Annotated in this window: 75 protein-coding genes, 1 other RNA gene and 1 pseudogene; 41 read left to right on the plus strand and 36 right to left on the minus strand. The window is 34.7% G+C overall.

From position 1 onward, the window contains the following. Nucleotides 1-1637: pseudogene (locus tag ES724_RS11025) on the minus strand (hypothetical protein); the annotation flags it as partial. Nucleotides 1638-2126: 489 nt separating this feature from the next. After that, nucleotides 2127-2627, minus strand: coding sequence for a hypothetical protein (locus ES724_RS11030; protein WP_146932969.1), 501 nt, complete (start codon nucleotides 2625-2627; stop codon nucleotides 2127-2129). Between the two features lie 321 nt (nucleotides 2628-2948). Between ES724_RS11030 and pdxH the strand changes: the two genes are divergently transcribed. From pdxH to ES724_RS11050, 4 genes are read left to right on the plus strand one after another with little or no spacing between them, the layout of a single operon-like run. Further along, nucleotides 2949-3593, plus strand: coding sequence for a pyridoxamine 5'-phosphate oxidase (gene pdxH, locus ES724_RS11035; RefSeq protein WP_146932971.1), 645 nt, complete (start codon nucleotides 2949-2951; stop codon nucleotides 3591-3593). Nucleotides 3594-3595: 2 nt separating this feature from the next. Next, nucleotides 3596-4081: a SixA phosphatase family protein gene (locus ES724_RS11040; RefSeq protein WP_146932973.1), complete on the plus strand. Its 486-nt coding sequence runs from the start codon at nucleotides 3596-3598 to the stop codon at nucleotides 4079-4081. A gap of 5 nt (nucleotides 4082-4086) precedes the next feature. Further along, complete coding sequence (ppk1, locus tag ES724_RS11045) at nucleotides 4087-6189, plus strand: polyphosphate kinase 1 (protein WP_146932975.1); 2103 nt, start codon at nucleotides 4087-4089, stop codon at nucleotides 6187-6189. Continuing rightward, entirely contained in the window at nucleotides 6186-7076 is an 891-nt protein-coding gene (locus ES724_RS11050; RefSeq protein ID WP_146932977.1) for a Ppx/GppA phosphatase family protein, read from the plus strand. Before ppk1 ends, ES724_RS11050 begins: the two co-directional genes overlap by 4 nt. A gap of 122 nt (nucleotides 7077-7198) precedes the next feature. Here the strand turns inward: ES724_RS11050 and miaE are convergent, their stop codons facing one another. Beyond that, nucleotides 7199-7780, minus strand: a complete 582-nt coding sequence (miaE, locus tag ES724_RS11055) for a tRNA-(ms[2]io[6]A)-hydroxylase (RefSeq protein ID WP_146932979.1) — start codon at nucleotides 7778-7780, stop codon at nucleotides 7199-7201. A 2-nt stretch (nucleotides 7781-7782) separates the two neighbouring features. Next, nucleotides 7783-9642 (minus strand): DNA polymerase III subunit gamma/tau, encoded by a 1860-nt coding sequence (locus tag ES724_RS11060; protein WP_146932980.1) that lies wholly within the window; start codon nucleotides 9640-9642, stop codon nucleotides 7783-7785. A gap of 140 nt (nucleotides 9643-9782) precedes the next feature. On the opposite strand from ES724_RS11060, the gene rnpB reads away from it, so the two are divergent. Further along, nucleotides 9783-10099: RNase P RNA component class A (rnpB, locus tag ES724_RS11065), an RNA gene on the plus strand. 84 nt (nucleotides 10100-10183) lie between these two features. Here the strand turns inward: rnpB and ES724_RS11070 are convergent. Genes ES724_RS11070 through ES724_RS11085 form a run of 4 tightly spaced genes read right to left on the minus strand, consistent with a single transcriptional unit; the run spans nucleotide 10184 to nucleotide 12561 of the window. Further along, nucleotides 10184-10564, minus strand: a complete 381-nt coding sequence (locus tag ES724_RS11070; protein ID WP_146932982.1) for a hypothetical protein — start codon at nucleotides 10562-10564, stop codon at nucleotides 10184-10186. Beyond that, nucleotides 10561-11109: an RsmD family RNA methyltransferase gene (locus ES724_RS11075; RefSeq protein ID WP_146932984.1), complete on the minus strand. Its 549-nt coding sequence runs from the start codon at nucleotides 11107-11109 to the stop codon at nucleotides 10561-10563. Before ES724_RS11075 ends, ES724_RS11070 begins: the two co-directional genes overlap by 4 nt. Beyond that, nucleotides 11100-11927 carry a DUF3822 family protein gene (locus ES724_RS11080; RefSeq protein ID WP_146932986.1) on the minus strand — a complete coding sequence of 276 codons (828 nt, stop codon included), beginning with the start codon at nucleotides 11925-11927 and terminating at the stop codon, nucleotides 11100-11102. The genes ES724_RS11075 and ES724_RS11080 overlap by 10 nt, the downstream gene beginning before the upstream one ends. Further along, nucleotides 11914-12561, minus strand: coding sequence for a hypothetical protein (locus ES724_RS11085; protein WP_146932988.1), 648 nt, complete (start codon nucleotides 12559-12561; stop codon nucleotides 11914-11916). The genes ES724_RS11080 and ES724_RS11085 overlap by 14 nt, the downstream gene beginning before the upstream one ends. A 113-nt stretch (nucleotides 12562-12674) precedes the next feature. On the opposite strand from ES724_RS11085, the gene ES724_RS11090 reads away from it, so the two are divergent. Both ES724_RS11090 and kdsB read left to right on the plus strand, forming a co-directional pair. Further along, a complete protein-coding gene (locus ES724_RS11090; RefSeq protein WP_211362763.1) occupies nucleotides 12675-14111 on the plus strand; it encodes an ATP-dependent DNA helicase in 1437 nt (478 codons plus the stop codon). A 24-nt stretch (nucleotides 14112-14135) separates the two neighbouring features. After that, nucleotides 14136-14888, plus strand: a complete 753-nt coding sequence (kdsB, locus tag ES724_RS11095; protein WP_146932990.1) for a 3-deoxy-manno-octulosonate cytidylyltransferase — start codon at nucleotides 14136-14138, stop codon at nucleotides 14886-14888. A 776-nt stretch (nucleotides 14889-15664) separates the two neighbouring features. Here the strand turns inward: kdsB and ES724_RS11100 are convergent. The 3 genes from ES724_RS11100 to ES724_RS11110 are packed head-to-tail and all read right to left on the minus strand — an operon-like array spanning nucleotide 15665 to nucleotide 18182. Beyond that, nucleotides 15665-16969 (minus strand): cryptochrome/photolyase family protein, encoded by a 1305-nt coding sequence (locus ES724_RS11100; protein ID WP_146932992.1) that lies wholly within the window; start codon nucleotides 16967-16969, stop codon nucleotides 15665-15667. Next, a complete protein-coding gene (locus ES724_RS11105) occupies nucleotides 16969-17667 on the minus strand; it encodes an SDR family NAD(P)-dependent oxidoreductase (RefSeq protein WP_146932994.1) in 699 nt (232 codons plus the stop codon). The genes ES724_RS11100 and ES724_RS11105 overlap by 1 nt, the downstream gene beginning before the upstream one ends. 5 nt (nucleotides 17668-17672) lie before the next feature. Further along, complete coding sequence (locus ES724_RS11110) at nucleotides 17673-18182, minus strand: SRPBCC family protein (protein WP_146932996.1); 510 nt, start codon at nucleotides 18180-18182, stop codon at nucleotides 17673-17675. A 147-nt stretch (nucleotides 18183-18329) separates the two neighbouring features. Here ES724_RS11110 and ES724_RS11115 point away from each other — a divergent pair, with 147 nt between their 5' ends. Further along, the gene (locus tag ES724_RS11115) at nucleotides 18330-19172 is read left to right on the plus strand and encodes a DUF2911 domain-containing protein (RefSeq protein ID WP_146932998.1); all 843 of its coding nucleotides are present in this window, start codon (nucleotides 18330-18332) and stop codon (nucleotides 19170-19172) included. A 56-nt stretch (nucleotides 19173-19228) separates the two neighbouring features. On the opposite strand, the gene ES724_RS11120 is transcribed toward ES724_RS11115, so the two are convergent. The 9 genes from ES724_RS11120 to ES724_RS11160 all read right to left on the minus strand — a co-directional run bounded on the left by ES724_RS11120 (nucleotide 19229) and on the right by ES724_RS11160 (nucleotide 29081). Next, nucleotides 19229-20203 carry a Gfo/Idh/MocA family protein gene (locus ES724_RS11120; RefSeq protein ID WP_146933000.1) on the minus strand — a complete coding sequence of 325 codons (975 nt, stop codon included), beginning with the start codon at nucleotides 20201-20203 and terminating at the stop codon, nucleotides 19229-19231. After that, nucleotides 20193-21902 carry a sodium:solute symporter gene (locus ES724_RS11125; RefSeq protein ID WP_146933002.1) on the minus strand — a complete coding sequence of 570 codons (1710 nt, stop codon included), beginning with the start codon at nucleotides 21900-21902 and terminating at the stop codon, nucleotides 20193-20195. Before ES724_RS11125 ends, ES724_RS11120 begins: the two co-directional genes overlap by 11 nt. Nucleotides 21903-22011: 109 nt before the next feature. Then, a complete protein-coding gene (locus ES724_RS11130; RefSeq protein ID WP_146933004.1) occupies nucleotides 22012-24501 on the minus strand; it encodes a PIG-L family deacetylase in 2490 nt (829 codons plus the stop codon). 73 nt (nucleotides 24502-24574) lie between these two features. Further along, nucleotides 24575-25114 carry a mechanosensitive ion channel domain-containing protein gene (locus ES724_RS11135; RefSeq protein ID WP_146933006.1) on the minus strand — a complete coding sequence of 180 codons (540 nt, stop codon included), beginning with the start codon at nucleotides 25112-25114 and terminating at the stop codon, nucleotides 24575-24577. Further along, on the minus strand, nucleotides 25114-26010 hold the full coding sequence (locus ES724_RS11140) for a septum formation inhibitor Maf (RefSeq protein ID WP_146933008.1): 897 nt from the start codon (nucleotides 26008-26010) through the stop codon (nucleotides 25114-25116). The genes ES724_RS11135 and ES724_RS11140 overlap by 1 nt, the downstream gene beginning before the upstream one ends. Before the next feature lie 240 nt (nucleotides 26011-26250). Further along, complete coding sequence (locus tag ES724_RS11145) at nucleotides 26251-26841, minus strand: Maf family nucleotide pyrophosphatase (protein WP_146933010.1); 591 nt, start codon at nucleotides 26839-26841, stop codon at nucleotides 26251-26253. A gap of 3 nt (nucleotides 26842-26844) precedes the next feature. Beyond that, a complete protein-coding gene (locus ES724_RS11150; protein ID WP_146933012.1) occupies nucleotides 26845-27762 on the minus strand; it encodes a geranylgeranylglycerol-phosphate geranylgeranyltransferase in 918 nt (305 codons plus the stop codon). A gap of 46 nt (nucleotides 27763-27808) precedes the next feature. After that, a complete protein-coding gene (locus ES724_RS11155; protein ID WP_146933014.1) occupies nucleotides 27809-28336 on the minus strand; it encodes a KdsC family phosphatase in 528 nt (175 codons plus the stop codon). Continuing rightward, on the minus strand, nucleotides 28320-29081 hold the full coding sequence (locus tag ES724_RS11160) for a Rossmann-like and DUF2520 domain-containing protein (protein ID WP_146933016.1): 762 nt from the start codon (nucleotides 29079-29081) through the stop codon (nucleotides 28320-28322). Before ES724_RS11160 ends, ES724_RS11155 begins: the two co-directional genes overlap by 17 nt. A 121-nt stretch (nucleotides 29082-29202) precedes the next feature. Between ES724_RS11160 and ccsA the strand changes: the two genes are divergently transcribed. Beyond that, nucleotides 29203-32373 (plus strand): cytochrome c biogenesis protein, encoded by a 3171-nt coding sequence (ccsA, locus tag ES724_RS11165; RefSeq protein ID WP_146933018.1) that lies wholly within the window; start codon nucleotides 29203-29205, stop codon nucleotides 32371-32373. A 964-nt stretch (nucleotides 32374-33337) separates the two neighbouring features. Here ccsA and fumC read toward each other — a convergent pair. Beyond that, a complete protein-coding gene (gene fumC / locus ES724_RS11170; protein WP_146933020.1) occupies nucleotides 33338-34735 on the minus strand; it encodes a class II fumarate hydratase in 1398 nt (465 codons plus the stop codon). Nucleotides 34736-34942: 207 nt separating this feature from the next. Between fumC and ES724_RS16510 the strand changes: the two genes are divergently transcribed. Next, nucleotides 34943-35119 (plus strand): hypothetical protein, encoded by a 177-nt coding sequence (locus ES724_RS16510; RefSeq protein ID WP_170249886.1) that lies wholly within the window; start codon nucleotides 34943-34945, stop codon nucleotides 35117-35119. Nucleotides 35120-35223: 104 nt separating this feature from the next. Here ES724_RS16510 and ES724_RS11175 read toward each other — a convergent pair whose 3' ends face one another. The 4 genes from ES724_RS11175 to prfB all read right to left on the minus strand — a co-directional run bounded on the left by ES724_RS11175 (nucleotide 35224) and on the right by prfB (nucleotide 39718). Then, on the minus strand, nucleotides 35224-37722 hold the full coding sequence (locus ES724_RS11175; RefSeq protein WP_146933022.1) for a TonB-dependent receptor domain-containing protein: 2499 nt from the start codon (nucleotides 37720-37722) through the stop codon (nucleotides 35224-35226). A gap of 83 nt (nucleotides 37723-37805) precedes the next feature. Further along, entirely contained in the window at nucleotides 37806-38183 is a 378-nt protein-coding gene (locus tag ES724_RS16515) for a hypothetical protein (RefSeq protein WP_170249887.1), read from the minus strand. Between the two features lie 34 nt (nucleotides 38184-38217). Then, nucleotides 38218-38562 carry an arsenate reductase (glutaredoxin) gene (gene arsC / locus ES724_RS11185; protein ID WP_026838749.1) on the minus strand — a complete coding sequence of 115 codons (345 nt, stop codon included), beginning with the start codon at nucleotides 38560-38562 and terminating at the stop codon, nucleotides 38218-38220. A gap of 57 nt (nucleotides 38563-38619) precedes the next feature. After that, nucleotides 38620-39718, minus strand: a protein-coding gene (prfB, locus tag ES724_RS11190; protein WP_146933024.1) for a peptide chain release factor 2 whose coding sequence is annotated in 2 segments (ribosomal slippage) — nucleotides 38620-39654 and nucleotides 39656-39718 — 1098 coding nt in all. Because the reading frame shifts where the segments join, the coding sequence is not laid out codon by codon here. Nucleotides 39719-39815: 97 nt separating this feature from the next. Between prfB and ES724_RS11195 the strand changes: the two genes are divergently transcribed. The 3 genes from ES724_RS11195 to ES724_RS11205 all read left to right on the plus strand — a co-directional run bounded on the left by ES724_RS11195 (nucleotide 39816) and on the right by ES724_RS11205 (nucleotide 43890). Continuing rightward, on the plus strand, nucleotides 39816-42215 hold the full coding sequence (locus tag ES724_RS11195; RefSeq protein WP_146933026.1) for a zinc-dependent metalloprotease: 2400 nt from the start codon (nucleotides 39816-39818) through the stop codon (nucleotides 42213-42215). 38 nt (nucleotides 42216-42253) lie between these two features. Continuing rightward, entirely contained in the window at nucleotides 42254-43282 is a 1029-nt protein-coding gene (locus ES724_RS11200) for a threonine aldolase family protein (RefSeq protein ID WP_146933028.1), read from the plus strand. A 92-nt stretch (nucleotides 43283-43374) separates the two neighbouring features. After that, on the plus strand, nucleotides 43375-43890 hold the full coding sequence (locus ES724_RS11205; protein ID WP_146933030.1) for a redoxin domain-containing protein: 516 nt from the start codon (nucleotides 43375-43377) through the stop codon (nucleotides 43888-43890). Between the two features lie 100 nt (nucleotides 43891-43990). Here ES724_RS11205 and ES724_RS11210 read toward each other — a convergent pair whose 3' ends face one another. Further along, complete coding sequence (locus ES724_RS11210; protein ID WP_146933032.1) at nucleotides 43991-44314, minus strand: YbaB/EbfC family nucleoid-associated protein; 324 nt, start codon at nucleotides 44312-44314, stop codon at nucleotides 43991-43993. 65 nt (nucleotides 44315-44379) lie between these two features. Between ES724_RS11210 and ES724_RS11215 the strand changes: the two genes are divergently transcribed. The 3 genes from ES724_RS11215 (at nucleotide 44380) to ES724_RS11225 (ending at nucleotide 49069) form a co-directional block, all read left to right on the plus strand. Beyond that, complete coding sequence (locus ES724_RS11215; RefSeq protein WP_146933034.1) at nucleotides 44380-46518, plus strand: S9 family peptidase; 2139 nt, start codon at nucleotides 44380-44382, stop codon at nucleotides 46516-46518. A 101-nt stretch (nucleotides 46519-46619) separates the two neighbouring features. Then, a complete protein-coding gene (locus ES724_RS11220; protein ID WP_146933036.1) occupies nucleotides 46620-47660 on the plus strand; it encodes a PLP-dependent cysteine synthase family protein in 1041 nt (346 codons plus the stop codon). A 149-nt stretch (nucleotides 47661-47809) separates the two neighbouring features. After that, complete coding sequence (locus tag ES724_RS11225) at nucleotides 47810-49069, plus strand: aminotransferase class I/II-fold pyridoxal phosphate-dependent enzyme (protein WP_146933038.1); 1260 nt, start codon at nucleotides 47810-47812, stop codon at nucleotides 49067-49069. A 194-nt stretch (nucleotides 49070-49263) separates the two neighbouring features. Here the strand turns inward: ES724_RS11225 and ES724_RS11230 are convergent, their stop codons facing one another. Next, entirely contained in the window at nucleotides 49264-50235 is a 972-nt protein-coding gene (locus ES724_RS11230) for a transporter (protein WP_146933040.1), read from the minus strand. Between the two features lie 109 nt (nucleotides 50236-50344). Between ES724_RS11230 and ES724_RS11235 the strand changes: the two genes are divergently transcribed. Genes ES724_RS11235 through ES724_RS11250 form a run of 4 tightly spaced genes read left to right on the plus strand, consistent with a single transcriptional unit; the run spans nucleotide 50345 to nucleotide 55841 of the window. Further along, a complete protein-coding gene (locus ES724_RS11235) occupies nucleotides 50345-50617 on the plus strand; it encodes a DUF4834 domain-containing protein (protein ID WP_146933042.1) in 273 nt (90 codons plus the stop codon). Nucleotides 50618-50642: 25 nt separating this feature from the next. Next, entirely contained in the window at nucleotides 50643-53063 is a 2421-nt protein-coding gene (locus ES724_RS11240) for a YfhO family protein (protein WP_146933044.1), read from the plus strand. 33 nt (nucleotides 53064-53096) lie between these two features. Further along, the gene (locus ES724_RS11245) at nucleotides 53097-54377 is read left to right on the plus strand and encodes a glycosyltransferase family protein (protein ID WP_146933046.1); all 1281 of its coding nucleotides are present in this window, start codon (nucleotides 53097-53099) and stop codon (nucleotides 54375-54377) included. A 9-nt stretch (nucleotides 54378-54386) separates the two neighbouring features. Further along, on the plus strand, nucleotides 54387-55841 hold the full coding sequence (locus tag ES724_RS11250) for a lipopolysaccharide biosynthesis protein (protein WP_146933048.1): 1455 nt from the start codon (nucleotides 54387-54389) through the stop codon (nucleotides 55839-55841). Nucleotides 55842-56262: 421 nt separating this feature from the next. Here the strand turns inward: ES724_RS11250 and ES724_RS11255 are convergent, their stop codons facing one another. Continuing rightward, nucleotides 56263-57534 carry a hypothetical protein gene (locus tag ES724_RS11255; RefSeq protein ID WP_146933050.1) on the minus strand — a complete coding sequence of 424 codons (1272 nt, stop codon included), beginning with the start codon at nucleotides 57532-57534 and terminating at the stop codon, nucleotides 56263-56265. Between the two features lie 179 nt (nucleotides 57535-57713). Beyond that, nucleotides 57714-60500, minus strand: coding sequence for an excinuclease ABC subunit UvrA (uvrA, locus tag ES724_RS11260; protein ID WP_146933052.1), 2787 nt, complete (start codon nucleotides 60498-60500; stop codon nucleotides 57714-57716). A 242-nt stretch (nucleotides 60501-60742) separates the two neighbouring features. On the opposite strand from uvrA, the gene ES724_RS11265 reads away from it, so the two are divergent. Further along, complete coding sequence (locus ES724_RS11265) at nucleotides 60743-61327, plus strand: RNA polymerase sigma factor (RefSeq protein ID WP_026838732.1); 585 nt, start codon at nucleotides 60743-60745, stop codon at nucleotides 61325-61327. Between the two features lie 282 nt (nucleotides 61328-61609). Here ES724_RS11265 and ES724_RS11270 read toward each other — a convergent pair whose 3' ends face one another. Continuing rightward, complete coding sequence (locus ES724_RS11270) at nucleotides 61610-62269, minus strand: endonuclease III domain-containing protein (RefSeq protein ID WP_026838731.1); 660 nt, start codon at nucleotides 62267-62269, stop codon at nucleotides 61610-61612. Nucleotides 62270-62300: 31 nt separating this feature from the next. Between ES724_RS11270 and bcp the strand changes: the two genes are divergently transcribed. Beyond that, nucleotides 62301-62750, plus strand: a complete 450-nt coding sequence (gene bcp, locus ES724_RS11275) for a thioredoxin-dependent thiol peroxidase (RefSeq protein ID WP_146933054.1) — start codon at nucleotides 62301-62303, stop codon at nucleotides 62748-62750. Nucleotides 62751-64201: 1451 nt separating this feature from the next. Here bcp and ES724_RS11280 read toward each other — a convergent pair. The 6 genes from ES724_RS11280 to porX all read right to left on the minus strand — a co-directional run bounded on the left by ES724_RS11280 (nucleotide 64202) and on the right by porX (nucleotide 68809). Further along, complete coding sequence (locus tag ES724_RS11280; RefSeq protein ID WP_146933056.1) at nucleotides 64202-64576, minus strand: DUF4258 domain-containing protein; 375 nt, start codon at nucleotides 64574-64576, stop codon at nucleotides 64202-64204. A 3-nt stretch (nucleotides 64577-64579) separates the two neighbouring features. Further along, nucleotides 64580-65779, minus strand: coding sequence for an alanine dehydrogenase (locus ES724_RS11285; RefSeq protein WP_026838728.1), 1200 nt, complete (start codon nucleotides 65777-65779; stop codon nucleotides 64580-64582). Nucleotides 65780-65843: 64 nt separating this feature from the next. Then, entirely contained in the window at nucleotides 65844-66152 is a 309-nt protein-coding gene (locus ES724_RS16770; protein ID WP_246136862.1) for a hypothetical protein, read from the minus strand. A 232-nt stretch (nucleotides 66153-66384) separates the two neighbouring features. After that, nucleotides 66385-66531, minus strand: a complete 147-nt coding sequence (locus tag ES724_RS16520; RefSeq protein ID WP_170249888.1) for a hypothetical protein — start codon at nucleotides 66529-66531, stop codon at nucleotides 66385-66387. A gap of 279 nt (nucleotides 66532-66810) precedes the next feature. Beyond that, complete coding sequence (gene tsaE, locus ES724_RS11295; protein WP_146933060.1) at nucleotides 66811-67215, minus strand: tRNA (adenosine(37)-N6)-threonylcarbamoyltransferase complex ATPase subunit type 1 TsaE; 405 nt, start codon at nucleotides 67213-67215, stop codon at nucleotides 66811-66813. A 43-nt stretch (nucleotides 67216-67258) separates the two neighbouring features. Beyond that, the gene (gene porX, locus ES724_RS11300; protein ID WP_146933061.1) at nucleotides 67259-68809 is read right to left on the minus strand and encodes a T9SS response regulator signal transducer PorX; all 1551 of its coding nucleotides are present in this window, start codon (nucleotides 68807-68809) and stop codon (nucleotides 67259-67261) included. Between the two features lie 122 nt (nucleotides 68810-68931). Here porX and ES724_RS11305 point away from each other — a divergent pair, with 122 nt between their 5' ends. The 19 genes from ES724_RS11305 to hisIE all read left to right on the plus strand — a co-directional run bounded on the left by ES724_RS11305 (nucleotide 68932) and on the right by hisIE (nucleotide 88204). Continuing rightward, nucleotides 68932-70161, plus strand: a complete 1230-nt coding sequence (locus ES724_RS11305) for an HD domain-containing protein (protein WP_146933063.1) — start codon at nucleotides 68932-68934, stop codon at nucleotides 70159-70161. A 23-nt stretch (nucleotides 70162-70184) separates the two neighbouring features. Next, nucleotides 70185-71201, plus strand: a complete 1017-nt coding sequence (gene lpxD, locus ES724_RS11310; RefSeq protein WP_146933065.1) for a UDP-3-O-(3-hydroxymyristoyl)glucosamine N-acyltransferase — start codon at nucleotides 70185-70187, stop codon at nucleotides 71199-71201. 1 nt (nucleotide 71202) lies between these two features. Beyond that, entirely contained in the window at nucleotides 71203-72603 is a 1401-nt protein-coding gene (locus tag ES724_RS11315; RefSeq protein ID WP_146933067.1) for a bifunctional UDP-3-O-[3-hydroxymyristoyl] N-acetylglucosamine deacetylase/3-hydroxyacyl-ACP dehydratase, read from the plus strand. A gap of 6 nt (nucleotides 72604-72609) precedes the next feature. Next, nucleotides 72610-73395 (plus strand): acyl-ACP--UDP-N-acetylglucosamine O-acyltransferase, encoded by a 786-nt coding sequence (gene lpxA, locus ES724_RS11320; protein ID WP_146933069.1) that lies wholly within the window; start codon nucleotides 72610-72612, stop codon nucleotides 73393-73395. Between the two features lie 11 nt (nucleotides 73396-73406). Then, nucleotides 73407-73973 carry an elongation factor P gene (gene efp, locus ES724_RS11325; RefSeq protein WP_146933071.1) on the plus strand — a complete coding sequence of 189 codons (567 nt, stop codon included), beginning with the start codon at nucleotides 73407-73409 and terminating at the stop codon, nucleotides 73971-73973. Nucleotides 73974-74104: 131 nt separating this feature from the next. Next, complete coding sequence (locus tag ES724_RS11330) at nucleotides 74105-75034, plus strand: UDP-3-O-(3-hydroxymyristoyl)glucosamine N-acyltransferase (RefSeq protein ID WP_146933073.1); 930 nt, start codon at nucleotides 74105-74107, stop codon at nucleotides 75032-75034. A 6-nt stretch (nucleotides 75035-75040) separates the two neighbouring features. Further along, entirely contained in the window at nucleotides 75041-75454 is a 414-nt protein-coding gene (locus tag ES724_RS11335; protein ID WP_146933075.1) for a nuclear transport factor 2 family protein, read from the plus strand. Between the two features lie 59 nt (nucleotides 75455-75513). Continuing rightward, nucleotides 75514-76398 (plus strand): succinate--CoA ligase subunit alpha, encoded by an 885-nt coding sequence (gene sucD / locus ES724_RS11340; RefSeq protein ID WP_026838710.1) that lies wholly within the window; start codon nucleotides 75514-75516, stop codon nucleotides 76396-76398. Nucleotides 76399-76687: 289 nt separating this feature from the next. Further along, nucleotides 76688-77434 (plus strand): 3-oxoacyl-[acyl-carrier-protein] reductase, encoded by a 747-nt coding sequence (fabG, locus tag ES724_RS11345; RefSeq protein ID WP_146933077.1) that lies wholly within the window; start codon nucleotides 76688-76690, stop codon nucleotides 77432-77434. 268 nt (nucleotides 77435-77702) lie between these two features. Further along, a complete protein-coding gene (locus ES724_RS11350; protein ID WP_146933079.1) occupies nucleotides 77703-79748 on the plus strand; it encodes a vWA domain-containing protein in 2046 nt (681 codons plus the stop codon). Between the two features lie 20 nt (nucleotides 79749-79768). Continuing rightward, nucleotides 79769-80584, plus strand: coding sequence for a prohibitin family protein (locus tag ES724_RS11355; protein WP_146933081.1), 816 nt, complete (start codon nucleotides 79769-79771; stop codon nucleotides 80582-80584). A gap of 346 nt (nucleotides 80585-80930) precedes the next feature. Continuing rightward, nucleotides 80931-81794 carry an ATP phosphoribosyltransferase gene (gene hisG / locus ES724_RS11360; RefSeq protein WP_146933083.1) on the plus strand — a complete coding sequence of 288 codons (864 nt, stop codon included), beginning with the start codon at nucleotides 80931-80933 and terminating at the stop codon, nucleotides 81792-81794. 16 nt (nucleotides 81795-81810) lie between these two features. Continuing rightward, complete coding sequence (gene hisD / locus ES724_RS11365; protein ID WP_146933084.1) at nucleotides 81811-83115, plus strand: histidinol dehydrogenase; 1305 nt, start codon at nucleotides 81811-81813, stop codon at nucleotides 83113-83115. A gap of 2 nt (nucleotides 83116-83117) precedes the next feature. Continuing rightward, a complete protein-coding gene (gene hisC / locus ES724_RS11370; RefSeq protein ID WP_146933086.1) occupies nucleotides 83118-84167 on the plus strand; it encodes a histidinol-phosphate transaminase in 1050 nt (349 codons plus the stop codon). 103 nt (nucleotides 84168-84270) lie between these two features. Further along, nucleotides 84271-85410 (plus strand): bifunctional histidinol-phosphatase/imidazoleglycerol-phosphate dehydratase HisB, encoded by a 1140-nt coding sequence (gene hisB / locus ES724_RS11375; RefSeq protein ID WP_146933088.1) that lies wholly within the window; start codon nucleotides 84271-84273, stop codon nucleotides 85408-85410. Nucleotides 85411-85447: 37 nt separating this feature from the next. Continuing rightward, on the plus strand, nucleotides 85448-86029 hold the full coding sequence (gene hisH / locus ES724_RS11380) for an imidazole glycerol phosphate synthase subunit HisH (protein ID WP_146933090.1): 582 nt from the start codon (nucleotides 85448-85450) through the stop codon (nucleotides 86027-86029). Between the two features lie 12 nt (nucleotides 86030-86041). Then, nucleotides 86042-86782 carry a 1-(5-phosphoribosyl)-5-[(5-phosphoribosylamino)methylideneamino]imidazole-4-carboxamide isomerase gene (gene hisA / locus ES724_RS11385; protein WP_146933092.1) on the plus strand — a complete coding sequence of 247 codons (741 nt, stop codon included), beginning with the start codon at nucleotides 86042-86044 and terminating at the stop codon, nucleotides 86780-86782. Nucleotides 86783-86791: 9 nt separating this feature from the next. Continuing rightward, entirely contained in the window at nucleotides 86792-87547 is a 756-nt protein-coding gene (hisF, locus tag ES724_RS11390) for an imidazole glycerol phosphate synthase subunit HisF (RefSeq protein WP_146933094.1), read from the plus strand. A 27-nt stretch (nucleotides 87548-87574) separates the two neighbouring features. Continuing rightward, nucleotides 87575-88204, plus strand: a complete 630-nt coding sequence (gene hisIE / locus ES724_RS11395; protein WP_146933096.1) for a bifunctional phosphoribosyl-AMP cyclohydrolase/phosphoribosyl-ATP diphosphatase HisIE — start codon at nucleotides 87575-87577, stop codon at nucleotides 88202-88204. Nucleotides 88205-88523 lie beyond the last annotated feature (319 nt).

Raw genomic sequence — 88523 nt, forward strand, 5'->3', positions numbered from 1 at the left:
TCTTCATCTGAACAAGATCCATTTGCATCGTAGATCCATACTGTTTGAGTGCTAGTGATCGGTCCCGTGATTACAGTTCCACCATTTGCTTGACTGTTGTTATAATATGCTTGAGTTCCACTTAGGTCACTTCCTGATATGGCTGGTAAAGTATAACTGTCACATTCAGATTGAGAACCTGGATTAGTTATAACCGGAGTTTTAGTAATTGTTACCTCAAAGCTTTCTTCATCTGAACAAGATCCATTTGCATCGTAGATCCATACTGTTTGAGTGCTAGTGATCGGTCCCGTGATTACAGTTCCACCATTTGCTTGACTGTTGTTATAATATGCCTGGGTTCCACTTAGGTCACTTCCTGATATGGCTGGTAAAGTATAACTGTCACATTCAGATTGAGAACCTGGATTGGTAAGAACCGGAGTTTTAGTTATTGTTATTACTTGTGTATTCGAGTTTGTACAAGTTCCCGCATTAGCTGTTGAATATTTGATAGTATATGAACCTGCTATAGACGCATCTACGTCTATTATTCCGGAAGTAGAATTTATAATTAATCCTGAAGTAGAACTAAATGAACCGCCACTAACACCAGTAACGGTTGGCGTTGGGTCATTATCATCACTACAATAAGAAGAAGCTGAATAACTAAAAGTAGCATTATCCAAAGTATTTATCGTAATAGTAGCACTTCCTGTTTCAACTGTTTTATCAGGACAATTTGAATTCAAAATTATCGCCCGATAACTAGTTGTAACGTTAACATTAGAAGCTTCATAGGTAGTAGTAGTGTTAGCTATATCAACCCATCCTGCACCTTCATCTTTTTGCCATTTCTCAACCGCGCCAAAATTACCTGTAAGAGTTAAAGTTGTGGAATTAGGACTACCTGAACAATATGTAGCCTCCCCAGAAATAGTTCCACTAACATTAATGTCTAAATCAATGCTCTCACCACCACATGGTGCAGAATTTAAATTACCACCCTTGAAAGATAAATAGGAACCAAGGTTAATAACACCGCCTTCAGCCAGATCACATAAATCAATCACCGATCCACTACCAGATAAAGGCACCTTTATTTCAATAAATTTACCATCATTTGGAGCAAAATCTCCTACTTCTGCTATAAGGCCGCTCACATTATTTAAAACTAAATTTGTCCCATTCCATTTATAAACCAATGTTGAAGAATCATTTGCATCAATCTGTAAAACAACATCAGCTCCTGGAAAAGGATAAACTTTCGATTTATATGTTTCAGAAACTAAGTCCAGACTAGGGTCAGTATCTAAATAATATCTGAAGATCGAACTACCATTATTTCCATTGAAAAGACCAAGTAATAAGTAAGGCCCATTAGTGTCAGATTTAACAACTGCATACACTTGCTGAACATCGCAAGTGTTATTGGAACCAAGCTTAATATCTTTCACTTGACCTGCTGCATATTCTGAAGCAGTATAATCACCATCAGGTACAAATACCTGTGAATAAGCAGTAGAAAAATTAAAAAAGCATCCAGAGAAAATTAATAGGACGATTAGAGTTTTAGAAAATGGAAGCGAAATGGAAGATAGTCCTCGAAAGGATCTTTTTGCATTTTCAAATTTTGGCGAAGTAGTTTTCCAAATCATAATGTACACTTTTGAATTAGTACTAAAATTTTATATGAATCCCCATAATCCAATTAAGAAATGGTTCATCAATAAATGATTAATTTAAATTTTGTAACTATAGAAGTGATTTTGCTTGGGGCTTAACCACAATTTGTCCTCTTTAGGGGAGCAACAAATTATATTGAATACAGAAGATTTCGTGGGGGGAATCTTTTACAAATCGATTTGAGACAATTTGATATATGCACTAATATGAAGTAAATTTATTATAATAGGTTGTTAAAAAAAGAAATTCCCAATATTTTAGATTAAATACCAATTATACGGGATTAAATACATTAATTGATAACATAAAATACTAGTTTTCACCCATTTCTGAAGACAAAACCTTTCATTTTGAAAGGGAAAATAAAATATACAATAAGGGATTTACCCCATTTTTGAGACTATTTAATCAAAAAATGCTAACCTTTTAGATTATCATTTAATTATATAGTCTTTGTAAGACTACTTTCTTTCATACATCAATAAGCGATGCATATTACCCTCAATTAATGGGAATTTCTTCAGATCTATCTCGTAAATCCATCCTTCTTCAACAGTATTGAAAACATCATATTCAGAATCTTCAGTATATCCCAATTCTTGTCTTGCATAATTTAACCAGGTTTGATAGGTTGGAACATCCATTGACTCGTCATTGGCCTGAACAATTAAAAAATCACCTTCTAATGTAATTTGAAATTTTGCAGCTGGATTATTTTTGATCTTCCCCATATCCGCCCAGTCACCTTCATTCATTTCATATAAGGTAATACTATTAAGGTCTTTTGGATTGAAATCTACAGCATATACATTATGATTTCTACCGTAATTATCTGAATCTAGCATGCCAGGAACAGAGCAACTGCTTAAAGAAAAGATAGAGATGACAATTAGTGTGAATTTGACAAGAGAGAGATTGGCTAATTTAGTTGGGGCTAAATTAGCAGCGCTTAGTGTAAACATGTGGGGCTACTTTAAATTAATTGATTAACAAATAGTTTATTGTAGGTTAAAGAGCAAAATCCTTTGGGGAAAATCTTGATCCTCGTCAAACATAGAGGAAGCAATGCTTACAAAATATTAATGAGCAATTTTTTAGACATAATCAATGGAAAAATAGATAAAAAACACTATGTTAACAAGGAGTTAAGCTAGGTTTTAGTTATCAAAAGGTTATTAACAATCTGTTTTTTTGTAAGTGATTAATTAAACTTTTTTTTAAACTTTTAATAGGAGTCTAATGTATTATCTGCAAAACTTGTAAATTGCGTAAAAGCGAAATGAATGAGTAAAAATTTAGCCGATTATCGTAAAAATTACGACAAGGGAGAATTGTTGGAAGAGCATATAGCTATCAATCCTTTTGTACAATTCAAAGTTTGGTTTGAAGAAATGGAGAATGCAGAAACTTCTTCAGAAGTTAATGCTATGAATATCTCTAGTATTGGATTGGATGGGTTTCCTAAGAATAGAATTGTTCTTTTAAAGGAATATAATGAAGAAGGCTTTATTTTTTATACCAACTATGGGTCAGAAAAGGCTCAATCATTATTAGCTAATCCATATACCTGCTTGTCATTTTTTTGGCCAGAACTAGAGCGGCAAGTGATAATAAAAGGCATAGCAGAGAAGGATTCCGAAGAAAAAGCAATCGCATACTTTAATTCTAGACCAAGGGAAAGCCAGTTGGGAGCATGGGCATCTCATCAAAGCTCAGAAATTTCTTCAAGAGAAGTTTTAGATAAGACGCTGAGAGAATTAACTTTAGAATTTCAAGGTAAACCGGTTCCTAAACCCGAGTTTTGGGGTGGTTTTCTAGTGAAGCCTATAAGTTTTGAATTTTGGCAGGGAAGACCAAATAGATTACACGACCGGATAGTGTATACTAAAGAAAGAAAAAATTGGAGTTTTAAACGCTTAGCACCATAATTATGAAAAGGCTAATACTTGTAAGACACGGAAAATCATCTTGGAAACATAATTTGCCAGATGATAAAAGACCTCTTAAGAAAAGAGGCGAAAGAGATGGTTTGCTTGTAGCGAAGTCTTTTTCATCATTTTTTCAGAAACCAGTAACTGTTTGGTCTAGCCCGGCAGTTAGAGCATTGTCTACTGCGAACATCTTTAAAAGTGAATTAGCTATTGAAGATAAACACTTCAATATTATAACTTCACTCTACACTTTTGATAGTGGAGATTTATACTCTCAAATTAAGAATTGTGATCCAGGAATAGATAAATTAATGGTCTTCGGACATAATCCTGCAATGACAAATCTGGTAAATAAGCTTGGAGATTCTTACGTAGATAATGTGCCTACAACAGGATTAACAGTTATTGATTTTGAAACTAATAGTTGGGAAAACCTCAAAAACGGAAAAACTATTCTAAGTTTATTTCCTAAAAATTTACGATAAAATTAATGGGTAACAACCAATACATCAATAGAGAGCTTAGCTGGCTTCAGTTTAACGCGCGTGTTCTTCAAGAAGCAGAAGATGAGTCTGTTCCACTTATTGAAAGACTGCGATTCTTAGGTATTTTTTCTAATAACTTAGATGAATTCTTTAAAGTGAGATATGCAACTATAAAACGAATAGATCTTGCAGGTAAAAGTGCCAAAAGTGTTTTGGGAGGGATCAAAGCTAGTAAACTTTTGGAAGAGATCACCCAAATTGTTATAGAACACCAGTCAGAAAGTTTAAAGGTGCTCCATAGTATTCAGGAAAAACTTAAGGATCATGATATTTATATCATCAACGAAAAACAAGTTTCAGAATCACAAGAAGATTTTATAAAGAATTATTTTCTATCAAAAGTAAGCCCTGCATTAGTTACTATTATATTAAATGATCTGGTAGATATACCAAGCTTGAAGGATAGTGCTGCATATTTGGCGGTAAAAATGGTGATGAAGGAGGAGATTCCTCAACAAGGAATTTCTAAATTATTGAATCGGCATATCCATGAAAAGAAATACGTTTTAATTGAAATCCCTAGAAGTATAGATCGGTTTGTTGTACTTCCAATGGAAGATGGAAAACAATATATTATTTTGTTAGACGATCTTATAAGATTTAATCTTAAAACCATCTTTAACATTTTTGAATATGAAAGCGTTACTGCCCATATGATAAAGATCACTAGAGATGCCGAATTGGATATAGATAGTGACTTAAGTAAGAGTTTTATAGAAAAGATAACTTTAAGCGTACAAGACAGATTAAAAGGGGATCCCGTTAGGTTTGTTTACGATATGAATATTGGAGAAGACACCCTCGCATTTTTAATGGGAAAAATGGGAATTGACTCTACTGATAGTATTATTCCCGGAGGTAGATACCATAACAGAAGGGATTATATGAACTTTCCAAATATTGGCGACGATAAATTACTTTATACTCCAATAGATCCACTTCCAATAAAAGGTTTAGTGCTTCAAGGAAGTTTGTTGGGAATGATCGCAAAAAAGGATTACTTGCTTTATGCGCCTTATCAAACCTTTGCGTATGTGGTTAAATTTTTACGGGAAGCTGCTTTAGATCCTAAAGTAAGATCTATTAAAATAACTATTTATAGACTGGCCAAGATCTCGCATATTGCCAGTTCTCTTATAAATGCCGTTAAGAATGGTAAAAAAGTAACTGTACAAATAGAGCTAAGAGCAAGATTTGATGAAGTTGCAAATATTAAGTACGCCGAGCAAATGCAGAAGGAAGGGGTGAAATTGATATTTGGGGTTACTGGTTTAAAAGTTCATTGTAAAACTTGTATAATAGAACGAGAAGAGAATGGTAAACTTCATAAATACGGCTTTATAAGTACAGGGAATTTTAATGAGTCTACTTCCAGGATTTATACAGATTATACTTTGTTTACAGGAAATCAGGAAGTATTAAAAGAGATAAATAAGGTTTTTGATTTCTTTGAGATCAATTATAAGGTGAGCAGGTATAAGCATTTATTGGTATCGCCACATTATACTAAAATGGCTTTGGTCAAACTTATCACCACAGAGATCGAAAATGCTCAAAGTGGTAAAAAATCGGGTATTAAATTAAAACTTAATAGTCTGTCTGATTATACACTTATAGATAAGCTATATGAAGCCAGCAGGGCAGGTGTTAAGATCCAATTGATAATACGTGGAATTTGCTCCTTAATTCCCGGTGTTCCTGGAATGAGCGATAATATTGAAGCAATTAGTATTATAGATAAATTCTTAGAGCATCCAAGGGTTTTTATTTTTGAGAACAATGGCAAACCGAAGGTTTATATTTCATCTGCCGACTGGATGTCTAGAAATATGGATTATCGGGTAGAAGTCTCTTGTCCTATATACGATGAGGACATAAAAAATGAGATCTTGGAGACTTTTATGATAAGTTGGAATGATAATGTAAAGGCTCGTGTTTTAAGTGCAAATCAGGATAATGCCTATAGGGAGAAGAAATTTCCTGCAGTGCGTTCCCAATATGCACTCTACGAGTATTATGAACAAAAATTAGAAGAAGTAAAAGTTTGATTACACAACATAAATATGCAGCAATAGATATAGGTTCCAATGCGGTTCGGTTATTAATTTCAACAATAACAGAGCAAGAGGGAAAAGAGCCTATTTTTAAAAAAACATCATTAGTAAGGGTGCCAATAAGGTTGGGAGCAGATGTTTTCATGACTAAAATGATCTCTGAAGAAAATCAGGTGAGAATGATAGATACCATGAAGGCTTTTCAATTATTAATGAAATCTCATAAGATCGAAAGGTATAAAGCATGTGCAACTTCAGCAATGAGAGAAGCAGAAAATGGGGTACATGTTGCTAATGAAGTTTTAGAAAAAACTGGAATAGAAATTGAAATTATAGATGGCACCCATGAGGCAGCTATTATTGCTACTACAGATCTTAATCTTCTTATTCAGACTGATAAGACCTATCTCTATGTAGATGTTGGGGGTGGTAGTACAGAATTTACCTTGTACTCTAATGGGGAGGCTATTACCTCAAGATCCTTTAAATTGGGGACGGTTAGGTTGCTTAAAAATATTACTGAGCCTAATATTTGGGAAGAGGTGGAAACATGGGTCAAAGCCGTTACTAAAGATTATCATAGAATAGATCTGGTAGGATCTGGTGGGAACATTAATAATATTTTTAAAAGTAGTGGGAAGGCAATTGGTAAACCTCTTAGTTATCTATATCTAAGTTCTTATTATCAACTCTTAAATTCCTTTACTTACGAAGAAAGAATTACAGAATTGAATTTAAATGATGACCGTGCAGATGTTATTATACCTGCAACAAGAATCTATCTTTCTGCTATGAAATGGACCAAGGCAAGGCGCATTTACGTTCCTAAAATTGGATTGGCAGATGGGATCATAAAATCACTTTATCAGGAAAAGATATAATGTTTAATTGAGGGTCTATTTCACCGTACGCATGGCTATCGAGAAGTCTCTAACTTTATAAGTATTTTCCTCCCGAAGGATCGGCAGATAGCACGCGGGCTTGCCCTTGGGTTCTTGATTTGCTAACCGTGAATACTTTGAGTTTTGCTTAAGCTTTTCATGACTTCGGCTTCAAATTCTAGTAAATCATTCCATTTTTGATCGACTTCTTTTCGGTCTCCATATTGTCTGGCAAAGTTGAGAAAAAGTGTATAGTGATTAGCCTCACTTACCATTAAGTTCCTGTAAAAATCCCTTAACTCTTCTTCTTGTAATTTTTCTGAAAGCAATCTAAAACGTTCGCAACTTCTAGCTTCAATAAGGGCAGCTATCAATAATCTGTGTACCAACTGCGTACCACGAGAACCTCCTTTAGGGAAGAATTTGAGCAACTGAAGCACATATTCATCCTTACGATCCCGCCCCATTATATAGCCTCTTTTCAGCAATTTATCATGAACCATTTTAAAATGGCCCATCTCTTCTCTTGCTAAAGCTGTCATTTCTGAAACCAGATCGGAATATTCAGGAAAGGAAACGATTAGGGAGATTGCCGTAGAGGCAGCTTTTTGTTCGCAATAAGCATGATCTGTTAGAATTTCTTCTAAATTTTTCTCTGCAATAGAAGCCCAACGTGGGTCTGTAGGTAGTTTTAAGCCAAGCATAATTATATATCTAGATCAAAAGTTTTACGGAGTTTCTCCAATAACGGATTTTGCTCTTTCAACTTATTAAATTTTTCCATGTCTGTAAAGGCATACTTCTTTGCTACCTGTTCGTTCACCTGTATGTCCAGGGTGATCAAAGTGTTTTGAAGTTTCTTTTTTAGAAAGCTCATCAAAGGATGAGTATGTCTTTCTAATTCATTTTTCATAGTATCCGCCGGTAACTCTATAGAAACCACCTTATCGGTTAGCTTTGGCATATCTGTTTCCATAATAGAAGCCAGAATTTTTTCACCTCTATGCTTTAGTCTTTGTATATATTCATCCCAGGCGGCATGTAATTGCGTTTCATTTATGGCTTCGTCCAGTACCTCAGCTGTAACAACCTTTTCTCCATGCTTTTTGGCAAGGATCTCTTTTTTCTGCTTGATACTTTTTATAGATAGACCCGAAACTTTTTTAGGCATTGCCTGTTCAGAATTTGGCTTCACTTCTGTTGAAGATCGATCTTCCTGAGTTTTTTCCTTTGTGCTTGGTGTCTCTGGAGTAATTTGATTAGATGGAGTATCTAGTTCTAGTTCTTCTTTAGATTCACTGGTAGGTTTAGGAGTATCTATTGATTTTGTATGCTCTTTCTTTTCTTCCGAAGGAATAATTGCAGAGGCTGTTGTGGTTTCTGCATTTTCAGAAAATTCATTTTCGGTGATCACTTTTTTTGCTTCCGTAGGAATTGAAACAGAAGCAACTTTCGCATCCTTAAAATGCTCTGGAGCGATTATGAATGGTTCAGACTTTTTTTTTTCTCCATCAAAATTGATAGAGGCAAGCTGCATAAGGCATAATTCAACTAATAACCTCTGATTTCGACTTGCTTTGTATTTGAGATCACAATCGTTAGCCATTTCTATTCCCTTCAATAAAAAGGAATGGGAAGTTTGCTGAGATTGTTTAAAATAATTGGCCTTAGCAGTTTCTCCAACTTCAAGAAGATCTATAGTTTTTTGATCCTTACAAACCATGAGGTCTCTAAAATGGGATGCTATTCCAGAAATAAAATGATGTCCATCAAATCCATTAGACAAAATAGTATTGAAATCTACCAGCAACTGTGGAATATCATTATCCAATATTAACTGGGTAATATTTAGATAGGTTTCATAATCTAATACATTTAAATTCTCTGTAACTGCTTGTCTGGTTAATTTAGCGCCGCTATAACTAACTACTCTATCATAAATAGAAAGGGCATCTCGCATTGCGCCATCGGCTTTTTGAGCAATAATGTGCAAAGCTTCTTCTTCAGCTTCAATTCCTTGCTGCTCTGCGATGTATCCCAAATATTTTCTAGCATCGGTAACCGTGATCCGTTTAAAGTCGAATATTTGGCAACGAGAAAGAATGGTTGGAATTATTTTATGTTTCTCTGTAGTAGCAAGAATGAAAATGGCATGTTTTGGTGGTTCTTCCAAAGTCTTCAAAAAAGCATTGAAAGCAGAGGTAGATAACATATGTACCTCATCTATAATATACACCTTGTATTTTCCAACCTGTGGTGGGATCCGAACCTGATCTATCAGATTCCGAATATCATCTACAGAGTTATTGGAAGCTGCATCGAGTTCAAAAATATTGAAAGCAAAATCCTCATCTGGTTGTTGGGTGCCATCATGATTGATCATTTTGGCAAGTATACGCGCACAAGTAGTTTTTCCTACTCCTCGTGGCCCGGTAAAAAGTAATGCTTGTGCTAAGTGATTATGTTCTATAGCATTTAAAAGCGTGTTAGTAATGGCTTGCTGTCCCACAACGTCTTTAAAAGTTTGTGGGCGATATTTACGTGCCGATACAACAAAATGCTCCATAGATAAATTTTGAAAAACAAATATAGAAATACCATCCCGAAGATGTAAATCTATTTCTTGTTTTTTATCAAGAATATTAATCTATAATTCTGCGGTGCTTTAATAATGCTAGATTTAAAATGCTGCTGTATATTTGCGTGAAAGTAGGCCACCTTATCGCCACACCCCCGGTGTGGAGGAAAGTCCGGACACCATAGAGCAGCATAGTGGATAACACCCACCAGTCGTGAGATTAGGACAAGTGCAACAGAAAGTATGTACAGGTTAAGCTGTAGTGAAACCAGGTAAACTCTATGCGGTGCAATGCCATGTATACCGGCATTTAAGGGTTGCTCGCCCGTTGTTGGAGGGTAGGCAGCTAAAGATTCTTGGTAACAAGAATATGAGATAAATGATAAGGATCACTTTCTCTTCGGAGATTGGGAAACAGAATCCGGCTTATCGGCCTACTTTTTTAATCAAGAACCTCGAGGCAAATCCACGAGGGTTCGGCAATAAAATACTTTTAAAGATTCGAGGCAAGCCTAGAGGAATTAAACCCTCAATGAGGGAATAAATTTTCGGCCCATTCTGCGGCCTCATCTAATTCTAAAAAGATCTTGAAGTCTACTTTAGAAAAAGTTTTTTCGAACTCAGCCATGTTGATTGAAGAAACCTTATTGCTTACTATGGCAATACCAATTAAATTTTTTCTAATCTCTTCGAGTTTTAAATACACTGTTGGATCTACACTATAATTATTTATCCTCCTTGAGATATAAACAAACTTTTTTTCAACATAAAACTCCCTACATCTATTAACCACTTCCATAAATTGGGAATGACTAAAAACAGCCTCTTCATTTACCTCAGAAATCACATAATTTTTGTAGAAGTCTAAGGTTGTAAAACCTAATTTCACAGATTTGATTAAATCACTCATTCTTCTAGATTAATTTTGAAAAAGCTGAAAACTGAGTTTCCATATCTTCTACCCACATCAAAATGTTCTACCTTATCCATTTTGGTATGCTTGGAATGTTCAATTATAAGAACTCCATCCTCGTTAAGTAATTGTTTCTCGAATACAAGATCTACAATTTTTTTAAATTGTGCATCATCAAAATCATAAGGAGGGTCTGCAAATATGATATCTGCTTTTATTGGAGCTCTTTCTAAATATTTAAAAACATCACTTTTAATTGGAGTAATATCCATATCCAACTCTGCACTTGTTTTTTTGATGAATTTAATACAGTCTATGTTTTCATCTACAGAAGTTACAGTCAAAGCACCTCTAGAGGCAAACTCGTAAGAAATATTTCCAGAACCTGAGAATAATTCTAATACATGTAATTTATTAAAGTCAAAGCTATTGTTCAGAATATTAAACAAACCTTCTTTAGCCATATCGGTAGTTGGTCTTACGGGCAGTTTTTTAGGAGCCGTAATTCTTCTTCCTTTATGTTGGCCGGATATTATTCGCATTTAAGAGTTTTTAAAAGAGAAAAAGCTTCTCTATGAAATGTTTCAGATTGTTCCAATTTAGATGTAAAATTAAAAGCGGGGATTAAGAAATCTATATATTTAACATAAGTATAAGCTATGTTGAAGTTATCTGAATTTTTTGAAATATCTCCTAATAACCAAAGATTAAATTCTGAAGGATCTATTTGCAATTGTTCTGCAGTAAACAACAAATAGTAAATAAAATCTTCTTTAGTATCGTACTGAAAAGTATTGGCGAGTAGTAATTTATTTTGCTTAACGATGACAAGATCATAATAACTGGAATAATCATTTAAATAAACTTGAGCATTTTTACTCTCAGTATTTTTAGCTAATACAGCTTCAATAAGAACAGAAATGTTGTTTCTAAATTCGAATTCCCCATATTTATCAAAAAAGTAATTATTGATATTGGTATATGGAATATAAACATTTACTAGCCCGTGAGCTAACATATCATGTGCTACGACATCTGTTTTTAAAATCTTGGTGTTGAATTTCAAATAAGTAGAGGCTTCTTCTTCAATAAAAAAGGATTCTGGAACTACGGTGTATAAATTGTTCGAGAAAAGAACAATTACCTCTAGAAACTCAGTTTGAAGATTAGTTTCTTCAGCATATAGCTTTTCAATTTCCTTTAAAATTTCGACAGGGCTTTGTTCTTTGCCTAGATCGATCTTTTTGTACCAAGTAATTTCGTTGTTGCTACAATTTAGGATACAAAAAGAAAATCCATTCAGGCGAACCTGAATGGACATCTTAAATATATCTTGTTTCTCGTTCTTAGTTATTATCATAAGCTGTTGGCCAGTTACCTTCAGTCTTAATCTCTGTCATAGAACCTAGACTGATGAATCGTCCATTTACACCTTCTACAGAAATCACTTGATTCTCTGCCATAAGCAGATCTTCATCTAGATCATGTAGTACCACTTTCTTCGCAACCTTTGCTTCGAAAACAGGGATTTTATTGTCATTTTTAAGAACAGTACCAGCATCCATACTGAATTTGGCATCTACACCATCTACAGGCACCTTCATCATTTCTTTATACCGTGTAGAATTCTTAAATAAAGAATCTTTTACTGAGGCTGTTCCCAAGGTATCTATGATTATAATATCCTTAAGTTTATCTACTCCGAAAGTTTTTCTGTACTCTTCATCCATAATGGTAGAATCTCTTCTTTGTGTAAGAGTAAATTCTGCAGTATCAATAAATCTTATCAATTTATCGAAATCTTTTTCGAAATTTCCAGTAATTTCCTGATGCGCTAATTGTGCAGCACGAATATCTTTAAGTCGATCAACTACTTTGGCGTAACGTTTCTCTTTAACTTTATTAAATTGAATTGGCTCATACACTGCGTTAAACACCATGTATCCCAAGAAGATGATCACAATCCAAAGGACTAATTGAATGACAAGTTTCATGCGGTTGACTTTTTTAGTTATTAGAGTTCCTCGCAAATCTACAATTTTTTTTTATTCGTAAAAGTTTCTGCCCTAAAAATCCATTGTTATCTTTGAGATTTGCAAGATAGCCTATGGAAACCATTACAGCCGATAAATTTTATAAACTGCTAATCAAGGAGTTAGGATTTCAGGCAAAAATAAAACAAGATATTGCATTACAACAATTAGCTTCTTATGTGGTGAATCCCAAGCCAAATTCGCTGTTTTTACTCAAAGGATTCGCCGGAACTGGTAAAACTACCATCATAAGTTCCCTTGTAAAGAACCTTTGGAAGATAAAAAGAGCGGGTATTTTATTAGCTCCAACCGGAAGAGCTGCAAAGGTGATATCTTTATATTCAAACCAAGAAGCTCAGACTATTCACAAAAAGATATATTTTCCGAAGAAGACCGGTGGAGCAGGAGTCACATTCGTATTACAACCAAATAAGCATAAGAATGCAGTATTTATTGTAGATGAAGCTTCTATGATCCCAGATGAGGATCAAGATTCCAAGTTGTTCGAGAATAAAGGATTGCTTTCAGATCTTATTCAATATGTAGATTCAGGTCAAAATTGTCAGTTGATCTTTATTGGAGATACTGCGCAATTACCTCCAGTGAAGTTAGATCTAAGTCCTGCGCTTATGGAGCAATCTTTAGGTCGGGATTATGACAAGGAAGTGATACATATAGAACTGAATGAAGTGGTGAGGCAGAGCGAAGAAAGTGATATCCTTTTAAATGCTACTAGAATTAGGGAATCTCTGGCTGAAGAGTTTTATGAATCCTTCAAATTTAAGCTTACAGAAAAAGCAGATCTGGTTAGATTAATAGATGGAGATGAGATCTTGGATGCAATACAGGATTCGTATGATAATTTAGGGCATGAAGATACCAGTATCATTGTTCGTTCTAATAAACGTGCTAATCAATACAACCAGCAAATTAGATCCAGAATTTTATTTCAGGAAGAAGAAATCTCTTCCGGAGATTATTTAATGGTGGTCAAGAATAATTATTTCTGGGTAAAACCCACTTCCGAAGCTGGTTTTATTGCCAACGGGGATATTGTGAAGGTGTTAGAGATATTTGCTATTAAAGAATTGTACGGATTTCGTTTTGCTGAAGTCAAAGTGCAAATGGTAGATTATCCAAAAATGGCCGCTTTTGAAACTGTTGTAATCTTGGATACCTTAGAAAGCAATACGCCTTCTTTAACCTATGACGACAGCAATAGATTATATCAAGAAGTGATGAAGGACTATGAAGAAGAAACGTCCAAATACAAGAAGTTTTTGAAGGTGAAGAATAATAAGTTCTTTAATGCGCTTCAAATTAAGTTCTCTTATGCGATGACCTGTCATAAATCTCAGGGTGGACAATGGCATACCGTCTTTATAGAACAGCCATATTTGCCTAATGGAATAGATAAAGAGTATCTTAGATGGCTTTATACTGCGGTAACCCGAGCAACTGATAAACTCTACTTAATAGGGTTTAAGGATGATTTTTTTACTGATAATTAGAATTGAAACGAATTCATAAAAAGAATGGAAAATAACAACTCACTACGAATAATAGCAATGATCCCAGCAAGATTTGAAGCATCTCGGTTTCCGGGTAAGTTAATGGAAGATCTTAATGGTAAAACGGTCATTAGAAGAACCTATGAAGCAGCACTAAATACTAATTTGTTTGATGAAGTGTATGTGGTTACAGATAGCGATATTATTCACAATGAAATTGTAAGTAATCATGGCAAAAGTATAAAAAGCACTAAAGAACATGAATGTGGAAGTGATAGAATTGCCGAAGCTGTAATGAATATGGATGTGGATATTGTGGTTAATGTGCAAGGAGATGAACCACTTATAGATGAAGAAAGTTTACGTAAATTATTAGAGGTTTTTAGGAACGATCCTGAAAAAACCATTGATCTGGCATCTCTAAAAACTCCGATGATGGATAGCGATGAGATCTCCAACCCAAATAATGTGAAGGTGATCACCAATAAAGATAATCTTGCACTTTACTTTTCAAGGTTCCCGCTCCCATATCCAAGAGAGACTACCTCTGGAGTCACCTATTTTAAACATATTGGAATATATGCCTTCAGGAAAGAGGCACTTATGGATTTTTATAGTTTACCAATGCTTGAATTAGAAGCTACAGAAAAGATTGAATGTATCAGATATCTGGAATATGGGAAAAGCATAAAAATGGTGGAAACTAATTTTAAAGGGATTGGGATAGATACTCCTGAAGATCTTGAAAAAGCACGTAAATTATTTGATACCAATTAATTGCTTTCATATAAATATCAACCCTAAGTTGTTATTTGAAGTTTTTTATTGGGTTATAATGAAATGCCTGTCTAGGTTTAAAGAAAAATGATAAACTGAGAAAAAAATCTGCGGAAATCTGCGAAATCTTCGGGAAAAAGACAAAACCAGATTTCTTAAAAAGTCCCATTTAAAAAGCAGTACGAAAAGAATAATTCAATATAAAAGATCCTTCGACAGGCTACCATTGACTTAATTTCAAGAATCTGGAATACACTCCCTCTGGTCGGTAAAGATCTGTTTAATTTTTAAGATTGTTCATTTTTTTGCGTGTCCAAAAAAACGAACCAAAAAAAGGACACTTTTTTGTAGGTGTTTCCAATTATGCTAACGCATAATTAGAACCGTAGTTCCACGGCTAAATTTTCTCCAAGGCTTCGAAAATTTTACGCCGTGGAACTACTACACTTGCAAAAAAGAAGTTCTTAAGAAGATAAATCAGCTAGAAACAATTATACGTCAAAAACCTACGCTAGATAATTTTTTTTATCACGGGTCTCAGGATGACACTCACAAACTTGTCATACTGAGCAGTCAAAATTTGAGGATATACTAATTACTTCAATTATCCCATTTGTAATTTGTTTCAAGGTTAGATAATATCTTTTTTAAATATTTTTAAAAAAAATCTAAGCCTTTAATTTTTAACTTATCGGGATAGTGTATTTATAGTTAACTTAACTACTAACTACTAACTATTAACTACTCACTACTCACTACTCACTACTCCCTGCAAATTAAGCTGAAACAGCCTTTTTATATACGCTAAGCGCTCTTTCCCTTGCTTCTTTATGATCTACCATTTTTTCTGGATAATCGAATGATTCATACTCTGGAATCCATTTTCTAATATATTCTAAATCCTTGTCATAATCCTTTATCTGAGTAGTTGGATTAAATATTCTGAAGTAAGGTGCGGCGTCCACGCCACTTCCAGCAATCCATTGCCAGTTACCAACGTTAGAAGACATTTCGTAATCCAGGAGTTTTTCAGCAAAATAAGCTTCTCCCCAGCGCCAATCTATTAAAAGGTGCTTGCATAAAAAACTGCCAACCAGCATTCTTACTCTATTATGCATAAAACCAGATTCATTTAACTGTCTCATTCCTGCATCTACCATTGGATAGCCGGTGGTTCCGGTTTTCCATTTTTTAAACTCTTCTTTATTATTTCTCCACTCTATACGATCGTATTTTTTTTTGAAGGCATCTGTTGGTGTATCTGGAAAGTGATATAATATCTGCATAAAAAATTCACGCCATATGAGTTCCTGCCAAAAGATCTCATTCTTTTCAGAAATCGCCTTCTTCATAATTTTCCGGATCCCTACAGTTCCAAATCGTAGATGTGGCCCAAGATGGGAGGTAGCATCTTTAGCAGGGTAATTTCTCTTTGCTTCATAGTCTTGAATCAGGCTAGGAGTGACCTCATAATCTGGCACTTTCTGGGTGGAGGCTTCAAAACCAATATCACCCAGACTTAAGTTTGGCAGCCTTGAATTTTGGATTAAATTATCTAAATATTGAGAGGTGTAATGCACTTCAAGCTCTATTTTTTTAAATTCGGCCTTCCATAATTTCATATAAGGAGTATAGACCACATATGGATCTCCGTTACCTTTTACAACTTCATCTTTTTCGAAGATCACCTGATCCTTAAAAGTTAGAAATTCAACATTATTATCACTTGCTAATTTCTCGATCTTTTCATCGCGTTGTTTTGCATAGGGCTCATAGTCTCTATTGGTGTAGATCTTCTGAATGTCATACTGGTCAAATAATTCCTTGAAAATAGCCGCTGGCTTCCCAAAATACATAGCAAGAGAGCTTCCTTTTGTCTGAAGTTCTTTTCGCATTTTTTGCAGGGTATCGAATATGAAATTGAGTCGCGCATCATTTTTAGGAAGATCATCCAATATTTCGGAATCAAAAATAAATATGGGCAGCACAGGAAATTCTCCTTTTAAAGCTTGAAGAAATCCAACATTATCATCTAGCCTAAGATCTCTTCGAAACCAAAATACAGCTGTTTTTTTATTCATTAATTTACATTTATAGTAGAGAGACCACCGTCTATTCCTATGATTTGCCCTGTCATCCAGCTACTTTTTTCAGAAATCAAGAAATCAACTGCATTCGCAATGTCTTCTGGTGTCCCAACTCTTTTTAGAGGGTGACGATCTCCCATTTTCTCTCGTTTTGCATCGTTTGACAATAATTTTTCAGACAATTGTGTGTCCGTCAAAGAAGGGGAAATTACATTCACTCTAAACGATGGAGCGTATTCTGCTGCCAGAGATTTTGCAAAGCCTTCAATAGCGCCTTTAGCTGCTGCGATGCTAGTATGAAATGGCATCCCAACTTTTACCGCTACAGTACTAAAAAATACCAGGCTTGCTTGTTCAGATTTTTTAAGTTTAGGAAGTAAGCCTTGAACCACTTTTACCAAAGAGAAAAAATTTAAATTCATTTCCTCTTGAAAGCTTTCTGGAGATAACATTTTAAAAGGCTTTAAATTAATGCTTCCTGGGAAATAAACCAATCCGTCTATAGATTCTGGAAGTTCCAAATCTTTTATATCGTCTTTAGAAGCATCAAAGGTCAAATGTGTGGCATCTATATCTTTTAATTCCTCTGATGTTCTTGAGGCAATAATTAGGTTATTGTCTTTGGCCAATAATTTAGCCGCTTCAAGTCCAATTCCGTAAGAGCCGCCAATAAATAATATATTTTTCTTCATGATTTCTAATTTAGTATATCTTGTTTAAGAGTTCCTTTATTTTGAGATGGATTTTTATATTCACCATAAAGCTCCGTTAACTTTTGTTTTCTATAATCGAATATTTCCTTCAATTTTGGTGCAACTAAAAAGGGCTGCACAAGTTGCCCAAGAAAACCAAAAGGTAATTTATAATCTATTATATCTTCCATTTCTACTCCACCTTCAATCTCTTTAATGAAGTGTTTATGATGCCATAAGGCATATGGCCCAAATCGCTGCTCATCTACAAAATAATTTAGGTCACTCACATGAGTGATTTCTGTTACCCATTTTGTTTTTATACCTGCAATAGGAGTAACTATGTATTGGATGATCTGACCTGCGAACATTGGTCTATCTGCGCCGGAAAGTATATTAAACCCCATATAATCTGGAGTAATGATCTTTAGATTCTTAGGATCTGACAGGAAATTCCAAGCTTCTTTTAGTGTAATAGGTAATTTTTGCTTGGTATGCATTGTGTAAATTTTCATGGCTTCTAATTTCAGGATAAAATTACACTATTTATTGTTTAAGATAAAAGTTATACTGTTAAACAAAATTTAATTTATGGAAATCTTATTCAGCTTATCCAACAGGAAAGTTTGTGTATATTTGAGGAATCAACAAACTGAAAAATTATGAAAAAAGTATTTTTATTTATGTGTGCTGGATTATTCGCACTGAGCGCTTCTGCACAAATTGAAGCCCCACAGCCTAGTCCATCTGCAAAAGTTGAACAAAAAGTAGGTCTTACAGATGTGACTTTAGAATATTCTCGTCCAGCAGTTCGAGGTCGTGAGATCTTTGGAGGACTAGTTCCTTTTGGGGAAGTTTGGCGTACGGGTGCAAATGCGAACACAAAGATCACTTTTAGCGATAGTGTTGAAATAGGTGGGAAGAAGTTAGCAAAAGGTACTTATGCTATCTATACTATTCCAAATAAAGATTCTTGGGAAGTAATGTTCTATAATGATGCAAGCAACTGGGGAAATCCACAAGAATGGGATGATTCTAAGGTAGCTCTAAAAGCAACTGCTAAAGTAAAAACTATGCCTTCTTCTATGGAATCTTTTGGAATCTTTGTAAATGAAATATCCAATGATGGCGCAGTTTTAGACTTTGTATGGTCTAACACAACAGCAACATTAGCATTTAAAGTGCCAACCGATGTTAAAACTTTGGCAAGCATAGAAAAGGTTATGAATGGTCCTGGTGCTAACGATTATTATTCAGCTGCGAGTTTTTACATAGAGAGCGGTAAAGATTTAAAGAAAGCTCATGAATGGATCATGAAAGCAACTGCAATGCAAGAAGATGCATTTTGGATGTGGAGAAGAAGATCATTAATAGAAGCTGAATTAGGTATGAAAAAAGAAGCTATTGCTAGTGCTCAAAAATCTATGCAACTTGCCGAAAAAGCTAAAAATGCAGATTATGTTAAGATGAATAAAGATTCCTTAAAAGAATGGGGAGCGATGTAAATCACTTAAAATCTTATAATAAAAAACCCACTGAAGAGTGGGTTTTTTTTATTTGCCTAATATTCTAGGTTTATTTCCTTTCTAATGCGATCGAGCATTGAAATTAACTGTTTACTTTTTTCAAACGTCATTGAGTCACTTTCAGTCCTATTTTCTTCCAGCATTTTTTGAACATGAGCAGCTTCAAAATTATAACCATGAGTAGTTACCGGAAATTCTTTGGTTTCAAGCTCTCCATTAGTTTGAATACTCACAGAGGAGGGTTCATGGAACCTACCATTAATAATCACCGAAGCTTTTTCAAAACTTAAGGTTGCAGTTGTTGGTGTAGTTTCATTTATGGCGCTGTATAGTTTAGCTTTAACACCATTAGAATAGGAGAGCTGTATAGTACAATTTTCATCTACTCCAGTGCTGCCAATAGTTGCCTCGGCAACAATATTTTCAGGATTTCCTAATAAAGACAATGATAGAAAAACTGGATAAATACCCACATCCATCAAACTACCTCCACCGAGTTCTTTATTGTAGATACGCTTTTCTGGATCGAATGGAGCATTAAACCCAAAATCTGCTTTGAGCTCAAGTAATTCTCCATATTTTTTTGACTTAGTTAGATCCAACACAAACAGGAAATGTGGGAGAAATTGAGTCCATAAGGCTTCCATAAGAAAGACGTTCTTCTGTTTGGCCATAGAGATCATAGTTTCCACCTGCCCTAAATTTATACCGAAGGGTTTTTCACAGAGAACGGCTTTTTTATGTTCTAAACAAAGTATAGAATGTTCAAAATGAAATGTATGTGGAGTTGCAACATAGATAATATCTATGTTTTCATCTTCAACTAGTTCTAAATAACTGCCGTAAGAAACCTTTATTTCATGTTTTTCAGCAAATTCTTCGGCCTTATCAATAGATCTGCTGGCAACTGCATATAGAACTGCTCCGGGGACTGTCGAGAGGTCTTGAACAAATTTTGCAGCGATTTTTCCTGCACCTAATATTCCCCAATTAAATGTTTTAGATCTCATAATTACTTGTTTTATCCGGAGAGTGAATTATACGTTGTAGAATAAGTGCCAATATCATGACTAAGGCACATCCTACTAGATTAAGCCATAGATAAGGAAGCACTTCCAGATGATAAATTAATAATATTACGGCTTGGGTTATAAGGGCAGCTATAAATACAGCGTTACTATTTACATGTTTTATAAAAAATGCCAGCAGAAATATCCCTAAAACATTTCCGTAGAAAATAGAACCGATGATATTTACCAATTGTATAAGATTATCGAATAAATTTGCGAAACTTGCAAAAAGGATTGCCAACAGCCCCCATCCTAAAGTGAACCATTTAGACATTTTTACATAGTGTTCATCAGATTTCTCTTCAGAAACATTTCTCTTATAAAGATCTATTGTTGTGGTAGAGGCCAGCGCGTTTAATTCTGAAGCAGTGGATGACATGGCTGCTGATAATATTACAGCCAGCAATAAGCCAATAAGACCTCTTGGAAGATTATTAAGTATAAAATGGATAAAGACATAATCTTTATCATTTGTTTCCAGATCTTCACTTACAGAGCTTATAAGAGTCTTTGCTTCCTCTCTGTTGGCTTCTTCTAAAGAATTAAGTCTTAGAAGTTCAGATTTGTAAAGCTCTCGTTCTTGTTTAGAAGCACTCGTTAAACTGTTACCGTATCTAATACTGGTCTCTTGTCTTTTCTGCTGAATATCTTCATTTTTTACCATCAACTGTTGATATTCTTCGGAATATTCAGATTCCAATACAGCTTGCTGAGCGGCCGGATTAAAATTGAGGGGAGCTGTATTGAATTGATAGAAGACAAATACCATAACCCCTACAAGAAGAATAAAGAATTGCATAGGCACTTTTAAAATCCCGTTAAAGATGAGTCCCAGTTGCATTTCCCGTACCGAGCTCCCTGTTAAATAACGCTGCACCTGACTTTGATCTGTCCCGAAATAGGATAGTGCTAAAAAGCTTCCTCCAATAACTCCACTCCAAACTGTATATCTATTATCCAGATCGAAGGAGAAATCTAAAATATCCAGTTTTCCACTAGCACCTGCGATGTCCAAAGCAATAGAGAAACTGATATCTGCAGGGAGGTATTGAATAATAAGAAAAAATGCAGCGAACATTCCGGCAAAAATCACGGCCATTTGTTGCTTCTGAGTTACATTTACAGCCTTTGTACCGCCGGAAACAGTATAGATAATAACTAACACTCCAATAATTATATTAAGTGTAGTAAGGTTCCATCCTAATACTGCCGATAAAATAATAGCTGGTGCGAAAATGGTAATTCCGGCAGATAATCCTCGCTGAATTAAAAATAGTAATGCCGTTAATGTTCTGGTTTTAAGATCGAATCTGGACTCCAGAAATTCATAAGCGGTATAAACCTTTAACCTATGATAGATTGGTATAAAAACCATGCAGATAACCACCATGGCAATTGGAAGACCAAAATAGAATTGCACAAAGCCCATTCCATCATGATAAGCCTGTCCTGGAGTTGAAAGAAATGTAATTGCACTGGCCTGTGTAGCCATAACGGAAAGTCCAATAGTCCACCATTGGGAATCCTTACCACCCCCAATATAATCTTTTACACTTTGACTTCCTCTTGTTTTGTAAACTCCATAAATTACTATAAAAGCAAGTGTTCCTATTAAAATGATCCAATCTATTAATTGCATATCAGGAGAAGAGATTCATTAGATAATAGAATAAAATGATATAGCCCAGATTGGCTAGAAGCACTATAGAATAAGATTTTTTCCAGATATATTTTTTTGGAGTTTCCATTTATTTTCCAATTGAGATAAGATTAGCAAATAACCTGAAAGCACCAGGAACAGCATCGGGAAATTGTCTAAAAAAGCTTAAACCTGTGTAGATATAATGCCCTTTTCCATATTTGGCAATAAGCAAGCTTCCTTTGCTATTTGCCTCGTTTTTATCATGCATTGCGAAGATAGGAGTAAATTCGGGAGCCCATGAATCTGAAAAATATAGACCACGCTCCTGTACCCAATTTTCAAAATCTTTCTGGGTGATCTTATTTGGACTATTTAAAACAGGGTGCTGCGGATCTAAAAACTCCACTTTTGCATCTTCTTCAGTCACTCTATCTCTGGAAAGTTCTAACTTATATGGTGCTAAATTATCTAATACCAGTCCGCGATTTGTGTTATACTGTGAGATTAGCGTTCCGCCATTCTCAACATATTTCATTAGTTCTTTTTGTTTGAATTTTAAAAGCTCTACCATGTTATATGCACGAATCCCTAATACGATCGCATCAAATTTTGCAAGGGAGGTAGCATTTATGTCATTTGGGTTTATCCTAATTACTTTGTACCCAATTTGCTCTAAACTTTCGGGAATCACATCTCCTGCGCCATCTATATAGCCAACCAATTCTCCTTTTTTCTTGATATCTAATTTTACCAGTTTTGTTTTAGCGGGTAGGACTAAGGTTTGTAAAGGGATATGCTCGTAATCTAATTTAATAATTTCATTCGAGTAAACCTGACCTTCAAAAGTGATCTCAGGAATTAAATTGGTCTCGCTTTGTTCTTTTGGGGGAGTTACCATGAAGCTTAATGTGGCAGTACCACCATTATTCTTTATATCGAAATTTGTTTCCTTTGGTTCAATTTTCCAGGTCCCCGGAGCCTTTAAGCTCAATTTTCCCATGGCATCCTTTTGGTTTGCAGTTACCGTCAATTCAATTTGTTTTGCCTCCCCGTTTGTGTAAATAAGAACATTATCATTAAATGAGGCTGTTACGGGAGGAACTATTTCAAAAGGTTGATATACTTCACCTTTTACCGGATCTGTAGTTTTGTAAACCAGCTCTTTATCAAAAGAGATTATTTCATCGTAAAATTTAAGATTGAAGATCGCTTTGGTCAACCGTGGAGTCTCAGGTAACCCTACTATTTTTAGATCTTCTACAACATAAGTTCCCAAATTTGGTGTTTTATTAAGCCAATAAGGGGAGGTGTATTTTGCATCTTTTGGGATGGTATAGATTAGTTTTTCATTCCAATTCTCGTTGTTGCTAAGAACTTTGTTAGGCTCTAGAGAAGGACTTCCTGGTAAGACCGATACAGAAGAAAGTTCTACAGGAATATTGCTCCTGTTTATTGCTTCAAAATTAACTTCAATAGATTGATTGGTAGCCGAATAGGGAGTGTTGCTTAAAGCTTCAATATATAATCCACTACAAGCTAAAATAATATCTTTTATCTCTGAAGTTTTAATGTTTTTCCAGTAGCTATCTTCAAGATCTTGCATCAATTTATAAGCTTCAATCAATTTAGGTAAACTCTCTGAAGGATCTCTGAAATTATAATTTTCTTCTACTTCTTTTAAAATTTCGCCAATAGCTGCTCCGCCTTTTAACCGATTCCAAGAAGTGTCAATTCCTGCGAAAATATCACCTTTTGTTTCCGGTACTTTTCCATCTATTAATTCTACATATTCTATCTGACTACCTCTGCTTCCGCTACTACCAAAACCTTGGGATCTATGCTGACTTCGGCTTAATGCTGCAATTTCCGGATTGGATAATCCATTCCAAGGAAAATAAACTCCTGTATCAAACTGAATAAAATTAGATTTATCTGCTTGATCAAAAGCTTCCTGACTTCCGTAGAACCATGGAGAAGTGTTAAAATAGAGTCGGGTAGGGGAAAAAGTTTCGGTGTAATCTAATTGTTCAGGATATGCGCTTTTATTATCCGCAAGCTTAAAAGCTTCCACACCTAACAAGGCTGAAGCTGTATGCTGCCCATGAGTTTCACCAGAAGTACGGTGATTGAATCTATTAATGATCACATCTGGTTTAAAAGTACGGATTGCCCATACCACATCTCCCAGAACCACTTCTTTATCCCATATTTCCATGGACTCTTCGGGGGTCTTTGTATAACCAAAATCTATAGCCCGGGTAAATCTTTGTTCACCACCATCTATTCTTCTGGCAGCTAATAGTTCTTGGGTTCTAATAACTCCTAAAAGTTCTTTTAGTTCAGGACCAATCAGGTTTTGTCCTCCATCACCGCGAGTGATAGAAAGATATCCCGTACGGGCATTAACCTCATTAGATAAGTAGGAGATAAGTCTTGTATTCTCATCATCTGGATGAGCAGCAAGATAAAGAACAGAGCCTAAAAAGTTCAACTTTTTAAGAGCTTGATCTATTTCTGCTGAATTTAAATTTTTGGGAGCTTGTCCTTGTACAGAAATAATTACAAGAAAGAAAATAAACGGGAGAAATTTACGCATGAGAAAATATTGATTTCAATAGTTTCAAATATATAAATTTCTAAGGTGTTCTTAGCCTTTAATCCATCGCAATCTAGAGGCTGTCTTTCCCTTCATCCAGATAAACATCTTTCTTTATAAGGGATACTGCCTTTTGTAAAATCAGGTTGTTTGGATAGGTCACCAATTCACCTTCATCATTTATAATATGTAAATGAAAGGCCTTGATGTCGTCTATCACACCAATAATAGGAGCGTCCTTATCATGTATTCTTATCTTATCTCCAATTTTATAAGGGAAGGAAAAGAAAAGAATTATTCCTGATGTGACATTGCTAAGTATTGACCAAATAGCAAACAATGCCACTCCAATAACAGCAAAAACAGAGGAGAATATTAGTGAAAGATCTTTGTATCCAATTCCCCATGCGAACGCAAGTGCAAATACAGCAATTAAGGAGACTAGAATATTAATGTATTTGAGCATTAAGCGGGTGCGGCTAATGTGTATCTCACTTTGTTTCCCAACTCTGTGAGCTGCTTTTTTCATTGTGAATTGAATAATTAGCAGCGATACCACAATGATGGTGGTGTATATTATTTCGTTCTTGTATATTAAGAAAAGTTCTTTCATTAATTTAAATTCAGTTGCTCCCGCAAATGTAAATCTTTATTGGAATTTTTATTCCAGTAATCAGATTTTATCTCATTCATTTTTGTAGCAGTAGTAGTATATAGTTTTCCATTTACTTCTATTTCTTCCTGCCATTTTTCAATTTTAAAGGGTGCTATATTTGAATAATAGATTTTTAAATTTCTTTTAAGCTCAGGATAACTTATTTTATAAACACTCCAATCTCCATCTTGATAGAATTCGGCTAGCGCATTGTATGCCTTTATTTCCTGATGGGCCAGTCTCAAATATTCAAAAGATGGAATCATGCTGATGTCTCCCGTAGGTAAGAGCTCTGGGTTTATTCTTAGTTGAGTCCATACCTCATTTTCCAAATGTGTTTTGGACAACTCAAGATCTTGATCTGCTTCTCCTTCAAAATAAGAGTGAGAATTAATCTTAAAAACATCTCTGTTATTAAGTTGCATATATACATGACCACACCATTCTTGGATAGATGCAGAAATCTTTAACGCATGCGATTTCCCTTCCAAAGGATAAAAAGTGCTCTGCATAATTGAATATGGGTAGATCCCTGTGTTGAACTTCTTTGTACTGTTCAATTTAAGTATTGGGATCGTCTTATCGCTCTTGGCATTGGCTTTAACCTGAGCTTTTCTTAGGAATTCTTCTGTAACATATATTAGCACCGCAGTTCCTTCCCTAGATTCTCCATATCTGGACTGATCTAATTTGTAGGAAGTGATCTCTGCCTCACCATTGAACCAATACGATTTAAACTCTTCTGAAAGGTTTCGTTCGGGAAGTACAACTTCATCAGAAGAAGTATCTCTGCATCCAGATAAAAGGACCAGAAGGATAATTCCAGAAAAAAGTAGGTAATAATTAGATCTCATTATATGATTTTTATAGGAAAGTCGTTTAATGACTGAATTTTTATAAAGCTAACTAATTCTTTTATAATATAATAGCTATAGTTCTTTTGTCAATTCGCTCGCAGTCGGGAACTCCTTCTGCAAAATGATTAGATTTCGACTATAGTTTATTCTGAGCTTGACTAAGGACTACCTGACATTCCTTTGTCTAACAATTTTTAAATATGAAACTAAATATTGAATTCAAACAAGTTTTATTTATTATAAGCTAGCTATTTCCAATAAGGTTTCATAAACTAAATGCGTAGGCAGTCCAACTACATTGAAGTAACTTCCTTCTACCTTTGTTATTCCAATTAAACCAATCCATTCCTGAATTCCATAAGAGCCAGCTTTGTCCAAGGGATGGTAATTCAAAATATAGAAATCGATCTCTTCTTTAGTTAATTCCTTAAATGTTACCATAGTAGAAGCGTTCACTGTTTTCTGAAACTCAGTTGTTGTAAAACTTACAGAAGTAATTACCTCATGTTTTTTACCGGACATAGACTTTAACATTTCAAAGGCTTCCGTTGTGTTTTCGGCCTTTCCTAAAGCTTTGTTTTCATGCCAAACTATGGTGTCGCTTGTGATTAAGATGTCTTCTTTTTTTAATTCTCGCTTAAAAACCTCTGCTTTAAGTTCAGATAGGTAGTCGGTTATTTCTGAGCCTTTTAGGTTTTCAGGATATATCTCTTCTATATTTTTTACATCTATTATAAATGGGATCTTTAGATCTTTAAGGAACTGATGCCTTCTGGGAGATCCTGATGCTAATATGATGTGATGATTCTTTAGTTTTTCCTTCAGCATAATTTAAAGTAATATGAATTTATAAAGCCCAAGGGATACTATCCCAAGAAGCATGATTATTTTTAATAAGGAACTGAGTTTATAATAATCCTTTTTAGTTTCTGCAGTCCAGATATTTATCAAGAAGTAAAGTAAAGGAGCTACAATAAAGATTAAGGCATATAAAACCGCCCATAAATTCTCGAATAAATAATTATATAGGTAATAGATTATCGCAGCTAAAGGTAATAATCCAACAAGGAAGATTGCCAAATTAGCTCGCTTTGATCCAATTGCTACGGGAAGTGTGTTTCTACCAGCCTTATAGTCCCCTTTAATATCTTCTTGGTCTTTCACCATTTCCCTAAGCCAATTCAGTAGAAAAGCAAATAGCGCATAATCTAAAATGATGGAGAAAATAGTGGATTGTGTTTGTTGATTTTCTGCAGTAATGGCTGGTAATAGGTCATAAAGTCCTACGATAATGATCGAAAAAGCTACCAAAGCGCTAATCACCAGATTCCCAACAACCATAATGTATTTTAAATAGGTAGCGTAGAGATAAAGTAGCGCAGAGATAATGATGAATATTGCGGAAAATCCGGGTTTGCCAATGACGTTGGAAAGATAAAAGCCTGAACCTACACCTACAATGCTCAATACAATATACAGCGTATTAGCAGTATTGATTGAAATTTTTGTGCCTATAAGCACTTTCTCGGGTTTATTAATTCTATCTGTTTCCAGGTCGTAGATATCATTGATAATATTTCCTGCAGCAGCAATACATATAGTTGCTAGAACTAATAAAGAAAAACCTAAGCCGCTAAGAGTAATGCTTATTCCAAAACTATTAAACAGAGCATATTTAATTAGGACTTGTGTGAAAAGTATCATTAATAGATTTGGAGCTCTCACCAATTTCAAAAATGCTAATAGCATAGGATCATTTAAATTAAACCAATTTTAAATTGTAAAGTTTTATCTTCTAGCCTTTGGATGCGTCATGGTTTAGAAGCCATTTTCCCTGCACTTTTAAAACTTGTTCTATTACATCACGAACACAACCTTTCCCACCTTTTTTGTGAGATATATAGCGACTAATATCTTTGATCTCTGCAGCAGCATCTTGAGGACAGCAAGGCATTCCTACTAGTTTCATTACGTAGAGATCTGGAATATCATCGCCCATATAAAGAACGTGCTCTGGGTTTACATCGTAGATATCCATAAATTCTTTTAACTGCTCAACTTTATCTGCTACTCCAAGGAAAATATTAGTGATACCAAGATCTCTCAGGCGTTTTCTAACTCCTTCATTTTTGCCTCCAGAGATTATACATACATTGTACCCAGCCATTTCAGCCGTTTTTAAAGCATAACCATCTTTAATGTTCATTGTCCGCAATAATTCGCCTGCAGTATTTACCTGAATGGTTCCGTCGGTGAGTACGCCATCTACGTCAAAAATGAACGTATTAACATGATTTAAATATTCTTTATAATTCTTTTCCATGGAGGTTTTGAATAGATAGGGTTAAAAGTGAGTATATTTTTTGTTGTTCCTCATTAAGTAATTCTAAATGAGAATTTATAACATCTTGATCTTTTCTTTTTGCGGGTCCTGTTTGCGATTCCAAAGGACTCATTTTTGTTACTTTAGAAGCAGTTTCTAGAATTAATGGGTGCAATATTTCAAAAGGGATCAGATTATCTTGACATATTTTTTCTCCTTCTGTATAAAGGAAATTCACAAAATTGCTAACAAACACAGCAGCCACATGCAGGGATTTCCTTTGTTGAGAAGAGATCTCAAATATTTTTTCTGAAATTTCTGAACCTAATTCTTTGAGCGAATTTGTGTTTGCTTTAGTATTAGCTTCAATACAAATAGGGATGTTAGAAAAATCTACTTCCTTGTTTTTAGAAAATGTTTGAAGCGGATAAAACACCCCGTGATTTTTGAATTTATTGAGTACTTCTTTAGAAACTGCACCAGAAGTGTGTAATACCAAAGCATCTGTCTCTTTTGTTTTTTTACTTAGCTCAGCTAATACATCGTCCTTTAAAGCAAAAATATAAATATCTGCAGGAGCTATTTCATCAAGATTTGTAGTAATAGCTACCTGATCCTTGAAAGCTTGAAGTGTTTCTGAAGCATGATTATATACCTGAATGATCTTAAAATTATCGGAATTTTTATAGGCCTCAAATAAATGAGTTGCTACATTTCCAGTGCCAAAAAGTACAATTCGCTTCATTTTGCTAAAATACCAAAATTTCCGGGTTTAAAATTAACAATTGATCAGTGGAATTGCTTGTCTTTAAAGCTCGCAAACTCCTTAAAAATAGTTAAATTTGCATCGTTTTAAAGTACTCCAAATGCAAAATAAAATAGCGTCTGTTATATTCTCTACCCGAATTATGGCAGTCTTGTTCATTGTCTTCGCCATATCAATGGCTCTGGGAACATTCATAGAAAGTTGGTACACCATAGAGACCGCTCGAGTATTGATTTATAATACCTGGTGGTTTGAGGGAATCATGGTTTTCTTTGTTATCAATTTCTGCGGAAATATCATCCGATATGGGATGCATAAACGCGAAAAATGGTCTTCCCTATTAATTCACCTTTCATTTATTTTAATTTTAGTTGGTGCTTTTGTAACCAGATATATCAGTTACGAAGGTATTATGCCAATTCGTGAAGGAGAAACCACCAGTTCATTTCTTTCAGAAAGAACTTATTTAACCGTTTATTTAGACGGAGAAATAGATGGGGAACCACGAAGAAGAGTAGTGGAAGAAGCAGTTCTATTAGCGCCGGAAACAGAAAATGATATAGCTATTAATACTGATTTCAACAGTCAGGAAGTAGATATCGAGGTGATTAACTATATCCATGGAGCAGAGGAAGGATTAATTTTAGCCGAAAATGGTGATAATTATCTTAAGATTGTTGAAGCAGGTGATGGAGCCAGACACGATCACTATTTAAAAGAGGGTGAAATAGCCAATATTCATAATACGTTATTTACACTAAACAAACCTACTGAAGGCGCTATTAATATTGAAGTTGATGAAGAACAGGGAACCTATCAATTAAGATCCCCATTTGAAGGAGATTTCATGAGAATGTCAGATCAATTTAAAGGAGAGGTAATAGCAGATAGTACACAAGCTTTAATGTTAAGGTCCTTATACAATATTGGTGGGATGCAGTTTGTAATTCCCGAACCAATGGCAAGGGGAAATTATGATATTATTCCTACAGAAGTAAAAGCAAAAAATCAGCTGAATGCAGTTACACTAAAAGTTACTTCTGGAGGGGAATCTAAGAATATTAGCATGTTGGGTGGAAAAGGAGTTGTGAGTCCTCCAAAGAATCTAAAGGTTGGGGGATTAGATATTTATCTCAATTATGGCTCTAAAGAAATGGAATTGCCATTTTCTATCAAATTAAATGACTTTATAGCCGATAAATATCCTGGAACCGAAAATAACCCTACTCCAAGTTACGCAGCATTTAAAAGTAAGGTAGAGGTAATAGACGATAAAGGCACAGAACCCTACGAGATTTTTATGAACCATGTTTTGGATAAAGAAGGATATAGATTCTTCCAAGCCTCTTTTGATCCAGATGAAAAAGGAACCGTGCTCTCTGTAAATCACGATTTTTGGGGAACTTGGATCACTTATATCGGGTATTTTCTATTATACACTGGTCTTATGTTAATCCTATTTGATAGAGGAAGTAGATTCGGGAATTTGAAGGTCATGTTAGATAAAGTGAAGGAAAAGAAGGCAGCACTAAGCTTAATAGCTGTATTGTTTTTGAGTTTTAGTTCTGGATTTGCTCAGAATACTCAAGAAGATGATCATGCCCATGTTACTTCTAATAAAGAAAGAGTAGACTCTATAATCCAGAGTACTGCTGTAGATGCAAAGCATGCGGCAAAGTTTGGGAAATTGGTTATTCAGGATGCAGGTGGAAGAATGAAGCCGGCAAATACTTTTTCTTCAGAATTATTAAGAAAACTTAGCAAGAAAGATTCTTACGAAGGGCTAAATGCCGATCAGATTCTGATCTCCATGACCGAGAATCCGGCTTTATGGTATAATGTTCCTTTAATTTACGTGAAACCTAATAATGATAGTATTAGGCATATTGCAGGTGTAAATGTAGATGAGGAATATCTTGCGCTAACAAATTTCTTTGATGCTTCAGGAACCTATAAGCTTTCTCCTTATTTAGAAGGTGCTTATAAGGCAAGTGTTCCTAATCAGTTTCAGAAAGATTTTATAGAAACCGACAGAAAAGTAAATCTACTTTATAATGCTTTACAAGGTAAAGTCTTAAGGATTTTCCCTATTCCAGAGGATGAGAATAATAAATGGATCTCTTTTCCTGAAGTACCAGAATCTAAGTTAACGGGGATGGATTCTGTGTATGCAAGACAGATCTTACCAATTTATATGAATACCCTTCGGGATTCTAGAGTTTCAGGAGATTATACAAAGTCTGATGAGTTGCTTGGAAGTATAACAGGATATCAGAAAAAATTTGGAGCAGATGTTATGCCATCAGAAGAAAAGATAAATGCAGAAGTGCTTTATAATAAATATGATATTTTCCGAAACCTCTATATGTGGTATATGTTCGCGGGTCTGATCATGTTAATTCTGGTAGTTGCACAGATCTTTAAAGATTCTAAGATTATTAGAACTTTGATCAAAACCAGTGCAGTAGTGATCTTAATATTATTTATTGTACATACCTTGGGACTTGCTGCAAGATGGTATATTTCTGGTCATGCACCTTGGAGTGATGCTTATGAGTCTATGATCTACGTTGCCTGGGCTACAATGTTCTTTGGTTTGGCGTTCGGAAGAAAAAGCTTTTTGACAATCGCATCCACTTCCTTTGTAACCGCTATGATCCTAATGATCGCTCACTGGAACTGGATGGATCCTGCAATTGCAAATTTACAACCAGTTCTAGATTCATATTGGTTAATGATACACGTATCTGTTATTGTAGGTAGTTATGGTCCTTTCACCTTAGGAATGATCTTAGGTGCAGTTTCGCTTATACTTATGATTCTTACAACCGATAAGAATAAGGCAAAAATGAAACTGAATATTAAAGAGATCACTATAATTACTGAAATGGCCTTAACCGTTGGATTGGTAATGCTAACCATTGGAAACTTTTTAGGTGGACAATGGGCCAATGAAAGTTGGGGAAGATATTGGGGCTGGGATCCAAAAGAGACTTGGGCGCTAGTGAGTATTATGGTATATGCCTTTGTGATACACATGCGTTTAGTGCCGGGATTAAGAAGCAGATGGTTCTTTAATTTAATGGCTATTATTGCGTTCTCCAGTATTATGATGACCTATTTTGGAGTTAACTTTTATTTAGCAGGTTTGCATTCTTATGCAAGCGGAGATAAAGTGATCACCCCAACATTTATTTATTATGCAGTTGCCGGGGTAGCATTGTTAGGTGGTGTGTCTTATTGGAAATATAAAAAGTACTACGCTAAGTAGCATTCAGAATTATAGATATTAAAAAGCCTGCTTCAATTTGAAGCAGGCTTTTTTTATATTCCGCATTGAGATGAGAATTGAAAAGTATCGAAGAATTTCATTTTTTAATCCCTCATTGAGGGTTTAATTCCCCGAGGCTTGCCTCCAGGTTATTGATTATGTGTCTGAAATTCAATGAGATTCCTCCTCCGTCGGAATGACAAATCTCTTCTTGTGTCATTCTGAAAGGAGTGTAACGGATTGAAGAATCTCAATGAAGTTCAAGTTTTTTTACGGAGATTCCTCCTCCGTCGGAATGACAAATCTCTCCTAATGTCATTCTGAAAGGAGTGAAACAGATTGAAGAATCTCAATGAAGTTCAAGTTTTTTTACGGAGATTCCTCCTCCGTCGGAATGACAAATCTCTTCTTGTGTCATTCTGAAAGGAGTGAAACAGATTGAAGAATCTCAATGAAGTTCAAATTTTTTATTGAGACTCCTACTCTCTTGAAATGAAAACAACTTAATACTTAACTGTCACACTGAGACCCGTGATAAAAAAAATTATCTAGCGTAGGTTTTTTACGTATGATTGTTCCTAGTAGGTTTATCTTCTAAAGAAATTCTTTTTTGCAAGTGTAGTAGTTCCACGGCGTAAAATTTTCGAAGCCTTGGAGAAAATTTAGCCGTGGAAGTACGGTTCCAATTATGCGGTAGCATAATTGGAAACACCTACAAAAAAGTGTCCTTTTTTTGGTTCGTTTTTTTGGACACGCAAAAAAATGAACAATCTTAAAAATTAAACAGATCTTTACCGACCAGAGGGAGAGTATTCCAGATTCTTGAAATTACGTCAATGGTAGCCTATCGAAATGTGCTCAGCTCTAGAGCGGCTTCGACAGGCTCAACCTGACAAATTGCTAAAAAATAAAAGCCACCTCTTTCAAGGCAGCCTTTTGTATTGTATCGAATTGAAAAATCAAATTACTTCAATCCTCCAACCATATCTTTTGGTTTAACCCATTCGTCAAACTCTTCTTCAGTAACATAACCTAAATTCACAGCTTCTTGTTTTAAGGTAGTTCCGTTAGCATGCGCTGTGTTTGCGATCTCTGCAGCTTTATAATATCCAATCTTAGTATTCAAAGCAGTTACTAACATTAAGGAATTGTCTAAAAGTTCTTTGATCCTTTTCTTGTTAGGCTCAATACCTTGAGCACAATGCTCATCGAAAGAGGCACAGGCATCTCCAATTAATTGAGCACTTTGTAAGAAGTTAGCGGCCATAACTGGTTTAAAAACATTCAATTCAAACTGACCTTGCATTCCACCTACGCTTATTGCAACATCGTTCCCCATAACTTGTGCACAAACCATAGTTAATGCCTCACATTGCGTTGGATTCACTTTTCCAGGCATAATAGAAGAGCCAGGTTCGTTTGCAGGGATACTTATTTCTCCAATTCCACTTCTAGGTCCGGAGGAAAGCATTCTAATATCATTTCCAATTTTATTCAAGGAAACTGCCAATTGTTTTAAAGCACCATGAGATTCTACGAAAGCGTCGTGTGCAGCTAAGGCTTCAAACTTATTCGGGGCAGAAACAAAAGGAAGTCCAGTAAATTTTGCTATAAATTCAGACACTCTTTTAGAATATCCTTTTGGGGTATTCAATCCAGTTCCTACTGCAGTGCCACCTAGCGCAAGCTCAGCTAAATGAGGAAGTGTGTTTTCTAAAGCTTTAATTCCATGATCTAATTGCGCAACATACCCGCTAAATTCCTGTCCCAGGGTTAGGGGAGTGGCATCCATAAAATGGGTACGTCCAATCTTAACTACATCCTTAAATTCTTCAGATTTCTTTTTTAAGGTATTTCTCAATTTCAGAATTCCTGGCAAAGTAACTTCACTCACTTTTTTATAGGCAGCAATGTGCATTCCGGTTGGAAAGGTATCGTTAGAAGATTGTGATTTATTCACATCATCGTTTGGCTGAAGTGTTTTTTCTCCTTCTCCAATAGTTTTACCAGCAAGTTGATGCGCACGATTAGCGATCACTTCATTTAAATTCATATTACTCTGAGTACCACTTCCAGTTTGCCAGATCACCAAAGGAAATTGATCGTCGTGTTTTCCGGCTAGGATCTCCTCACATACTTGTGCTATATAATCTCTTTTTTCTACAGGTAGAGCTCCAAGTTCGCAGTTAGTAAAGGCTGCTGCCTTCTTTAAATAGGCAAAACCATATACTATTTCTAAAGGCATACTGCCTGCTGCGCCAATTTTGAAATTATTTTTGGAACGTTCGGTTTGTGCTCCCCACAACTTATCTGAAGGGACTTTCACTTCCCCCATTGTATCTTTCTCTATTCTGTAGTCCATAATTTTTTTCGATTAGATTACAAATTTACAGTTTCAAGTTTTTTATTTCTTTAAATTTTATACAAAATTTTTAAGTTTTTATATAGAATCCTCTATTAAAGTTGGATTCATCAAAAAATTGAAGTTTAATCTAAAAAATCAAATTTTATTTGGAAGACTGCAATAAGACTTACTATCTTTGCTTAGATTTAAAAATCTTTAGAAAATATGTTCGAATTTGATCAATACTTAGGCTTTATAGCTTTTTTAACTATTTTAACCATGGGATTTTGGCTAATGATTTTTTTAGTAGCAATTGTTCCTTATTGGATAGGCGGATCTGTTATGGAAATGCTTAAGGAAATGAGAGAAAAAAGAAAAAAGGAAAAAGAATTAAAGTCGTAAGATTTTTATTCTTTTCATTTTTACAGAGATAGTTATACTATAAATATATACCACAAAAAAGGTTGCCAATTTTGGCAACCTTTTTTTTTAATATGTTTTAGAGATTATCCTTCGAAGTCTCCTCCATCATCTTCTCCACCATTTTGTCTGTTTCTATTCTGATCTCTTTTCTTTTGATTGAACCTATAGATCAATGTAAGTGTAAATTGTCTTTCTCTCCATTGAAATTCGCTTTCCTGTATAAAACGATCTGTAGTAGTTAAAGAATTTCTCTTTCTCGAATTCAACAAATCTCTTACGTTAAAAGATAAAGTAGCACGTTCCTTGAATATTTCTTTACTTAACGCCAAGTCTAAAGAAAAGATACCATCAGATTGTGTTTGAGCGTTTTCTTGAGCGCCTCTATAAAAAGCATTTGTTTGAAAGTCTATATTTGCAGGCAAACTAACTTTAGAGCTAAATCTTCCAAACCAGCTGTTGTTTTTCGCGCCATAATCTATTCCATTAAAATCTCCTTCAGTTTTAAATTGAAAGAAATTCACACTTCCATTAAGTCTTAGCCATTTTGCAGGATTGTATAATACTCCGGCTTCTGCTCCAATACGCTCATTGGTGGCAAGGTTAATTGGAATAGTTCTAATAATTTCTATTCCTTCAAAGAATTCTCCTGTTCCTTGTTGTACTCTTTCAAAGGCATCTGTTTCGTATTGATAGTATACAGAAGAAGTTAGAGTTATTTTGTCCCATCGTTTTAGATATCCAAGATCAAAAGCGCTTGCATAGGATGGATTTAGATTAGGATTTCCTTGAAAAACATTGGTTCTACTGGCACGTGATGGGAAAGGATTAATCAACCAACCTCTAGGTCTGTTTATCCTTCTGTTATAACCAAGCGTAACATTTTCGGTTTCAGCAAGTTCGTAAATTAAATTTACTGTAGGGAAAAGCCCTAAGTAGTTATTATCAAAATCGGTATCAATATCAAAACCAAATGTATTTACCAGATCTTCTTCAGAAAACTCGGTATCTATAGTTCCTTTTAGTTGTGTGTTCTCTAATCTTAATCCTAGTAAAAATGAAAAGTCACCAAATTTGGTTCCGTATTGGGTATAAAGGGCATTGACATTTTCTGTATAATCAAAAATATTTGAAACCGTATCATTTCTAACTAATCTACCAGTAGCTTCATCTTCAATATTTAAATTGTAATCTGTTTCTTCATTTTCAAAATTCCCACGGAAACCTGCTTCAAATTGTGAATCTTCTCCAATTGGTAGCACGTAATCTGCTTGAATTAAATATTCATTTTGCTTCTCCTTAGTGAAAACTTCTTCTGAAGCTAAAAAAGGGTTTTCCTCAGCAGTATTATTTATTCTAACATTTTCTGTAATAAAAGCAGGCTCTTCTTCTTCATCACGTGCGTATTGAAAATCCATAGTTAACTTATGTCCTTCCTCATTGAATCTATTTACATAATTCAATGAAAACTGAAAACTTTTATCTTCTTCCGATTCTACTTCACGTCTTAGTGTTTCTTGAGCTAAAGCGTTATTCTGAAATTTCTGTGTGAGGTTGGTGGTGATATCTTCTCCATCGCCATATCTAAAAAAGGTACTAGCTGTAATAGAAGATTTATCGTTTAAATAATATTCCATTCCCAGATTGGTGTTGAAACCTTTGTTGGAACGATCATAATCTCTGTTTTCTAAAACTCTACCGAAATCTCCTTGGAAATAACGAGTATCAAAATTTCCACCTCCCGGACCAGATCTATAATTATATCCGGTAGTATTAAAAAGATTGTATTTATCTGTTCTTAAATTAACATTGGCAGTAATTCCATAGCTATCCGGATAACCAATATTAGTAGAAACAGAGCCATTAAAACCTAAAGTTTTGTCCTTTCTTAGGATGATGTTTATTATCCCCGCAGTTCCTTCAGCATCATATCTTGCGGATGGAGAAGTAATAACTTCCACACGGTCTATAGCCTCTGCTGGAAGTTGTCCTAATACATCTGTAGAACCAAAACCAGCCAAGGCAGATGGTTTTCCATTAATTAAAACACGAACGTTTTCATTTCCTCGAAGACTAATTGATCCTTCCACATCTACCGCCACAGATGGTACATTGCTCAATGCATCGCTTACAGTCCCTCCTTTGGTAGTAAGATCTTTCCCTATGTTATAGATTTTTTTATCTAATCTAACCTCTACCTGAGTGGTTTCTGCACGAATAACCACTTCATCTAAACTAGAAGAACTTATCCCTAATTCGATATTTCCAAGATCTAAATCGGATTCTACAGTTTGATTTTTAAAACTTTTTGGAGTATAGGATATGAACTCAATTGTGATGTTATAAACTCCAGGTGGAACTTTTATTGAAAATTCTCCGTTTATATCTGTAACCCCACCATCTAAGAATTCGGGATCACTGGGTCTGCTAATTGCAATCGTAGCATATTCTAAAGGAACATTTAAAGCATCATCTAATACTTTTCCTGAAATTGTATATTGTTTGGATTGAGAATAGCCCGAGTAAGGGCCGGAAATAAAAAAAATCAGCAAAAAGCTGAAAAGTATCATTCTTTTGAAGGTCATAACAATCTTTTCTTGTTAGACCTAATAAGAAAGAGAAGGTTTAAAAGACAATTGTTAAATAAGCCTTAAACTTTATAACGCATTTATGCATCCATTAATTCATTAGAGATTTTTTTGTTAACTCCTACATAGGCAGTGAATTGTGCACTTGTCAAGAATTTTCTTAACTTTTTATATTCTTTTTGCTGTGTGATTTTAAGATCTCTAATTATGAATTTTTGAGACCTATTTGAATTTATAATCTCATTTTTATGGATTGTATATTCAATAATAGTAGCCTCTAATTTTTTTGTTTGTTCTGGAGTAAGGCCCAATTTTTCTTTCCATTCTGAAGCAAGTTCAAAAGCGATCTCTCTAATCTCCTTAGAATTTTTATCGTGGAAATACATTTGTGCAAAAACAAAGCCTCCGACCAAAATAGTAGAAACCCCTAATAGTTGTATTCTATTTTTTAATTTCATGTTCAGCATTTTAAATAATTATATAAAATCCCAATTAGGATAATAGTTCACTTATTTTTGAGGAAGGCCTTCCTACAACTGCTTTTTCTTTATCTTCAACAATAGGCCTTTCAATTAATTTAGGATATTTGATTAATGCCAGCATAATATCCTCGCTACTTAATTCTTTGTGTTTAAATTCTTTTTTCCAAATTTCTTCGTTAGCTCTTACCAATTCAAGGGGAGACATACCAAGCTTTGCAATTAATTTCTCCAGCTCTTCTTCAGATAATGGAGTTTTTAAATATTCCCTTACATAGAAATCTTTTCCTGAACTTTGAACTAATGCTAATCCTTCTCTAGATTTACTGCATCGGGGGTTATGATAAACTGTGATCATACGTTGAGCTTAAAATACGCAATTAAAATTAATTTTTCAATAATAGGGAACAGAATATCAATCTTCATGCCGTTGTCCCATCATCATAAGATAGGCCTTTAAAAATGGGTCTATAGCACCATCCATGACTGCATCTACATTTCCTGTCTCTTCTGCCGTGCGAACATCTTTCACTAATTTATAGGGATGCATCACATAATTTCTTATTTGTGATCCCCATTCTATTTTCATTTTGGAGTCTTCTATTTCCCTACGTTGCGCCTGTTGCTTTTGAAGCTCGATCTCGTACAGCTGACTCTTTAAAAGTTGCATCGCTTTTGTTTTGTTCTCTAATTGAGAACGGGTCTCAGAATTTTCTATAACGATCCCGGTAGGAGCGTGACGCAACCTAACTGCAGTTTCCACCTTATTTACGTTTTGTCCACCAGCACCAGAAGAGCGCATCGTTTCCCATGAGATCTCCGAAGGATTTACATCTATTTCTATGCTATCATCTACAAGAGGATACACATATACCGAGGCAAAAGAAGTGTGTCTTTTTGCATTACTATCAAATGGGGAGATTCGTACCAATCTATGCACGCCATTCTCACCTTTTAACCAACCAAAAGCATATTCACCTTCAATCTCTATAGTGACTGTTTTAATTCCGGCAGATTCACCACTTTGATAATTTAGCTCTTTAAGTTTGAAACCTTTAGATTCAGCCCAACGAAGGTACATTCTCATGAGCATTTCCGCCCAATCGCAACTTTCTGTTCCTCCTGCACCCGCAGTAATTTGAAGCACTGCGCTTAAGTTATCACCTTCCTCAGAAAGCATATTTTTAAACTCGAGATCTTCAATTAATCCCAGCGCTTTTTCATGTCTATTTTCTACATCCTCTGCACTGGCTTCTTTCTCCTTATAGAACTCGTAAATAACCTCTAGATCTTCAACAAGCGTTTCACCAGCTAAATAATCGTCTACCCATTTTTTTTCAGCGTTAAGATCACGCATTAGGGTTTCTGCTTTTTTAGGATTGTCCCAAAAATCCGGGGCATATGTCTTCTCCTCTAAATTGGAGATTTCTATCTGTTTGGCATCAACGTCAAAGATACCTCCTTAACGCTACCAGGCGATCTCTAAGATCTTTTATATGTTCTGAAGTGATCATATCTGTTATTAATTTCAGTAAAAATAGAATTAAACATAGGTTCTTGAAACTATTTTACAATAATTTTATAGTTTTAGACAACTTTTAAAATCACTCTATGAAGCCATTTTTAGCTATTTTCCTGTTCCTCAGTATTACAAGCTCTTTTTACAGCCAAACTTCATCAGATAAAGAAAATCTTCAGAAATACAAAGGTTTTTTCAACTTTGAATATTCCGAGAAAGAGGATAAGATCTTTTTAGAGGTAAAGGATCTGGATACTGAATTTTTATATGTTCATTCTCTAACCACAGGAATTGGATCTAATGATGTTGGATTGGATAGAGGGCAGTTAGGTAATGAAGCTGTTGTTAAATTTATTAAGGCAGGGAATAAATTGCTTTTAATACAGCCAAACCTAAGATATATAGCTATCACAGAAAATGCTTTGGAGAAAAAGAGTGTAGAGGAAGCTTTCGCCACCTCCGTGTTATATGGATTCGAAATTAAAGAGAAAAAAGGCAATACCTACATTATAGATTTTACTCCCTTTTTAATGGAAGATGCTCATGGAGTTTCTGATAGATTAAAAAGTGGGAACCATGGGAGTTTTAGTTTAAATAAATCTAAGAGTGCATTATCTCTAGACCGAACCAAGGCTTTTCCAGAAAATGTGGAATTTGAAGCTTTATTAACTTTTGATGGAGAAGCAACAAGCCAGACCCTTAAAGAAGTACTACCTAATAATAATTCTATAACTGTAACCCAACATCATTCCTTTGTAAAATTACCTGATGATAAATATAAAAAACGAGCATTCGATCCCAGAAGCGGAGCGATCTATATTTCTTATTTAGACTATTCCACACCTGTTTTTGAGCCTATAGAAAAGCGATATATTACAAGGCATCGTTTAGCAAAGAAAGATCCTAGTAAAGAAATTAGTGAAGCGGTGGAGCCCATTATATATTATCTGGATCCCGGAACTCCAGAACCAGTAAAATCTGCACTTTTAGATGGTGCCAGATGGTGGAATGAAGCTTATGAAGCAATAGGTTACAAAAATGCTTTTCAGGTCAAGATGTTGCCCGAAGGAGCAGATCCGTTAGATGTGAGATATAATGTAATACAATGGGTACATAGATCTACCAGAGGATGGAGCTATGGAGCTAGTGTTATAGACCCAAGAACTGGAGAGATCATTAAAGGACATGTAAGTTTAGGGAGTTTAAGGATTCGTCAGGATTTTCTGATCGCTCAAGCACTGTTGAATAAACCTTTTGCTGAAAATGATAAAAATCATAATAAAATGATGGAAATGGCAATTGCCAGAATTCGTCAGTTGTCTGCTCATGAAGTTGGACATACCTTGGGGTTTGCTCATAATTTTGCAGCGAGTACCAATGAAAATTCTTCGGTTATGGATTACCCGCATCCTCAATTTAAACTTGAAAATGATGAGATCGTGGTTGATGATGCTTATAGTATTGGTGTTGGAGCATGGGATAAGATCACGGTAAAATATTCTTATGCAGATCTTCCTTCTGAAGTAAATGAAAGTGATTTTTTAAATGGAGTCTTAGCTGAGGCTGACGATCAAAAACTTCGTTTTATAACAGATAGTGATGCAAGAGCTTCTGGAGGAGCTAATGCTTTCGGGCATTTATGGGATAATGGAAGTTCTCCTACTGAAGGTTTAAAAGACTTGTTAGAAATAAGAAAGAAAGCCATTTCCAATTTTTCTGTAGATAATATAAGAACTGGAGAAGCTTATTCAACTTTAGAAGATGTGTTTGTTCCATTATATTTTCTGCATAGGTATCAAACCGAAGCGGTTTCGAAAGTTATTGGAGGTTTGGATTATTCGTATGCTGTAAAAGGGGATACACAAAAACCCGTAAAAACAGCTTCTGTTGAAGATCAAAGAAAGGCACTTTCTGTATATTTAAATACATTAAATGCTGAAGTTTTAGCTATTCCGAAAGATAAGTTGGAACTATTTCCACCAAGGGCTTATGGCTTTGGAAGGAGCAGGGAATCTTTCAAGAGTAATACTGGTGTTGCTTTTGATGCCTTTGGAGCTGCAGGAACGGCAAGTGTGCTTAGTTTGCAATATTTGCTTCATCCAGAAAGAGCCGCCAGACTAATTCAGCAAAAAACCTTAGATAATTCTCAATTGGGTTTAGACGAAGTATTGGAAGAATTAATTAATAGCACCCTTAAAAAGACTTTTAAAGACTCATATTTGCAGCAAGTTCAAAACACGATAAATTACAATGTTTTACAGTATCTGTTTAATTTGGCTGTGAATAAGGGGTCTATTCCGCAAGTGAAGGCCGTTACTAATTCTGTTATTAACTCTTTACAATCTTGGTTAGAATCAAATTCAAACAACGAGGTGTTTAGATCGCAACTTTTAAGGGAAATTGAACAGTTTAAAAAAGACCCAGAATTATTTAAGCCAATGATTCAGGCACCAGAAATTCCTGATGGGTCGCCAATTGGAAGTTATAATTAGAAAATTACAAGACTAAAAATTTATTCAGAAAAAAATATATGAAGGAAATAGATCTACGTAGCGATACAGTTACTCGTCCAACAAAAGAAATGTTGCAGGCTATTATGAGTGCAAAAGTTGGAGACGATGTTTATAAAGAAGATCCATCTGTAAATGAGTTAGAAAAGAAGTTAGCCACTATGTTTGGGAAAGATGAAGCTTTGTTTTTTCCAACAGGAAGTATGGCCAATCAGGCAGCAATTAAATTACATACACAACCAGCCGAGCAATTAATATGTGATAAATGGGCTCACGTTTATAATTATGAAGGAGGAGGAGTTTCTTTTAATAGTGGCGTTTCCTGTAAATTGGTAGACGGAGATCGTGGAATGATCACTGCGGCACAAGTAGAAGAGAATATCAATCCGCCAGATTTTTACCATAGTCCGTTAACGAGTTTGGTTTGTTTGGAAAACACCACCAATAAAGGTGGGGGCGCATGTTACGATCTGGAAGAGATCAAAAAGATTCGCAAGGTTTGTAATAAACATGGCCTAGGTTTACATCTAGATGGGGCAAGACTATTTAATGCATTGGTTGCAAAGGGAGAATCTCCTAAAGAATACGGGAAGTTGTTCGATACGATCTCTGTATGTCTTTCTAAAGGACTTGGAACTCCAATGGGATCTGTGTTAATTGGAAATTCAGATCTTATGAAAAACGCCATAAGAGTTAGAAAAGTGCTTGGAGGCGGGATGAGGCAAGTTGGATTTATGGCAGCAGCGGGTATCTACGCATTGGATAACCACGTGGAACGATTAGCCGATGACAATAAACGGGCGAAAGAAATAGGAAATACTTTAGCTGTTTTACCTTATATTCTAAAGGTGGAAACTGTAGAAACTAATATCGCGATCTTTTACTTAAAGGATGCTGCTAATGAGGAGAGTTTCATGAAGCAGCTTCAGAAGGAAAATATTAGAATTAGCAATATGGGCCACGGAAAGCTTAGAATTGTTACCCATTTAGATTATTCTGAAGAACAACATCAGAAATTTTTGAGAGTGCTGAGTGAGATTCAATTTTAGATTATATAAAAGTTAACAGAAGATTATAAAAATGAAGGAGGCTTAAACCTTTTAATTTCTATATTTTTCAAACAAATAAAATTAGCTAGAATATGAAGAATTTGATACCAAGGCAAGAAGTTCCAGAACTTATAATAGATACGGTAAATGGAATGACATGGAATCTTCGTGATCAGCAACCTAAGAATTTTACGATGGTTGTTTTTTATAGAGGCTTACATTGTCCAGTTTGTAAATCTTATTTAGAAGAATTGAATTCTAAAATAGATGAGTTTAGAGATAAAGGTGTAAATGTAGTATGTATAAGTTCCAATACGGGGTCACTAGCAGAAGAAACTACAACGAAATGGGATATTGAAAAATTAACTATTGGTTTTGATTTTTCTATTGAAAATGCAAGAAAATGGGATCTTTTTGTTTCTGAAGGAATCAGCGATAAAGAGCCAGATGTATTTTTTGAACCAGCTTTGTTTTTAATTAAACCAGATAGAACACTCTATGCGGCTTCAATACAAAGTATGCCGTTTGCAAGACCAAAATTCGATGACCTTTTAAAATCTATTTCATTTATTTTAAATGAAGATTATCCAGCTAGGGGAGAAGCTTAGTATTATAACAATTTAATAAAAATGGAGTCAAATGAGATACTACTTGTATTTCATTTGGCTCCATTTCATAATAGGAAAAGGTTTCTTCTGAAGCCTTTAATTATTTAAGCATATCTAAACCAGGAATATCTGGCATTCCGTCTTTAGCAACAGCAGCAAGCTCAGCTTCATTGATATCTGAAGCTTTGGTAATTGCTTTGTTCAAAGTTAATACCAGGTAATCTTCTAGTTGTTCTTTATCTTCTAATAGCTCATCTGCAATAGAAATATTTCTAATTTCTCTGGTTGCTGTAATAGTTACTTTTAAGAGACCATCGCTAGATTGCTCACCTATCAATACAGTCTTAAGGCGCTCTTTTGTAGCTTCAACTTTCTCTTGGGTTTCTTTGATTTTATTCATCATCCCCATCATATCTCCAAACATAGTTTTTTGTTTTATTAATTAATAAATACAAATTTATTAATTTACGAGACGATATAATACTAAAAATGAAAAGACTCATACTTTTTTTATTAGGAAGCCTTACCTTTGTGAATTCTAATATAATAGCACAAAATTACCCTGTATTGAAAACTGAAATTTATCCTCCAAAGGCTAAAAAGATTGCCAAAGAATTAAAAGCTCATAATACTATAAGAAACGACGATTACTATTGGATGAACGATAGAGAGAATCCAGAAGTTATTAGTTATCTCGAGCAGGAAAACGAATATAATGAGCAAATGACTGCACATACCAAGCAGTTTCAGTCAGATCTTTTTGATGAAATGAAAGCTAGGATCAAAGAAGATGACTCATCTGTTCCATACAAATTAAATGGATATTGGTATTTAACCCGATTTGAAAAAGGCAAAGACTATCCAATATATTCCAGAAAAAAAGAAAGTTTAGATGCCCCCGAGGAAATTTTATTCGATGTGAATGAGATGGCTAAAGGACATGAATATTACAGTTTGGGTGGATTAAATGTGAGTTCAGACAACAAATTGATAGCTTTTGGAGTAGATACCGTAAGTAGAAGAAATTATACTATTCAGGTTAAAAATCTTCAAACAGGAGAGATCCTTAAAGAAAAAATAAAAACCACTACTGGAGGTTCTACTTGGGCCAACGATAATAAAACCCTTTTTTATACTAAAAAAGACGATAAAACTTTACGTTCCAATCAGATTTATAAACATGTATTGGGGACTAAATCCAACGAGGATCAGTTAGTGTTTGAAGAAAAAGATGAAACTTATAACACCTATATCTACAAATCTAAATCTAAAAAATATTTAATAATTGGATGTCATAGCACCTTAACCAGTGAATATAGAATATTAGAGGCAGACAATCCTCATGGCGAATTTAGAATAGTGCAGTCTAGAGAAAGAAACTTAGAGTATGGTATCATGCATTTTGAAGATTCCTTTTATATTTTAACTAATAAAGATGGTGCAACTAATTTTAAATTAATGAAGACTCCGGAAGATAAAACCGGACAAGAAAATTGGGTTGAGGTAATCCCGCACAGGGAAGATTATTTATTGGAAGATATAGATATTTTTGAGCACTATCTTGTGATAAGCGAGAGAAATGATGGCTTAAATAAAATTAAGATCACCAAATGGCACTCAGATGAAAGTTATTATCTACCCTTCAATAATGAAACATACACTGTTTATACCAGTATAAATCCAGATTTCGACACAGATATACTAAGATATACTTACAATTCCTTAAACAATCCCACCTCTGTTATAGATTTCAACATGGCTACTAAAGAGAAAGTTGTACTTAAGGAACAAGAAGTAATAGGAGGAAAATTCAATAAAGAAAATTATAAATCAGAGCGTGTTTGGGCCACTGCCGAAGATGGAACAAAAATCCCTATTTCTCTTGTTTACAGGAAAGATCTAAAAATGGATGGTTCTAATCCTTTATTACAATACGCTTATGGATCTTATGGTTCTACAATAGACCCTTATTTTTCTAGTGTGCGCTTGAGCTTGTTGGACAGAGGTTTTGTTTATGCTATTGCTCATATTCGAGGGGGAGAGTATCTTGGAAGAGCTTGGTATGAAGATGGAAAGTTGCTTAAAAAGATGAATACTTTTACAGATTTTATAGATGTTTCAAAGTATTTAATAGACCAAAAATATACTTCAGAAGAACATTTGTACGCAATGGGCGGTTCCGCTGGTGGTTTATTGGTGGGAGCTGTTGTAAATATTGCTCCTGAACTTTATAATGGAATCATCGCTGCAGTACCATTTGTAGACGTAGTAACTACCATGCTAGATGATTCAATACCTCTTACTACTGGGGAGTATGATGAATGGGGGAACCCAAATGAGGAAGCATATTATAAGTATATGCTGACTTATTCGCCATACGATAATGTTGAGAAACAGTCTTATCCTAATATGCTTATTACAACTGGTTTACATGATTCTCAGGTTCAATATTGGGAGCCAGCAAAATGGGTTGCTAAATTAAGAGAATTAAAAATTGATAATAATAAATTGTTATTTCATATAAATATGGATGCAGGACATGGAGGTGCATCTGGTAGATTTGAAGCATTAAAAGAAGTAGCAGAAGAATATGCCTTTTTATTAGACTTGGAAGGAATTACCGAGTAATTAAAAAATTTGCCTTAAATTTGGGCGTTTTTGGGATTAAGATTGTTTTAACATTTAAGAATAAATTTTTAATCCCTAAATTGGTTAAAGAATTTCATTTTATGGTAGAAAAGAAAAAGGTATACGATAACATATTGCAATTAATTGGAGATACTCCTTTAGTTCGATTGAGTTCTATTACCAAAAAATTTAGTGGAGATTTTTTCGCTAAAATTGAATCTTTTAATCCTGGACACTCTTCTAAGGATAGAATTGCTTTATTTATTATTGAAGAAGCAGAAAGAAAGGGAATATTAAAACCTGGTGATACTATTATTGAAACTACATCTGGAAATACTGGATTTAGTATTGCAATGGTTAGTATTATTAAGGGCTATAAGTGTATTCTTGCAGTAAGTTCTAAATCTTCTAATGATAAAATAGACATGCTCAAAACAATGGGAGCCAAAGTTTATGTATGTCCAGCACATGTTCCTGCAGATGATTCACGCTCTTATTATGAGGTTGCTAAAAGATTACATCAGGAAAATGAAGGTTCGGTGTATATCAACCAGTATTTTAATGAACTAAACATTGAAGCTCATTACAAAACAACAGGGCCTGAGATCTGGAATCAGACAGAGGGGCAGCTAACTCATTTAATTGCTTGCAGTGGAACAGGAGGAACAATTTCTGGAACAGCAAAATTTCTAAAAGAACAAAACCCTAATATTCGTGTTATTGGAATAGATGCATTTGGATCTGTGTTGAAGAAATTTCATGAAACCAGAGCTTTTGATAAAGATGAAATATATCCATACAGGATTGAAGGTTTGGGTAAGAATTTAATACCATCTGCTACAGATTTCGATATTATAGACGAGTTTATAAAGGTAACCGATGAAGATAGTGCTCATACTGCTAGAGAACTCGCTAGAACCGAAGGATTGTTTCTTGGATATACAAGTGGAGCGGCAATGCAAGGAATAAAACAATTGCAGGAGCAAGGAGAATTCGATGAGAATAGTAAAGTAGTTGTTATTTTTCCAGATCACGGGTCTAGATATATGAGTAAAATTTATAGTGATGACTGGATGGAGGCACAAGGCTTTTTTGATTCTAAAAGAGAAGCAGAATCGCAGCCAATTGAAATTATAAAATAAGGATGCACCTTTTATAATATATTAAACCTAAAAGCATCCTTTTTATAGGATGCTTTTAGGTTTAATAGTGGGAGGGAGTAGTTAAATATTATTATTGTAAAATTGAGTTGTATTTCAGTACTTTTGCAACTTGTAAATAAAAAAAATCTATGAGAGATTTATTTGATAAAATATATAAGGATAAGGGACCTTTAGGGAAGTGGGCGCAACAAGCTGAAGGGTATTTTGTATTCCCAAAGCTGGAAGGACCAATTTCTAATAGAATGAAATTCCGTGGTAAAGAAGTAATTACCTGGAGTATCAATGATTATTTAGGTCTAGCAAACCATCCTGAAGTACGAAAAGTAGATGCTGAAGCTGCAGCCGAATATGGTTCTGCTTACCCAATGGGTGCAAGAATGATGAGTGGACATACAGACCTTCATGAAAAGTTGCAAGATGAACTTGCTTCTTTTGTAAATAAAGAAGCGTCTTATCTTTTAAACTTTGGATACCAAGGAATGGTATCTACTATTGATGCATTAGTATCTAAACAAGATGTTATTGTTTATGATGTAGATGCTCACGCTTGTATTATCGATGGAGTAAGATTGCATTTAGGTCAACGTTTTACCTATATGCATAATGATATGGATAGTATCGAAAAGAATTTGCAACGCGCAACAAAAATATGTGAGCAAACAGGAGGTGGAATTCTTTTAATCTCTGAAGGTGTTTTTGGAATGCGTGGAGAGCAGGGAAGACTTAAAGAAATTGTTGAGCTTAAAAAGAAATATAACTTCAGACTTTTCGTAGATGATGCTCACGGATTTGGAACTTTAGGAGCTACTGGAGCAGGAGCAGGAGAAGAGCAAGGGGTTCAAGATGATATTGATGTATACTTTGCAACTTTTGCAAAATCTTTAGCAAGTACAGGTGCTTTTATCGCCGGAGATAAAGAGATCATGGATTATTTGAAATATAATCTACGTTCTCAAATGTTCGCAAAATCCTTACAAATGCAATTAGTTGTTGGGGCTTTAAAGCGTTTAGATATGCTTAGAACAATGCCTGAATTAAAGGCTAAATTGTGGGAAAATGTAAATGCATTACAAAGTGGATTAAAAGAAAATGGGTTCGATATAGGAACCACTCAAAGTTGTGTAACACCAGTTTATCTAAAAGGAAGTATTCCGGAAGCGATGGCTCTTGTTAGAGATCTTAGGGAAAATCATGGTGTTTTCTGTTCTATCGTGGTTTATCCAGTAATCCCAAAAGGATTGATTTTATTGAGAATGATCCCAACTGCTACACATACATTGGAAGATATAGAGCTTACTTTAACTGCTTTCTCTGTTATTAGAGAAAGATTGGAGAACGGAACATACAAAAGACTATCTGCAGCAGTTACCGCTTCTTTAGAAGAGTAATTAGCTTTTAGGTTATGAAACAAAAAAATCCGCTGTTATAGCGGATTTTTTTGTTTGTTTAATGCCTCATTGAGGGTTTAATTCCCCGAGGCCTGCCCGAAACATTCAGGCGGGCTTGCCTCGATTTTTTAAAAGTATTTTCCTCCCGAACCATCGGGACATACCTTGTGGGCTTGCCCCGAGGTTCTTGATTTTTATTTTTGATCATCAATTTCAGGTTCAATATTTTCCCGTTTCTCAGTTCGTTTTCTCCTTCTGTCCCCTTCATAAGAATCGTCTAAATATTCCTCTTTTTTATGTAAATCCAATCTATATGAAACCCCGGCAGCTAATTGCCATCTGTCTGGTGTATTCTTAAAGTTGATCAATCCAGAGATATCAAATTGAAGATCATCTGTTAACAAATAAGCCACTCCAGTTCTTGCAATATCATCTGCATAAAAATCACTTACAATTCCCTGGTACTCCAGAAACCCTGCAAATTTTGGAGTGAAAGCATGCGTGAGGGTTACAATTCCAGTATAACTAGGGAATTCTTCAGTTATTTTATCTAAAATAAGGTTCATTACCAATACCCAACTTCCTGGCCAGTTATTTTGGGTTATTAACGCGATTTTAGGTGTTATAGACTTTTCTCCCTCATATAAAAATGGATTATCAGCCTGTGAAAAATTAGCTCCAGCATATAGAGATACAGCTGGGATCAAAGTTTTCCATTTAAATTTCTGATTAGCTTTCCAGCTATAAAGATTTGGTTTATCTGGTCTTATAGTTCTACTTGGGTCAAATATCAAGTATTTCGCACCCAATGTATTGGTCTTAAAATTACGGGTTTTGAACTCTACTTCATTTGCACCAATTCTAATGAATTTTGTTTCATCTTCAAAAGAACCTATTAAACTAATTTCTAAAGCTTCAAAGAACAATCCATAACGCAGAGAATAATCGGCTCCTAAAATATCTGTACTCGTACGTAATAAGCTATGATCATCATTTCCATAGTATCCACCGGCCTCTATCTGTATAACTCCAGTTCCTACAGAAAATGCGCCTTGAGATGCTCCAGGTCTGTTGGAATTTATAGTTTCAGTATATTGCGCATAGGTTGAATAACCGGATGTGATAAATAAAATGATTGTAAATATTTTGATCTGAAAGTATTTCATACAAGTTGTTGTTAGTCCGGTCAAATATAGAAGATTTTATTATTTTTTTATGGATATAGATACCCAATTTGTCTCATCATAATAGTAATTTTGCATAAACTATATACAAATGCACGAAGCATCATTCGAAAGTATTTTGAAAACCGTATTAATAATTCTGTTTATATATTTCGGTTTTAAAATTTTTATAAAATGGTTTGGACCATTGATCTTAAAATGGTTCCTTAAAAGAATTGGACAAAAGTTCCAACAACAATTCAATGGCCAAGCTGCTCCCAAAGCTCAAAAGAAGGGAAAAGTTAATTTAGATTCAGATAAACCAAAATCAAGTAATTCCAATAAAAAAGTAGGGGAGTACATCGATTTCGAAGAAATTGATTAATTTTCGTTCCTATTAAATTCTATCTATGATTAGATCCTTAAAAGGTTTTCTACCACATATTCTTGTGGTTTTTGGTTTTCTCATTATTTCTCTAGCCTATTTTAGTCCTGTTCTCCAAGGTAAAGAAATTTATCAAAGTGATATAGTTCAGTATACCGGAATGGCAAAGGAGCAAAATGACTTTAGAGCCGAAACCGGAGAAGAACCTTACTGGACAGATTCAGCTTTTGGGGGAATGCCAACCTATCAATTAGGTGCTTATTATCCTCATAATTATATTAAAAAGTTAGATTCAGTTTTACGTTTTCTACCACGGCCTGCAGATTACCTGTTCTTATATTTTATAGGGTTTTACATACTTCTACTGGTCCTAAAACTAGATTATAAAATTGCCTTTCTCGGCGCCTTAGCCTTCGGATTTTCAACATATCTTATTATAATTCTTGGAGTAGGACACAATGCCAAAGCACATGCTATTGCCTATATGCCAATGGTTCTTGCTGGAATATTACTGTGCTTCAGAAATAAATATATCGGTGGATTTTTGCTCTTATCTTTTGCAATGGCATTGGAAATTGGAGCAAATCATTTCCAGATGACCTATTACTTACTACTGCTTGTTATAGTTTTGGGATTGGTTTATCTAATTGATGCCTTCAGAAAAAAACAATTACCACATTTCTTTAAAGCATTAGGAGTAATGGCGCTGGCTGTTTTATTAGCAATAGCAACCAATGCTACTAATTTATTAGCCACTCAAGAATACACTCAATATAGTACTAGGGGTGATACTGGATTAAGCATTACTTCGGAAGGAAAACAAAAGGAAACAGCGGGATTGAATTATGACTATATCACCGAATATAGCTACGGTATCACTGAAACATTAAATCTATTTATTCCTAGATTTATGGGTGGTTCCAGTTCTGAAAAATTAGGTGAAGATTCAGAAATGTATGCTCAATTATTGCGCATGGGTGCATCTCCTGTGCAGGCAAAGGATTTTGCAGAGAATGCTCCTACGTATTGGGGAAATCAACCCTTTGTCGGAGCACCGGCTTATATTGGGGCCAGTATTATTTTCTTATTTGTCTTTGCCTTATTCTTAATTAAAGGAAGATTAAAATGGTGGATCGTGGGAGGAACTATTTTATCAATCATCTTATCTTGGGGTAAGAATTTTGGATTTGTTACCGAGTTCTTTATCGATTATATACCGCTCTATAATAAGTTTCGCGCAGTTTCATCTATTCAGATTATTGCCGAACTGTGTATTCCTATTCTTGCTGTTTTTGGGTTGCACAAGCTCTTCAATAATTTTGACGGTGACAAAGAGAAGTTTTATGCACTTAATTGGGCAACCATAATTACAGCTGGTTTTGCTTTAATACTACTTGTTCTAAAATCTACTTTATTTAGTTTTAGTGGAGGAAGCGACTCGGTTTATATTGAGCAAATGGGAGTAGAGTTCGTTCGAGCCTTGAAAGAAGATAGAAAATCTATTTTTACAGCTGATGCTATTAGGTCTCTTATTTTAGTGTTGATCGCTGCTGGATTTATCTTTGCTTATTTAAAAAAGCTTGCGAATAAGAATTTAATAATTGTAGGTTTTATCTTTTTGATCTTATTTGACTTAGTTGGAGTAGATAGAAGATATGTGAACAATGAAGATTTTGTTGCTGCAAGAGTGATGAACAAACCTTTTCAGAAAACTACTGCAGATGAAATGATTCTAGAAGATAAAGGGCATTATCGTGTTTTCGATCTTGCTGAAAGTCCATTTAATACTGGTAGAACTTCTTATTTTCATAATTCTATTGGAGGTTATCACGCTGCCAAACCTGGAAGAATCCAGGACCTCTACGATTTCTACATTTCAAAAAATAATATGTCGCTGCTTAATATGCTCAATGTAAAGTATATTATAGTTCCAACAGAGGAAGGACCAACTGCACAGCAAAACCCTAATGCAATGGGGAATGCATGGTTTGTTGAAAATATTAAATGGGTAAATTCTGCAAATGAAGAGATTTTGAGTCTGGCAGATACAAATCTAAACGCTACTGCGATCATTAATTCTGAATTCAAGGAATCTGAAATAGTAGTGAGCAAAGCACAAGATTCCACTGCAAGCATAAAGCTGATCTCTCAAGAACCAATTGAATTAGTTTATAAATCTAAATCCTCTAAAGAGGAATTCGCTGTCTTCTCTGAAATGTATTATGAAAATGGATGGAATGCCTATGTGGATGGAAATGAAACACCTCATTACAATGTGAACTATGTTTTGAGAGGAATGCAGATTCCGGCAGGAGAACACACAATTACCTTTAAATTTGAACCACAGGTTATTAAAACGGGAAGTAGTATTGCACTTGCCAGTTCAATTTTGCTTGGACTTCTAACGTTTGGAGGAATTTACTTTTCCTTTAGGAAAAAGGATTAGACAATATTGATGTGTAGGTTCTAAAGTGCCACTATGAAAAAAGTTTTAATTATAACTTATTATTGGCCACCAGCTGGGGGCCCTGGGGTGCAACGCTGGTTAAAATTTGTAAAATATTTACGGGATTTTGATATAGAGCCTATTGTTTATATTCCAGAAAATCCCGATTATCCAATTATAGATAAGAGCCTTTTAGAAGAGATTCCAAAAGGAATAATTATACTTAAAAAACGAATTTTTGAGCCTTATTTTTTAGCTAAGATCTTTTCCAAAAAAGAGACTTCTACTATAAGCAGCGGAATTATTCAAGAAGCGAAAAGTCAAAATTTTCTTCAAAAACTGTTCTTATATATCCGTGGAAATTTCTTCATTCCCGATGCTCGAAAATTTTGGATCAAGCCTTCGGTTAATTTTCTTTCTGAATACCTTTCAGAAAATAAAATCGACACAATTATTAGCACCGGTCCACCTCATAGTTTACACCTTATTGGTCTTGGTTTAAAGAAAAAGCTTGAATTAAAATGGATTGCAGATTTTCGGGATCCTTGGACAGAAATAGGATATCATAAAAAATTGAAATTATCTGCTTCAACCGAAGCCAATCATATAGCTTTGGAAACGGAGGTTTTAACTTCAGCAGATCATATTATAACTACAAGTTTCGCAACCAAAATAGAATTTCAATCCAAAACCTTAAAACCAGTAACTGTAATTACTAATGGATATGATTCTATTGAAGATAATTCTTCAGAATTAGATCAGAAATTCAGTTTGGCACATATTGGATCATTACTCTCGGGTAGAAACCCTAAGAATTTGTGGAAAGTCCTGCAAGAGCTGACTTCAGAAAACAAAGATTTTAAGGAAGATCTTGTTTTAAAATTAGTTGGAACTTTAAGTAATGATGTATTAGATTCTATTAAAGAACATGATCTAGAGGCTTATTTAGAATTACCAGGATATGTTTCTCATAACAAAGCGAAAAAAATTCAGCAATCTTCTCAGGTATTGCTTTTAGTGGAAATTGATAGTATTGAAACCAAAGGAATTATCCCAGGGAAACTCTTTGAATATATGGCGGCAAAGCGCCCAATTTTAGCATTAGGTCCAAAAGATTGGGATGTGAAGAATATATTGGCAGAAACCAATTCGGGAACTTATTTTGGGTATCAGGAAGAAACCAGTTTAAAAGAGCATATTTTGAGTATGTATAAATCATACAAAAACCAGCAATTAAATGTAAGCGCCATAAATACTGAAAAATATAGCCGAAAGAATCTTACTGGAGAATTGGCTAAACTTTTAAAAGACTAGATTTAACTAATGGGAGTTATAATAAAGCAGTCTTTTAAAAACATGATAACTACCTACTTTGGGTTTGGGATCGGCGCAATTAACACGCTCTTTTTGTTTACCTACTTTCTGGAAAAGGAATATTACGGACTTGTTAGTTTTTTATTATCTGCAGCAAATCTTGTTTGGCCATTTATGGCCTTTGGAGTTCATAACACCCTTGTGAAATTTTACACCTCCTATAAAACCAAAGACGAAAAAGATAAATTGTTGAACCTTATATTGCTTTTACCTATTGGAGTTTCTATTCTATTGGGTCTTGTTGGCTTCTTAAGTTATAAATGGTTGTTGGCTTACTTTGAAGAGGGTAATGAGCTGGTACAGCCTTATATCTGGCTCATCTTTATCATTGCATTTGCTACGGCCTATTTTGAGGTTTTCTTTGCATGGTCTAAAATTAACTATCAGAGTGTATTTGGTAATTTTATGAAAGAAGTGTTTCATAGACTTTGTATTACTGTATTATTGTTCTTGGTGTATTTTTCTATAATTAATGTGGAATATTTTATTTACGCCATGGTTATGGTTTTCGTATTGCGTGCTATCGCTATGCAAGTGTATGCTTTCTCATTATATAAGCCGAAATTTAATTTCTCACTTCCAAGTAATTATAATACAGTTTTAAAATATTCAGCTTTGATTCTCATTGCGGGGTCTGTGGCAACTATTTTATTAGATCTGGATAAAGTGATGATAGAGCATTATCTACCAATAGAAAATGTTGCTATCTACGGAATTGCAGTTTATATCGCTACAGTAATTTCTGTACCTCAAAAAGCGATGCATCAAATTATTCATCCTCTTACAGCAAGTTTGCTAAATAGCAACGATAAGAAATCCTTAAAAGATCTATATAAGCGAAGCTCATTAACCTTGTTGGTGGTAAGTGCCATAATTTTTGTGCTAATAATTGTAAATATTAATCAGCTTTATTTATTGATTCCTCAGGAATACCAAATAAGCACATTGATTATTCTGCTTTTAGCTATAGTAAAGTTGTTTGATAATATGTTGGGTAATAATAATAGTATTCTTTTTAACTCAGATTACTATAGATTAGTGCTTGTATTTGGAGTTATACTCTCTATAATGGCGTTCGTTTTTAATTTAATTCTAATTCCTGCTTATGGAATACTTGGTGCTGCAATTGCAAGCTTTTTGGCATTTGCTGTGTACAATGTTTCAAAATTATTGATCGTACTCAATAAATTTAAGATGCAGCCTTTCACATTAAAAACGGTATATATATTATTCTTTACGGCAAGCTTAACTGCAATTTTCTACTTTTGGGAGTTTCCATTTCACCCTATTTTAAATATCATTCTAAAATCTATAATAGTAACTGCTATTTATGGGTTTGTGGCGCTTAGATTTAGGTTTTCTGAAGATATTAATCTGTTGGTAAGAAAGTATATTAAGATATAGGTTGACTTTAAATGAATTGAAGAAATTTGTCCAATAGGTCACTAGACTAGTCGTCTCCCTATTTCCTTATAGCCTATAGGACTGTCATTCTGAACCAAGTGAAGAATCTCAATGAAGCAAGATTGAAGTTTAAAAGAGATCCCTCTTTCGTCGGGATGACAAGAGTGAATGGTAAACCTAAACCGAGAACTATTCCACTTGTCATTCTGAGCATCGCGAAGGATCTCAAAGGAACAGAATTTCTTCGATGAGAGATCCCTCCTCACGTCGGGATGACAAGAGTGAAATATATAGCTGTGGATAGCTATTGGGAAATGTGGCTTAAATCAAGGCCAAATCGAGCCAAGCCTAAAACGAAAATCCCCACGACATTTTTCAATATCTGTGGAGATTTTCTAACTAACCAACCAAAAACTTAACCTTATCTTTTCTTAACAGAACCTCTAGCATCATCTCTGGAAGAGGATGATCTTCCTGATCTTGTATTTTCTGTATTCTTAGTTTCTCTAACGCTATCTTTTCTGTTATTATTTTGTGACCCTTCTGCTGTTGCATTTCTTGAAGAACTATTTGTTGATCGTCCTCTTTGGGATGTCACTGTTCTAGTAGGGGAACTTGTTCTTCTTGCTTCAGTATTACTTGATCTATTTTGAGAAGCTCTGTTTACAGTTCTAGATTCCTGCGGTCTACTTGTAGCAGTGTTGGTACGAGCATTGGAACTTCTACTGTCTCTAGAAATAGTTCTTCCCTCACTGCTGGATCTTTGTGTTGTTATTGCCACATCCGAAGAATTTCTATTAGATCTTACTGCAGCTTCATGTCTTTCATTATTAGAAATTTCTTTTCTGGAAGAAGCTCTTGAGTTTGAACTTCTGTCCATCACTCTATTTCGACTCGCATCTCTACTTGACCTTGCGGAAACATCATTACTTCTTCTTCCATCATTTGCTGAAGATCTTGATGATCTGCCAGATACGGATTCTAAATTTCTTTTTTGTGAAGTTCTTCTTCCACTGTTGTAGGCTACATTTTTATTACTTCTACCTGGTCTATAATAATCATTCTTCTTTTTAGGATGGTATGTATTGCTATTATAGTAAGTATTATACTGTACATAATTCATACGTATTGGCTCATAATAAGCTCTATAAGGCTCGTAATAAACTACTCTGTAAGAATTGTGAGGACGCGCATAATATTTATGCCAAGGTTGATATACATATCTAGAATTATACGCATTTATATATCCTGAATAATGTACTGGTCTTTGGAAGCTATTATATTGAATGTGCAGGCCTCCTAATCTAGAAATATTTCCTTGTCTATTATAATCTATAAATATGTTTCCAGCTTGGATGATTCTTCCGTAATAGTCATAATATACCGGTACATTCTCTATTTGAATTACAGCACCATAATCATCATATTGTACGTAAGGATCATAATTATAACCTGAATTATAACTGATATTACCTGTTGGGGCAGATATATGAACTGAATTTCTTGAAAATTGTGGATCGTAATAAAAATCGAATTCTCCATTTGGATAAACTGCGAATTCAACACCGCCTTCCACAAATATGAAAGACTCTCCATAATTATTAAATGGAAAAGAACTAGAATTATCAGTAGAACCGGCAGAAGCCGACCATCCAACGAACAGCAGTGTAAATAAAAGTGCTAAATTTTTCATAGGTGGCGATTTTAGGTTAATACAGATTAATTTTAGTTGGTCGTTATCGGTATAACTAATACAAACTGCGTGCCAAAATCTGGGTGTTTTCCCCTATACTATTGATTAAACCGAAATATTAAGCGACTTGAATGTTTTTTATAAATTGATTACCACTTAAATATAAAAGCATTTGTTCTCTATAATTTTTCTTTAAGAAAAGGAGCTGTATAAGATTTCTTATTCTTGGAAACCTCTTCAGGTGTTCCTTCAGCAATTAGATATCCTCCATTTTCGCCTCCATCCAATCCAAGATCTATAATATGATCGGCGCATTTTACTAGATCCATATTGTGTTCTACAACAATTACTGAATGCCCTTTTTCTATCAAGGCATTAAAGGATTTCAATAATTTCTGAATATCATGAAAATGTAAGCCAGTAGTAGGTTCATCAAATATAAATAGCGCCTTGTCTTTGGTAGTTCCTTTTACAAGAAATGAAGCTAATTTAATTCGCTGTGCTTCTCCTCCAGAGAGAGTAGAACTGCTCTGCCCCAGTTGTACATATCCTAAACCAACATCTTGCAAAGGCTGAAGCTTTTTAGTGATTTTTGGAATATCGTTATCAGAAAAGAAGTCAATCGCCTCATTAATGGTCATTTTAAGAACGTCATCTATATTCTTATCTGCAAACTGAACTTCTAAAACTTCTTTTTTAAATCGTTTTCCTTTACAAGTTTCACATTCCAAATGAACATCGGCCATAAATTGCATTTCTATGGTAACTTCTCCTTCTCCTTTACAAGTTTCGCATCTTCCGCCATCTACATTAAAAGAAAAATACTTCGCTTTGAATCCGCGAATAACAGATAATTTCTGATTAGCAAAAAGATTCCTAATATCATCGTAAGCCTTGATATAAGTAACAGGATTGGATCTAGAAGATCTTCCAATAGGATTTTGATCTACAAATTCTATAGATTTAGTGTTTTTATATTCCCCTTCAATATCTGTAAACTGCCCTGCTTTTTCTCCATATCCACCTATACTTTTTTGTAGTGCAGGATATAGTATTTGCTTGACCAGGGTGCTTTTACCACTTCCAGAGACGCCAGTAACCGCGGTAAATACACCTAAAGGAAATGTTACATCTATATTTTTTAGGTTATTTTCTCTGGCTCCAATAAGCTTCACGAACTGTTTAGAGGTTCTTCTTTTCTTCGGAACTTCAATTCGCATGGTATCATTTAAATATTGGGAGGTTAATGAATTGGCTTTCAAAATATCTTTAAATGATCCCGTCGCGACTACTTCGCCACCATGTGTTCCAGCTTCGGGTCCTATATCTATTATTTCATCGGCCTCTCGCATAATATCTTCATCATGCTCCACGACAATTACTGTATTCCCAAGATCTCTTAGATTTTTGAGTACTTCAATCAATTTCTTGGTATCTCTGGGATGTAAGCCAATAGAAGGTTCATCTAAAATATACATAGATCCTACTAAGCTACTTCCTAAAGAGGTTGCTAAGTTTATTCGTTGAGACTCTCCTCCAGATAAGCTATTCGATTTTCTATTTAATGTTAGGTAATCTAGTCCAACATTAGAAAGAAATAGCAAACGATTATTAATTTCAACTAATAGACGCTTTGCGATTTGGGTATCATATTCATTAAGTTGAAGTGTACTGAAAAACTCCCGTACCTTATCTATAGGTTTTTCTACAAGATCTGTTATGGTAGCTCCACCAACTTTCACGTAATTAACCTCTGGTCTTAGTCTCTTTCCTTTACAAACAGTACATCTAGTTTTTCCTCTATATCTTGAAAGCATTACCCTATTCTGAATCTTATAAGCTTTAGATTCTAAATATTCAAAAAAGGTATTCAGTCCTTCAAAATGGGAATTTCCATTCCAGATAAGATCTTTTTGATCTTGAGTTAGTTCAAAATATGGCTTATGGATTGGGAAATTAAATTTGTGCGAATTGTTAACCAATTGATCCCTGTACCAACTCATACTTTCACCTCTCCAAGGAAATATAGCATTTTCGTATACAGATAAAGCTGTGTTAGGAATAACAAGATCTTCATCTATTCCAATAACATCTCCATAACCTTCACATTTAGGACAAGCGCCATACGGGTTATTAAAGCTGAAAAGATGTACATTAGGTTCTAAAAACAAGATTCCGTCTAGTTCAAATTTATTACTGAAATGGCGAAGTTTATTATCAGATAAACTTTGAAGATAAATTTCACCTTTTCCTTCAAAAAATGCAGCCTGCGTAGCATCGGCTAATCTATTCTGAAAATCTTCATCATCCTTTGTTACAATTCTATCTACCACCAAGGAAACATCTTCAGCATTTAATTTATCTAAATCGGTTTCATCTATTCGTACAACATCTTCCTTAACTTTTATTCGGCTATAGCCTTGTTGTAAAAGTACATTCAGTTTTTCCTTAAGTATTCTTCCATTTTCTAGATGAATAGGGGAGAGCAGTAACATTTTTTCGCCTTCAGGAAAGGACTTCACATAATTTATAACATCTGTAACCGTGTCTTTTTTAACTTCATCTCCAGAAACAGGCGAATACGTTCTGCCTATTCGGGCAAATAATAATTTTAAATAATCATAGATCTCTGTAGAAGTCCCCACAGTAGAGCGAGGGTTGGTAGAATTTACCTTTTGTTCTATTGCAATGGCTGGAGCAATTCCTTTTATATAATCTACTTTTGGTTTATTTAGTCTTCCAAGAAATTGTCTTGCATAAGAGGATAAACTTTCTACATACCTGCGTTGTCCTTCAGCATAAAGCGTATCAAATGCTAAACTTGATTTCCCAGAACCAGAAAGTCCAGTAATTACAACTAATTTATTTCTAGGGATTACAACATCAATATTCTTTAAATTATGGAGTTTTGCTCCTTTAATTATTATGTTTTCTTTGGGGTTAAGCTTTGAAATATCTACTGCCATGGATTTGTCTTATCGAAATAAAAAGCAAAGGTACTCAATAAGAAGCAGTGTAAAAAGTGAACATATTCTATATGATTTGTTAAAAAATAAGCTTTAAGTTTGCTTATGTAAAATATATGTTGCTATATTTGGAGCATCAACGAACATTCTAAAAATCTATTGCCTATTGCATAAAGTTACTTTTTAAGTTAAAAAAACTAACCTGACGGTATTCTTATATACCCGAAAATAAAGTAACTACTATGGATTACATTAAGGCAACTGATGCTGCGCTAGTGCAAGATTATATTCAAGGGAATGAAAAAGCACTTTCCACTTTAATAAATAGACATCAACAACGTATATATAGTTTCATATATTCGAAGGTATTTGATAAAGATGTTTCTGACGATGTTTTTCAGGATACTTTTATAAAAGTCATAAATACCCTTAAAAGAGGAAAATATAATGAAGAAGGTAAATTTTTACCTTGGGTGATGCGGATTGCGCATAATTTGGTGATAGATCACTTCAGAAGGAATAAAAGAATGCCAATGTTCCAGAACAATGGGGATTTTAATATTTTCTCTGTGTTGAGTGACGGGGATTTAAATATTGAAAAACAAATAATTAAAGATCAAATTGAATCTGATGTTCAGGAATTAATCAAAGAGCTACCAGAAGATCAGTTGGAAGTATTAACTATGCGTATCTATAAGGACATGAGTTTTAAAGAGATCTCCGAAAGCACGGGGGTTAGTATCAACACTGCTTTAGGAAGAATGCGCTATGCGTTGATTAATTTGAGAAAATTAATTGAAAAACATAACTTGATTTTAACAAATTAATTTACAATAAGAGTGCTTTAAATACGTTCTTCATTTAAACTAACTAAAAGTTAAGCAAATGAAGCACCTTTACACTAAACCTTCGAAAGGAGAACAATTGAACACATTAAACCCTAAAAAGGAAACCCTGCAGTTCCTTTTAAATTATTCTAAAGCTCTGCGTATTACTAAGTATAAGCAGTTGAGCTTCGAGACAATTTTAAATTAGATAAAAAAAGACCTGCTTTATAGCGGGTCTTTTTTTTATAAAAAAGTCGAATTGCTTTTGGGAATTTCAAATTCTCACTTTAATTTCCTCTTGTAATACTCATCAAGAACTTGCTTTCTTCCTATGGTTTTTGTGATAATATCCTTTTCTAAATTCCATGCTCTAGCAGGGGAATATTGCCTTCCATAATAAATAATTTGAAGATGTAGTTTATTCCAATGTTCTCTAGGGAATAATCTTTTAGCATCCTTTTCAGTTTGAACCACATTTTTACCGTTGGTTAAATTCCACCTGTACATTAGCCTATGAATATGAGTATCTACAGGAAAGGCGGGTATCCCGAAGGCTTGAGACATCACTACACTTGCAGTCTTATGGCCTACTGCTGGTAATGACTCTAAAGCTTCAAAACTTTTTGGAACTTCTCCGTTGTATTTATCTATTAGAATATGGGAAAGTCCATAAATTCCTTTTGCCTTCATAGGGGATAATCCAACAGGTTTTATAATCTCCCGAATCTCCTCTGCAGATAATTTTATCATAGCATAAGGATTGTCTGCTCTTTCAAATAACAAAGGAGTGATTTGGTTCACTTTTACATCTGTAGATTGTGCAGACATAAGTACAGCGATCAATAAAGTATAAGGATCTTTATGATCCAATGGGATAGGAACTTCCGTATAAATTTCATTTAACGTATCTATAACGAACTGAACCTTTTCCTTCTTATTCATAATGCTTAAATTTATAGCTAAAATAAGAATAATGATAAAATTAAAAGTAGGAGATTCCGCTCCGCAGTTTTCAGTAAAAGATCAGGATGGAAATGTTATAAACCTGAAGGACTTTAAAGGAAAAAAAGTTGTTTTGTTTTTTTATCCAAAAGCCAGTACTCCGGGTTGTACGGCAGAAGCTTGTAATTTAAGGGATAATTGGGAACAGTTTCAGGAAAAGGGATATCAGATATTAGGCGTGAGTGCCGATACTGAAAAGAAACAGTCTAATTTTAAAAATAAATATGAATTGCCATTTCCATTGCTTGCAGATCAAGACAAGGAAGTGATAGAAGCTTATGGAGTTTGGGGACCAAAGAAATTTATGGGAAAAGAATATGATGGTATTCATAGAACCACATTTGTGATAGATGAAAAGGGACTGATAGAAGAAATTATTACCAAGGTAAAAACTAAAGATCACGCAGCGCAGATTCTTTAAGTTTCGTTGTCATCCCGACAGTAGGAGGGATCTCTTTTTTAAAGAGATTCCGGCTCCATTGAGATTCTTCACTTCGTTCAGAAAGACAGTTTGTTTTTGTCATCCCGATCTGAGTAGGGATCTCTAGTTAAAGAGGATTGAGTTTGTTGAGATTCTTCACTCCACTGCGTTGCGTTCTGAATGACAGTTTGTTTTGTCATTCCGACGATAGGAGGAATCTCATTTTACTAAAAGATTCCTGCTCCATTGAGATTCTTCACTTCGTTCTGAATGACAGCTTTTTTTTGTCATCCCGACCTGAGGAGAAATCTCTTATTGATTTGAATTTTGCTTCGTTGAGATCTTCGCTCCACTGCGTTGCGCTCTGAATGACAAATCGCACTATTACGTCATCCTGAATTTATTTCAGGATCTCATGGTGAATGACTATTAAATAAAATAGAAGCTGAAACGAGTTCAGCTTGACGATAGCTTGTCATCCCGACTTGAGGAGGGATCTCATATTGAGTTGAATTTTGCTTCATTGAGATTCTTCGCTCCACTGCGTTGCGCTCTGAATGACAAAGTATGTCATCCCGACGATAGGAGGGATCTCAAATTAAAGTTGGATTTTGCTTCGTTGAGATTCTTCGTTCCACTGCGTTGCGCTCTAAATGACAAAGTATTGTCATCCCGACCTGAGGAGGAATTTCTTGTAAAGTTGAATTTTGCTTCGTTGAGATTCTTCGCTCCACTGCGTTGCGCTCTGAATGACAAAGTATGTCATCCCGACGTGCGGATGGATCTCATTTAAAGTTGGATTTTGCATCGTTGAGATTCTTCGCTTCACTGCGTTGCGCTCTGAATGACAAAGTATGTCATCCCGACGTGAGGAGGGATCTCTTATTGAGTTTTATTTTGCTTCGTTGAGATTCTTCACTTTGTTCTGAATGAAAGTTTATTCTTGTCATCCCGACGCGAGGAGGGACCTCTTTTTAAGTTGGATTTTGCTCCGTTGAGATTCTTCGCTTCACTGCGTTGCGCTCTGAATGACAAAGTATTGTCATCCCGAAGCTATGAGGGATCTCTAGTTAAAGAGCATTGAGTTTGTTGAGATTTTTCACTTTGTTCTGAATGAAAGTTTATTCTTGTCATCCCGACCTGAGGAGGGATCTCTTATTGATTTGAATTTTGCTTCGTTGAGATTCTTCGCTCCACTGCGTTGCGATCTGAATGACAGTTTTTTCTTGTCATCCCGACGCTAGGAGGGAACTCATTTTACTAAAAGATTCCTGCTCCATTGAGATTCTTCACTTCGTTCAGAATGACAGCTTGTTTTTGTCATCCCTAAGCAATGAGGGATCTCTAGTTAAAGAGCATTGAGTTTGTTGAGATTTTTCACTTTGTTCTGAATGACAGTTTATTCTTGTCATCCCGACATGAGGAGGGATCTCTTTAGTATTAAGTGAGAATTATTGAATTTTATTCACAGATTTAATAATTGCCTTATTCTTGCAATTCTCGATTTCTATTTCAAATTCTCCAGATTCTAACTCTTCAGAAATGAAATATACCTTACAACGCGCTCTCTTAGTATCACTTTTACCGAAATCTACATTTCCGCTCTTTAATATGGTGGTAACTGCGGAAGTATCTAGATTGTTATTGGAGAAATAGGTAAGAGCATTTTCAGAAAATACACGATCTTTATTTCTTATGTTTTTAAGGGTTCTGGCATTTGGGGAGTAGTCACAAGAAGCTTTTTTACCTCCTAGAAAAAACATGAGCATACCAATACCCATGATTAGACCCACAGAGAAAAACCCTAGTCTTTGAATAAAATTCATAAATTAAAATATAAGTAAATTGATATCCCGGTAAGAAAGATCAAACCAGTCTGCAATAGATTTATTAGTTAAAATTCCGTGGTAAAAGTACAATCCATTTCGCAAACCTTTGTCATATCTCAAAGTATTTTCAAGACCGCCTTGTTCTGCAATATGTAAAAGATACGGAGTGAAAATATTACTTATAGAAACTGAAGCTGTTCTGGCATATCTAGATGGAATATTGGGCACACAATAATGGATAACACCGTGTTTTTTAAAGATAGGTTTATCGTGGGTAGTGACCTCACTAGTTTCCACACAACCGCCCATATCTATACTAACATCAATAATAATAGAACCATTTTTCATGGTCTGCACCATTTCATCAGAAATCAAGATAGGAGAACGATTCTTTCCTCTAACAGCACCAATAAGGACATCACATCTTCTTAAGGCTTTTGATAAGTTTTTTGGTTGAATTGTAGACGTGTAAAGAGTCCTTCCAATATTTGTTTGAATATTTCGTAACCTGGTAAGGCTGCTATCAAAAACTTTTACATTTGCTCCAAGTCCAACTGCAGAACGTGCAGCAAATTCCCCAACAGTTCCAGCACCTAAAATAACCACTTCTACAGGTGGAACTCCACTAATGTTTCCAAACATTAAACCGTTCCCTTCAGAATAATTGCTCATTATTTCTGAAGCAATTAAAACAGAAGCCGTCCCAGCAATTTCACTTAAGGCTCTAACTGCAGGATACGACCCATCTTCGTCTTTTATAAATTCGAATCCAAGCGCGGTAATTCGTTTGGTTGCTAGTTTTTGAAAATATTCTTTGCATTGAGTCTTTAATTGCAATGCAGAAATTATAGTAGTTTGCGGATTGATCATTCCCAGTTCCTCGCTAGAAGGTGGCTCTACTTTAAGAATAGTAGGGCAGGAGAATACTTTTTTAGTGTCTTTTGTAACCTCTGCACCGGCGTCAGAATAGTCTTTATCACTAAATCTTGCCCATTTCCCGGCATTAGACTCGATAATTACTCTATGCCCATGAGCGGTAATAGCCGCTACAGCATCTGGAGTTAAACACACCCTTTTTTCTTGATAAGAGGTTTCTCTGGGGATGCCAATAAATAGCTCTCCTTTATGCTTGTAAATTTCGAGAGTTTCTTCCTGCGGAATTAACTGTTCTTTGGTAAATGGAGATGGTTTGTCTATCATGCCTTTAGTTGTACAAAAGATTCAAATTACAACATTTTTGGGCAAATAAAGAAGTGTTATTTAATTAAAGTTTACGATAGTAATCTTCAGTTGGTTCTGGTCTAAAATTAAAACCTTGATGCCGGACGTTATCTATTTCATTTTGTTCCTTGGTAGACATTGATTTAGAGAAAACGGAAACATCAGTCTCATTTAATTCACTAAGATCAATTCCATAGATTCTATCAAATATTTGTATTCGAACCAAATAAACGATTATAAGAATTCCTATAAAAAAAGGAGCTAAATAAATTAAACCATCAATATCCATAAAATCAGTAGGTTCCATATATACATCATCATATATAGTACTAATAATTTGGAAAACATACATGCAAATTGGGATCAAAATTGAATGATACCACCAATGTTTACAAGTAAAAAACCATATAAGAAGTAAGAAAAGTGGAGTTATTTTTCCCAAATATGTCCACATTGCGGTCATTACATCTTCATAAAATTTACTTTCGTAGGTAAAAAAAGAATTTTCCCAAACGGGACCGCTTGGGAAAATTTCGTATAAATAAAAAATATATGGTGAAAAAGCTATTGAAAATCCTATAAGACTACCCGTTAGTAGGAATACGGATCTTCGATTTTTGAACAGCTTGTTTTTGTATTGGGTCATTATTATTATCGTTTTCTGTAGTTGAAGTTACAAAAAAAGTTGCACCAAAAATGGCTGCTGCGAATAAGATAGCTTTGATTTTCATAAGTATAGGTTTTAAAGTTATGTTTCGTATTGATTTCTGAAACAAACCTATAACATTATAATATGCTAATATTAAACGCCTTAATCGTATCTTTGCACCTTTTTTCGAGACAAAATTAGCCTGTATTTTTGACTATTTTACTTGTCAAAAATAAGCTAAAAATCATCATCTTCCGCTGAATTACGAAAAATATAAAATCCCACCTTTCAAATGGGCTCATTTTGTATTATTTTTCTTACACCGCTATTCGCGCAGAGTTTAGACGTTTTACTGAAATCATTAACAAAACTTTAACATTCTCGTCCCTTCATTTAGGGTCAAAACTTCCAGTTTTTGAACATCCTCATCTAATAATTTTTCTATTTTTTGAGGCCATTCAATAAATTTCCAGGTATCGAGATTCAAATAATCTTCAATACCCATGTCTAAAGCTTCCATTTCATCTTCAATTCTATAAAAATCGAAATGGAAGATCTTCCCTTGATCTGTTTGATATTCGTTAACTAGCGAGAAAGTAGGGCTGGACGCCAAGTCTGACGCACCAAGGGCTTTTACAAGCGCTTTAATAAGAGTGGTTTTCCCTGCTCCCATTTCCCCATAAAATAAAAGCGTTTTGCTTTTAACTTCGGAAAGTATTTGCACAGCTATTCTATCAATTTCTGATAGCTCGTAGGTTAACGTCATTCAAAATTAGATTTAAGGCTCTGTAAAGATATGTAATTTATTATTACCTAGGCAATAAGACCACAAATGGGATGATCATTTCCTCCATAGAAACCCCTCCATGTTGGTAGGTATTTCGAAAATAATTAACATAATAATTATAATTATTGGGATAGGCAAAAAAGGAGTCTCCTTTCGCAAATATGAAAGAACTGCTCATATTAATGGTGGGTAAGTGAATTTTCTTTGGATCTTTTGCAGCCAAAACATCCTTATTCTCATAAGTAAGACTTTTTCCTGTCTTATATCTTAGGTTTAAGCTGGTGTTTTTATCTCCTATTACTTTAGATGGTGTCTTTACATTGATAGTTCCGTGATCTGTAGTTAAGATCAATTTGAATCCTAATTGTTGCGCTTGCTGAATGATTTCTAGCAATGGAGAGTTCTTAAACCAACTTTGTGTTAAGGATCTATAGGATTTATCGTTAGAAGCCAATTCTTTGATAACTTCCATTTCGGTTTTGGAATGCGAAAGCATATCTACAAAATTATAAACAACTACAGTTAGATCGTTCTCTTTTTGTGTTTTAAAATTTTCTACCAGCTTTTTCCCTGCTTTGAGACTTGTGATTTTATGGTATTCTGATTTTATATCTAATCCCAATCTTTTTAATTGGGATTCTAAAAATTCTGCTTCAAACATATTTTTTCCTCCATCTTCAGTATCATTAAGCCAATAGTTTGGGAACAACTTTTCCATATCACTTGGCATCAATCCACTAAAAATAGCATTTCTCGCATATTGGGTTGCGGTAGGAAGTATACTGTAAAATGGTACTTCTTGTTCCTTCTTATAGTAATTGTTTATTGTGGGTTCAAATGATTTCCACTGGTCGTACCTCATATTATCCACCACTATCAATAATGTAGGCTGACTTTTACTGATTTCAGGAACTATCTTTTCTTTGAATAAAGTATGGGACATTATAGGAGGTTCAGCATTTTTGTCGAACCAATCTGGATAGTTCTTATCTACAAACTTGCAAAACTGATTGTTGGCTTCTAGCTTTTGAGATTCTAAGATCTCGAACATTCCACTATCTTCAATAGTTTCTAATTCCAATTCCCAATAAATAAGTCGCTGATATAATTCTGCCCATCCTTCAAAAGAATTAACGTCATTCATATCCATAGAGATCTTACGAAATTCTTGCTGATAGTTAGAAGTTGTTTTTTCAGTTATTAGTCTGGAGTGATCTAAATTCTTCTTCAAACTTAAAAGAATCTGATTCGGATTTACTGGTTTTATAAGGTAGTCGGCTATTTTAGATCCAATAGCTTCCTCCATTATATATTCCTCTTCACTTTTAGTGATCATTACGATTGGCATATCTGCTCGCTTTTCCTTTATTTCAGATAAAGTTTCCAATCCTGTTAACCCCGGCATATTCTCATCTAAAAAAACAATGTCGAAATTCTGAGTGTCTATTTGTTCAATCGCTTCGGTACCACTTCTACAGGTAGTTACTTCATAATTTTTAGATTCTAAAAAAATAATGTGTGGCTTAAGCATGTCGATTTCATCGTCTGCCCAAAGTATTTTTATTTTATTCATTTAAATTGAATTTATAGGAAAACACAGCTTAATAAATTTGCTGTTTTCTTGCTATTAGTTATCACGTGTCCATTTTGGACATCATATATGTATCTTTGTTATAATTCTAAAGGATTTTAAGCTTGACCAAAAGAACAAAACTCAAAATATTTAACGATCCAATTTACGGTTTTATTACTATTCCATCGGAACGTATCTTTAAGATTATTGCACATCCTTATTTTCAAAGATTACGCCGTATTTCACAAATGGGAATGTCTTATTTAGTTTACCCTGGAGCACATCACACAAGATTTCATCATGCCTTAGGTGGTTTGCATTTAATGCAACAAGCAATAGAGATACTTCGTTTTAAGGGGATTGAGATAAATGCTGAAGAAGAAGAAGGCTTACAAATAGCTATTTTGTTGCATGATATTGGGCACGGACCTTTCTCTCATGCTATGGAGCATAGCATTGTAGAAGGTGTTTCTCATGAGTGTATTTCCCTCTTATTTATGGAGGAAATGAATACCGAATTTAACCAAAGTTTAACTTTGGCAATCGATATTTTCAAAGGCAGCTATTCAAGAAAATTCATGAATCAGTTAGTATCCAGTCAATTAGATATGGATAGGTTGGATTATTTGAAGCGTGATAGCTTTTATACTGGGGTACCCGAAGGGAATATTAACAGTGAGCGAATTATTACCATGTTAAATGTGGTAGATGATCATTTAGTTGTTGAGGAAAAGGGAATTTATTCTGTAGAAAAATTCTTGGTAGCAAGAAGATTAATGTACTGGCAAGTTTATCTTCATAAGACGGGTGTTGCTGCAGAACAGCTATTAATAAGAGTATTAAAGAGAGCTAAGGAGTTAATTGAACGTGGAGAAAACTTAACTAGTAGCCCAGCTTTATCATATTTCTTACATAATAAAGTAACTTTAGACAAGTTTGATTCAGATATATTAGGAACATTTGCTAAGTTGGATGATTACGATATTATTTCAGCAATGAAAGAATGGATGGAATATGACGATTTTGTGCTGAGTAATTTATGTAAGATGTTACTTAATAGAGATCTGCTGAAAGTGAAGTTGAAAAAGAAAAAGATCAATCCAGAGAAGCTCAAGAAGTATGCGCTGCCACTTCAGAAGAAATATTCTATAACCGAAGAAGAAGCGAATTATTTTGTGTTTAGTGGTGAGATTTCCAATGTTGCTTATTCAAGTGAAAATGACAAGATTCAGATATTACATAGAAATGGAAAGATTAGTGATGTGGCTAAAGCTTCAGACCAATTAAACTTGGTTGCACTATCCACAGAAGTAACTAAATATTATATCTGTTATCCTAAGACCATACGTTAACAATTTTTTTTACTTTTGCGAGAATGAAATTTACTGCATTACAAATAGCCGAGTTATTAAATGGTACTGTTGATGGGGATCCCGAAACAGAAGTTGATAGGTTGGCAAAAATTGAAGAAGGTACAGAAGGTTCGCTTACTTTTTTAAGCAACCCTAAGTATACCTCTTACATATATTCTACTAATGCTTCTATAGCAATAGTTAGTGATGAGTTTAGCATAGATCAAGAAATCGAGACTACTTTAATTAGAGTTAAAGATCCATATAAAGCCTTTTCTACCTTGCTTGAATATTATAATCAGGTGAAATTGAATAAAACAGGAATAGAGCAACCTAATTTTATTGCAGCGTCTGCAACTTTTGGGGAGAACATATATTTAGGAGCGTTTACATATATAGGTGAGAATGTAAAAATTGGAGATGATGTAAAAATTTATCCAAACACTTATATAGGAGATAATGTTACTATAGGAGATAATACAGTCATTTTTCCAGGAGTTAAGATCTATTCAGAAACCACTATTGGGAAATTCTGTGTGATCCATGCCGGAGTTGTAGTTGGTGCAGACGGTTTTGGCTTTAGCCCTAATGATGATGGGGAGTATCATAAAGTACCTCAAATAGGAAATGTAATTGTAGAAGATAATGTAGACATTGGAGCAGGCACAACTATAGATAGAGCGACATTAGGCTCTACTATTATACGAAGTGGTGTAAAACTGGATAATCAAATTCAAATTGCTCATAACGTAGAAATAGGATATAACACTGCAATTGCTGCACAAACGGGGATTGCTGGTTCAACAAAAATCGGTAAAAATTGTTTGATCGGTGGGCAAGTTGGTTTTGCAGGTCATTTAACAATTGGAGATAGAGTTAAAATTCAGGCACAGTCTGGAATAGGAAGAAATATAGCAGATGATGAAGTAATTCAAGGATCACCAGCGTTTGGATATGGTGATTTCAATAAATCTTACGTTCACTTCAAAAATCTTCCGAAAATAGTTAATAGATTAAATAAAATAGAAAAAAAAATATAGAATGGGTGAAATCCTTTCAAAACAGCAAACCATAAAGAATGAGGTCTCTTTAAAAGGGGTCGGACTTCATACTGGTAAAGAAGTTACACTTACCTTTAAACCTGCAGCTGAAAACACCGGGTATGTTTTTAAGAGAATGGACTTGGAAAACCAACCTATCATTGAAGCAGATGTTGCTTATGTTGTAAATACACAGCGTGGTACCAATCTTGAAAAAGATGGAATAACTATCCAAACTTCAGAACATGTGCTTGCAGCTTGTGTAGGTCTAGAAATAGATAATGTTATTATGGAGCTCAATGCATCTGAACCTCCAATCATGGATGGCTCCTCTAAATTTTTTGTAGAAGCATTAGAGGAAGCAGGAATAGTAGCCCAGGAAGCGGAACGAGATGAATTTATTGTAAATGAAGTTATTTGTTATAAAGATGATGTAACTGGCAGTGAGTTGATTATAATGCCATCAGAAACTTATCAAGTGACTACGATGGTCGATTTTGGAACCAAAGTTCTGGGAACCCAAAATGCTACTCTAAATAAATTATCAGATTTTAAATCTGAAATAGCAGATGCACGTACTTTCAGTTTTTTACATGAAATTGAAACATTATTAGAGCATGGCCTTATTAAAGGTGGAGATCTAAATAATGCAATTGTTTATGTAGATAAAGAATTGAGTCCAGCTACAATGGCTAAACTGAGAACTGCCTTTAAAAAGGATAACATTTCAGTAAAACCAAACGGAATTCTGGATAACCTCACATTACATTATCCAAATGAAGCAGCTAGACATAAATTACTGGATGTTCTTGGAGATCTTGCTTTAATTGGTACTCGAATTAGAGGAAAGGTAATTGCTACAAAACCTGGGCATGAGGTAAATACTCAGTTCGCTAAGAAATTAGCTAGAATTATTAAGACAGAGCGCAGAAATAATGTACCAAAGATAGATTTCGATAAGGCACCATTGATGGATGTAAATGACATCATGAATATTTTGCCGCATCGTCCGCCATTTTTGTTAGTAGACAAAATCTATTCTCTTACACCAACATGTGTAATTGGAATGAAAAATGTTACGATGAATGAGCCTTTTTTTGTTGGTCATTTCCCAGGGAAACCAGTAATGCCAGGGGTATTACAAGTGGAAGCAATGGCACAAACGGGAGGGATCTTAGCTTTGAAATCTGTTCCGGATCCAGAAAATTATCTTACATTTTTTATGAAAATAGATAATGTGAAATTTAAACAGCAAGTGGTTCCGGGAGATACATTGATCTTTAAATTAGAATTATTGGCTCCAATAAGAAGAGGAATTTGCCAAATGCAAGGATATGCCTATGTAAATGGGAAATTAGTAACTGAAGCTATTTTGATGGCTCAAATTGTAAAAAATAAATAAGTCATTATGAATCAGCCTTTAGCTTACGTACATCCTGGAGCAAAAATCGCGAAAAATGTTGTTATAGAGCCTTTTACTACTATTCATAATAATGTGGTGATAGGGGAAGGAACTTGGATAGGTTCTAATGTAACCATTATGGAAGGTGCTAGAATTGGGAAGAATTGCAGTATTTTTCCTGGAGCAGTAATTTCCGCAGTACCTCAGGATAAGAAATTCAATGACGAGGAAACCACAACAGAGATAGGGGATAATACAACTATACGAGAATGTGTGACTATTAACCGTGGGACTAAAGATAGAATGAAGACCGTGGTTGGTAAGAACTGTTGGATAATGGCTTATTGCCATATCGCCCATGATTGTATTGTTGGTGACAACTGCATCTTTTCAAACAATAGTACATTGGCAGGTCACATTAATGTTGGAGACTATGTGATATTAGCAGGAATGGCTGCAATACAACAATATTGTAGCATTGGGAACCATGCCTTTGTAACTGGAGGATCTATGGTAAGAAAAGATGTGCCGCCTTTTGTAAAGGCCGGACGCGAACCTCTTTCTTATGTAGGGATAAACTCTATAGGGCTTAGACGCCGTGGTTTTAATGTTGAAAAAATAAGAGAGATACAAGATATTTACAGGATATTGTATCAGAAAAATTATAATAATTCTCAAGCAGTTGCTATAATTGAAGCAGAGATGCAAGCAACAGCAGAACGTGACGAGATCTTGGAATTTATCAAGAATTCTCAACGTGGGATTATGAAAGGATATTTTAGTTCAAATTAAATTATAAAATAATGGCAAGTACAAGTGATATTAGAAATGGGTTATGTATCCGTTATAATCATGACATCTATAAGGTAATAGAGTTTTTACACGTTAAACCAGGGAAAGGACCTGCTTTTGTTAGAACTAAATTAAAAAGTGTAACCTCCGGAAAGGTTTTGGATAATACTTTTTCTGCAGGACATAAAATTGAAGACGTCCGAGTAGAAACTCATAAGTTCCAGTTCTTATATCACGATGGGGAATTTTTTCACTTCATGAACGTTGAAGATTATACGCAAATACGGCTATTGGAAAATGCTTTAGACATGCCAAAACTTCTTAAAGAAGGTGAAGTTGTTACTGTATTAATAAATACTGAAGATAACATGCCTCTTACTGTAGATATGCCTGCAAGTGTTGTTCTTGAAGTTACCCATACAGAACCTGGAGTAAAAGGAAATACTGCAACAAATGCAACGAAGCCTGCAACTGTAGAAACCGGTGCAGAGGTAAATGTGCCACTTTTTATCAATGAAGGAGATAAGATAAAAATTGAAACAGATAAAGGAACCTACAAGGAGCGAGTAAAAGAATAATTTTATTATATTATCATTATAACTTATTAAAGTTAGGAGCATTTATAATTAATGTTCCTAACTTTTGTTTTTTAATGAATATCGCTTAAGTTTGGTCTAATTTAAAATAACGCAATTGTTTCAATTATAATATGAAATTTCCTCAGAAGCATACGCTTCAGCAAATCGCTACAATCATCTCTTCTACTTATGTTGGTAAGCCTGATTTTCCCGTTTTGGGAATGAATGAGATCCATGTAGTTACAGAAGGTGATATCGTTTTTGTAGATCACCCAAAATATTACGATAAAGCTTTGAATTCTGCTGCAACTATTATTTTAATAAATAAAGAAGTGGAATGCCCTCCAGGTAAAGCACTTCTTATTTCAGACGATCCCTTCAGAGATTTCAATAAGTTAACCCAATATTTCAAACCTTTTGAAAAAGCCGATTCTAAGATTGCAGACTCTGCACTAATTGGAGAAAACACAATTATTCAACCAAATGTTTTTATTGGTAATAATGTGAAAATTGGAGATAATTGTGTGATCCATTCTAATGTTTGTATCTACGATAATGCCATTATAGGAAATAATGTAATTATACACGCAGGTACGGTTTTGGGAGCTGATGCTTTCTATTTTAAGAATAGACCTAGCGGATATGATAAATTGCTTTCCAGTGGGAGAGTGGTAATAGATCATGATGTAGAAATTGGAGCATTGTGCACTATAGATAAAGGAGTTTCTGGTGATACTTTCATTGGAGCTGGAACTAAATTGGATAACCAGGTTCAAATTGGGCATGACACCATAGTTGGTAAGAAATGCTTGATTGCTTCGCAAACAGGAATTGCAGGTTGTGTAATTATTGAAGATGAAGTAAGTATTTGGGGACAAGTAGGAATAAGAAGCGATGTTACAATTAAAAAAGGCACGGTTTTGATGGCTCAATGTGGGGTTTCCAAAACTACTGAGGAAAACACAAGTTATTGGGGATCTCCGGCGCAAGAATTTAGAACAAAATTAAGACAGATGGCAGCAGTAAAAAAGCTACCCGGAATTATAGATAAATTAAAATAGCAATATATGGCTTCAAGCGAAAAACACCTTGTAGAATCATTTTATAATTCAGAATTTTATAAGGATCCTTCTCAAGTATCCAAGCATTTTCATCCTGATGCAGAGTTGTTTTGGAACAGCAGTGCGGGTTTCAATAAAATGAGTGTAAATGATTTAGAAGAAATTTGTACAGAAATGGGCAAGTCTTTTGAATATATAAGGCCAGAAATAAGTCATTTATTGCAAGATGATAAAATGGTTACCATTAGGATCACCTTTTTTACAAAAACAATTGAGAATCCAGATGAAGAAATTCCTATGACCCACATGGTGGCTATCTGGGAAATAAAAGATGGTAAAATGTTTAAAGGATATCAAATGAGCCAACCGGCAGATGATTCTCCAGATAACCTTGCTTCCTTTATGGCAATAAATTTATAAAAAGATTTTAAGGTTTCTATTTAAAAACCTACTTTTGCAAAGCAAAAATTATAACAATTATGAGCGTTTTAGTCAATAAAGATTCAAAGATATTAGTTCAAGGTTTCACAGGGAGCGAAGGTACATTTCATGCTGAACAAATGATAGAATATGGGACCAATGTTGTTGGAGGGGTAACTCCAGGAAAAGGGGGGCAATCTCATTTAAATAAGCCGGTTTTCAATACTGTTTCTCAAGCAGTAGAAGAGACTGGAGCAAATGTTTCCATAATTTTTGTACCACCTGCATTCGCTGCAGATGCTATAATGGAAGCTGCAGATGCTGGAATTGCAGTAATTATTACAATTACTGAAGGTATCCCGGTTGCAGATATGATCAAAGTAAGCAATTATATTAAAAATAAGCCTTGCAGACTTGTTGGACCTAACTGTCCTGGTGTAATCACTCCGGGAGAAGCAAAAGTTGGAATTATGCCAGGTTTTGTTTTCAAAAAAGGAAAAATTGGTATCGTTTCTAAATCTGGAACGCTTACTTATGAAGCTGCAGATCAGGTTGTAAAACAAGGTTTGGGAATCTCTACAGCAATTGGAATTGGTGGAGATCCAATTATAGGAACAACAACTAAAGATGCGGTAGAATTGTTGATGAATGATGATGAGACGGAATGTATCGTTATGATTGGAGAAATTGGTGGTCAATTGGAGGCTGATGCTGCTCAATGGATCAAGGCTAATGGAAACAGAAAACCAGTTATTGGGTTTATCGCAGGAGAAACTGCACCAGCAGGTCGTACAATGGGACATGCAGGAGCAATAGTTGGTGGTAGTGAAGATACTGCACAAGCTAAAAAAGAGATACTTCGTGAAAACGGAATTCATGTTGTAGATTCACCAGCTGGAATTGGTAAAAAAGTAGCAGAAGTTCTTAACGCTGTGAATGCATAGTTAGGCACATATCAATATATTTAAAGAAAACCTCTTAATTCCTCAGTAAATGAGTAATTTCAAGAGGTTTTTTTATTTTATTGCTTTTTGGTTTTGTTATATTTGAATTAATTAACAAGGTGAGTTTTGTTAATGCTTGTAATCAATGATCTTTGAGCCTTATTTTTTTGAGAGATTTAGTGCGCGACCTCTCAACAAACTCAAGTGATGTAGGATTTAAACTATTTTGAAAATCGGGGGATGCCTCCGGAAATTATAAAACCCTTAAGGAGGGATTAAAAAATTATATATGAAGTTATTAGAAGGTAAAAATGCCATTATCACAGGTGGTAGTAGAGGTATTGGGAAAGGTATTGCTGAAGTATTTGCGAAGCACGGAGCAAATATAGCTTTTACTTATGCTTCGTCTGTTAACGCAGCTAACGAGTTGGAAAAGGAGTTAACTAGTCTGGGCGTAAAAGCTAAAGGTTATAAATCTAACGCAGCAAATTATGAAGAAGCTCAAGAACTTATTAAAAATGTTGCCGAAGAATTTGGTGCGATAGATATCGTGATCAACAATGCAGGAATAACCAAAGATAATCTTCTTATGAGAATGACGGAAGAAGATTTTGATGCCGTGATAGATGTGAATTTAAAATCGGTGTTTAATATGACCAAAGCGGTGCAGCGGACCATGTTAAAGCAACGTTCAGGTAGTATAATAAATATGAGCTCTGTGGTTGGTGTTAAAGGAAATGCGGGACAATCTAATTATGCTGCTTCTAAGGCTGGTATAATTGGTTTCTCTAAATCTATGGCCTTAGAACTAGGCTCTAGAAATATTAGAACAAATGTGATAGCACCAGGATTTATAGAAACTGAAATGACTGAAAAGCTGGATGAGAAAACAGTTGAAGGTTGGAGAGAGTCTATTCCATTAAAAAGAGGTGGAACCCCAGAAGATATCGCAAATGCATGTGTTTTTCTTGCAAGCGATTTAAGTAGCTATGTGACAGGACAAGTGATTCATGTAAATGGTGGGATGCTTACTTAGAAGATCTGCGGGATTGAAATAATCTCTCACTATGTTTGGGGAATTGATTTTTTAACGGTGAATTAGATTACTTAATTTGTATATCCGTAAAGTATCATAAAATGATAAAAAACGTCATTCTGTCCAGACGATTCGGGAATTTTAGAATCTCATTACACTAAGAATCAATACAATAACTGAGACCCTGAAATAAATTCAGGGTGACGAAATAACTAGATGACAAAAAACGGGTATAAAATAACTTATTTACTGAACTCAATTTTTATAAATGCCAATAGCAACAATTTTATATTTAACCCTAGCTGCAATTCTTGCGCTAGGGTTTGTTTTTTTTTCCTATTTCTTCAAAAATAAAAATCTGAGTAGACAAACCTATTTTCTTGGAGCAATACGCTTTATAAGTATTTTCACATTATTGGTGTTACTTATAAATCCTAAAATTAAACAGACAGAATTTGAAACGGTAAAACCTAAATTGGTTCTTGCAATAGATGGATCTGAATCTATTGAGAATTTAGAAAAAAAAGACAGTCTTCAATCTTTGGTCAAGAGATTAAAAAAGAATGAAGCATTGAATGCACAGTTTGAAATTTCAGCATATAACTTTGGAGGTGATCTTGAGATTGCAACTAATGATAGCTTGAAGATCGATAGAAACAAGACAGATATTTATAATGCAATCGCTCAAATCAATAAGTTATACAAAGATAAGCCGACTGCGCTGGTTTTGTTTTCAGATGGAAATTCAACTTATGGACAGGATTATGAGTTCTTTAAGCTAAATGAGAATATCAATTTAAATTCTGTTGTAACAGGGGATACCGCAACTACTTTCGATCTTTCTATTAATGCTCTTAATATTAATAAATACGCATTTTTAAACAATCAATTTCCTGTAGAGATTTTTCTTAATTATTCTGGGAACGATGCTATAAAGACTAATTTTCAGTTAAAGGCAGGAAACAGTATTCTCTTTAGTAAAACCATAGATTTCGATAAAGAAAGTTCTTCAGAAATTATAAATACCACCTTAACCGCTAAACAACTTGGAACAATAATTTATGAAGCGAGCATTACTTCCTCTCAAAATGAAAAGAATGAGGTTAATAATAAAAGAAAGTTTGCGGTAGAAGTAATAGATGAAAGAACTAATATTCTTTTGCTCTCTGATATTACCCATCCTGATCTTGGAGCACTTAAGAAATCTATTGAAAACAATAAGCAAAGGGAGGTAATGTTGAAGGATATAGATAATTTTAATATTCTGGAATTAAATGATTATCAATTAGTTATAATCTATCAGCCAAATAATAAGTTTAATTCAGTTTATAAAGAATTAGATAAGCGAAAAATTAATCGGTTTATCATTACAGGCACCAAAACAGATTGGGGTTTCCTGAATAAAGCCCAACAATATGTCACCAAAAACACTTCAAATCAAACTCAAGACCTGTTTCCTATTTATAATAAGAACTTCCTTCAATACCAATTTGAAGATATTGGATTTGAGGATTTTCCTCCTATAGAAGACTCCTTTGGAACTTTAAATATAATTGCTGAAAATTCTAATACTCTCCTGTATCAAAAGATAGAGGGGATTGCCACTCTGCAACCACTATTGAGCATATTTGAAACAAACACTTTAAAAACAGGTGTACTGTTTGGCGAGAATTCTTGGAAATGGAGATTAGATAATTATAGAACAAGAGGAAGCTTTGAACTTATAGATGACTTTTGGGGCAAGTTTGTTCAGTATTTATCCTCAACTAAAAAGCGGGATCGGTTAACTTATGAATCGGAGCCTGTTTACTTAGAGAATTACGAAATAAAAATAACTGCACAGTTCTTTGATGAGAATTATGTTTTTTCACCAGATGCAAATCTTAATATTTTCCTTATAAAATTAGGTTCTAATGAGACATTTGAAGCTCAGATGCTGCCTAGCTCCAATTTTTATAAAGTAGATTTAGATGCGCTTAGTACTGGAGAATACGAATTCACAATTAAGGAAGAGGTGTCGGGAATACAGAAACAAGGGAGTTTTGAGGTTTTGGAATATAATGTAGAGCAGCAATTCTCGTCCGCAAATTTTGATAAAATGGAATTTCTGGCTAAGAATAATTCCGGACAAACCTTTTTACTAGGGGAGGAGCTAAAAATTATTCAAGACTTAACACAGGACAAAGGCTTTGTTTCAGTACAAAAGAGCCGTGAAAAAAACGTACCTTTGATAAAATGGAAATTTTTATTGATCCTATTAGTGTTAAGTCTTAGCACCGAGTGGTTTACAAGAAAATATTTCGGTTTAATTTAATAATCACAAAAAATAAGTTTATGGATAAATTACCTAAAATTGGCTTACCAATATTAATTTTAGTCGTTATTTTAATTATTATCATCGCAAAATCTACAATTACCATCGATTCTGGTGAAGCTGGAGTTTTGTATAAAACCTTTGATGATGGAGTTGTTACCACTGAGCCACCATTGGGTGAAGGATTTCATTTAGTAGCACCTTGGAACAAGGTAATTGTTTATGAAGTAAGGCAACAAGCTTTGGAAGAAAAGATGCAAGTTCTTTCCTCTAATGGGTTGGAAATAAAGCTAGACGTATCGGTTTGGTATGAGCCTTTATATGCAGAGCTAGGATCTTTACACCAAGAAAAAGGGGAAATGTATGTTGCAAGGGTATTACAACCTGCAGTTAGATCTGCTGCCAGAGCAGTAGTGGGAAGATATATTCCAGAACAATTATATGCTAGTAAAAGAGAAGCAATTCAGAGAGAGATCTTGGAAGAAACCAGAATTCTACTAAAAAATCAATATGTTCAGGTAAATGAAGTTTTGGTAAGAGATGTTTCTCTTCCGCAAAACATTAAGGAAGCAATTGAGCGTAAATTGAGACAAGAGCAAGAATCTCTAGAATATGAATTTAGATTGACCAAGGCTACACAAGAGGCGCAACGTCAAAAAATTGATGCTGAGGGTAAAGCTAAAGCCAATGAAATCCTTAGTGCTTCGTTGAACGATAAGATCTTAAGAGAAAAAGGTATTCAGGCAACTGTAGAGTTGGCTAAATCGTCTAATGCGAAGGTAGTAGTAATTGGATCTGGTGAAGGTGGAATGCCTTTGATCCTTGGAAATAACTAAAAATCGATTGATCAAGTCATAAAATTTTCGAAACGTATTTTTGTTTCTAAAAAAATGTACTAGATTTGCATTAATTATGAGAACAATTCAACTACATCATCATCATTTTCACTACTGCGCTTTGGCGAGGTGATTTTGATATGTAGTAAATTCAACATATATAAAAAACCCGTTTGAGCAATCGAACGGGTTTTTTATTTCCTGTTTGGTTTTCAAAATCAAGAACCAAGGGGCAAGCCCACGAGGTATGACTTGGAAAATACTTTTAAAAATTCGAGGCATCCCGTATCATCGGGACGGGGAATTAAACCCTCAATGAGGGATTAAAATTTAAGAAATTAAAAAGATGAGTAAAGAAAAACTAAGAATTGCAATTCAGAAAGCAGGAAGATTAAATGAGGATTCCCTTAAAATACTTAAGGATGCCGGGATCTCTATAGATAACGGAAAAGAACAACTAAAAGCGACCTCTTCCAATTTTCCATTAGAGGTATTATATCTGCGGAATGGAGATATTCCACAATACCTTAGAGACGGGGTAGTAGATATCGCATTTTTAGGAGAAAACGTTTTGGAAGAAAAAGGGGACGATATTGTTCATTCGCTAAAACTGGGATTCTCAAAATGTAGAGTTTCAATAGCTGTTCCAAAATCAGCTAAATATAATGGAATAGAAGATCTTGACGGTAAGAGAATTGCTACTTCCTATCCAAATACCTTGAATTCATTTCTGAAGAAAAAAGGCATCACTGCCGATCTTCATATAATTAATGGTTCGGTGGAAATTGCCCCTAATATTGGTTTGGCAGATGCTATTTGTGATATTGTGTCTAGCGGAAATACTTTATTTAAGAACAATTTGAAGGAAGTGGAAGTGATGATGAAGAGTGAAGCTATTCTAGCGGTTGCTCCAAATATTTCTGAAGATAGAAGAGAGATCTTAAACAAACTGGAATTCAGGTTAAAATCTGTACTAAATGCTAGAACTTCAAAATATATCCTTTTGAATGCCCCAGATGATAAATTAGAGGAAATCATTGATTTATTGCCAGGTATGCGAAGTCCTACAGTACTTCCATTGGCAGAAAAAGGCTGGAGTTCTATTCATACCGTAATTCAGGAAAATAGATTCTGGGAGATCATACATGAGCTAAAAGAGCTGGGAGCAGAAGGGATTCTAGTTGCACCAATAGAAAAAATGGTTTTATAATTCAATTCTGGAGATTATGAATAAAATATTTAAGCCAAAGCAAGAAGATTGGGAAGCTTTACTGAAAAGGCCAACCCAAACCCTAGAAGATATAGAGTTAACAGTAAACGAAATTTTTTCTGAAGTAAGAGCAAAAGGAGATGTTGCTGTTGCAAAGTATACCGATCTTTTTGATGGTATAAAATTAGATGATTTTAAAGTTTCTACTGAAGAAATTGAGAATGCTAATAATTCTGTGTCTGAAGAATTGAAGAATGCAATACAACTAGCAAAATCTAATATTGAAAAATTCCACGAAGCCCAAAAAACACCGAAAGTAGAAGTAACTACTTCTAATGGAGTAGACTGCTGGCAGGAGAAACGTCCTATTCAAAAGGTGGGGCTTTATATTCCTGGAGGAAGCGCACCATTGTTTTCAACTATTCTAATGCTCGCAACCCCTGCTAACATTGCTGGTTGCAAGGAGATTGTATTATGTACCCCACCAAATAATAATGGAGAGATCAATCCGGTTATTCTCTATACTGCTGCACTTTGCGGAATAAGTAAAATTTTTAAGATCGGTGGGATTCAAGCTATTGCAGCTCTTACCTTTGGGACAGCGACTGTACCCAAAGTTTATAAGATATTTGGTCCTGGGAATCAATTTGTGACAGTAGCAAAGCAATTAGCTACAAAGTTCCATGTTGCGATAGATATGCCAGCTGGGCCTTCTGAATTACTAGTGGTTGCCGATGATACTGCCGATGCAGCTTTTGTTGCATCAGATCTTCTTAGCCAGGCAGAACATGGTTCAGATAGTCAGGTGATCCTTATCTCGACTTCGGAAAAAATGATTGAAGCCGTGGAGCGAGAAGTGGAACTTCAGCTAGAGGAATTACCAAGAAAAGAAATGGCTCAAAGATCTATTGCTAATTCTAAACTCATCTATTTAGAGAATAAAGAATTAGCGATGGAAATAATTAATGAATATGGTCCCGAGCATTTTATTGTTTGTACCTCAGATGACGATTTCTATGTAGAGAATGTTACCAATGCTGGATCCGTATTTATTGGTAATTATACTCCAGAAAGCGCAGGAGATTATGCCTCTGGAACTAACCATACGTTGCCTACCAATGGTTTCGCAAAACAATACAGCGGTGTAAATCTGGATAGCTTTATGAAGAGTATGACTTTCCAGAAGATATCGGAAGAAGGCATCAAGAATATTGGTCCGGCAATAGAGATCATGGCAGAGGCAGAGGGGCTTCAAGCTCATAAAAATGCAGTAAGTTTACGGCTGAAGAAATTGAATGAAAACAAGCTGAAATCTGTTTAACGATGGAGAAAATTATAGATATTAATAAGTTAGTGAGACCTAACGTATTGGCTTTAAAAGCCTATTCTTCAGCTAGAGATGAATATACCTCTGTAGGATCAAAAATGATCTTTTTGGATGCGAATGAAAACCCCAACGAAACCGGAGTTAACAGATATCCAGACCCACAGCAGAGGAAATTGAAATCGAAATTATCAGAGATCAAGAAGATACCTACCAATAAAATTCTATTAGGAAATGGGAGCGATGAAGTACTAGATCTTATTTACAGGGCATTCTGTGAACCAGCATTAGATAACGTAATTACATTGCCTCCAACTTACGGCATGTACAATGTTTTAGCTGGAATCAATAATGTAGAAAGTAGAGAAGTATTATTAACTGAAGATTTTGAGCCAAATATTGAAGGTATCTTCAAGAAAGTAGATGATAATACAAAATTGATCTTTTTATGCTCTCCAAATAATCCGACAGGAAATTCTTTCAGTAGAGATAAAATCACTGAAATATTAGAGAAATTTGAAGGCCTTGTGGTTTTAGATGAAGCCTACATTGATTTTTCTGAACAAGTTAGTTGGATTGAAGAATTGGATAAATATCCTAATTTGATCATTACCCAAACACTTTCAAAAGCCTACGGAATGGCAGGAATTAGGTTGGGAATCTGTTATGCTTCAGAAGAAATTATTGCAATCTTAAATAAGATCAAGCCGCCTTATAACGTAAATGAATTAACTCAGAATAGAGCTCAATACCGGCTTCAAAATATTTCAGAAGTAAATAGGGAAATAACTGATATATTGAATGAAAGAGAGTTGTTATCTAAAGCTTTACTTGAAGTTGGATTTATTGAAAAGATCTATAGATCTGATGCTAATTTCGTTTTAGTAAAGGTAGATGATGCGTTAAAAAGATATGATCAACTTTTAGATAAAGGTGTGGTAATTAGGAACCGAACTAATCAACCACTTTGTGAAAATACGTTGCGTTTAACGGTAGGCACTAAAGAAGAAAATTTGAAATTAATTAAGGTTTTAAAAAGTTTAGATTGAAGCGCAAAATTATTTTGTTAACCAGCATAGTAGAAAGGGTTTAAGACATCTCGACTCCGCTCGATGTGACATTTTAATTTATTTAATTATAAGAAGAAAAAAAATGAAAAAAATACTTTTTATAGATCGTGACGGCACATTGATTCATGAGCCAGAAGATTATCAGATAGACAATTTAGAGAAATTAGAGTTCTATCCTCAGGCATTATTTTATTTAACTAAAATAGCAAAGGAGCTGGATTATGAATTCGTAATGGTTACTAATCAAGATGGATTAGGAACCGATGCTTATCCGGAAACTGCTTTTTGGCCGATACAGAATTTCGTTTTAAAAACGTTTTCGAATGAAGGCGTGGTGTTCAATGAGGTTCTCATGGATAGAACCTTTGCGAAGGATAATTCTCCAACAAGAAAACCCAATACTGGTTTATTGGAAGAAAATTATCTAAATAATGAAGACTATGATCTTGCCGGATCTTATATGATTGGAGACCGAATGACAGATATGGAATTTGCCTTAAATTTTGGAGGGAAAGGGATTTTTATTGATACACATGAGGAGCTTGCAAAAGATGAGTTGAAAAATGGTCAGGAAGAAATTGATAATTCGATATCCATTAGAACGTCCAGTTGGGAAAAGATCTATGAATTTTTAAAGCTGAAAGAACGCTCTTCAGAAATCAACCGAAAAACCAATGAGACAGATATTTTTATCCGTCTTAATTTAGATGGAACCGGAAAATCTGATATTTCTACTGGATTAGATTTCTTCGATCACATGCTAGACCAAATATCACGTCATGGCCAAATGGATCTGGAGATAAAAGTGAAAGGTGATCTGGAAGTAGATGAGCACCATACCATAGAAGATACAGCCATTGCGCTTGGAGAAGCTTACCGTTTAGCACTGGGAAACAAACTCGGAATAGAACGTTATGGATTTTGCTTACCTATGGACGATTGCCTTGCACAGGCGGCTATAGACTTTGGAGGTAGGAACTGGTTAGTTTGGGATGCCGAATTCAAACGAGAAATGATAGGGAAAATGCCAACAGAGATGTTTCTCCATTTCTTCAAATCATTTACAGACGGAGCAAAAGCAAACCTGAATATCAAGGCAGAAGGCAACAACGAGCATCATAAGATAGAAGCAATTTTTAAAGCATTTGCTAAAGCTATCAAGATGGCAGTAAAAAGAGATACGGAAAAGATGATCCTTCCTTCAACAAAGGGGATGCTATAATATTTAATGGGTGAGAATCCTAGATTAAGTACCAAGAATGAAAATAGTAATTATAGATTACGGAGCAGGAAATATACAAAGCATCAAATTTGCTATTAAGCGGTTGGGTTTTGAAGCTGTTTTGAGTAGTAATGAAGCTGAAATTAAAGCTGCAGATAAAGTGATCTTTCCAGGAGTTGGCGAGGCGAGTAGTGCAATGAGAATGCTTAGGCAATCTAAATTAGATCTACTTATTCCCACTTTAAAACAACCAGTGTTAGGAATCTGTTTGGGAATGCAATTGATGTGCGACAAAAGTGAAGAAGGTGATACTAATGGATTAGGCATTTTTGAGGCTCCTGTAATAAAATTCAATAATTCAGTTAAAGTGCCACAAATTGGATGGAATCAAATTTCTGATTTGAGCTCACCTTTATTCAAGAATATTAAGGAGTTGGAATATGTGTATTTGGTGCATAGCTATTATGTAGCCGAATGTGAACAAACAATAGCAACTTCAGAGTATGGGGTCAAATATAGTACAGCGCTGAAAAAAGATAATTTTTATGGAGTTCAGTTTCATCCTGAAAAAAGCAGTAATGCAGGAGAGCAAATTTTAAAGAATTTTTTAGAACTATAATTTAAAAGTATAATGAGAATTATTCCCGCAATAGATATTATAGACGGTAAATGCGTTAGACTCTCTAAAGGAGATTATAATACCAAAAAAATATATAATGAGAATCCACTTGAGGTTGCAAAGGAGTTTGAAGCCCATGGTATTAAATCTCTTCATCTTGTAGATTTGGATGGTGCAAAGTCTAGCCACATTGTGAATTATAAAGTTTTAGAGCAAATCGCTAAAAACACCAATCTTAAAATTGATTTTGGAGGTGGTCTGAAATCCAATAAAGATCTGGAAATCGCTTTTGAGTGCGGAGCACAGCAAATTACGGGAGGAAGTATCGCTGTGAAGAATAGAGATTTATTTCTTTCCTGGATCGAAAAATATGGAAGTGAAAAAATAATTTTAGGAGCAGATGCCAAAAATGAAAAAGTGGCAATTAGTGGCTGGTTAGAAGAATCTAAAGAGGAATTAGTCCCTTTTATAGATAATTATTTAAAAGATGGTTTGCAGTATGTGATTTGTACAGATATTTCTAAAGATGGAATGCTGGAAGGCCCTTCTTTTGATCTATATGAGAAGATACTTGCGGAAACCTCTGGAAATGACAAGGCTATTAAATTGATCGCTTCCGGTGGTATTTCAACCTTTGATGAACTTCCAAGGCTTGCAGAAATGGGCTGTGAAGGAACCATTATAGGAAAAGCTATCTATGAGAACAAGATTAGTATGAAGCAACTAGAGGGCTTTATTTTGAATTACAAATAACTCAATACTATGTTAACTAAAAGAATAATTCCTTGTTTAGACATCAAAAATGGAAGAACTGTAAAAGGGATAAATTTCGTAGATCTTAGAGATGCCGGAGATCCAGTTGAATTGGCAGCAATTTATGCAGCATCTGGAGCAGATGAGTTGGTTTTCCTAGATATCTCTGCTACAGAAGAGCGAAGAAAAACCTTAGCTAATTTGGTTTTAAAAGTAGCTGAAAAAATCAATATTCCTTTTACGGTTGGAGGTGGAATTTCCTCTGTAGAAGATGTTGATATTCTACTTCAAAACGGCGCAGATAAAGTATCCATTAATTCTTCCGCGGTTAAAGATCCAGATCTTATAAATAGATTAGCCGCTAAATTTGGCAGTCAGTGTATAACTGTTGCTATAGATGCCAAACTGATAGATGGAGAATGGATTGTGCATTTGGTAGGAGGGAAGGTTCCCACAGAGTTGAATTTATTCGAATGGGCTAAAGAAGTTGAAAAAAGAGGAGCTGGTGAAATTTTGTTTACCTCTATGAATAATGATGGTACCAAGAATGGTTTTGCAAACGAAGCCTTGGCAAGATTATCTACAGAATTAAATATTCCGATAATTGCTTCTGGTGGAGCTGGAAATATGCAACATTTTTGTGATGTATTTATAGAAGGAAAGGCAGATGCCGCTTTGGCAGCGAGTGTTTTTCATTTTAAAGAGATCGAAATAAAGGATCTAAAAGAAGAATTAAAAAATAAAGGAATTCCAGTAAGAATTTAATCATTCTTCAGAAGAAAATATAAAACTATGGAAATAGATTTCAATAAAAATAACGATGGTTTAGTACCGGTAATCATTCAGGATAATTACACAAAAAACGTGTTGATGTTGGGGTATATGAATGAGGAAGCTTTTTTGAAAACCAATGAAATCAACAAAGTCACTTTTTATAGCAGAAGTAAGAATAGACTTTGGACTAAGGGAGAAGAAAGTGGAAATTTCTTAGAAGTAGTGAATATCAAGAATGACTGTGATAATGATACTCTGCTGATTTCTGTAATTCCACATGGTCCTACCTGTCATAAAGGAACAGATACTTGTTGGGGAGAAAATAATGATCAAAACTTTGGATTTCTTTCTGAGCTCGAAGGAATTATTGAAGACCGTAAGAAGAAAAGCGAGATAGCACCGGAGTTGAGAGCTAAAGAGGATGCTAGTTACGTGGTTTCCTTATTTGATGATGGCATGAATAAGATTGCACAAAAAGTGGGAGAGGAAGCTATAGAAACGGTTATTGAAGCAAAAGATGATAATGATGATCTTTTTTTGAATGAAAGTGCCGACTTGCTTTTCCACTATATGATTTTACTAAAAGCCAAAGGTTTTGGTTTAAGCAATATTGTTGATGTGTTGGAAAAGCGACATGCTAAGAAGTGATTTTTTTAGGTTATATTTTCAAAAAATGTCATTCTGAAAGTAGCGGAGCGAACTGAAGAATCTCAATGAAGTTCTAAATTTTCATTGAGATTCCTCCTTTGTCGGAATGACAATCAACTGTCATTCTGAAGGAGTGCAACGACCTGAAGAATCTCAATGAAGTTCTAAATTTTCATTGAGATTCCTCTCCCGATAGATTCTGTGTTAACTAACAAAAGGTTTTCTCTTTTATTTTATTATTTTTGTTACTCAAGACGGCTATAAGCTAGTCTGTAAAAGGATACTTTCTGCATTTGCATCTAGTGTCCTTTTTTGTTGA

The sequence above is a fragment of the Gillisia hiemivivida genome (assembly GCF_007997295.1).
GTDB classification, from domain to species: Bacteria; Bacteroidota; Bacteroidia; order Flavobacteriales; family Flavobacteriaceae; genus Gillisia; species Gillisia hiemivivida.

What these genes read in the sequence shown, in the direction of transcription:
- ES724_RS11030 (WP_146932969.1), bottom strand. Translation starts at nt 2,627, where the DNA reads ATGTTTACACTAAGCGCTGCTAATTTAGCCCCAACTAAATTAGCCAAT.
- pdxH (WP_146932971.1), top strand. Translation starts at nt 2,949, where the DNA reads ATGAGTAAAAATTTAGCCGATTATCGTAAAAATTACGACAAGGGAGAA.
- ES724_RS11040 (WP_146932973.1), top strand. Translation starts at nt 3,596, where the DNA reads ATGAAAAGGCTAATACTTGTAAGACACGGAAAATCATCTTGGAAACAT.
- ppk1 (WP_146932975.1), top strand. Translation starts at nt 4,087, where the DNA reads ATGGGTAACAACCAATACATCAATAGAGAGCTTAGCTGGCTTCAGTTT.
- miaE (WP_146932979.1), bottom strand. Translation starts at nt 7,780, where the DNA reads ATGCTTGGCTTAAAACTACCTACAGACCCACGTTGGGCTTCTATTGCA.
- ES724_RS11060 (WP_146932980.1), bottom strand. Translation starts at nt 9,642, where the DNA reads ATGGAGCATTTTGTTGTATCGGCACGTAAATATCGCCCACAAACTTTT.
- ES724_RS11070 (WP_146932982.1), bottom strand. Translation starts at nt 10,564, where the DNA reads ATGAGTGATTTAATCAAATCTGTGAAATTAGGTTTTACAACCTTAGAC.
- ES724_RS11075 (WP_146932984.1), bottom strand. Translation starts at nt 11,109, where the DNA reads ATGCGAATAATATCCGGCCAACATAAAGGAAGAAGAATTACGGCTCCT.
- ES724_RS11080 (WP_146932986.1), bottom strand. Translation starts at nt 11,927, where the DNA reads ATGATAATAACTAAGAACGAGAAACAAGATATATTTAAGATGTCCATT.
- ES724_RS11085 (WP_146932988.1), bottom strand. Translation starts at nt 12,561, where the DNA reads ATGAAACTTGTCATTCAATTAGTCCTTTGGATTGTGATCATCTTCTTG.
- ES724_RS11090 (WP_211362763.1), top strand. Translation starts at nt 12,675, where the DNA reads ATGGAAACCATTACAGCCGATAAATTTTATAAACTGCTAATCAAGGAG.
- kdsB (WP_146932990.1), top strand. Translation starts at nt 14,136, where the DNA reads ATGGAAAATAACAACTCACTACGAATAATAGCAATGATCCCAGCAAGA.
- ES724_RS11100 (WP_146932992.1), bottom strand. Translation starts at nt 16,969, where the DNA reads ATGAATAAAAAAACAGCTGTATTTTGGTTTCGAAGAGATCTTAGGCTA.
- ES724_RS11105 (WP_146932994.1), bottom strand. Translation starts at nt 17,667, where the DNA reads ATGAAGAAAAATATATTATTTATTGGCGGCTCTTACGGAATTGGACTT.
- ES724_RS11110 (WP_146932996.1), bottom strand. Translation starts at nt 18,182, where the DNA reads ATGAAAATTTACACAATGCATACCAAGCAAAAATTACCTATTACACTA.
- ES724_RS11115 (WP_146932998.1), top strand. Translation starts at nt 18,330, where the DNA reads ATGAAAAAAGTATTTTTATTTATGTGTGCTGGATTATTCGCACTGAGC.
- ES724_RS11120 (WP_146933000.1), bottom strand. Translation starts at nt 20,203, where the DNA reads ATGAGATCTAAAACATTTAATTGGGGAATATTAGGTGCAGGAAAAATC.
- ES724_RS11125 (WP_146933002.1), bottom strand. Translation starts at nt 21,902, where the DNA reads ATGCAATTAATAGATTGGATCATTTTAATAGGAACACTTGCTTTTATA.
- ES724_RS11130 (WP_146933004.1), bottom strand. Translation starts at nt 24,501, where the DNA reads ATGCGTAAATTTCTCCCGTTTATTTTCTTTCTTGTAATTATTTCTGTA.
- ES724_RS11135 (WP_146933006.1), bottom strand. Translation starts at nt 25,114, where the DNA reads ATGAAAGAACTTTTCTTAATATACAAGAACGAAATAATATACACCACC.
- ES724_RS11140 (WP_146933008.1), bottom strand. Translation starts at nt 26,010, where the DNA reads ATGAGATCTAATTATTACCTACTTTTTTCTGGAATTATCCTTCTGGTC.
- ES724_RS11145 (WP_146933010.1), bottom strand. Translation starts at nt 26,841, where the DNA reads ATGCTGAAGGAAAAACTAAAGAATCATCACATCATATTAGCATCAGGA.
- ES724_RS11150 (WP_146933012.1), bottom strand. Translation starts at nt 27,762, where the DNA reads ATGCTATTAGCATTTTTGAAATTGGTGAGAGCTCCAAATCTATTAATG.
- ES724_RS11155 (WP_146933014.1), bottom strand. Translation starts at nt 28,336, where the DNA reads ATGGAAAAGAATTATAAAGAATATTTAAATCATGTTAATACGTTCATT.
- ES724_RS11160 (WP_146933016.1), bottom strand. Translation starts at nt 29,081, where the DNA reads ATGAAGCGAATTGTACTTTTTGGCACTGGAAATGTAGCAACTCATTTA.
- ccsA (WP_146933018.1), top strand. Translation starts at nt 29,203, where the DNA reads ATGCAAAATAAAATAGCGTCTGTTATATTCTCTACCCGAATTATGGCA.
- fumC (WP_146933020.1), bottom strand. Translation starts at nt 34,735, where the DNA reads ATGGACTACAGAATAGAGAAAGATACAATGGGGGAAGTGAAAGTCCCT.
- ES724_RS16510 (WP_170249886.1), top strand. Translation starts at nt 34,943, where the DNA reads ATGTTCGAATTTGATCAATACTTAGGCTTTATAGCTTTTTTAACTATT.
- ES724_RS11175 (WP_146933022.1), bottom strand. Translation starts at nt 37,722, where the DNA reads ATGACCTTCAAAAGAATGATACTTTTCAGCTTTTTGCTGATTTTTTTT.
- ES724_RS16515 (WP_170249887.1), bottom strand. Translation starts at nt 38,183, where the DNA reads ATGAAATTAAAAAATAGAATACAACTATTAGGGGTTTCTACTATTTTG.
- arsC (WP_026838749.1), bottom strand. Translation starts at nt 38,562, where the DNA reads ATGATCACAGTTTATCATAACCCCCGATGCAGTAAATCTAGAGAAGGA.
- ES724_RS11195 (WP_146933026.1), top strand. Translation starts at nt 39,816, where the DNA reads ATGAAGCCATTTTTAGCTATTTTCCTGTTCCTCAGTATTACAAGCTCT.
- ES724_RS11200 (WP_146933028.1), top strand. Translation starts at nt 42,254, where the DNA reads ATGAAGGAAATAGATCTACGTAGCGATACAGTTACTCGTCCAACAAAA.
- ES724_RS11205 (WP_146933030.1), top strand. Translation starts at nt 43,375, where the DNA reads ATGAAGAATTTGATACCAAGGCAAGAAGTTCCAGAACTTATAATAGAT.
- ES724_RS11210 (WP_146933032.1), bottom strand. Translation starts at nt 44,314, where the DNA reads ATGTTTGGAGATATGATGGGGATGATGAATAAAATCAAAGAAACCCAA.
- ES724_RS11215 (WP_146933034.1), top strand. Translation starts at nt 44,380, where the DNA reads ATGAAAAGACTCATACTTTTTTTATTAGGAAGCCTTACCTTTGTGAAT.
- ES724_RS11220 (WP_146933036.1), top strand. Translation starts at nt 46,620, where the DNA reads ATGGTAGAAAAGAAAAAGGTATACGATAACATATTGCAATTAATTGGA.
- ES724_RS11225 (WP_146933038.1), top strand. Translation starts at nt 47,810, where the DNA reads ATGAGAGATTTATTTGATAAAATATATAAGGATAAGGGACCTTTAGGG.
- ES724_RS11230 (WP_146933040.1), bottom strand. Translation starts at nt 50,235, where the DNA reads ATGAAATACTTTCAGATCAAAATATTTACAATCATTTTATTTATCACA.
- ES724_RS11235 (WP_146933042.1), top strand. Translation starts at nt 50,345, where the DNA reads ATGCACGAAGCATCATTCGAAAGTATTTTGAAAACCGTATTAATAATT.
- ES724_RS11240 (WP_146933044.1), top strand. Translation starts at nt 50,643, where the DNA reads ATGATTAGATCCTTAAAAGGTTTTCTACCACATATTCTTGTGGTTTTT.
- ES724_RS11245 (WP_146933046.1), top strand. Translation starts at nt 53,097, where the DNA reads ATGAAAAAAGTTTTAATTATAACTTATTATTGGCCACCAGCTGGGGGC.
- ES724_RS11250 (WP_146933048.1), top strand. Translation starts at nt 54,387, where the DNA reads ATGGGAGTTATAATAAAGCAGTCTTTTAAAAACATGATAACTACCTAC.
- ES724_RS11255 (WP_146933050.1), bottom strand. Translation starts at nt 57,534, where the DNA reads ATGAAAAATTTAGCACTTTTATTTACACTGCTGTTCGTTGGATGGTCG.
- uvrA (WP_146933052.1), bottom strand. Translation starts at nt 60,500, where the DNA reads ATGGCAGTAGATATTTCAAAGCTTAACCCCAAAGAAAACATAATAATT.
- ES724_RS11265 (WP_026838732.1), top strand. Translation starts at nt 60,743, where the DNA reads ATGGATTACATTAAGGCAACTGATGCTGCGCTAGTGCAAGATTATATT.
- ES724_RS11270 (WP_026838731.1), bottom strand. Translation starts at nt 62,269, where the DNA reads ATGAATAAGAAGGAAAAGGTTCAGTTCGTTATAGATACGTTAAATGAA.
- bcp (WP_146933054.1), top strand. Translation starts at nt 62,301, where the DNA reads ATGATAAAATTAAAAGTAGGAGATTCCGCTCCGCAGTTTTCAGTAAAA.
- ES724_RS11280 (WP_146933056.1), bottom strand. Translation starts at nt 64,576, where the DNA reads ATGAATTTTATTCAAAGACTAGGGTTTTTCTCTGTGGGTCTAATCATG.
- ES724_RS11285 (WP_026838728.1), bottom strand. Translation starts at nt 65,779, where the DNA reads ATGATAGACAAACCATCTCCATTTACCAAAGAACAGTTAATTCCGCAG.
- ES724_RS16770 (WP_246136862.1), bottom strand. Translation starts at nt 66,152, where the DNA reads ATGTATGTTTTCCAAATTATTAGTACTATATATGATGATGTATATATG.
- ES724_RS16520 (WP_170249888.1), bottom strand. Translation starts at nt 66,531, where the DNA reads ATGAAAATCAAAGCTATCTTATTCGCAGCAGCCATTTTTGGTGCAACT.
- tsaE (WP_146933060.1), bottom strand. Translation starts at nt 67,215, where the DNA reads ATGACGTTAACCTACGAGCTATCAGAAATTGATAGAATAGCTGTGCAA.
- porX (WP_146933061.1), bottom strand. Translation starts at nt 68,809, where the DNA reads ATGAATAAAATAAAAATACTTTGGGCAGACGATGAAATCGACATGCTT.
- lpxD (WP_146933065.1), top strand. Translation starts at nt 70,185, where the DNA reads ATGAAATTTACTGCATTACAAATAGCCGAGTTATTAAATGGTACTGTT.
- ES724_RS11315 (WP_146933067.1), top strand. Translation starts at nt 71,203, where the DNA reads ATGGGTGAAATCCTTTCAAAACAGCAAACCATAAAGAATGAGGTCTCT.
- lpxA (WP_146933069.1), top strand. Translation starts at nt 72,610, where the DNA reads ATGAATCAGCCTTTAGCTTACGTACATCCTGGAGCAAAAATCGCGAAA.
- efp (WP_146933071.1), top strand. Translation starts at nt 73,407, where the DNA reads ATGGCAAGTACAAGTGATATTAGAAATGGGTTATGTATCCGTTATAAT.
- ES724_RS11330 (WP_146933073.1), top strand. Translation starts at nt 74,105, where the DNA reads ATGAAATTTCCTCAGAAGCATACGCTTCAGCAAATCGCTACAATCATC.
- ES724_RS11335 (WP_146933075.1), top strand. Translation starts at nt 75,041, where the DNA reads ATGGCTTCAAGCGAAAAACACCTTGTAGAATCATTTTATAATTCAGAA.
- sucD (WP_026838710.1), top strand. Translation starts at nt 75,514, where the DNA reads ATGAGCGTTTTAGTCAATAAAGATTCAAAGATATTAGTTCAAGGTTTC.
- fabG (WP_146933077.1), top strand. Translation starts at nt 76,688, where the DNA reads ATGAAGTTATTAGAAGGTAAAAATGCCATTATCACAGGTGGTAGTAGA.
- ES724_RS11350 (WP_146933079.1), top strand. Translation starts at nt 77,703, where the DNA reads ATGCCAATAGCAACAATTTTATATTTAACCCTAGCTGCAATTCTTGCG.
- ES724_RS11355 (WP_146933081.1), top strand. Translation starts at nt 79,769, where the DNA reads ATGGATAAATTACCTAAAATTGGCTTACCAATATTAATTTTAGTCGTT.
- hisG (WP_146933083.1), top strand. Translation starts at nt 80,931, where the DNA reads ATGAGTAAAGAAAAACTAAGAATTGCAATTCAGAAAGCAGGAAGATTA.
- hisD (WP_146933084.1), top strand. Translation starts at nt 81,811, where the DNA reads ATGAATAAAATATTTAAGCCAAAGCAAGAAGATTGGGAAGCTTTACTG.
- hisC (WP_146933086.1), top strand. Translation starts at nt 83,118, where the DNA reads ATGGAGAAAATTATAGATATTAATAAGTTAGTGAGACCTAACGTATTG.
- hisB (WP_146933088.1), top strand. Translation starts at nt 84,271, where the DNA reads ATGAAAAAAATACTTTTTATAGATCGTGACGGCACATTGATTCATGAG.
- hisH (WP_146933090.1), top strand. Translation starts at nt 85,448, where the DNA reads ATGAAAATAGTAATTATAGATTACGGAGCAGGAAATATACAAAGCATC.
- hisA (WP_146933092.1), top strand. Translation starts at nt 86,042, where the DNA reads ATGAGAATTATTCCCGCAATAGATATTATAGACGGTAAATGCGTTAGA.
- hisF (WP_146933094.1), top strand. Translation starts at nt 86,792, where the DNA reads ATGTTAACTAAAAGAATAATTCCTTGTTTAGACATCAAAAATGGAAGA.
- hisIE (WP_146933096.1), top strand. Translation starts at nt 87,575, where the DNA reads ATGGAAATAGATTTCAATAAAAATAACGATGGTTTAGTACCGGTAATC.